We start from the raw sequence: 115,343 nt of genomic DNA, 5'->3' as shown, positions 1-115,343 counted from the left end.
TTGTTGTGAAATCTTCGTGTCACAAAAATTATTTGTATTGCTCACACACCGATGACGGGCTAGCGTTGAGCCATGGTCGTGATTTCTGGAATGCCCGATGTGGTGAGCTGGGGACTCGACCGTCGTACCGGTGTGGGCGTCTCGATCCTCGCACTCGTCGTCCTGGGTATTGTTTGGTTCTTCATTCGCCAACGTCTCCTCGTCAAGGGACGCGGCGCATTCATCTGCGGTCTGCGTACCTGTGGTGGCGACAAGCCGGGCTCCTGGATGCTTGGGATGGCCCGCTACGTCCCAGGACGTTTTGAGTGGTATCGAGTCCTTGACCCCCGTCTGGCACCGACAATCGTGCTTGATCGGGGGCCATTGTCATTCGTGGAACACCATCACCCAACTCGTGACGACGCCATGCCGTTCTCCGTGGATGGCGAGATCGTCACCGTGACGACTGGACGGCCGCGTCGCGCCGCAACGGTCCAGCTCGTCGTCAACCACCAGACCCTCACCGGTTTCGTGAGCTGGGCCGAGTCGGCTCCGCCCGGTGGCACCGACTACGAGCAGCAGCAGTGGCTGCTGTGACCCGCACTGCGGGGAGTCGATGGTCTGCCCTCAGGCACCCTGCTGGGCAGTATCATGCTGGGCACGTTGACTGTTGCGATCGGGAGTGTGCTCGGCGGCACGTTCCCCACCTGGGACCCAGAGCACCTCATCGCTCTGTCCACCGCCGGCTGGTTGATTGGCAACTCGGGACAGGATGAAGAGCAGGTCCGAGAGCCGGTTGAGGTAGGTGATCGCACGCATGTTGACCCCACCCGGGGTGGTCTCGGGATCGTCGGACTCCTCGAACCCGAATTCCTCGGCCGCGCGCCACGCCGCGCGCTCCGCGGTACGCACTGCGGTACGGCAGACGTGCAGCTGTGCCCCCACCTTGTTGCCCCCGGGCAGGATGAAGGATCGCAGGACCGGAACCTGCTCGTTGAATGCATCGCACCAAGCCTCCAGACGGTCGATGCTGGACTGCACGGTGCGCAGCGGTTCCCACTTGGGGTTGGCGACCAGGGGATTGGCAATGTCTGCTCCGACGTCGAAGAGCTCGTTCTGGACGATGGCAAGAGCCTCCCGCACGTCCGTGCCGAGAACACCGGAGTCGTCCAGGGCCAGAGCCAGACCGATGGCGGCATTGGCCTCGTCAATGAGGCCGTATGCCTCGACTCGCAGATCGGACTTCGCCGCCAGTGAGTTGTCGACCAGCCGAGTCTGCCCCTTGTCGCCAGTTCGGGTGTATATGTGTGACAGTGTGACCATGGGTCCAGCCTAGCTGCTGCGACTCATCACGGTGTGTGATGTCAACAGGGGTGTGACGTCGATGACGGTGTGCGGATCGTGTCGTGGCCACCAGGTCGAATCATGCCCAGCCGTGCCAACCGGTCCACCGAACTGACGTCATTGACCCGGTGGGCGAGCCGTTCACCATCCAAGCATCATCGCTCGGTACCCTTCTGGGGGAGGTACCGTATGAAAAATCGTCGTGGACCCTACGTACCCGTTGCAGGGGTTGTTCTCACGGCCCTGACACTGAGCTCGTGCGCCACCCAGTCCGCCTCCGAGCTCGCCGAGCAGCGGTCCGGGCGTGTGTCGAACACCACAGCCACGTCGTCGGCTCCCTCGCAAGTACCACAGACATCGAGCACTGCTGCCAACCGTGTCCCGAGAGAGACCACTGCGGCTGCCTCAAAGGCCCCGGCCCCCTCGGCAAAGTGCGGATACCAAGCTGTCGACTCGACGGTGGCTGAGAGCCAGATGCCCGACGAGAAGGATCTGCAGACCTCGGGGACGACGCCGATGACCCTGAACCTGGGTGGTAAACCGGTTCAGATCAACCTGGATGCCAGGCGTGCACCATGTGCGGTGACATCCACTCTCATGCTCGCCACCCAGGAGTTCTACAACGGCACCCAGTGCCACAAACTCTCCACCAGCAACCCCTACTACCTGCAGTGTGGTGACCCCACCGGTACCGGCACGGGCGATGCGGGCTACTCCTTCCCCGCAGAGTCCGGGAAGAAGGGGACCTTCAAGGCAGGTACCGTCGCCATGGCACCTTCCAACCAGAATCGCAACGGATCGCAGTTCTTCATCATCTGGAAGGACAGTCAGATGAAGGGCACGTACACCGTCATCGGTTCAGTGGCCCCGGAGAGCATGCCAGTCATCACACGGATCGGCAAGCAGGGTACCCAGCCCAAGTCCAAGAAACCAGCAGCCAACACGTCGATCAGCGTCGTGACGATGGGGTGACGGCGCGCATCGGTGCACGCGCCAGACGCCCCTGCATGGGTACGAACAGGATGAGAGCGCCGGGACTCAGGCTCGGGGTGTCTGCTGCTCTGCCATCGCGAGGAAGGACTTGAGCACCTGGACGAAGACCGATGGCTGATCGGCATGCACCCAGTGTCCGCAGTTCTTCACCGTGACGCGGCGCACCTGCGCAAACAACTCCTGCATGGCAGGGTGGTACTCGTCCAGCACGTAGGGTGAGTTTCCGCCGCCCATCCACAGGACGGGCCCGTCCCAACTCCGGCCCTCGGCAGGCGGCCAGTCACCCAGGGTAGGCAGGTTCTCGGCGATGACGGGCAGATTCATCTGCCAGTACCACTGCTCCTTTGAGGCGGCGTGGACGTCCCGGCGCAGGTTCTGCAGCAGGAACTGGCGGATCGAGGCTGCTGGCTCATAACGGCTCAGATGGGCCTCGGCATCGGCCCTGGTACGCAACTGGCTCAGTGGCATGGTGAGCATGCCCTGTACGCGTGGCCCGAAGGTGTGAGCCATGTTGTAGCTCACCGGGGAGATGTCGACGACGGTGAGCGTGCGGATGAGGTCGGGATGGTCCAGGACGGTGCGCATGGCGACCTTGCCGCCCATGGAGTGCCCGAGGAGGTGCACGGGCTGACCATCGGCAAGGTCATGGATCGTCCGTGCCACGGCGTCGGACATCTGGGGATAGCTCATCGTGTCGGTCCACGGCGAGCGGCCATGATTGGGAAGGTCGAGGAGGATGGCTCGCCAGCGGTGCGGATCGGAGGCCACCAAGGCCTTCGCCACGCTCGTGAAGTTCTTGCCCTGACCGAAGACGCCGTGACACCACACGACTGGGGTCTCGCCCGCACCAATGACGGTGTGGTACAAAGTGCTCACAGTTTCTGCCTCCAACACCCACTGTGCCAGTGACGGCGCAGCGCGACCGGGGACTCATCGAAGATGGTGGGGTCATGGGGCCACGCCACGATGTGTGGGGTACCGGGGGTCACCCGATGATTGCATCCGGGACACACATAGGTCTTCACCGCCCGGTCGGCCGGCACCTTGCGGACGACGTAGCTCCCGTCCGACTTGTGCTCACTGTAGGCGTGACTCACCGGGTTGAGAGGACGGACCGGGCGCAGGTGCTTGCTTGGCCGGTGTTTTCGTCCCATGGGTTGATCCTACTGCCACTGCTCCGGCTGGTCGGGAATCTGATCGCGGGTGGCGAAGCTCAGCGCTACACTGTGCCACCGTGCGTCTTGTCATAGCTGAATGTCAGGTTGACTACACCGGCCGTCTCACCGCCCACCTTCCATGGGCCAAGCGCCTGCTCATCGTCAAGGCGGACAACTCGGTGAGCGTCCATGCCGATGACCGGGCCTACAAGCCACTCAACTGGATGAGCCCGCCATGCACCCTGACCGTCCGCGAACCCGATGAGCACGAGAAGCTGTGTGCTGTACCTGCGGCTTCGCAGCTGGGCTCGGCCGGTGAACGTTCGTCGGGCACGGCCGCCGGTGACGCCACGCACGCCGACATCGAGGTCACCCAGGTGTGGGAGGTCAAGGCCAAGAGCGGGGACCAACTGCACATCCTGCTCGGCGAGATCCACCTCGACGTCACGGAGGATCTGGGGATTGATCCCGGCCTGCAGAAGGACGGGGTCGAGGCTCATCTGCAACAGCTCCTTGCCGAGAACCCAGAGACCTTCGGTACCGGATGGTCCTTGGTCCAGCGGGAGTACATGACCCCCATCGGGCCGGTCGACCTGCTGTGTCGCAATGCCGAGGGTGTCTATGTTGCCGTCGAGATCAAACGACGTGGTGAGATCGACGGGGTTGAGCAGCTCACCCGATACCTAGACCTGCTCAACCGGGACCACCTGCTGGGCGATCATGTGGACGGCGTGTTCGCCGCCCAACAGATCAAGCCGCAGGCACGAACACTCGCCATGGACCGCGGGATAGCCTGTGTCACCGTCGACTATGACGCCCTGCGTGGTATGGATCACCCCGAGGACCGGCTCTTCTGATCCGAGGGGCTCATGGGTTGGCCAGCACACCACTGCTGCTGTGGGTTGGGGGCGGCAGCGCCGGGAACTTGGATGTTCCGGCGCTGCCCGCGACTCAGTTGGGACGTTTGAGGACCCGGGTCTCCTCCGCATTGGGATCAATGACCGTGGTGGGGGAGTCGAGTGATGAGGATGAGGCGGCATCGTCGGAGGCGGAGTCCTTGTCTGCGTCGGTGTGCACATCCGGCCTGGTGGACTCCGGTGACGTGGCATCGGAGGACTCCTGGGTGGGAGTCGCAGAGATCTCGACGTCGTCGAAGGGATCGGTGTTGGGGAAGTCGGCCTTGGACTGCTCGGCGAGGGCCTTGAGGTTGCTGAGCTGATCGATGGTGGCATCCTTGCGCTGCTGAAGGGCTGCGATCTCACGCTGCAGCTGCTCCTTGCGCCAGGCGTACTGTTCCTCGATGCGTTCCTTCATCATCGCGGACTGACGGTGGACGGCCGCAATGCGTTCCTCGGCCTCCTTCGAGGCCTGGGATCGCTTCTCATCGGCCTCCTTGACGGCGAGCTCGCGAATTCGCTGTGCCTCTGCGACCTGCTCGCTCACCTCCTGGGCGGCTCGGTCCTGTTGCTGTTTGGCCTGGTCCAGCAATTCGCCCAACGTGGAGCGGGCATGTTCCTGATGGTGCTTGGCCTCGGAGAGAATGCTCTGGGACTCCTCCCGGGCATCGGCAAGGATCCGTGCGGCCTCGTGACGGGATTCCTCGAGGATCTGCGTGCCACGGGCTCGGGCATCGGCGATGATCGACTCAGCCTGGGTGTTGGCCGACTCGATGGTGGACGTGCTCTGCGTCCTTGCCTGGTTGACGAGGGTCTCTGCCTGTTGTTTGGCCTTGGCGACGACGTCCTGGCTCTCCTTGGACGACCTCTCGAGCAGGCTTCGCTGGCTGGACAGTGCGGCGACCCGGATGTCATCGGCCTCCGTCTGGGCCGAGGATCGCATGTCGGCCGCCACTCGTCGGCCTTCCTCCTTGATGCGTTCGGCCTCGTGACCAGCCTTGGTCACCAAGGCGGTGGCCTGGGCCTCTGCAGCGGTGAGGAGACCGGTGGCATGCTCGCCAAGTCTGGTGAAATCGGTCTTGGTGGCATCACGCTGTGCCTCGCTCACCTTGCGACGCAGTGTGCGGGTGAGCTGCTTGAGGGTCGAGACCTGTTGCTCGATCTCATGGACGTAGTTGTCGACGCTGGTGCGGTCGTAGCCCCACATGGAATGAGCGAAGCTACCAGCTGCACTGGCCCGGTCGTCAAAGAGATTGAGGCCAGTCTCCTCGTCCAGGGCAGCATCATCATTTGGATCCACGGGATTTGTCACGGCAGTAATCCTTCCACCCTCAGAAGTCGCGCATCAGTGATAGGACAACGTTATCAACGTGCGCAAGACCATCATCGGATGTCACCGGGCGCGTCCGTGCGACCAGGTGTTTCACGTGACGTGAGACGACTTCTCCGGCTCTCTGCGGGATGGTAGTGATGGCCTGTGATCCGCAGATCACAGGCCATCAGACGCTCAAGGGCACAGGTGACGTCAGATCAAAGATCTGTCTCGACGTCACCGATCATGCTCACTTGTCCTGCTTGTAGGGCATTCCTCCGGCCGGGGGCTCGGTGACCTCGACGAGGATGCCGCCGGTGTACTTCGGGTGCAGGAAGATGACGCGCGATCCAGCCGTACCGATGGAGGGCTCACCGATGAACACGGCGCCACGCTCCTTGAGCACCTCGATGGTCTTGTCCAAGTTGTAGGTGCGGTAGCACACCTGCTGGATCATGTTCTTGTTCTTCGAGATGTACTTGCCGATGGTCGAGTCCTCGCCGAGCGGGGCGAGCAGCTGGACGACGGTGGTCTCCTTGCCGAACTCGCCGGTGGCGATCATGGCTTCCTCGACACCATGTCCCTCGTTCTTCTCACGAAGCAGGACGTGGAAGCCCAGCACGTCACAGTGATACTTGATGGCCTCGTCCATGTCCTTGACGGCGAAGCCGACATGGTCGACGCATGCGAACGGATCGTTGTTGAAGTTCTCCATGGCGCCCATTCTTCCACGTTGCTCGCGTCAGGGAACTCTGGGGTGCAAAAATATGTGTGACGGGAAATGTGCATGCGTCGAGCACCTCCCGTCGAGTTCTGAACGCACACCAGTGGTGGGAGATTGATGGCAAAAGCTCGTCCACTGCGGCGTTTCCCCGCCCACCCGGGTGGGCAAGTGCACGAGAATGTCATCCGTGAGCCCCTCGAGCTCGTGGGCCTCGATTCACTCCGACAGGGCAGACGACTAGGAGCCAGTGGATGAAGAAGATCGTTCAGACGACGCTGTGGGTGTTCATTGTCGTCTTCTGCCTGTACTACATCTTCACCAACCCGCAGGGGACAGCTGGCATCGTACGTGGCTTCTTCACCGGGATCATCGACTTCGTCAAGGCGCTGGGCGGGCACAGCTGATCAGTCGTGTCGGATCTGTTGCATCGCTTTCTGTTCCCCGACGTCGATCGCCACCTGCTCACCGACGATGGGGAGTACGTCATAGACGAGGTCGAGAAACACTGGATCGTCACCGTTGTGCCAGTGCTTGCCCTCACGGCGTCCGTGCTGTGCTTCCTGTCGATGTGGCAGCTCGGCCACTGGTGGATCATCGGCCTCGTCGTCGGGTTGGTGTGTCAGGGATGGGCCGTGCGTGAGCTCTACCTGGCTCACATGGATCGGTTCGTCATCACGAACATGAGGGTGTTCCGGGTGCACGGCATCGCCGACAAGCACATGGCAACGATGCCGATGAGCCGCATCCTTGACATCACGGTGGAGCAGCCCCTCATGGGACAGATCTTCGGGTACGGCCACTTCATCTTCGAATCCGCTGCCCAGGACCAGGGACTGCGCGTCATCAGTCACGTCGGGCATCCCGAGCAACGTGACCTCATCATTCAGAGCGCCACCCAGCAGGCGGGGCTGCGCACCAACATCGCCCATCCCCGGTGAACCGCCCTGCACGGTGAACGTCCTGGAGCGATCGGCCAAGGAGGCCAATGGCCCTGCGGACCTCGGTGACGGGGGCGTCCGTCCCTCCCGGGGGTGGCATTCCCGATGGCTGCAGAGCCTGGCGGCAGCTGAGCGAGAACCCGGTGGAGTCCCGGTACCGGGACTCCACCATCGATGTCCACCACAGGGTGGACAGCCCCGTCAGACCAAGTGAGGAATCAGGCCAGTGCCTGCGCGACGACCTCGCGGGCCTGGTCCTGCACCCGGGCCAGGTGGTCGGCGTCGATGAGGGACTCCGCATAGATCTTGTACTTGTCCTCCGTGCCGGAGGGGCGGGCCGCAAACCAGGCGTGTTCGGTGACGACCTTGATGCCTCCGATGGCGGCACCGTTGCCCGGGGCCTCGGTGAGCACCCGTTGCACCTTCTCGCCAGCGACGTCACTGACCTTGACGTCGTCACCGGAGAGCTTCTTGAGTCGTGCCTTCTGCTCTCGGGTGGCGTCGGAATCGACTCGGGCGTAGTAGGACCTGCCGAACCTCTCCTCGATCCCGGCGTAGATCTGCGACGGTGACTGGCCGGTGACGGCCTTGATCTCGCTGGCCAGCAGGGCCAGCAGGATGCCGTCCTTGTCAGTGGTCCAGGTGAGTCCGTGACGATCGAGGAAGGACGCACCTGCCGATTCCTCGCCACCGAACCCGAGCTCACCACTCATGAGCCCCGGGACGAACCACTTGAACCCCACCGGAACCTCCACCAGACGCCGTCCCAGGTCGTCTGCCACGCGGTCGATGAGGCTGGAGGAGACCAGGGTCTTGCCCACGGCCGTGTCGGTGGACCACTCCGGCCGATGGGAGAACAGGTAGTTGATCGCCACGGCCAGGAAGGCATTGGGATTCATGAGACCGAGGTCCGGGGTGACGATGCCGTGCCGGTCGGAGTCGGCATCGTTGCCGGTGGCGATGTCGTAGGCATCCTTGTTGGCAATGAGTGAGGCCATGGCGTTGGGCGAGGAGCAGTCCATCCTGATCTTGCCGTCGGTGTCCAGGGTCATGAATCGCCAGGTCGGATCGACCTCGGGGTTGACGACGGTGAGGTCCAGTCCGAGGTTCTCGGCAATGTACTGCCAGTACTGCACCGAGGCACCGCCCAGCGGATCGGCGCCGATGTGCACCCCAGCCTGCGCGATGGCATCCAGGTCGAGGGCACTGCGCAGGTCATTGCAGTAGGCACTGCGGTAGTCGAACCGGGTGACCTCACCAGAGACCGAGTCGTAGCTGCGACGCTTGATCCCGCTCGGGGCAGCCATGAGCGCGTTGGCACGCTCGGCGATCCAACTCGTGGCATCCGTGCCGGCCGGGCCACCATGTGGGGGGTTGTACTTGAAGCCTCCATCGCGCGGCGGATTGTGCGATGGGGTGACGACGATGCCGTCGGCCTGGGGCCCGTCGTTCGTGCGGTTGTGCATGATGATGGCTCGGGAGACGGCTGGGGTGGGGGTCCACTCGTCCTCGCGTTCGGCGATGACCTCGACGTCATTGGCGCACAGCACCTCGATCGCCGTGCGCCAGGCGGGATCGGACAGGGCGTGGGTGTCCTTGCCGATGTACAGCGGACCGGTGATGGACTTGCCGGCGCGGTACTCGACGATGGCCTGGGTGGTCGCGGCGATGTGGAGGTCGTTGAAGGCGCCGTCGAAGGCGGAGCCTCGATGTCCGGAAGTACCGAAGACAACTTTCTGGTCGGGATTCTCCGGATCCGGGACGATGTCGTGGTATGCCGCAAGGAGCGCGTCCACGTCGATGAGGTCTGATTCCTGGGCGGGTTTGCCTGCGCGTTCGTGTGCCATGTCCCCATCTTGGCACCGTGGATGGGGGGATGGTCGGATTCGGATCAGGTTGGGTTGATCGTTCTGATTGAATGGGGGCATGTCTTCGCAATCCTTCAACCGACCCGGAGCCGTCGATCTGTCCGAACTGGCTCGCAATGCCGGCGAGGCCCCCACACCGGGCGCACCATCCACCACTGCAGCAGGCACTTCCGGTCAGACATGGGTCACCGAGGCCACTGAGGAGAACTTCAACGAGTTCGCCCAGAAATCCGTGCAGTACCCCGTCCTCGCGCTGTTCACCTCACCGCGTGCCCAAGGTGCCGATGCAACGGTGTCCGCCCTGGCCCGGATCACCGACGAGGCCCAAGGGCGCTGGCTCATGGTGACGGTCGACGTTGACGCCAATCCGCGTCTGGCACAGACCTTGGGAATCCAAGCCGTACCGATGCTCGTTGCCATCATCGGTGGTCAGGCCGCTCCGCTGGCCCAAGGGACGATGGATGAGAACCAGCTGCGTCAGATCACCGACCAGGTGGCCCAGGCTGCCGTGTCCTCCGGCATGGTGGGGCGGGCCGAGGCCATCTCGAAGCCGAGTACCACCACTGCCGCCGAGGAGCAGCCGAAGGACGATCCTCGTACTGCCCAGGCCGAACAACTCATTGCCGACGGCAAGTTCGACGAGGCAGTCGCTGCCTACGACGCGCTGCTCGCCAATCAACCCAATGACGCCGTCCTCAAAGCGGGACGGGCCGGTGCCGCCGTGCTCGGACGACTTGCCGGCACCGACCCGCGAGAACTCCTCCAGTCGGCCCAGGCCGCTCCCGATGACCTTGATGCCCAGCTCGCCGCTGCCGATGCCCAGGTACTCGGTGGCGACGTCAAGGGCGGTTTCGACCGGCTCGTCGAGACGGTGCGGCGCACCCGCGACGAGGACCGGGACCGTGCCCGTACCCGTCTGCTCGAGCTCTTCGACCTCGTGGGTCCCGACGATCCCAACGTCGCACCGGCACGACGTTCACTGGCGGCTGCCCTGTTCTGAGGAATCCCCGGTCCAGCAGGGAACGTCTGGCGTCACACCTGGCGGCCCAACCTCGACGTCATGATTTCGAACAGCCCCTCAACGGCATGATTTCGAGTAGTGGAGCATCATTCGTAGCATTGGCCACATGGATCTCTCGACGTGCCAAGCCTTCCTCCTCGATCTTGACGGCGTCCTCACCCCGACCGCTGCCATCCACATGCGGGCATGGCAGCAGATGTTCAACGAGGTCTTCAGCTCCCACGGTCTACCTGCCGACTGGAGTGATGAGGACTACTACCGTCACGTCGACGGCAGGCCCCGGTACGACGGGGTGCGAGCCGCCCTGGTCTCGCGCGGCATCGACGTCCCCGAGGGCACACCGCAGGACTCACCGGAGCAGCGCACCATCTGTGGATTCGGCAATCGCAAGAACGAGCTCTTCCTGGACGTCCTGCGCACCGATGGCATCGACCCCTATCCGGGCTCACGCCGATTCGTGGACGACCTCGTCGCTCGGGACGTCGCCCGGGCCGTCGTCTCCTCCTCCCGCAATGCCACGGACGTCCTGGCAGCTGCCGGACTTGCCACGGCGTTCACCGTCGTCGTCGACGGCGTACGCGCCAAGGCCGAAGGACTTGCCGGAAAGCCCGCGCCGGACACGTATCTGCGTGCCGCCGAGCTGGTGGACATCGATCCAGCTTCCTGCGCCGTCGTGGAGGACGCTGTCAGCGGGGTGCAGGCCGCCGTGGCCGGAGGAGTCGGTGTGGTCATCGGCGTCGACCGTGGCGTGGGAACCGATGTGTTGCGCGACAACGGTGCAACCCTCGTTGTCAACGATCTTGAGGAGCTGCTGGCATGAATGACGTCGATCCGATGGATCGCTGGCGATTTCCCGATGACCCGTGGGCCTTGGTCGAGACCGCCCCGAGCACTCGGGACCTGGGCCACACCGAGACACTGTTCGCCTTGGGCAATGGATATCTCGGCATGCGTGGAAATCCCCCGGAAGGACGGGACTCACACTTTCATGGCACCTACATCAATGGGTTCCACGAGACCTGGGACATCCACCACGCCGAGAGCGCCTACGGCTTCGCCAAGACCGGCCAGACGATCGTCAACGTTCCCGACGCCAAGCTCATGAAGCTCTACGTCGACGACGAGCCCCTGCTGCTCAGCATCAACGAGATCCAGTCGTACAAGCGGTGGATCGATTTTCGGGAAGGCGTGTTGCGCCGCGAACTCGTGTGGCGCACCCCAGCCGGAAAACTGGTGCGCGTGGCCACCAACCGCATGGTGTCCATGACGCATCGCCATCTTGCACTCATGGACATCGAGGTGACGATGCTCGAGGGCGATGCCCCGGTCGTCATCAGCTCCCAGATCCTCAATCGCCAGGACGGTATGGACGAGTACCGCAACGCGGATCTCGCCATGGGATCGGGGGAGGACCCCCGCAAGTCACGCCAGTTCACCGAACGGGTGCTCAAACCCCAACTGCACTGGAACTCCGACCAACGCATGATCCTGGGGTTCCAGACCGCCAAGTCCCGCATGACCCTGGCGGTGGGTGCCGATCACACCATTGACACCGACAACAGCTACGAAGCCCTCATCGACACCAGCCCGGACATCGGAAAACGGGTGTACCGCGTCGAGGCCAGGCAGGGGATTCCCATCCGGGTGGGCAAGGCCGTGGCGTACCACAGCTCACGCCAGGTGCCGGTACGTGAGCTCTTCGACCGGGTGCGGCGTACCCTGGACCGCGTTCGGGAACAGGGGTACGAGTCCTACGTCCAGGATCAGCAGGAGTGGTTCGAGGACTACTGGCGTACCGCCGACATCCAGGTTGACGGGGCCCCGCCCGGTACCCAGCAGGCGGTGCGGTGGAACCTCTTCCAGATAGCCCAGGCGACAGCACGTGCCGACCAACGGGGCATCCCGGCCAAGGGAGTGACGGGATCGGGCTATGAGGGCCACTACTTCTGGGACTCCGAGGCCTACGTCATCCCGATGCTCACCTTCACCCACCCACGGCTGGCCGAGAATGCGTTGCGTTACCGCGTCAACACCCTTCCCGAGGCACGGCTGCGCGCCCGCGAGGTGTCCCAGCGTGGCGCGTTGTTCCCGTGGCGCACGATCACTGGTGAGGAGGCGTCTGCCTACTACGCGGCCGGTACTGCCCAGTACCACATCAACGCCGACATCGCCCACTCCCTGCTGCTGTATGCCCGGGCGAGTGAGGACAAGACCTTCCTGTACCGGGATGGTGCCGAAGTACTCGTCGAGACGGCTCGGCTGTGGGCCGACCTGGGATTCTGGCGCACCAACGGGGAACGGCAGTTCCATGTTCACGGCGTCACCGGTCCCGACGAGTACACCACGGTCGTGGACAACAACTTCTACACCAACGTCATGGCGCGTGCGAACCTGGCCGACGCCGCTCGTGTCATTCGACGGATGAAGGTCGAGGATCCGCTGTGGTACCAGCATCTCGTCGACGAGCTCGATCTCGACGAGTCCGAGATCGCCTGCTGGGAGGAGTGTGCGGCCGGGATCGTCATCCCCTTCGACGAGACCTTCGGGGTGCACCCCCAGGACGATCAATTCCTCACCCGGGAGCTGTGGGACCTCTCGCAGACCCCGGAGTCGAGCCGGCCGCTGCTGCTGCACTACCACCCCCTGGTCATCTACCGCCACCAAGTGCTCAAGCAGGCAGATGTCGTCCTGGCACTCTTCCTCCAGGGCGACCAGTTCACCGACACCATCAAGCTTGCCGACTTCGAGTACTACGACCCGATCACGACGGGGGACTCCAGCCTCTCGGCAGTGGCACAGTCCATCATCGCCGCCGAGGTGGGGCACCAGGAGATGGCGATGGACTACTTCCGGGACGCGCTGTTCTGCGATCTGGCCAACATCCATCACAACTCCGACGACGGGGTGCACGTCGCCTCGGCAGCGGGGATCTGGGGATGCCTGGTACAGGGATTCGGAGGGATGCGGTGCGACCGGCAGAATCTGAGGTTCGATCCACGTCTGCCACAGGGTTGGACGTCGATCCGGCACCACATGGTGCTCGGCAACTCCGACATGTCCATCATCGTGGAACAGGACGCCATCACCTTCCAGATCCTCTCGGGTCGAGACCGCGACGTCACGGTGCGTGGCAAGCTCCACCACATCGGATCTGAACCGGTGCGTGTGCCGCTGGCCGATCAGGGTCCGGTACGGGCCAGACTGCACGGTAGCCATCCCGTGACCGGACTGCGCAGGGCGGATGGTTCCCTGGTGACCTCAGAGGTGCCAGATCTCCCCATGCCAGCAAGCGGTGTGCCGCTGGACACCAGCCGAGGCTGACGTCTTCCCATTCGAGCTGAGGAGGCGGGGTGGACGAGTCTGCCCATCCACCCCGCCGTACGTGTGACACCGATGGGCCCATGAGAACCCCTGCGCTCTTGAGAACTGATGGGTTCTCGCTGATCGAGGTTGCCCCTGCTGGGCCTGTTCCGGGACTCTGTCTCCAGGCCCAGCTTCGATCACCTCGTGACAGTGATCACCTGGGACTCGGTCGTCACCGTGTCGGCCGGATGCCCCTCCACCGTGGTGAAGGCGAATCCATTGGTCACCAGCACTGGGGTGATGTTGGAGTAACCAGCCTCCTTGATGATCTGGGGATCGAAGGTGACCAGCGGTTGTCCGGCGCGGAACGCCTCACCAGCCTTCACGTGCACGTCGAAGCCCTTGCCGTCCAGCTCGACGGTGTCGATGCCGATGTGGATGAGCAGTTCCACGCCGTTGTCCAGTTTCAGTCCCAGGGCATGGCCCGAGTCGGGAGCGGTGAGCACCGTGCCCGTGGCTGGGGCGACGACCGTCGTCGACGTCGGATCGATGGCAATGCCCTGACCGACCACACCGGTGGAGAAGACCGGGTCGGGGACCTCCTCGATCGGTAGTGCCCGACCGGCCACGGGAGAGGTGATCTGGATCAGTGCCTGGTCCGCGCCAGAACTGGTGGGCTCGGTGCCCCCATGACCCATCGGTACGTCAGCAGGAGTGGCGGTGCCAGGTGTCGTCTGGTCGGCAGACGACACGGCAGCAGAGGTCTCGACATCGGAAACCTCGCCAGTCCCAGTGCTGGTACCGACACTGACGGGGGTGGCTGCTGCCGGGATCGTCACCCCGGCCGTGCCGTCCTCGCTCACCGTCTGGGGATCCTGGTAACCACGGAGGAAGACCAGCAGACCCGAGATGACGAAGGAGGCGGCAATGGCAACACAGTACAGACCGATCTTGTCGAAGGCCGGAATCGTCAGCAGGGAGGTGAAGATGAATGCCTGGGTGTGCAGCCCGCCACCAATGCCGATGATGACGCCGCCCACGAGACAGCCGACCAACATGGACGGGTAGATCCGCTTGTACCGCAGGTGGATACCGTACAGACTCGGTTCCGAGATGCCACCGAGCAGGCCAGCCGCCAGGGCACCGACGGCCGTCTGGCGCATCGTCTCCTCATGATTCCTGACCGACAGGGCCAGCACCCCGGCCGTTGCCCCGAAGCAGGCGAAGTTCCATGCCCCCATCGGCCCCTGGATGTAGTCGTAACCCAAGGTCTGGATGTTGAGCAGCATGACGGCGTTGAGTGGCCAGTGCAGGCCCAACGGCACCATGAATGGGTAGGCCAGCGGAATGATGATGGCGAAGATGAGTGGGTTGAAGGTGTTGACGGCAGCCAGCCCCTTGGCCAGGTAGGCACCCAGATAGACGCCGATCGGGCCGATGAGGAAGGCCGTCAACGGGATCATGACGAGCAGTGACAGGAAGGGCACGAAGATGAGCTGCACGCTCTGCGGAATGAGTTTCCTCAACCCCTTGTAGAGCGGGCCGAGCACCGCAGCCATGAGCAGGGGTGGGAAGACGGTCGATCCGTAGTTGAAGATCGTCAGCGGAAGCCCGAAGACCTCGACGATCTTCACCGGGGTGCCAGCCACCGAGGCCGAGTGGGCCACAGACTCCAGACCAGTGAATCCGGGCAGCATGACGAAGGCCATGATCGCGAATCCGAGCCAAGGATCCACGTCGAGCTTCTTCGACGCGTTGTAGGCCACCATGAGCGGCAGGAAGTAGAACACCGTCTGCCACATGAGGTTGACGAACTGCCAGCTCGGGGGCAGGGTGACGCGCGAGTCGGCCCAGTTCCCGATGACCCCGGTGGTCGCCATGAGCGACATGAAGGTGATGATGAGCGAGGCACCCAGCAGGGCACCGATGATGGGACGGAACGAGTCGGAGAGGAACTCGAAGAAGGTGTCCAGCCACGAGAACCTGCCACGTGGCCCCTGGGAACGGGCAGCGGCCTTGACGTCGTCATTGCTGCGCGACGCACCCGAGTCGAGAGCCGCCATGTCCGGCAGGGCCATGATCTCCTTGTAGACGCTGTCGACTGCTCCACCGATGACGACCTGGAACCGGTCCCCGCTCTGGGGCACGGCTCCCGCGACTCCGGGAATCCTCTCGACCGCATCCTTGCTGGCCCTGGATCCGTCGATAAGTTGGAACCGCAATCTCGTGGCACAGTGTGTGAGGCTGCGAACGTTGCTCGCCCCACCCACTGCCTCGATGATCGCGGCAGGTGTTGAAGACATGTGATGACGCTTTCTGTCCGATCGTGTTTGAAATTGTGCGACTCATCATACGACATCGCCCACACCACGGACACCTGTGCCACTTTCCGCTGAAAACCTGGTCGCAGACAACGACTTGCCCACGACCAGGTCACACCGCAACCGTGCCACCACACTGCGGTGAGAGGTCAGTACTGCTGCGTGTCCTCCGGTGTGAAGCGCAACCAGACCGATCCCAACGGCGGTACGCACACCGTGGCCCGAGCCGGCCAGGAGTCATTGTCGGCACAGGGATGTGCCACCACACGACCAAGATTGCCGAACTGTCCGGTACCGTCGTATTCCGCGGCATCCGAATTGAAGATCTCCTGCCACACACCTGTGCGGGGCAGCCCGATGGAGTACTGGGTCTGCGGGTTGGGGGAGAAGTTCGTGAGACAGGCGATGGTCTCCCCATCCTCGGAGCGCCGCAGCCAGGAGAAGACGTTCCCCCCGGCGTCATTGGCGTTGATCCAGGTGAAGCCACGCGGATCCGAATCCATCTGCCACAGCGCCGGATGCTCCCGGTAGATGTGGTTGAGATCACGGAACATCCGTTTGAGACCGCCATGACCCCACAGATCGGCGACGAACCATTCCAGGCTCGTCGACTCGTCGAACTCGTGACGCTGACCGAACTCGCAACCCATGAAGATGAGCTGTTTGCCGGGGAAGGACCACATGTAGGAGTAGTAGGCGCGCAGTGAGGCGAACTGACGCCAGTCGTCACCATCGACCTTGTTGATCATGGAGCCCTTGCCGTGCACGACCTCGTCGTGACTGATCGGCAGGATGAAGTTCTCCGAGTACTGGTAGACCATCGCGAAGGTCATCTCGTTGTGATGGTACTGGCGATGGAACGGGTCGAGCTCAAGGTAGCGCAACGAGTCGTTCATCCACCCCATGTTCCACTTGAACCCGAAGCCCAGGCCGCCCTCGTCGACCGGTTTGGTGACGCCGGGGAAACTCGTGGACTCCTCGGCGATCATGGTGATTCCGGGGAAACGTTGGTAGAGATGGCTGTTGACGTAGCGCAGGAAGTCGATGGCCTCCAGGTTCTCCCGACCACCGTACTTGTTGGGCACCCACTGGCCCTCCGCACGGGAGTAGTCCAGGTAGAGCATCGAGGCCACGGCGTCGACGCGCAGGCCATCGACGTGGAACTCGTCGATCCAGTACAGGGCGTTGGAGACGAGGAACGACTTCACCTCGTTGCGACCATAGTTGAAGATGTAGGTGCCCCAGTCCAGGTGCTCGCCCTGACGTGGATCGGCATGCTCGTACAGGGCCGTGCCGTCGAAACGTCCCAGTGCCCAGTCGTCCTTGGGGAAATGGCCGGGCACCCAGTCCATGATGACGCCGATGCCCGCCTGGTGCAGCTTGTCGATGAGCAAACGCAGGTCGTCGGGGGTGCCGTAGCGGCTGGTGGGGGAGAAGTAGCCGGTCACCTGGTATCCCCATGACGGGGCGAAGGGGTGCTCGGCCAGTGGCATGAACTCCACATGGGTGTAGCCCTGCCACACGAGGTACGAGACGAGCTCGTCGGCCAGGTCACGGTAGGTGAGCCCGGCACGCCAGCCACCCAGATGCAGCTCGTAGATGCTCATGGGCTCCTGGTGAACGGCGGAACGTTCTCGCCGGGCAATCCACTGCGCGTCGTTCCAGGTGTGGTGACTGGCGGTGACGATGGAGGCATTGCCAGGAGCCTGCTCGCTGAATCGGGCCATGGGGTCGACCTTCTCGTGCCAGTTGCCCCACTGGTCCTGGATGCGGAACTTGTAGAGGGTTCCCTCACCAATTCCCTCGACGAAGGTGCCCCAGACCCCCGATCCGGGGATGAGCTGCATGGGGTCACCGGTCCACCAGTTGAAGTCGGCGATGATCTCCACGGCCTGGGCGTTGGGTGCCCACACGGCGAACCTGGTGCCAGTGATCGCACCCCGCTCGTCGTCATCGATGGTGACGACGTGGGAACCCAGGCGTTTCCAGCACTCGGTGTCTCCACCGGAGTGAAAACCCTGCAAGTCTGTTCCGGTGAGGCCACCGAAGGGGTCGTGCGCCATCTCGTCTCCTAGATGTGTGGTCGCCAGATGTGTGGATCGTTGTTGCCAATCTACCGGGTGGGTCACCGAAAAGGCTGGTCAATTCCCGGATTGGTCGTGTACCGGCTGGCGCTGGTCCACGTGCCGATCCTGGTCAGCCGATGAGCTCATGCAGCGCCGTCAAGGGCACATCGATCCATTCGGGACGATTGAGTTTCTCGTACACCGTCTCGTATATCGCCTTGTCCGCCTCATAGGCAGCAAGGATGTTGCGCTCCTGATCGGTTGCGGCGCCATATCCGTCCAGGAAAGCGGCTCGTGCGCATCGGTACCACTGCTGGGACTCGGTGCTGTGCGGGTCGGGGGTCGCGCTGGTGGCGTAGGAGAGGGAGCGCACCATCCCGGCGACGTCCTTCCAGCGAGAATCCGGTTGTCGGCGTTCCCGTGCCGTCTTGAGCGGCTCACCCTCGAAGTCGATGATGCGCCAGCCGTCGTCGGTGAGCAGGGTCTGTCCCAGGTGGAAGTCGCCGTGCACCGGTTGCACCGGAACGGACATTGCCCGCAGTGGATCGAAGATCTGCACCAGTGCCGGCTGCAGGTCGGTGAGATCGGGTACCCGATGACAAGCCCGGTGGAGCCGAGCCGACATGGCGTCGGCAATGCGAGTTCCCGAAACGGTGGTCGGCGTACTGAGATCGGCCAGGGCACGGTGGATGGCGGCAAGGCCTGCTCCGATCAGACGGGCGTCGTCACCTGCATCGTCCAGACCACGGGCCCTGTCACAGAAGTACTGCCAGCCGTCACGGGGATGGGGAAGTCGCTCGACGACCATGGCGAGATCGGTGGTGAGGGCCAAGGTGATGTCGGACGGGCAGGTCGTGGGGTGCTCGGCCGATGCGACGTGGTGTCCGGGTACGCCCACCGTGGCGTGCATCGCGGCATGCACGGTGGCGACCGAGGTGACACCCGCCTCGTTGAGGCCACGGTGTCGGACGATGTCCAGGTTCTCCCCGGGCTCCAGACGGCGGAACAGTTTGATGATGAGGGTGTCGTCGAGTTCTATCGACGTGTTCGACTGCTCCCCGCCGAAGCGCCGTGCGGTGCGCACCCTCGACCCGTCCACCGGACGATAGGTGTCGATGCTCCAGTGCCCTTCAGCACCACGTGCTGTGGGATCGACGGCACCAGAGAGGATGGCCCGCGCCCAGGCCAGTAGGGCATCTGGGTCATTCGTCGCATCTCGCCACGCACCTTCGGAATCGACGAGCAGGACGTCCTCGTCGTCTTTGCTGGCCGCGCTGAGCAGGAGTTGGTAGTACTCATCCGGCCCCTCGGGGTAGCCCACGGTTGCGATGACGTGACGCACCGATGGTTCGGTGATGACCGGTGACAGAGCAGTGAGGGCGAGCAGCCGGCCGCCGCGTCCCTTGCCGGAGAACCATCGCGCGGCACTCATGTGTGCCCACAGGTGGTCGGCCGCTGGGTGGTGCGTCATCAATGGTCCTCCTCGTGGTGCAACAGGATCCAGGCAAAACCCCATCCCGCCAAGTCGTACTCCACCGTGCCAGCGGGATCCAAGGGGCCGAAGGGCTCGTCGCGCAGCATGTTGACCACCCGACGCCCACCGAACTGCGGCAGGACGCCGACGTACCTGCGCTCGTCCGGGCTGAGGTTCGCAAGACACAGGATGGTGCTCGCCCGGTCCCGGCGCAGGAAGGCGAGGATGGCCTCGTCGTCGCCACCCAGATCGATGAACTCACCGGTGCCGAACACCGGGTATCGACGTCGCACTGCGAGCATGGAGCGCAACCAGACCAGTTGGGAGGAGGGATCCTCCATCTGACGCTCGACATTGACACGTGCTGGACGGTAACCGAACTGGTCGATGACGGGCAGGTGGAATTTCTCCGGCGGAGCGTCCGAGAACCCTGCCGAGGGCGAATTGTCCCACTGCATCGGGGTGCGTACACCGTCCCTATCCGGTAGCCAGGGGTCGTCGCCCATACCGATCTCGTCGCCGTAGTAGAGCACCGGGGAGCCCGGCAGGGTGAGCAGCATGGCATGGAGCAGACGGATCTGGTCCTGATCGTTGCCCACCAGGGTTGCCAGTCGGCGGCGTATGCCGAGATTGCATCGCATGCGATCTTCCGGGGCGTACTGATCCCACAGGTATTCCCGCTCCTGCGCCGTGACCATCTCCAGGGTGAGTTCGTCGTGATTGCGCAGGAAGGTGCCCCACTGGCAGCCATCCGGGATCTGCGGGGTTCGGGCAAGGATGTCTGAGATGCTCATCCGAGAGTGCTGTCTGAGGGCCATGAAGAGGCGTGGCATCACCGGGAAGTGGAAGGCCATCTGGCACTCGTCACCGGCCCCGAAGTACTCGACGACGTCGTCGGGCCATTGATTGGCCTCGCAGAGCAGAATACGTCCCGGATATTCCCGGTCGACCATGGCCCGCAGATCCTTGAGGATCTCATGGGTTCCGGAAAGGTTCTCACAATTCGTCCCATCCTCCTCGACGAGGTAGGGCACCGCGTCGAGTCGGAATCCGTCAATCCCCATGTCCATCCAGAACCGCACTGCATTGAACATCTCGTCAATGACGCGTGGTTCGTCGAAATTGAGATCGGGTTGGTGGTGGAAGAACCGGTGCCAATAGTACTGCCCCCGTTCCTCGTCCCATTTCCAGTTGGACTTCTCGGTGTCGAGAAAGATGATGCGGGCGTCCGAGTACTTCTCATCGGTGTCGGACCACACGTAGAAATTTCCGAATGGGCCATCCGGGTCACTGCGGGAGGCCTGGAACCACGGGTGGGAGTCCGAGGTGTGGTTCATGACGAAGTCGATGATGACGCGCAGACCACGGTCATGGGCAGCATCGAGGAATGTCTTGAAGTCCTCGATCGTTCCCAGTTCCTCGCGAATCCATCGGTAATCACTGATGTCGTACCCACCATCGCGCAGTGGGGAGTCGTAGAACGGCGGGAGCCACAGGCAGTCCACGCCGAGCCACTGCAGGTAGTCCAGTTTGGACTCCAGCCCCTTGAAGTCGCCAATGCCGTCGCCATTGGAGTCCTTGAAGGAACGCACCAGCACCTCGTAGAAGACGGCAGTGCGGAACCACTGGGTGTCGGTGCGGTCCAGGGAGCCGGTGGGGCGGACGTCATCCAGCGCCCCGGCCAGCTCCTCGGCTGACATGTCGAGGACGTGCTCGTCCTTCGCAGGATCGTGTCGGTTCGGACGTGGAGCCTCACGTTGGTCGAGGTGGGGATCGTCGGAACGTGTGGGATTGGAAACGGTGTGCGACTCAGGGACAGCGTGCAACGGGATGCCTTGATGGTAGCAGGTTCGGGGTTCAGGTTCAGGGAGTTCAGATTCAGGGGACTCGGGTGCGGGAGTTGAGGCGGAGCTCAGTCGCAAGGATCAGGGTGGATCGGGTGTGCTGGGCGGGGGACGGAGTCGACTGACGGGAACCGGAGGATCGGACAGATCCACGTTCAGTGGCTGCCTCGGACGGTGAGAATGTGTGCCGGTTGAGCCGGGTACAGGTTCACCCAAGCTTGTTGGGACCAGGTGAAATCGGCTCCGGTGAGTTCATCGTGGACGTCGAACTGGGCGTCGGACCTCAGGCCAAGTGCCGCCATGTCGAGCATCACCTGGCTGCTCGCCCCCCACACCGGATCCAGGCTCACGGCAACGATGACGACGTCGGAACCGGACTTCTTGGAGAAGACCAGGATGCGATCGTCAGGGGCGTGGTGGATCGTCACGTCACGAAGCTGTTGCAGAGCGGGGTGCTCTCTGCGGATCTCGTTGAGCCGAGTGATGAGGACACTGAGATTGGGTTCACCGGAGTAGTCGCGCGGGCGGTACTCGTATTTCTCGGAGTGGTCATACTCCTCACGACCGGGCAATGGCTCGTGCTCACACAATTCGTACCCGGAGTACATCCCCCATGACGGGCTCATCGTCGCGGCCAGAATCGCGCGAATGGCGAATGCAGCAGGGTTGCCGTCCTGCAGGTAGTAGGGGTTGATGTCAGGGGTGTTGACGAAGAAATTGGGCCGATACCAGGCAGAGGTCTGCGTGGACACCTCGGTGAGGAATTCCTCCAACTCCCATTTCGCGCTGCGCCACACGAAATAGGAATATCCCTGCTGGAATCCCACCTTGGCCAAGGCCTGCATCATTTCTGGGCGGGTGAATGCCTCCGCCAGGAAGATGACCTCAGGATGACGGCGGCGCATGGTTTCCATGAGCCAGGCCCAGAAATTGATGGGTTTGGTGTGCGGGTTGTCCACCCGGAAGATCGTCACGCCGTGTGAGATCCAGAGTTCCAGGATGCGCACGCACTCGTGGTAGATGCCTTCTGGATCGTTGTCGAAATTGATGGGGTAAATGTCCTGGTACTTTTTCGGCGGATTCTCCGCATAGGCGATGGTGCCATCCACCCGGGTGGTGAACCATTCCGGGTGCTCATGCACCCAGGGATGGTCCGGGGAGGCCTGCAGGGCGAAGTCCAGGGCGACCTCGAGGCCCAGACGATGGGCATGTGCCACGAAGTGGTCGAAGTCATCGAAGGTGCCCAGATCAGGGTGGATCGAGTCATGGCCACCGTCGGCCGATCCGATGGCCCACGGAGATCCCGGATCATTCGGCCCGGCATTCAAGGTGTTGTTCGGCCCCTTGCGGAATGCCGAACCGATCGGATGGATCGGTGGCAGGTAGACGACGTCGAAACCCATGCCAGCGATCTCGTCCAAGCGTTCCTCACAATCTGCGAAGGTGCCGGAGACCCAACTGCCATCGGGATGGCGATGAGCTCCTTGGGAACGGGGGAAGAACTCGTACCACGATCCGTACAGCGCCCGACGTCGCTCGACGAGCAGGGGAGTGCGTTCCGTCGGAGTCACGAGGTCTCGGTCGGCGCACCGGGCCATGACCTCACCGAACTCCTCCCAACCGACGACGTCGGTGAGCAGGGCCTGGGCATTGCCTGCAGCCCTGAGACGACTGAGTCCCGCACCGATGATCTCGGAGTCGGTGTCATGTCCGGCATCACGGGCACGATCGAAGGCGGTTTCGGCCAGGCAAACACCCTCGGCCCGTACCAGGTCGACGTCGATGTCGGCAGCAAGCTTGGCCTGCGCGGCATGGTGCCAGGTGTGCCACAGATTCGACCATCCCTCGACATGCATGGTCCACGAACCAGTGGCGTCCGCGTGCACCCGAGCCGACCAGATGTCCAGTCCCATGGGTTCCTGCTGACACATGTCGGTACGCAGCTCACGTCCGTCCGGCGCGGTGAGTACGACGGTGGCTCCCACCGCGTCGTGGCCCTCCCGAAACACGTGCGCGGTGACCTCGAACTCCTCGTCGACGACGGCGTAGGCGGGCAGCCGACCACCTTCGACCACAGGCTGCACGTCATGGACCCCGATACGTCCGAAACCCCGCAATGGGGGCTGTCCGGGGCGATCGATGGGAGGGTCCTGGGGGTCGGGGGCGGCGTGTCGTGGCGTGCCCGTGGCGGGGGATTCCGGGATCACGGAACACTGCTGCACCGGTGTGTCCGGGGATGATTCGGGCATGTCCTCGATGCCACCGGAAACCGTGTCGCGGCCTTCATGGGTCCTGGCCGCGTCGTCATCGCGCCGATTTCGCCTCCACATGTACCCAACGGTACCGGCTCGACCCGCCTACGGCAGACTCCCGACGGCAAAATCTGCAATCGGAAGGCAGCCGCGGTTCCTCACTGCCGAGTGTCACCAGCCGGTGGCTGGCCAGTGGGGTCATCCACCAGCATCCGACCAGTACCACTGGTCCCCGGTGACTGCTCGTCGGCGGTGCCAAGACCCTGGGTCTGGGGCTCCTGGGTCGGTCGAGAGTGGTCATGAGTGCCAGCGGAGTCGTGACGGACCGTCGCACGGAATATCGTCACACTGCGTGGTGGGATGACGAACTGCGCAGCTGGGGGGAGCGGGGCGTCGATCACCTCATCGGGGCGGGCCGTGGTGAGTTCCAGCTGCCAGTTCTCCCCGAACTGACGTGCTGGCAGTCGTGCACCCAGCGGCTGATCCCCACTGTGGAACCACATGAGGAACGCCTCGTCCTCACTCGAGGAATACATGCCCAGGGTGCGACGCCCCTGGTCGTTCCACTCCTCGGTGCACATCTCCGCACCGGACTCGGAGAACCAGGCCAGGTCTGGACGCCCGGTGTCCTGGCCGTCCTCGGTGTGCACCGAGCCATGATGCCGGTACGTGTTCGGACGCAGCGCCGGATGACTGGCACGCAGTGCAACGAGTGTGGTGGTGAGTTCGGTGATGTCGGACCACTCCACGGCGTCATCCCAGTTGAGCCAGGAGATCGGTGAGTCCTGGCAGTATGCATTGTTGTTGCCGTTCTGGGTACGCCCCATCTCGTCGCCGGCGGTGATCATCGGCACCCCAGCGGCCAGGAGCATGGTGGCCATGAGATTGCGTACCTGACGGTGTCGCAGATCGACGATCGTGTCGTCGGTCGTCTCGCCCTCCCAACCGCAGTTCCACGACCTGTTGTCGTTGGAACCGTCCCGGTTTTCCTCGCCGTTGTCCTCATTGTGTTTGTCGTTGTACGACACCAGGTCGCGCACCGTGAATCCGTCATGGGCGGTGACGAAGTTCACACTGTGAGTGGGATCGGCGTAGAGGTCCTCGGAGCCGGCCAGTCGAGTGGCGAGTCCTTGCACACCACAGGTCGCCATCCGCCAGAAGTCGCGGATGTGGTCGCGGAAGTGATCGTTCCACTCGCTCCAGTGCGCACCCCATTGACCAACCTGGTACCCGTAGGGACCGATGTCCCACGGCTCGGCGATGTGCTTGACCTGGCTGAGCACCGGGTCATGGGCCAGGGCCTGTTTGAACGGATGGTTCTGATCGACGCCATGGGCAGCGTCCCGAATGAGTGTCGTGGCCAGATCGAAGCGGAAGCCGTCCACCCCCATCTGCGTCACCCAGTAGCGCAACGAGTCGAGCACCATGTCGAGCACCTCGGGCTGGGAGGTGTCCAGGGAATTGCCGCATCCAGTGACGTCGTAGTCATCACGACGGTCCTCGTTGAGTCGGTAGTAGGTGGAGTGGTCGATTCCCCGGAAGGACAAGGTGGGGCCCTCATGACCACCCTCACCGGTGTGGTTGTAGACGACGTCGAGGATGACCTCGATGCCTGCCCGGTGGAAGGCAGTGACCATGGCCTTGAACTCGTCGACCTGTTGGCCGAGACTTCCCACCGAGCAGTAGGCCGCATGGGGGGCGAAGAATCCCAAGGTGTTGTAGCCCCAGTAGTTGCGCAATCCCTTGGCCACGGAGAACGGTTCGGAGACGAAGTGGTGGACCGGCAGCAGTTCCACCGCTGTCACGCCCAGACTCACCAGGTGCTCGATCACTGCCGGATACGCCAGGCCGGCGTAGGTGCCACGCAGGTGATCTGGAACCAAGGGGTGGGTGCGGGTGTAGCCCTTGACGTGTATCTCGTAGATGACGGACTCGTCCATCGGTCGACGTCGGGCAATCGGTTCGGGAGCTGGTGAGTCCGCCACGACGATGGACAGTGGTACGCAGGCAGCCGAGTCGGTGGTGTCGGGCTCGAAATTGGACTGCGAGGTGTGATCGAGAATGGGGCCGTGGTAGTCGACACCGGCAGTGATGGCCCGCGCATAGGGGTCCAGAAGCAGTTTCGCCGGGTTGAATCGCATCCCGTCGTCGGGATTCCACGGTCCGTGCACCCGGTATCCATAGATCTGGCCAGCTCGTACACCGGGCACGTCCAGCTGCCACGCACCGTTCGTACCCCGTTCCATGTCAGTATTGGTCTGCGTACGGTCGAAGGACACGAGCACGAGCTCCACCCGTTCTGCTCGTGGTGCCCACAGTGCGAAGCGACAGCCGCCGTCATGCAGATGTGCCCCGAACATCTCGTAGGTGGGTGAGACGCTGCTCGTGGGGAGCGTGTCAGGCATGCATGGACCTTTCTGGGTTGCAGCTGCCAGTTCTTCACAGCAGGACAATGGTGACGCCTTTGCAGACTGGTCACAAATTGCCACGGCCGAGACATGGCAGGAGGAAACCCACGAATGCTAACTGACCACGGTGAAAATGCACAGTCACCGGAACGTCGAGATGTGCGCAGGCCCCGACGGACCTACCTCGACCATGCCGCGACCTCACCGCTGCGCCCCTGTGCTGCCCAAGCGATGGCAGACATCCCAGCGCTGGGCAATCCATCGGCAGTGCACGGATCTGGGCGGGCTGCTCGAGCCATGCTGGAGGACGCCCGCGAGGAGATCGCAGCCCTGCTCGGCGTGCGACCCCTGGAGATCATCCTCACCAGTGGCGGCACCGAGGCCGACGCCCTGGCGATCCTCGGTGGGCTGGCACCCCAGGGTCGGCTGTGGGCCTCCAGCGTGGAGCATCCAGCCGTGGCAGGACTGGCGGATCCCCGGCTGCTGGGCCAGCGCGTCAGCACGGTACCGGTGGACGGGCATGGGGTCGTCGATCTGGCTGGTTTCGCTGGTGGCAGAGGAATGGGGGACGGGCGGGGACCCCGGCCGGGGGATGTCGTGTCCCTCATGATGGTCAACAACGAGACCGGCGCCGTCCAACCCGTGGCCGAGATGGCACGGATGGCTCACGACGCCGGGGCGCTGGCCCACACCGATGCCGTCCAGGCCTTCGGACACATCGATGTGAACCCAGCCGAGCTCGGGGTGGACCTGATCTCGATCTCGGCGCACAAGATCGGTGGTCCCGTTGGTATCGGCGCGCTGTGGGTTCGACGTGGTGTGAACCTCGCCCCCATCACGGCTGGTGGTATGCAGCAGGCTCAGGTGCGATCCGGCACCCAGGCCGTCATGCTGGCCCGGGGATTCGCCGCCGCCGCCCGGCAGGCCGTCGAGAACCTGGACCGGGATCGAGCCCAGTGGCAGACGTGGCATGACGCCATCGTCGCAGAGGTGGGTGGGCTGCCCGGTGTTCACGTCGACGACGCCCCGCAGACCAGTCCATCGATCTGCCATCTCACCATCGACCGGGTACGTGCCACCGACCTGCTGCTCGTCCTGGACTCAGCAGGCATCGACTGCTCAGCCGGGTCAGCCTGCCAGGCCGGAGTCGCCCGGCCCAGCTCCACCATGCTCGCCATGGGGCGCAGCGTGGATGAGGCTCAGGGGGGGCTGCGCATCTCCATGGGACACACCACCACTCGCAAGGACATCGAGCAGCTGCTGGACGTCCTGCCCGGGGCGATCGAGACCGTTCGCGGGGCGCGGTAGCAGTTCTGAATGAGGTTCGTCGGCACCTAGACTTGGACGGTCGATGAACAGGAAGCCCAGGAGGAGAGACGGATGCGGGTACTCGCGGCGATGTCCGGGGGAGTGGACTCTGCTGTGGCGGCGGCACGTCTGGTGGCCCAGGGGCACGACGTCACAGGTGTGCACCTGGCCCTGTCCCGCAACCCACGTTCACAACGTGAGGGATCACGAGGCTGCTGCTCCCTGGAGGACTCCTTCGACGCACGGCGCGCAGCGGACAAGATCGGTATTCCGTTCTACGTGTGGGACTTCTCCGACCGGTTCGCCGAGGAGGTCATCGATCCATTCGTCGCCGAGTACGCGGCCGGGCGCACCCCCAATCCGTGTCTGCGCTGCAATGAGCGGATCAAATTCGCAGCCCTGCTGGAGCGTGGACTTGATCTGGGATTCGACGCGGTGGCCACCGGCCACTACGCCCGTCTGGAACGCACCGCCTCGGGCACGAGGATGTACCGGGGGATCGACGCGGGCAAGGACCAGTCCTACGTGCTCGCAGTGCTCAACCAGGAGCAACTCGCCCATTCGATGTTCCCCTTGGGCGACACCGTCAAGACCGACATCCGTGCCGAGGCTGCCGAGCTCGGACTCGCCGTGGCCGACAAGCCGGACTCCAACGACATCTGTTTCATCCCCGACGGGAACACCGCCGGATGGCTCTCGGGTGAACTCGGTGAGCGTCGGGGCGAGATCCGTGACGAATCCGGAACCGTGGTGGGCAGCCACGACGGCTATCACCACTTCACCATCGGCCAACGTCGGGGACTGCACCTCGGCGTCCCCGCCCCGGACGGCAAGCCACGGTACGTGTTGGACATCGAGCCGGTGTCCAACACCGTCGTCGTCGGTGGAGCCGAGGGGCTGTCCGTCAACCGTCTGGAGTCCATCCGTCCGGTGTGGTGCTCCGAGGAGCCTGCCGACCAATGGGACGGTGAGGTGCAGGTGAGGGCGCACGGCACCCCAGTGGCAGCGCATCTGAGGCGCACCGAGGACGGAGTGATCACCGAGCTGGCCGAACCACTGCGTGCCGTGGCACCGGGTCAGGCAGTTGTCTTCTACGACGGTGATCTCGTCATCGGTTCGGCGACGATCTGTGGTACGGATCGGGCTGGTACGACGGCTGCGCTGGCCAGACAGGACAACCGAGCCGTGCCGGACACGACCACCCCGGACGCGACTACCACGGTGCAGTCATGACGATGCATGCCCGAACCATCACCCGCACCCGACCGACGAGGAAGGTTCGATGAGAGCCACAACGATCGGGTCCCTGCCAGGCACCGACATGCGCGGTTGCCTGGCAGAGGTTGCCGAACTCTTCGATGACCTCATTGCCCTGCCAGAGTTGCCCGCGCGAGGAGCGTCGGCTGGCATGGCTGGGCGCCTGACGGCTGTGCTGTGCGGACTGGACGTGGACCTGGGGCCCGGCGGTTGGCGATTGGCGGACAGCTCCGATGCGGCACATCGTCGGGCGAGCGCCCTGCTGAGGCAGGATCTCGACGATGTCGAGGAGACGCTTGCCGACAGCCGGGCGTGCGCCAAGATAGCGTTCTGTGGCCCGGTGACGGCAATGGCCCTCCTGCACCTGCCACGCGGTGAGATCGTCCTTGCCGATCATGGTGCCGTGCGCGAGGTGGTGCAGAGCATGGCAACCGGTCTCGCCGAACTCGTCGACGAGCTGCATCGACGCATGCCACAGGTGGAGTGGACGCTCCAGCTGGACGAGCCAGCTCTGCCCGCAGTCCTGGCTGGACGGATTCCCACGCAGTCCGGACTGCACACCCTTGCGCCAGTGTCCATCCACGAGGCCCGGCGGAGCTGGCAGATCCTCACCGAGGCATTGGACGGCATCGCGGTTGCCCTGCACTGCTGTGCGCCGGGGGTGCCGCTGGAGGAGCTGGGAACCGCCATCGACCCAGTGTTCCTCGACCTCACGGCGGCACTGGCCACTGGATCGGGCACGGGCATGGACACGGTGGCCGTCCGTCTGGAGGCTGGCCGGCAGGTGGGGCTGGGCGTCATTGCCACTGACGTTCCAGACGTCGTCGTCCCGGCCGATCGCATCATCACCACAGTCGTACAGCTGACTCGGCGGTGGGGAATCGATCCTGCCCTCGTGGTGGACCATGGTCTGCTCACCCCGGCATGTGGCCTGGCCGGCTGGTCGGTGCCGGCGGCACGCGAACAGATGCGTCAGCTCACCCGGGCGGCACGTCTCGTCGACGAACAACTTGGGTACGGAAAGTAGCGTGACCATCGTGGGTTTGTTCTCCAATCTTGACCTCAACGGTGACACACCGACGCGTGTCCAACCCCAGCCTGGCTCGCTGCGCCCCACATCAGAGCCAGGACAGTCCCAGCCTGGCCAGCCGCCGGCATCTGGACAGATCCAGTCGGGGACGGCACCCCCACATACGTCTGACCCAGCGCACCTCGAATCAGGTCATCCTCAGCCCTCGCCGTGGGCCCCGCGTGGGGTGCCGTCCATCCGTCGCAAGAAGGTGCAGCGAGTGGTCGTTCCCATCGCATTCGTCCTGGTCCTCACAGCTCTGGTGGCTCAGGGATACTACTTCTTCACCGCGATGATGGGCTGAGCAGCCTGGGGCGGGACGACAGCGATCGACGATGCCCAGCAGGTCCTGCCTTGGATGAACCGGTTCGAGGACCTGCCTCAGATGAACAGGTCGATGCCCCACACCGTGGCCAGCGCCAAGGCATAACACCGCAGGAAGAAGCCGATGACCATGGTGATCATGAAGGGCACGGTGCGCATCTTCGTCGTTGCCGCGTAGATCGACGTGAGATACACCGGGGGGACACCGGTGATCGTGGAGAACATGAGGATGGCCACCCCCCACTTGGGGTGCTCCACGGCATGCGCTGCCTTGACGTTCCACCGACGCAGTTTGTCGCGCCAGGAGCCCGGTTCCACCGGTTTGGGCTCCTTGTGCCGGAACCAGCGGGAATCCTTGCCCTTGCGAATCCCCACGAAGATGACGAGCTTGCCGATGGCATGGCCAATGGCAAGACCGATCGAGATCTCCAGAGGACCGAGCAGGCCACTGGCCAAGGAACCAACGATGAAGATCTCGGAGTTGAGAACAGGTACCAGGCTGGATGCGATACCAAAGCCCAGGGAGGAGAGAACCTCGTACCAGAAACGCCAGGTGAGTCAGGTCGACACGAAGGATCAGTTCGCCAGGGCCGCCATGTGACGCAGACGGTTGACCTCCGATGCCAGGAACACCGGGCCGCCACGGCGCCCGAGCACCAGGCAGCGTCCACCGGACAGCGGGGCAAGGGCCACCACGGTGGCGCCCCATCCAGGCATCCAGGTCTCATCGAGTTCGACGCGACGCGGCTCATCCATCGCACCGAGCACGGCGATTGCCTCACTGGTGAACTCCGGGGAGAGCGCAGTCGACGTCAGCACCTCATGATTTGGTCCGAAGAGAGTGGCCCACTGGCAGTGGAACACGGTGGGTGCCGCCTCGGTGAGCAGTTCGGCGGCATGCTGCTGGTCCTCGGCCATGCGGTTGAGGGTCGCGATGTCGGACTCCAGCCCCCAGTCCTCGAGATGGCGCGACAGCCACAGGACCTTGACCCCTTCGAGCTGGTCGCAGGTGGAGACCAGGGTGTCGGGCATGGTCTCGGTGGGCAGGGAGAGGATGAAGTCGTCAATGGCGTATCCATCGCCCTTCTCGACGATCTCCACGGCAGAGATGTCCGCGTCGACCGTCCCCATCGTCGTGGCCACCTTGCCGAGGGCGCCGGGGACGTCAGGGACCTGGATACGAAGAATGAGCACGCCCCCATTGTTCTACGTCGGGAGATCTCACCCAAATACGCGCCCGCATGTGAGACACGCCCGGGGTACAGGGGCACCTGTTCCATCGACCGTGATCGGCAGTGCCGAGACAACAGCAGGACATCAACCACTAGACTCGTGCTGTACGGCACATGCCGGACACCTTCCATCAGTCCACCTCCAGGAGAATCATCGTGGCCCTGACGCCTGATGACGTCGCCCGTCTGGCTGGCCTGGCACGCATCGACCTGACCGAGGAGGAGAAGGAGGACCTGGCCCCGCAGCTGGGACTCATCCTTGACTCGGTGGCCGTCGTCTCCCAGGTCGCCTCGGCCGACGTCCCACCCAGCTCGCACGCCCTGCCGCTGTCCAACGTGTTCCGTGAGGACGTCGTGGCCCCATCCATGCCAGTCGACGATGCCCTGGCCATGGCTCCCAAGGTCGAGGACAACAGGTTCCGTGTCCCCAGGATTCTGCAGGAGGAGCAGTGAGCGATCTCATTCACAGCACGGCTGCCGAGCTCGGTACGCTCATCGCCCGCCGCGAGGTGTCGTCTGAGGAGGTGACCCGTGCCCACCTGGACCGTATCGAGCAGGTGGATGGCCCGGTCCATGCGTTCCTCGCCGTCGACGGGGGACGCGCCATCGAGTCGGCACGCAGGGTTGACGAACGCATCGCCGCAGGTGAGAAGCTTGGTCCCCTGGCTGGCGTGCCCATCGCCGTCAAGGATCTCTTCTGCTACCGGGGGATGCCGACCACCGCTGCGTCACGGATGCTGGAGAAGTGGGTCCCTCCGTACAACTCCACCGTCGTGCAACGCTGTCTGGATGCTGGCCTGGTCGTCCTCGGCAAGACGAACCTTGACGAGTTCGCCATGGGATCCTCGACGGAGACCTCGGCATTCGGCCCCACCCACAACCCGTGGGACCTGGACCGGGTACCCGGCGGCTCCGGTGGTGGGTCGGCAGCAGCCCTGGCAGCCTACGAAGCACCCCTGGCCCTGGGCACCGACACCGGAGGCTCGATCCGCCAGCCCGCTGCCGTGACCGGCACCGTCGGCGTGAAACCCACCTACGGCGGCACCTCACGCCACGGCGTCATCGCCATGGCGAGTTCCCTGGATCAGCCCGGCCCCTGTGCCCGTACCGTCCTGGACACCGCCCTGCTGCACGAGGTCATCGGCGGCCACGACCCGATGGACCAGACCTCCATCGACCAGCCGGTGCCCGCAACCACCGAGGCGGCTCGCATCGGCGACGTCCGTGGCATGAGGATCGGCGTCGTCAGGGAGCTCTCCGGTGAGGGTTACCAGCCCGGTGTCGAGGCACGGTTCACCGAGACCGTCGAGCTGCTCACCGGTCTGGGTGCCGAGGTCGTCGAGGTCTCCTGCCCGAACTTCGAGTACGCCCTGCCGGCCTACTACCTCATCCAGCCTGCTGAGGTGTCGAGCAATCTGGCCCGTTACGACGCCATGCGCTACGGGCTGCGTCTGGACGACGATGGTGACCACAGCGCCGAGCAGGTGATGCGTGCCACCCGCGGTGCCGGCTTCGGGGCAGAGGCCAAGCGGCGCATCATTCTGGGCACCTACGCCCTGTCCGCCGGATATTTCGACGCCTACTACGGTTCGGCGCAGAAGATCCGCACCCTCATCCAGCGTGACTTCGCACAGGCGTGGCGCAGTTGTGACGCCCTCGTGGCCCCGACGACCCCCACTGTCGCCTTCACACTGGGGGAGCGCACCGATGACCCGATGGCGATGTACCGTGCAGATCTGTGCACCATCCCTGCGAACATGGCCGGTATCGCGGCCGGATCGTTCCCGTGCGGTCTGGCCGATGGGTTGCCGGTGGGTCTGCAGGTCATGGCACCGGTCATGGCCGATGACCGCGTCTACCGAGTGGGTGCGGCTGTCGAACACGCCCTGGAGGAGTCGTGGGGTCATTCCCTGCTCTCCGAAGTTCCCGACCCGGCCAAGGAGGACGCACGATGACGGCCTATGCCACCGATGATCTGCTCGACTACGACGAGGCGATGGAGCGTTTCGACCCAGTCCTGGGGCTGGAGGTGCACGTCGAGTTGTCGACGGCCAGCAAGATGTTCTGCAGCTGCTCGACGAACTCCGACGCCGAGCCGAACACGAACGTCTGCCCGGTGTGTCTGGGACTTCCCGGTTCGCTGCCGGCAATCAACGGCAAGGCCGTGGAGTCGGCCATCCGCATCGGCCTCGCACTCAACTGTGAGATCGCCGAGTGGAGTCGCATGTCGCGCAAGAACTACTTCTACCCCGACATGACCAAGGACTACCAGATCTCGCAGTACGACGAGCCGATCTGTCACGACGGCTACGTCGACCTCGAGGTGGACGGGCAGACCTATCACGTCGAGGTCGAACGGGCTCACATGGAGGAGGACGCCGGCAAGTCGCTGCACGTCGGCGGCTCGGACGGGCGCATCCAGGGTGCTCAGTACTCGCTGTTGGACTACAACCGAGCCGGTGTCCCACTCATCGAGATCGTCACCAAACCGGTACGTGGCCTGGGGGCCAAGGCGCCGGAAGTGGCTCGTGCCTACATGGCCCATCTGCGCGACGTCATGCTTGCCCTGGGAGTCTCCGAGGCACGTATGGAGCGAGGCAATCTGCGCTGTGACGCCAACGTCTCACTCATGCCCAAGGGCTCTGATGTCCTGGGGACGCGAACCGAGACCAAGAACGTCAATTCGCTGCGTTCGGTCGAGGGGGCATTGCGCTACGAGATCTGCCGTCAGGCCGCCGTACTGGCTTCCGGAGGCAGCGTACGTCAGCAGACCCGCATGTGGCAGGAGAGTGGTGAGTACACCATCGCCGGTCGCGACAAGTCCGATGCCGAGGACTACCGTTACTTCCCCGAACCCGATCTGGTGCCGGTGGCACCGAGTCGGGAGTGGGTGGAGGAGCTGCGTGCCACCTTGCCCGAGCTGCCTGCCGTCAAACGAGCCCGACTCAAGGAGCAGTGGGGATTCGACGACGTGGAGATGTCGGCCATCGTCAACGCCGGCGCCCTGGACCTCATCGAGCAGACGACCGAAGCAGGCTGTGCACCGGCCCCGGCCCGCAAGTGGTGGCTCACCGAGCTGTCCCGCCGGGCCAACGAGGCCGGCGTGGAGCTGGTCGAGGTGGGCATGAGTCCGGCCCAGGTCGCTCAGCTGCAGAACCTCGTCGACGACGGGACCCTCACCGACAAGCTGGCTCGTCAGGTCATCGACGGCGTCACAGCGGGGGAGGGCGATCCACAGCAGGTCGTGGACGCCCGCGGCCTTGCCGTCGTCTCGGACGATGCCGCCCTGGGAGCTGCCGTCGATGATGCCATCGCCGCCAATCCGGACGTCGCAGAGCGTATCCGCGACGGCAAGGTGCAGGCCGCCGGGGCCCTCATCGGCCAGGTGATGAAGGCCATGAAGGGTCAGGCCGATGCCAAGCGGGTGCGTGAGCTCATCTTGGAGAAACTCTCCTGAGACCGGGCACCCTGTTGGGGCCGGTGACGGGCGAGTCCGCACCGGCCCCAACACGTGGTGTTCATGTGCGAATGCGATGTGGGTATCGGTGTTCCTGCTCTATTCACGAGCAGCAACCGAAATCATCCACCGTCAATTTTCAGGAGGGCGACGTTCACACGCAGGGGCAGGCTGTTCTCCTCGTAGTTCTCATGCGCCCACCTTGGCAGTGACGCGGCCGTGTCGAGCACAGGCCGGTGACCGCTGGACGTGTGCACGTTCCGAACAGACCCCCATCCGACCTGATCAGATACGTCACTGAACCTGGATGGATACGCGTGTTCCCAAGCCTCGTGGTCCGGTCCCGTCGCCTCACCCAGGTTCACGAATCACGAGCCAGAGAACAATGGGGGCGTGCTCATTCTTCGTATCCAGGTCCCTGACGTCCCCGGCGCCCTCGGCAAGGTGGCCACGACGATGGGGACGGTCGACGCGGACATCTCTGCCGTGGAGATCGTCGAGAAGGGCGATGGATACGCCATTGACGACTTCATCCTCTCCCTGCCCACCGAGACCATGCCCGACACCCTGGTCTCCACCTGCGACCAGCTCAAGGGAGTCAAGATTCTGTAGGCACTATCCGGGTGCGACACCACATGCAACCCAAGCTGGATTGCCGGCGATCATCCCACCTGGTGTGCCACCCTGCCCCCGTCGTCCGTGCAGGGGTTCACCGACAGCTCCAGCAGTCAGACGGAGCACTCCGTCTGGAGGAACGCCTCGACGCTCTCACGTTCCCCAAGCACGGTGACCTGGGCGACGCTCTTTCGTCCATAGCAGTGCAGCAGCACCTCGGCAGGTTCTCCGACCACGGTGACGATACGGGATCCCGGGCGCACCATGAGGGTGTGCAGATCACCGCTCTGCCCAGTCATCTCCACCCGCACACCCACTGGGCTGCGGCGCAGGAGCAGGCGGGCATGTTGCTTGACGATCCTTGCCAAATGGGTCTGGGTCTGATGCCCCAGCTCCCGGGGTGACCACCCTTCCTCAGCCCGCAATACGTCCTCGTGGTGGACGAAGAACTCCGCCCCATTGGCGACCCGGTCGAGAAGTGGGATGCGAAACGCACTCCACGGTTTGGGGCCGCGTCGGAACTGTGCCACCCGTTCATCGAAAGTCGTTGACGCTTCCAGGCGACGTGCCCGCGCAGTTGTCGTCTCGTCCAGCAGATCGACCGCCATACCTGGAATGGCCAGTGGATCGTTCTCACGCAGCAGCATGTGGGTGAGTAGGTCGTTGGTCGTCCACCCCTTGTCGAGGGTCGGGGCATCGGGCCCCAGACGATCCAGATCCCCCGCCAGCCCGGCTCGTTCACTCTGTGCCAGAGACATCGTCGTGTCCTTTCCCGGGAGCATGGGCATGCTCGCGTCACGTTTTGCCCCATTTTGCCAGCTCCAGAGGCAACAATGTGTGACATGCCTGATGATCGACTTCCCGACTCGCGTGGTAATCGTGTGTGCAACCCAAATAATCACCACAGCACCGACGCATCCTCGACCCGTGGGGACACGATTACCACAGCTCATGATGGTTCGGTCCCCACCTCGAGCCTTGCCCCCGCCATTGCTGCCCGTCTGAGGAAGAACGATGCTGGTCTCGTGCCAGCCATCGCTCAGGAGGCCAGCACTGGAGACGTCCTCATGCTCGCCTGGATGGACGAGGAGGCGCTTGCCCGCACCCTGCGTACCCGGCGTGCGACGTACTGGTCTCGCTCTCGCCAGGAGTACTGGGTCAGGGGAGAGACTTCTGGACACACCCAGCATGTTCGTGAGGTGAAACTGGATTGCGACGCAGATGCGATATTGCTCATCGTCGATCAAACCGGACCGGCCTGCCACACCGGTACGCACAGCTGCTTCGACACCGATGTGCTGCTCCACTCTGATGATCGGTCGAGCCATGTCAATGGCACTTGATCGGTCTCTCAGGATGGACTGCCCCGGGATTTCTGACAAAAGGAAGGATCCTGACAGGGGACAAGCCACAGGTGCGGATCCTGTTGAGGTGAGTGCGCCTCCATCAGTGCTGGAGGGCTAGCCCGGTGCGCTCGTCGCCATCCTTGCGACCCATGATGCGTGAAGCTGTGGGAATGCCGCATCACGAGAATTCATACATGCCGAGATCACGATAAGGTACCCCATGGGAAGTAAACGGTACATAACCAGTTTGGTCATCTGGAAGCTTGACCCAGCAGCCAGTTTGGCTTGGTACCCAGTTGGACTCAGCAGCGTTCCTGACGCATGGTCATTGTGGTGCCCACCAAGTTCGCGTCTGGCTCGGTTCCGACCTACTGGTCCTTGGCCACCAGATCCGTCCTGACAGGTTCCGTGCGACCTGCACCAGCAAGGAGAAATCTCATGACGATCCAAGGCATGACGCCCGCAGTTGCACTGAGCATTCCCAGCCCGAATTGGAGCGGTTGGAACGTTGGTCACGTCACCATCCACATGTATGCCATCTGCATCCTCGCCGGGATCATCGTGGCGTATGTGCTCGGAACGAAGCGTTATGAGGCCCGCGGTGGAAGCTCTGAGGAATTCGATCGAATCGCGACCTGGGGGATCATCTTCGGGATAGTCGGTGCAAGGGCATATCACGTCATCACCGATCATCAGCTGTACTTCGGTCCCGGACGGCAGTGGTACCGCGCGTTGTACATCTGGGAAGGGGGCCTCGGCATCTGGGGCAGCATTGCCGGCGGCGCCCTGGCCGTGTGGGTCGTCACCCGGGTGCACAAACTGAATTTCGGCATCATCGCCGACAGCCTCGCCCCAGGCATCCTTTATGCCCAGGCCATCGGACGGTTGGGGAACTGGTTCAACCAAGAACTTTTCGGCCGCCCTACCGAAGTTCCATGGGCGCTGCGCATTGACTCCTCACACCGGCCAGTCGGGTACGAGCAATTCGCAACCTTTCACCCAACTTTTCTGTATGAGCTCATCTGGAACTCCTTGGGTGCCACGGTTCTGCTACTGGTGGACCGACGTTGGAAGCTCGACCATGGACGTCTTTTCGCGCTCTACGTCGTCGTCTACACCACAGGTCGGTTCTTCGTGGAACGACTGCGCATCGACCCTGCCAATCATGTTCAGGGATGGCGGATCAACTCGTACACCTCGATCATCGTGTGGGCAGCAGGGCTCGTCGTCTTCATCGCTCTGCAGGCCAAGTACGGACGTCACGATGGCAAGGAACCCGTCGAGCATCATGAGACCGAGGTCACCAAGAACTGACATCTGAGCTGTCCCCCACCGAGGTGAGAGCTCAAAGGCCCGTCGCGTTGAGTAACGGGATCGAGGTGCTGGCAGTTTGATGAATTTTGTTCCGGCGGTGGTGGCACATCACTACCAATGACTCGATCCTCGATTCAGCTTCGCTGACTTCCTCAGCATGACCAGGTACAGATGAGCGGCCAACCATGAGACAACTTTTGCAATTCCTGACCATTCCCTTGTGTACTGGCCAGATGCAAATGTGACTCCATTGACCTGGAGATCCAGGAACCAGCTTCATCTGCCACCTGTCGGTCAGATGAGCGGACATGGCTGCCTACTTTCTCTCTGCTGCCGTCCACGCATGTGGACAGTCCTTGTGCCCATCATGGAGAAATATTCATCTTGGGTGAACACGCTCATCCAAGATGAACAGACGTCGCCAAGACCGTCAGTCACCGTTCTGCCACGTTCCTAGATCATGAATCCTCATAATGTGGTGCGGCCAATGGGTGACTGCTCATGAAGTCGTGGCATATCAACGGCGAAATGCGCCCGGCACCACCCATAATCTCCCCATCCCCTCCCGTCGTCCATGGCTGGTCTCGTACCCTCATTTCTGTGGTGATCGTGGTGGAAAACATGAGCGATGCCAGCACGGATGTTGGTAAGTGTTTTCTCTACCAAGATGTCCACAGCGACACATCTGATCCCGGCTCTGGTTTTCCACAAGCTGGCGGGCTTGTGCCGGGGTACCGGGCTTGACCACGATAACCACAGGCATGAAGAGCTTGTATGAGCACCTTGAGCATCATGGCGTGGCCCGTATTCATCGCCACAGTCCAATACGCGGCCAGGCTGACCGAGCTGTAGCCAAGGGAGATGCGATCCGCGTCTTGCCAGGTGTGGTCGCTGCCACAGTCTTGGCCAGAGATCCCAGAACCCTGATAAGGGCACTGTGGTTGTGGCATCGTGATGTCGTACTTGTGGGGAAAGCCGCCTTGTTGATGTTGGGGATGACGTCACCCCAATCTGGAAGATCACTCGATTTCACTGGCATCTCTCAAGTTGAAGCCTTCTCATGTACCCGTCGACTGGTACGGCCCGGAATACACGTGCACCGCTGGCACGTCCCATGGAGGTTCATCACTGAACGCGACCAGATCCGTATCGCCACCGCAGAAGTCTCGGTACTGATACTTGCGATCGAAGGAGAATGGGAGTGGGTGTGTCACGCTTTACGCCTCCGCCTGGTGACACCGGATTCCTGCAAGGCTGCTCGGCGTAGCCTCACTGGTCGGTACTCACAACTACAGGTGGACAAGGCCCTTGCGGACATTGCTTTGGCTGCTTGGTCCATCCCTGAACTCGAGATGGCCCGGATATTGCGAGCAACTGGGGTTACGGGTCACAAGCCCAACCACAAAGTTCACGTGGGAGATCGCTTCTATTATCTCGACCAGGCCTTCGAGTCAGAGAAAATTTCGCTGGAAATCGATGGACGTTGTGTCCACGGCACGGCCGAGGGCTACGAATCAACCATGATGCGTTCAGCCAATCTTGACCGGCATGGTTGGAAGGTACTCCACGTCACGCCCACCATGCTTCGTCGCTGTCCACGTTTCGTCCTAGACTGGTTGACCTCCTACCTTCACGCTCGGCACAAGCCCAAACGCCAATACAGTGACCACGTACTTCGACGCATCATGAACGGTCACATCGAACCTGAGAAATCAGAGATACCCAAGAAGCCTCAGAGTAGCTAGTAAATTCAGAGATCGATCGTCGCTTCCTTCCTCGTTGCATCACGACAGCCAACCCCCACAGTGCCCGTGGTAATCCGGTTGCCGATCAACCCATCTGCTGTGACACGTGGCTCTCCGCCAGCTGGCAACAAAATATCCACAGCTGAGAGACGAAGAAGGTATCACGTCATGAGAAGCACCAGTTTCAAGGCACGAGCAGTACGGGGGTGAAGATGATCGTTGTTGGGAGCGCACACCAGTCATGCCAGAAGATCTGATGACACACACGGATTGAAACCACTGGTCAGTAGATCGAGATCCCGCATCACTCACAATTGTGAGCAGTAATTCCAGTGCATTCGCATCAGCGTTAGTCATCGCCTCGCATCAGATGCAGCTTCCCACATCCTCATTGCCCAGCTTGTGGCAATCATGCGTGCATTGGCATCTGCAACCATGCATGGGGGCAAGCAATTAGATTGCAAACCCAATTACCACAGCGGCGGTAGGGAATGGAAGCAGGGAGGATGGTTACGAGGAAGATGGCTCGCCCAGTGGGTGAGCAGCTCGCAAGGAAGCACTGTGGCGGCCAGTGCGGACCGCGACGTGACGGTGAAGACCACTGATGGTGGTGGCCAATACGCGCAGAAGCGAGATGACCAGTGCGACCCTAATCGAAGAGACTGGGCCCCTGAAGCGATGGTTCAGGGGAGTGGGCGTAGCCGGGAAACCTGCCCCACAGAAGTGAGGCACCTGAGCATGGCCCCGATCCCTGACCCAATACGGCGATATGCAGCCGCCCCGCAGAAGTGAGATGACCAGTACAGACCTGATCGAAAAGATTGGGGGCCCTAAAACGATGATTCAGCGGAACGGGCACTGACAACGTGATTGCTCCCAATGAACGGGCGCTGGCAGCGCGGATTGATTCAGAGGAACGGGTGGCAGCCGGGCAGCCTGCCCACAGAAGTGAGGTCCCCCGAGCATGGCCCCGATCCCTGGCCCAATGCGACGAGAAGCATTTGCCTCGGGATCAGCCAGTGATCTGCGGTCCCTCGTTCCCCTGCTGCTTGTCACCTGGCTCATTGACGACCTCACCCTCGACAACCGTATGGTCCGGCCGACCGGCTCGAGCAGCATTCAACGAGGACGACACCTGTGAGCTCACCTTGCGGATCCCCACTCCGAGCCCGATGTGGCTCACGCCGTAAGCGAGTACTGCCAACCCGAGGATCCAGCTCATGGCCACCGCACCGAAACTGGGGTGAACGAGAACCGCGATCCCCGCGACGAATGCCACCGCACCTGAGACCAGACCCCAGATCCATGCTCTCTCGGTGATCGGGATGAGCAGTATCGAAATGGCGATGACGAAAATTCCAGACACCAATGCCCATGCACCCACCAGGACCACGATGAGGTTCATCACAGCCTGCGGGTGGGCCAGCATGATGATGGCAATGATGCCGCCAAGAACTCCCCAGACAACCATGAGGCGTGATCCCGCGACACCACGCATGGCTGCACCGTTGGCAACGGATATCACGGCATCCACCAAGACATAGACACCCAGCAGCACGACAAGAGCGGTAATCGTTGCCCGTGGCATCGCCATGGCGATGATGCCCACGACAACGGCGACAATTCCCTTGATGAGGGGGAGCCACCACATGGAGCTCAACGGACGGGACGTGGATGTGTCAGACATGTGATCAGTCTACGTTGAGCCAGTGAGCCGGGTCAGGGAACATCTGATGCCGTCGTGAATGCCGTTCAGTCGACTCGGCCGGCTAGGGTGGAGACCCCAACTGCTCATCGCCTGAGGTCTGCTGAAAAAAGGCCGACCGTCATCGGAAGGATCGTCGTGGCGCGTTCTGACTTCGTGCACCTGCACACTCACACCGAGTATTCCATGCTGGACGGTGCGGCGAGCAATGAGCGACTGTTTGCCGAGGTGGCACGTCAAGGCATGCCGGCTGTGGCGATGACCGACCATGGCAACATGTTCGGTGCCTATGAGTTCTTCCAGATCGCCAAGAAGTACGACGGCAACGAGAACCCCCTCGTCAAGCCCATCATTGGCATCGAGGCCTATGTGGCACCCTCCTCCCGCCACTCCCGCAAGCAGGAGTTCTGGGGGCGTCGGCGCGGTGACGGCGGTGATCCGGACGTCGAGGGCGGCAAGGACGTCTCCGGTGGCGGTCGTTACACCCACATGACGATGTGGGCCAAGAATCCCACCGGACTGCACAACCTCTTCACCCTGTCGTCCCTGGCCTCCTACGAGGGCTACTACATGAAACCTCGCATGGACCGCGAGATCATCAGCCAGTACAACGAAGGGGTCATCGCCTCCACCGGTTGCCCATCAGGTGAGGTCCAGACCCGACTGCGGCTGGGGCAGTTCGACGAGGCCGTCGAGACGGCTGGTGCCTACCAGGAGATCTTCGGCAAGGATCATTACTTCTGCGAGCTCATGGACCACGGCGTGCCCATCGAACGCCAGGTTCGCTCCGACCTGCTGCGACTGGCGAAAAAGATCGACGCCCCGCTGCTGCTCACCAACGACTCGCACTACGTCAACGAGGACGACGCAGACGCTCACGACTCCTTGCTGTGTGTGGGCGTGGGGCGCAACAAGGACGACCCCAACCGATTCCGCTTCAACGGGTCGGGGTACTACATCAAGTCGTCCGACGAGATGCGCTCACTGTTCCCGGACATGCCGGAGGCCGCCGACAACACGTTGACCCTCACCGAGATGATCGAGAGCTACGACGACGTCTTCGCCCACGTCGACCGCATGCCGCAGTTCGACGTGCCGGAGGGGGAGACCCAGGAGTCCTGGCTGCGCAAGAAGATCGCCGAGGGACTGGATGAGAAGTACGGGTCCAATCCTCCTCAGGAGGTGCTGGACCGCATTGACAAGGAGCTGTCGGTCATCGAACCACTGGGGTTCTCGTCGTACTTCCTCGTCGTCTCCGACATCTGCAACTCTGCCCGTGCCATGGGGGTGCCAGTGGGGCCGGGACGAGGATCTGCCGCCGGTTCGATGGTCGCCTACCTCACCGGCATCATCCAGGTGAACCCGTTGGAGCACGGGTTGCTGTTCGAGCGATTCCTCAACCCCGAGCGAGTCAACCCGCCCGACATCGACCTCGACTTCGACGACCGTCAGCGCGACAAGGTCATCGACTACGTCACCAGAAAGTACGGCGCCGAGTACACCAGCCAGGTCAACACTTTCGGCAAGATCAAGGCGAAGGCCGCCGTCAAGGACGCCAACCGTATCCTCGGCTACCCCTTCGCCCTGGGCGACAAGATCACCAAGGCCATGCCACCCGATGTCATGGGCAAGGGGGTGCCACTGAGCAAGATCTTCGATCCCGAACACCCGCGCTACGCCGAGGGCACCGAGTTCCGCCAACTCGTCGCCGACAACCCAGACGTGGCCAAGGTCGTCGACACCGCCCGTGGCCTGGAGGGGCTGATCCGTGGCACCGGTGTGCACGCGTGCGCATTCATCCTGTCCAGTGCACCGCTGCTCGACCTCGTGCCGATGCACCGCCGCGACAAGGACGGCATGATCATCGCCGGGTTCGCCTACCCCCAGCTCGAGGAGATGGGGCTCATGAAGATGGACTTCCTGGGCCTGCGCAACCTCGGCATCATGGATCACTGTCTCAAGATCATCAAGGAGAACCGGGGCGAGGAGGTCGACCTCAACGCCGTCCCCCTCGATGACCAGAACACCTACGACATGCTCTCGCGTGGCGACACGCTCGGCGTCTTCCAGCTCGACGGTACCGCCATGCGTTCCCTGCTGCGTCTCATGGGGCCGACGGGGTTCGACGACATCGTCGCCGTGCTGGCCCTGTACCGCCCCGGCCCGATGGGTGCCAATGCGCACATCCTCTACGCACAGCGCAAGAACGGCCGCGAGCCGATCATCCCCATCCACCCCGAGCTCAAGGAGGACCTCGACGAGATCCTCGCTCCGACGTACCACCTCATCGTGTACCAGGAGCAGATCATGTCGATCGCTCGCAAACTTGCCGGCTACACCTTGGGTGGCGCCGATCTGTTGCGTCGCGCCATGGGTAAGAAGAAGAAGCACATCCTGGAGGAGAACTTCGTCCCCTTCCAGGCAGGTATGCGCAAGAACGGTTACTCCGACGACGCCATCCAGACCTTGTGGGACGTCATGGTCCCGTTCGCCGGATACGCCTTCAACAAGTCCCACGCCGCAGGCTACGGACTCGTTTCGTACTGGACGGCCTACCTCAAGGCCAACTATCCGGCCGAGTACGGTGCCGCCCTGCTCACCAGTGTGGGTGACGACAAGGACAAGATGGCGCTGTACCTCTCCGACATGCGCGCCCAGCACATCAAGGTGCTGCCACCCGACGTCAACGCGTCCTCCTTGGAGTTCACGGCCGTCGGTGAGGACATCCGATTCGGCCTGGGGGCCATTCGCAACGTCGGGGCCAGTGCCGTCAACGACATCATCGCCACTCGTCAGGAACACGGCCCGGCCAAGGACTTCTTCGAGTTCCTCGACCGAGTGCCGTTGGGGGTGTGCAACAAGCGACTCATCGAGTCGCTCATCAAGGCTGGTGCCTTCGACTCGATGGGTCATTCCCGGCGCGGTCTCATGGCGGTCTACGAGCAGGCCGTCGACGCCGCCACCGAGCTCAAACGCAACGAGGCCAACGGTCAGGACGACCTGTTCGGCATGGGCGCCACCGACGCACCACCCGAACTGGGGGTCGAGCGGGTGGTGCCGGAGGAGGACTGGGAACGACGCACGAAGCTCTCCTTCGAACGTGAGATGCTCAGCCTCTACGTCTCCGACCATCCGTTGCGCGGGATGGAATCGATCCTCGAGGCAGAGCGGGATGTTCCGCTGGCGCGTCTGGTGTCGGAGGATGGTCCACGCGAAGGCACGGTGACCGTCGTCGGCATGGTGACCCAGATCGTGCGTCGTACCACCAAGAATGGTGACATCTGGGCTTCGGTGACCATCGAGGATCTGGACGCCACCTTCAATGTGGCGTGTTTCCCCAAGGTCTACCAGCGCATCGAACCACTGCTCGCCACCGACGCGATCCTCAAGATCAGGGGGCGGCTGCGCGAACGCGACGAGACCGTCGAGATGTCCGCCTCCGACGTGTGGTTGCTGGACATCCGTGACAACGACTCTCTGCCAGTGACCGTTCAGATGCACCAGACCCGGTGCACACGTCCCGTGGTTGAGCAGCTGCGCGCGGTACTGCGCAACCATCCCGGTCCCTCCGAGGTGCATCTGCGCCTGCTGGGGGACGAGTCGGTCACGGCCTTCAAGTTGGCCGACGAGCTCAAGGTGGCCAACGGCCAGCCGCTCATGGCCGATCTCAAGGCTCTGCTCGGCCCGCACTGCATCCCGGGAAGGACATCATGAGCAGTTCCCACGACTCGAAGGACCACCTCACGACGACCACCTCCTCGAACGGCTCGGCAACACACCATGACAGTGGCCGGCAACCGAGTTCCCGTGAGACGGGGGTCGGTGGCAGCCAGGTGGAGTTCGGCGGTGCAGCAGCAGACGAGACAGTGGGTCGACGTCATGCGCCCAGAACCCTCACCAACGGAGACGGCGAACCACGGACGATCGAGGAATCCACGAGTGCGGAGCCAACCGGTACCGCCACCGCACGTTCCACCGACCCACGATCCACGGTGACTGGTGTGCCGGGAAGGCAGGGACATCACGCCGGGACCGACCGGCAAGAACAGGTGGCGGCCCCTCGTGCGGGAGTGTGGGCCCGAGTGAGGAGCCTTCCAGAGGAACATCCGGGGCGGGCGGTCATGCTCTGTCTGGGGGTCGCTGTCATCGCGGGCGTCGTCTGCGCGCTCATCTGGCACGCCTGCGTCCACCTTCCCATCTACCAGGTGGACGACAAGGGTTATGCCACGACGTCGGAGCGAGGGCTCACCGCCATCTTCTCCATCGACTCGACCTTCGCCCTGATCGGGATGGTCGTCGGGGTGGGGTGCGGTTTCCTCTCGTGGTGGGCCCTGCACCATCGCGGAGTGGTCGTGCTCGTCCCGACGATCGCAACGGCATTGGTGAGTGCAACGGTGTGCTGGGCAGTGGGCACCCTCATGGGCCCACACGATTTTTCCGACCGGGTGGCTGCAGCCTCACCGGGTGACGAAGTTCCGGTCGATTTCCGACTGCACACATGGACCTCCCTGCTCGTGTGGGTTCTTGGCGCACTGATCGTCACCCTCATCCTCGCAGTGATCCACACCGTACGTGACCAACGTTCTGCTGACATCGACCAGTCTGACTCACATGAGGTTGAGCAGAGCCATCGGGACCGGAGCGACGAGGGGGACGGGCAGCAGGACAGCGAACGGGGTGTCCCGCATCCCACCACGTGACGCCGGACCAGCACCACGGCCACGCCCTCGTACACTTGCGTCATGGTGAGAACAATCGACATCTGCGGGAAGGACCTCGAGGACTACCGCACCATCGTTCCCCGTGCCACGTTCGACGTCGAGACGGCGTTGCATGACGTCGTGGGAGTCTGCGATGCGGTTCGGGACCGGGGCGAGGAGGCCCTGAGAGAGTTCAGTGAGCGATTCGACCATGTGGTTCCCCCACATCTTCGTGTTCCCACCGACCAGCTTGACCACGCCCTGGCCGATCTGGACCCACAGCTGAGAGCTGCCTTCGAGGAATCCATTCGTCGCCGCCGTGGCGTGTGCGAGGCCGTCGAACTGGAGACGAGCTCGCACCAGGTGGAGCTCGCTGCCGGTGCCCACGTACGCCAACGCATCGTCCCGGTGCAACGGGTGGGACTCTACGTGCCCGGTGGGCTGGCACCACTGGCCTCCAGCGTCATCATGAATGTCGTGGCCGCCCAGGTGGCCGGTGTCGAGTCGATCGCCGTCTCCTCCCCGCCGCAGGCCGGGTTCGACGGTCTGCCGCACCCGAACATCCTCGCCCTGTGTCGTCTGCTCGGGGTCGATGAGGTCTACGCCGTGGGGGGTGCCCAGGCCATCGCCATGTTCGCCCACGGTGTTGCCGGACTGTGCCGTCACGTCGACCTGGTGACCGGACCGGGGAACATCTACGTTGTTGCCGCCAAGCGTCACGTACGGGGGATCGTGGGCATCGATTCGGAGGCTGGCCCCACCGAGATCGCCATTCTTGCCGATGAGACGGCCAATCCCCGGTTCGTCGCCGCCGATCTCATGAGTCAGGCCGAACATGACCCGATGGCTGCCGCCGTCCTCGTCACGACGAGTCCGGAACTTGCCGACCGGGTGCGTCGCGAGCTTGACCCCATGATCGAGAACACGACACATCGCGACCGCATCCGTACCTCACTCGGATCACAGCAGTCCGCGATCGTGCTGGTCCGTGACCTGGAGCAGGGAATTGCCGTCGTCGACGACTACGCCGCCGAGCACCTGGAGATTCACACCGCCAATGCAGCGCAGGTGGCCGCCCGTATCCACAATGCCGGGGCCATCTTCGTCGGGGAGTGGTCCCCGGTGTCACTGGGGGACTACTCGGCAGGATCGACCCACGTCCTTCCCACCGGCGGAGCTGCCCGTCACTCCTCGGGGCTCACGGTCCGTTCCTTCATGCGCGCCATGCACGTCATCGATTACGACGCCGATGGTTTGACGCAGGTCGGCGAGGGCGTCGAGAGGTTCGCCCACAGCGAGAACCTGCCCGGTCACGCCAATGCCATCTCCGTGCGTCGGGAAGCCAGGAAGGGTGACACCCATGACTGAGCACGACCTCGGGAAAATCTCGCACGTCAATCCGATCACCCTGGCCGATCTTCCGCTGCGTGACGAGCTCGTCGGCGAGCAGCCCTACGGGGCTCCCACGCTCAAGGTGCCCGTACCGCTCAACGTCAACGAGAATCCGTACCCACCGAGCCCCGCGATACGACGCGAGATGGCCCGGGCCGTGGCCGAGGCGGCCGAGACCCTCAACAGGTACCCGGACCGGGAGGCGCTGGGACTGCGCGAGGACCTGGCCCACTACATCGGTTTCGGGGTCGACTCCACTCAGGTGTGGGCAGCCAATGGTTCCAATGAGGTCATGGTGCAGATCCTGCAGGTCTTCGCCGGACCGGGACGAACGGTTCTGAGTTTCACTCCGACGTATTCCATGTATCCCGAATATGCCCGGAACACCCATTCGCGCTACGTCACTGCCGAGCGGAACAGATGGTTCGGTCTCGACGTCGATGACGCCGTGCAGGCCATCAATGACTCCCATGCCTCCGTGGTGCTCATCGCCACCCCGAACAATCCCACCGGAACCGCGATTCCGGTCTCGGTCATCGACGAGATCTGTGAGCGGACCACGGCCATGATCGTCGTCGACGAGGCCTACCAGGAGTTCTCCGACGCCCCGGACGACTCCGCCATCGCCCTGTTGCCCAAACATGGCCGTCTCATCGTGGTACGCACTCTCTCCAAGGCCTTCGCCCTGGCCGGTGGGCGAGTGGGGTACGCCGTCGCCGCCCCCGCCGTGGTCGACGCACTGCGTGTCATAAGGCTGCCATATCACCTTTCGACAACGACCCAGGCCGTCGCCCGGGTGGCCCTCTCACATGCCCCGCAGATGCTTGACAAGGTGGCGGAACTGCGCATCACCCGAGACGAGACAGCCACCTGGTTGGCTCGTCATGGCCTGGACGCCGTGCCCAGCCAGGCCAATTTCGTGCTCTTCGGTCGATTCGCCGACCGACACAGCGTCTTCACCACACTGCTGGAACGCGGTGTGCTGGTGCGCGAGGTCGGGCCGGAGGGCTACCTGCGCGTCAGTGCCGGTACCCCAGAGCAGATGTCGGAGTTCCGGGCTGCGATGATCGAGGTGATCTCCACCTCGTCCCGACTGCCCGCCGGCCCCAGTGACGCGGGACACGGCGATCCCGAGCCGAGGGCCACGGACCCTGCGACGACAGATCCCAGCCCTGTCTCAGGAGGCCACGATGACTGAGCGCACCGCACACATCGTCCGCCGCACCAGTGAGTCCGAGGTCGACCTGCATCTCGATCTCGACGGCAGCGGATGCTCACAGATCGACACCGGGGTGGGGTTCTACGACCACATGCTCACCACGCTTGCCAGACACTCCGGAATGGACCTACGCGTCACGACCACCGGCGACCTGCAGATCGACGGCCACCACAGTGTCGAGGACACCGCCATCGCCCTGGGACAGGCCATGTCCCAGGCGCTGGGTGACAAGGTCGGCATCACCCGATTCGGTGAGGCCACCATCCCTCTGGACGAGGCCTTGGCACAGTGCGTCGTCGACGTCGCCGGACGCCCCTACGTCTCGTGCACCGGTGAGCCCGAGGCACAGGCCTATGCCCGTATCGGAGGCTCCGGGGTGGCCTATCAGGGGTCGATGACGTATCACGTCGTCACCTCGTTGGCGCTCAATGCCGGGCTGTGCATCCACCTGCGGCTGTTGGCCGGACGCGATCCACACCACATCTGTGAGGCACAGTACAAGGCACTGGCTCGAACCCTGCGTGTGGCCCTGGCACCCGATCCGCGTAGTGCGGGACGTGTGCCGTCCACGAAGGGAACACTTGATGCCTGAGCCGATCGGAAAGCCCGGCGACGTGCATGACAGGGGGACTGGTCGCGTCCCGGGTCCTGCCATCTGTGGTCGACGTGGCCCGCTCGTCGGAGTCATCGACCACGGTTCGGGCAATCTGCACTCCGTGTGCCAAGCGCTGCAGAAGGCCGGGGCGCACTCCAGGCTCGTCTCGGACCCACGAATGTTCAGCGCTGTCGACGCAGTGGTGCTGCCCGGGGTGGGAGCGCTCGGCACGGCCATGGCCAACCTGCGACGCATCAACGGTGTGCAGCAGGTGCAGGAGCTGGTCCAGCGGGGGGAGCGCCCAGTGCTGGGCATCTGTGTGGGCCATCAGATGTTCTTCGAACAGGGCACCGAACGAGACGAGACGGTCGATGGGTTGGGGTGCCTGCCCGGCACGGTCGTCCCCATGCCCACTTCGCGTCTGCCACACATGGGGTGGAACACGGTGCATCCCCCAGCTGACACTGCACTGTTCACGGGAATATCGGGGGAGCGGTTCTACTTCGTCCACTCCTGTGCCGTGGTGACGGTGAGCCCCGAGTCAGCCCATGCCATGACAGGCCGGAACGGCCACCCGGTACGCACCACCACCACGTGTCATGACGGCTGCACCTTCGTCTCGGCCGTCGAGTGTGGCCAACTGTGCTCCACCCAGTTCCATCCGGAGAAATCCGGCCCGGCGGGCATCCAGCTGCTGCGCAACTGGCTGGCAATGATCTGATCCCGCTCGACCACATCCCGACTGTTCCAGGGACCCGGTGGAGCAGAGGTTCCCGCTCCCACGCGGCATTCCAAGAGCACCATCAGGTGGGAAGCACCGTCAGATGGGACGCGGGAACCTCAGGGTGCGATCACTGCGCCCGGTAGGCGGTCTCGATCTGCTCGCCGACCTGGCGGTCGATCTTCCTCCAGTACTCGAAGACCCGCGAGAGCACCGGTTCCTCGACCTCGCCGAGCATCCCGACGACGGTGTCGACGAGCCGCTCACGGGAGGCGTCGTCGTAGACATCCCGCACCAAGGTGTGGGCCTGTCCGAAGTCGTCATCCTCGGCATGCAGGCTGTAGGCGGCGCGCATGAGCTCACCGTCGGTCTCCCACCCTGCCTCGTCGACGACGTCACCGCTCTGGTAGGCACGATCGTAGGAGTTGGGCGCATACACCGGGGCGTCACCGCTGTGTTCGAACTGCATGGCGCCCTCCTTGTCGTAGGAGTTCGTCGGGACGATCGGGGCATTGACCGGCAACTGGTTGTAGTTGGTGCCGATACGGGCGCGCTGGGCGTCGGGGTAGGAGAACACGCGCGCCAGCAACATCTTGTCGGGGCTGAAACCGATACCGGGAACCACGTTGGACGGGGAGAAGGCGGCCTGCTCGATCTGGGCGTAGTGGTTGGTCGGGTTCTCGTTGAGGGTGAAGCGGCCAACCTCGATACGCGGGTAGTCCTTCTTGGACCACGTCTTGGTGAGGTCGAAGGGGTTGAACCGGTAGGTCTTGGCCTCCTCGTAGGGCATGATCTGCACCTTGAGGGTCCAGCTCGGGTAGTCCCCCCGGTCGATGGCCTCGAAGAGGTCGCGACGGTGGAAGTCGGGGTCCTCACCGGCAATCCTGTCGGCATCCTCGTTCGAGAGGTACTCCACGCCCTGGTCGGAGATGAAGTGGTACTTCACCCAGAACCGTTCCCCGGCGTCATTGACCCACATGTACGTGTGGGAGGAATAGCCATTCATGTGCCGCCACGTGCGCGGGATACCGCGGTCGCCCATGAGATAGGCCACCTGGTGGGCGCTCTCCGGCGACAGGGTCCAGAAATCCCACTGCATGTTCTTGCTGCGCAGTGCGGAATCGGGAAGACGCTTCTGGGAGTGGATGAAGTCGGGGAACTTCATGGGGTCCCTCATGAAGAACACCGGGGTGTTGTTGCCCACCATGTCGTAGTTGCCCTCGTCGGTGTAGAACTTCAGGGCGAAGCCGCGCACGTCCCGCCAGGTGTCGGGGGCGCCCAGCTCACCGGCAACGGCGGAGAATCGGGCCAGTGTCCGGCACGTGGATCCAGGTTGCAGGAAGGACGCCTTGGTGTACTTGCTCACGTCACCGGTGACGGTGAACTCACCGAAGGCCCCCGATCCCTTGGCGTGTGGGCTGCGTTCCGGAATGCGCTCCCGGTCGAAACGGGCGAGTTTCTGCACCAGGGCAACGTCGTGAAGCATGAGCGGACCGTCCGCGCCGACGGACAGGGACTTCTCGTCAGAGGGTCGCGTCTCACCGGATTCGGTGGTGGAGGGAATCTTGGGATCAAATGTCATGGTGGAGTTCTCCCGTCGCTGGGGCGAAGCATCGCTGCGCATGCTCGCTGTGGTGATGTACCTCCACCGTAGATGTGGCAGGGGGCATGTCAAGCAGATGGGCACAAAGACACCAGCTGGTACGGTCGGGCATGTGGAAGAACTCATCCTGCTGCCCGCCATCGACGTCAAGGACGGTCGCGCCGTGCAGCTGAGACAGGGGGTGGACGGCTCCGAGCGCGTCTTCGGCGACCCGGTGGAGATCGCCACCGCATGGCAGCGTGCTGGTGCGCAATGGCTCCACGTCGTCGACCTGGACGCCGCCTTCGGTCATGGGGCCAACACCGAGATCATTCGTCGCATCACCGGTGATCTCGACATCGACGTCGAGGTCTCGGGTGGTATTCGCAGCACCGAGTCCCTCACCGCCGCCCTGGACGCCGGCGCGAGCCGGGTCAACATCGGCACCGCTGCCTTGGAGCAGCCCGAGTGGTGCGCCGAGATGATCCACCGGTTCGACGACCAGGTGGCCATCGGCCTGGACGTGCGCGACGGGGTGCTGGAGTCCCACGGCTGGACGCAGTCCGGTGGGGACCTGCTGGACGTCGTGAGCCGATTCGAGCAGGCCGGCTGTCGACGCTACGTCGTCACCGACGTCACCAGCGATGGAATGCTCACCGGCCCCAGCTACGAACTGCTCGGCCAGGTCTGCGCCCGCACCCGGGGTAGGATCATTGCCTCGGGCGGAATCTCCACCCTGGAGGATCTGCGCCGGTTGCGTGGACTCGTCCCCATCGGGGTGGAGGGGGCCATCGTCGGCACCGCCCTGTACGTGGGCAATTTCACCGTGGCCGATGCCCTGGACGTCTGCCAGGGGTCCGTACCAGCCGACGCATCGCCGCAACCACACGACTGAGCGAGCAGACACCGCAGGGCATCGGATACTCACTATTTCCGGCAGGCCTCGGACGTGTAATATGGAACACCGTCTGCGTAACAGCCTGCACATCACTGACGGCTGTCTTCACCATCACACTGAGCCGAGGAAGCGAGGAACTGCCTACATGAGCGGTCACTCCAAGTGGGCCACCACCAAGCACAAGAAGGCGGCGATTGACGCCAAGCGCGGCAAGCTGTTCGCCAAGCTCATCAAGAACATCGAGGTTGCCGCCCGCACCGGTGGCGGGGACCCCTCGGGCAACCCAACCCTCTACGACGCCATCCAGAAGGCGAAGAAGAACTCGGTGCCCAACGACAACATCGATCGCGCCGTCAAGCGCGGTTCGGGTGAGGGTGCCGACGCCGTCAACTACGAGACGATCATGTACGAGGCCTATGCCCCCGGCAGCGTCGCCATGCTCATCGAGTGCCTCACCGACAACCGCAACCGGGCCGTGTCGGACGTGCGCGTCGCCGTGACCCGCAATGGCGCCACCATGGCGGACGGCGGTTCGGTGCAGCGTCTCTTCGAGCGCAAGGGCGTCGTCACCGTCTCCAAGACCTTCGAGGTCACCGAGGGACGCAAGACCACCACCCACGAGGTGGACGAGGATCAGCTCATGGAGGCCACCCTCGAGGCCGAGCCCGAGGACATCGTCGATCTGGGTGAGGCCTTCGAGATCATCTGTGACCCCAACGCCATCGTCGACGTCCGCAAGGCCATCCAGGCTGCCGACATCGACTACGACTCCGCCGAGGTGGAGTTCCGTGCCGGCTTCGCCCAGCCCGTCGAGCTGGAGGATGCCCGCAAGATCGCCAAGATCACCGAGCTGCTCGAGGATCTCGACGACGTGCAGAACGTCTACACCAATGCAGACATCACCCCGGAGCTCGCCGCCGCCCTCGAGGAGGACGAGGACTGAACGCCGACATCTCACGCCGACCCGGGTCCCGCCTCACCGTCATGGGGGTGGACCCGGGTCTGACGCGTTGTGGTGTCGGAATCGTACGCGGGGGAGTCGGAACCCCACTGGAGCTGCTCGGGGTGGGGGTGATACGCACCCCGTCCGATCTGGATCATGGTGCCCGTCTGCTACGCATCCACGACGGTCTGGAGGAGTGGTTCGACGCCCACCACCCCGATGCCATGGCGGTGGAGCGAGTCTTCGCCCAGCACAACCGCAGCACCGTGGCAGGTACCGCGCAGGCCATGGGACTCACCCAGATGATTGGCGCTCGTCACGGGGTTGCGGTGGGGGTGCACACCCCCAGCGAGGTCAAGGCGGCCATCTCAGGTTCTGGCCGGGCCGACAAGGCCCAGGTCGGCCTCATGGTGGCCCGTGTCCTGCACCTGGAGAAACCTCCCACCCCCGCCGACGCTGCCGACGCACTCGCCCTGGCCATCACGCACATCTGGCGTGGCGGTACGCAGAGCCGGATCGAGGCAGCGATGGCCGTCCACCAGCACTCACCGGCACGAACGTGGCGGCAACGCTCCGCTCCACGCACCCGGCAGGAACACCACCTGCGGTGATCCGAGGTGCACACGTGGCATTGCACGGCAGGTTGACCGAGAGCACCCCCGATGATTCGTGCCACCGATGATTCGTGGGGGCCGTCCCGGCAACCACCACGATCGCACTCATGATGGAAGGATTTCCTCGCATGATTTCTCACCTGCGTGGCACGGTTGCGGCCGCCGGACCCACCTGGGTCGTCGTCGACGTGGGCGGGGTGGGAATACGCGCGTCCTGCCCACCGGCCACCGCCGCCGCAGCACGGATGGGGGAGGAAATTCATCTCGCCACCTCCCTGGTGGTACGGGAGGACTCCCTGAGTCTCTTCGGATTCGCCACGACGGCTGATCGGGACGCCTTCGACATCGTCCTGGGAGCGGTGGGCGTCGGCCCCAAGCTGGCTCTGGCGATCCTCTCGGTGCTGGATGCCGCCCGTCTCAAGGAAGTGCTGCAGAGCGAGGATGTCTCAGCCCTGTGCACCGTACCGGGGATAGGCAAGAAGACCGCAGCCAAGCTCATGGTGGAACTCAAGGACAAGGCCGTGCACCTCGAGGGTGGCCCCTCGGCCACGACCGCTCCCAGCAGCACCGACACGTCATGGCGCCAGCAGCTCATGGAGGGGCTGGAGGGGCTGGGCTGGTCCACGCATGATGCCGAGCAGGCCGTCGAGACCGTGGCCCCACTCAAGGACGACGATCCTCGGGCCTCCCTCGGGGTGCTCATGCGAGCCGCACTGCGCAGTCTGGCACGATGACCCTGCACCCCCTTGCACCGACAACCGGGCGCGACGAGAACGGCAAGGCCATGATCCCCGGCGCGGCAGACTGGGGCCTTGGCCAGCACATCCTTGTCGTGCGAAGGATGTCGCGTCATGGTGACAGTGTTGGCTCAGAGGTGCAACCGAGAAAGGACGACCAATCATGGAGACCTCACCGGTGACGCCGTGGGCGGATCCCCCGGAGAAGGCTGAGGAGGTCGCCCTGCGACCCAGCGCCCTGGCCGAGTTCCAGGGCCAGAAGCGGGTCGCCGATCAACTTGGCCTGGTACTCGCTGCCGCTCGCAGTCGCGGTGGCACCCCTGACCATGTCCTGCTCTCCGGTCCTCCCGGGTTGGGCAAGACCACCTTGGCCATGATCATTGCCGCCGAGATGGGCGCACCCATTCGCATCTCGTCCGGTCCGGCGATCCAGCACGCCGGTGACCTCGCAGCCATCCTCTCCTCACTCACCGAAGGGGAAGTGTTCTTCCTCGACGAGATCCACCGCATGAGCAAACCGGCCGAGGAGATGCTCTACCTGGCCATGGAGGACTTCCGAGTCGACGTCGTCGTCGGCAAGGGCCCGGGGGCCACGGCCATCCCCATCGACATCCCACCCTTCACCCTCGTCGGGGCAACGACCCGGGCCGGACTGCTGCCCGGGCCGCTGCGAGACCGATTCGGGTTCACCGCTCAGCTCGACTACTACGACACCAACGACCTGGCACGCATCGTCGAGCGGTCCTCCGAGGTGCTGGGGGTCGACCTGGCCGAGGGCACCTCGTCGACCATCGCCAGCCGTTCCCGAGGCACACCACGTATCGCCAACCGACTGCTGCGTCGGGTACGTGACTACGCCGACGTCCATGCCCAGACACCCGTCACCCCACAGGTCGCTGCTGCCGCCCTGGACCTCTACGAGGTGGACGAGCTGGGCCTGGATCGTCTGGACCGTGCCGTCCTGGAGTCCATCTGCGGCAAGTTCCACGGTGGCCCGGTGGGGTTGTCGACCCTTGCCATCAGCGTGGGGGAGGAGCCGCAGACGATCGAGGAGGTCGCCGAACCCTTCCTGGTTCGCCTGGGATTCCTCATGCGTACCCCACGTGGCCGAGTCGCCACCGAACGGGGCTGGCAGCACCTGGGGATGCAACCCCCGCAGGACCGCACACAGCTGTTCTGAGTCACTGCTGGAACGGGCTGCGCCCGTGGTCGTGCCCGCCGCACGACCGAGGCCCGGCGCTGTCGGTGACATCGTCTGCTCATCAGCACGACAGCGGTCATTTTTCGCCGTTGGAGGGGTGGGCGGGTACCATATGTGCGCCAGCGTTCCGTCGTAGAAAGCAACCTCATGCCCCTTCAGAGCTCCAACGCGTTCGCGCAGTTGATGCCCGCGATCCTCATCTTCATCGTCATCCTGGTCGTGATGTCCTTGGTCACACGACGCCAGGAGAAGAAGCGTCACGAGGATCGCGAGACCATGGAGTCCTCGCTGCACCCCGGCGACCGGGTCTTGCTGCACAGCGGTGTCATCGTCACCGTTGACACCATTGGCGACAAGCAGCTGTGGGTGGAGCTGGCCCCGGACGTCAAGGTCGTCGTGCTCAAGGCCGCCGTCATGCGCAAGGTGACGGATTCCGAAGAGGAATTCATCGTTGCCGAGGATCAGCCCGAAGACATCGACGAGCCGGCCGAGAACTCGGCACAGGAGGCCCCCGCCGATCCGACGGAAGGTGCGTCGGAAGACACCACTGCCGAGTCCGATGACTCGCTTCCCGACGCCAGCACCACCGTTGACGGTGACACGAACACCACCATCTCCTCCGAGGGGGAGTACCCTTCGGCTGGAGAGCAGCGCGACTGACGCGCGGCACAACCCCATCACGAGTCTCTCCGGTCAACCGGTGAGTGACGTCGTCTGATCAAGGATTCCTCGACTGTGGCAACTCAGAAGAAACAACCGCGCCCGGGCAGGACATTGACGATCTTCTTCGTCTTGATTCTTGCCATGTACGTGCTCATGGCGGCCACCCGGACGTGGACGCCACGTCTGGGCCTGGACCTCAAGGGCGGTACGTCGGTGACGCTGACCGCCAGCAGCACCAACGACAAGTCCGTGACCCCGACCAGCCTGGAGCAGGCACGCGTCATCATCCAGCAGCGCGTCAACTCCTTGGGAGTCGGTGAGTCCTCGGTCAAGACGATGGGTGATCGCAACATCGTCGTCTCGGCCCCCAACGTGGACTCCGAGAAACTCGTCGACATGGTGGGGCAGACGGCCCAGCTGGGATTCCGCATGGTGAACACCTACGACCGGGCACCGGATGCCGGAGCCTCACCGTCACCCTCGGCCTCGCCGTCCGCCGGACCCAACGGCATCAAGGCGACGACACTGCCCGAGGCAGCTCCCAGCAGTTCGGCCAGTGCCAGTTCCGGCCCCAGCGCCTCCGCCAAGGACAAGAAGGCTGAGCCCAGCGTGGCCACCGCCCAGAAATGGCAGCCCAGCGAGGCGGACCAGGAGGCCTTCACCAAGTTCAAGTGTGGCGATCCCATCACCGACGAGCCGGGTAAACCACTCATCACCTGTGACCGTGAGAAGCAGCTCAAGTACATGCTCTCCCCGGTCGCCTTCCCCGGCACCGTCGTCACCGACGCCAACCAGCAGCAGCTCAGCAATGGGATGGGCTACGGGGTCGGCCTCAAGTTCGATTCCAAGGGTGCCAAGGATTTCGCCGACGCGACGACCTACCTGTGCAGCCAGCAGGACCCGCGCAACCAGTTCGCCATCGTCCTGGACGGCAAGGTCATCAGCGCGCCGCGTCTGGACGGCAGCAAGGGAGGGCAGTGCCCGATCACTGCGGGGGAGGCGCAGATCACCGGCAACTTCACCATGGAGTCCGCCGACGACCTGGCCAACGTCCTCAAGTACGGTGCCCTGCCACTGTCCTTCGACGTATCCAGCGTCGACACCGTCTCGCCGACCTTGGGTGGTGAGCAGCTCAATGCAGGTCTCATCGCAGGAATCATCGGCCTGGTCCTCGTGGCCGCCTACGCGCTCATCTACTACCGCGGACTGGGCGCGGTCACCATCGGATCACTGTTGGTTGCCGGCCTGGGTACCTATGCAGCCATGGTGCTGCTCGGCCCTGCCGTGGGCTTCACCCTTTCACTGGCCGGTATCGCCGGTGCCATCGTGGCCATCGGCATCAGCGCCGACTCGTTCATCGTCTACTTCGAACGTATTCGAGACGAGATCCGAGACGGCGGAACCCTGCGACGCTCCTTGGAGACCGGGTGGCAGAAGGCCCGCGGCACCATCCTCATGGCGGACGGCGTCTCGCTGTTGTCGGCCATCGTGCTGTTCCTGTTGTCGGTGGACCAGGTCAAGGGATTCGCCTTCACCTTGGGCCTCACGACTCTCATGGACCTCTTCATCTGCTTCTTCTTCACCCACCCGCTCATCATCCTGCTGGGACGCACGAAGTTCTGGGGTGAGGGACGTCGTGGATCCGGCCTGGAGGCAGCCCACATGGGTGTGACCCAGGATGCCCTGCTGGGCAGGAGGCGTCGACGCACGGCGCGATCCCGTCGCACAGCACACGCATCCGCCACCAACACGTCCGAGGAGGCCTGAGATGCCCAATTCGACGATTGCCGACGTGGAGAACCAGGACACCCAGGTGACCACGACCGACGAACGGGGGGCGGCAACCGGTCAGAAAACCGGATTCGCCCACAAGCTCTACACCGGCCAGCTCACCTACCAGTTCATCCCGCACCGCAAGCGCTGGTACGTCGTCACGGCGGTCATCATCCTGGTGGCCCTGGGCGGACTCATCTTCCGCGGACTCAACCTGGGCATCGACTTCCGGGGCGGCGTGGAGTTCCGGGCCAACGTCTCGGCCACCAGCGCGAGCGCCGACGACATTCGCCGTGCCGTCCTCGACACCGGGCTGCCCGAGCTGGACGGCACCCAGGTCGTCGAGCTCGGATCCGACCAGGTGCAGATCCAGACCCGAGCCCTCGACTCCTCGGAGGTCACCACCCTCAAGAAGGGCATTGCCAAGGCATCCGGGTCCAGTGAGTCCTCGGTCACCTACTCCAAGGTGGGCAGTCAGTGGGGCAGCCAGATCACCAAGAAGGCCGTCCAGGCCCTGGTGGTCTTCCTCGTGCTCGTCATGCTGCTCATCTGGGCGTATTTCCGGGAATGGAAGATGTCGGTGACGGCCATGCTCGGCCTGCTCAACAACCTCATCGTCACCCTCGGTGTGTACGCCTTGGTCGGATTCGCGTTCACCCCGGCAACCCTCATCGGTATGTTGACGATCCTGGGTTACTCGCTCTACGACACCGTCGTGGTGTTCGACAAGGTTCGCGAACTCACCCGTGACCTCGATCGATCCCCGTACACCTATGACGAGGCGGTCAACCGGGCCCTCAACCAGGTGTTCGTCCGCTCGGTCAACACGACGATCATCGGTGTGCTCCCGGTGGCAGCCCTGCTGTTCACCGGCGTGTTCGTCCTGGGTTCCGGCCCGCTGCAGGACCTCGGCATGGCGCTGTTCGTCGGTATGCTCGCCGGTGGTTACTCCTCGATCTTCGTCGCCACCCCGCTGCTCACCGAGTTCCGCAGGAACGAGCGCGTCGTCAAGGACCACGACGCGAAGGTGCTGCGTCGCCGTACCAAGGAGGAGAGGGCCGCAGATCGTACCCGCAGGTCCCAAGAGTCTAATGCTGAAGTGGGTGGCAGCTCTGCCGATGATGCTGCCGATGAAGCGGAGGAACCGTCCAACTCGTCGGTCGCACGAGAGGCTGCCGAGTCATCCACCTCGTCCGCCAGCTCCGCACGTCCCCAGCCCCGTCGAATGACTCGTTCCCAGAGGAAGAAATGATGGAATCCAAGAGTGAGCTCATCGAAAGCCTCATCCGCGACGTTCCGGACTTCCCGAAGCCCGGAGTCGTCTTCAAGGACATCACCCCGCTGCTGGCCAACCCCAACGGTTTCTCCGCAGCGATTGAGGAACTGGTGCTGCGTTCCCCACGCGACATCGACGTGGTCGTCGGCATGGAGGCTCGCGGCTTCCTCTTCGCCGCTCCGGTGGCCCTGGCCATCGGAGCTGGATTCGTGCCGGTGCGCAAGCCGGGGAAGCTCCCCGGCCAGGTGTATTCCGAGACCTTTGCCCTGGAGTACGGGGAGGAGACCCTCACCGTCCATCAGGACGCCATCAAGCCCGGGGCACGCGTCATGATCGTCGACGACGTCATGGCCACCGGCGGCACGGCCGTCGCCACGGCGAACCTGCTCAAGCAACTGGGCGTGGAGCTCGTCCACGTCTCGGTGCTCATGGAGCTCAGCTTCCTGCACGGCCGCGATGCCCTCACCGACTCCGGCATCGACTCCTTCAGCTCGGTGCTCACGGTCTGAGCCCTGCCACGACCGTCCCCGAGACACGGGATCCCTGGGCCCCGGACCCCAGGACAATTCGGTACGGAACGACTCGACACCGAGCGGTTCGACCCAGACGATTCAGCACAGACAGAGGGATTCGGCCTAGGATGATTCAACACAGGGCTATCCGACACGTCGGCAACACCCCGGTGGCCCTCCCACGTGGTACCGAGAGCGTGGCACTCGCATCGACGCACCCTGCGTGAGCGCCCTGGACGCCCAGGGCCGAGGCGCACCGTTGCCCGGGCGTGCGCACCCTTGAAAGCAGACGATCGTCCTGGGGCACGTCGCGGGCATTGAACGCGTCACGGCACACTCCGGTTTCCAGTTCGCTGGGGGGCATCTGCCCACGTACCAGACACCAGGGCACTAAACTGGCCGAAACCATGGATGTGAAGGAGGTCGCCGCCATGGCCGACGAGAGCGTCTATGGCCCGTACCACGGCAGCAAGTCCGCCCTGGGTGTGCCCGGCAAGGCCCCGGACAAGCCGCCACAGCCCCGCATGGGGATGCGGGAGCGTCTCATCCGGTGGAGCAGCCCGAAACCTCAGAGCCAGGGCGTGCTCGACCCGCTGCTGGCCGTCGTGCTCAGTCAGCATCCCAAGGCCGACGTCGCCCTGCTGCAGCGCGCCTTCGACACCGCCGATCACTACCATCGCGGCCAGAAACGCATCTCCGGCGACCCGTACATCACACATCCACTGGCCGTCACCATGATCCTGGCCGAACTCGGCATGGACGACCAGACCCTGTGTGCCGGGCTGTTGCACGACACCGTCGAGGACACCTCCTACACCAAGGAACAGCTGACCGCGGATTTCGGCGAGGAGATCGCCCAACTGGTCGACGGCGTCACCAAGCTCGACAAGGTGCAGTACGGCGACTCGGCCAAGGCCGAGACGATCCGCAAGATGGTCATCGCCATGAGCCGAGACATCCGGGTGCTCGTCATCAAACTTGCCGATCGGCTGCACAACATGCGGACCCTGGGTTACCTGCGTCCGGACAAGCAGAATCGCATCGCCAAGGAGACCTTGGAGATCTTCGCCCCGCTGGCCCATCGCCTTGGTATGAATGCCATCAAGTGGGAGCTGGAGGACCTCGCCTTCGCCACGATGCAGCCCAAGGTCTACGACGAGATCGTCCATCTCGTCGCCGAACGGGCGCCGGGGCGTGAGAAGCAGCTCAAGGAGGTCATCGAGATCGTCCGTGCCGACCTCACCGAGGCAGGCATCACGGCCACGGTCTACGGACGTCCGAAGCACTACTACTCGATCTACCAGAAGATGGTGGTGCGTGGCCGGGACTTCTCCGACATCTACGACCTCGTCGGTCTACGTATCCTCGTCGACACCCCCAGGGACTGCTATGCCGCCCTGGGCGTCATGCACGTGCGATGGAACCCGCTTCCCGGCCGGTTCAAGGACTACATCGCCATGCCGAAGTACAACATGTACCAGTCCTTGCACACGACCGTGCTGGGACCGGGCGCCCACCCCGTCGAGTTCCAGATCCGCACGCACGAGATGCACCGTCGCGCCGAGTACGGTGTCGCCGCCCACTGGAAGTACAAGGAGGACCCCAACGCGGTCGGCAAGAAGGTGCAGGCCGACGGCTCGGACCTCTCGTGGGTCCACAACCTCAATCAGTGGTCCCACGAGGAGGATGACCCCAACGAGTTCCTCGACGCGCTGCGCTTCGAGATCAACTCCCGCGAGGTGTACGTCTTCACCCCCAAGGGTGACGTCATGGCCCTGCCGCAGGGTGCCACACCGGTGGACTTCGCCTACGCGGTGCACACCGAGATCGGCCACCGCTGCATCGGGGCACGTGTCAACGGACGCCTGGTGCCACTGGACTCCGAACTCAGCAATGGCGACGTGCTGGAGATCCTCACCTCAAGCGCACCGGACGCCGGGCCGAGCCGCGACTGGCTGGGGTTCGTCGCCTCTGGACGGGCCCGGTCCAAGATCAAGTCGTACCTCACCAAGGAACGCCGGGAGGAGTCCATCGAGCGAGGCCGCGATGCGATTGCCCAGCAGATCAAGCACCAGGCCCACTACCTGCAGAGCGTTCTCACCCTGGAATACCTCACCGCCGTTGCCGACGAACTGCGCGTGAGCGACGTCAACGCCCTCTACGCAGCCGTGGGGGAGCACAACATCAGTGCCCAGACGGTTGTCGATCGACTCATCGACCTGGGGGGCGGGGCCGAGGAGACGGTCGCCGATGCCGGAGAGGATCTGCCTGTCACCGACGCCAAGCCCAGCAGGCAGCGCAACGGCGACATCGTCGTCGACGGCGACCCCGACATGCTCGTCAAACTGGCCAAGTGCTGCACCCCCATGCCCGGTGACGAGATCATGGGATTCGTCACACGCTCCGAGGGGGTGTCGGTCCATCGACGTGACTGCTCCAACGCCCAGCACCTGTTGAAGTTCCCCGAGCGAATCATCCCGGTGTCGTGGACCGGTGCCAAGGCCGACGGATACCTCGTCACCGTCCAGGTGGAGGGGCTGGATCGTTCCGGGCTGCTGCGTGACACCGGCAGGGTCATCGCCGAGCAGGGCGTCTCGCTGGTCTCCGCGGAGATGAGTGCCGCGAAGAATCACATCGCCCAGCTGCGTCTCACCTTCGTCTCACCCGACACCACTCATCTGCACCACCTCATCGAGTCCATCAAACGGATCTCCGGGGTCTACGAGGTGTATCGCGTCAAGGCCTGAGCACCCCGTCAGCTGTTGCCCGTGGCGGTGCCGAATTCACGGGATCTGCGGGGATTGAACGGAGTCTGCCGGGGCAGCAGAACCTGGGAGGCGCCAACGGAACCTGGTGCACCGGATGGGCAGCCGTGCGCCGGGAATCCAGGCATCGGCAGCATGGCCCGAGGGAACACGGGCAGGGCCGACCACGTACCGTGACGGGCACGACACAACACGTGGGGCCGGGAGATCCTCCCAGCCCCACGTTGACTCCCGGTCACGACATCACCCCGGGCCAGCACCTCAGGAGGTGAAGTCCTTGAGGGCCTTGCGAGCCTGGTCGAGCCAGGACTCGTAGGTGGCGATGGACTCGCGAGCCTTGGCGGCAGCAGCCGTCCTGGCATCCGCCTCTGCCTTGGCAGCTTCGGTCTTGAGCTTGTCGATCTGGGCAGTGAGCATGTCGACGGTGGCCTGGGCACGCTCCCTGGCCTGGGGATCGGTGCGTTTCCACTCAGCCTGCTCGGCGGAGTGGACCTTGCCCTCCAGATCCTTGACCCGAGCGTCGATGCTGCGCATGGCGTCGCGAGGCACCCGGCCGATCTCGTTGAACGTGGTGAGGAAGTCGCGCAGCGCCTCCTTGGCAGCCTCGACGTCCTTGACCGGCAGGATCTTCTGCTCCGCCTCGTCGAGCAACTTCTCCTTGGCCTCCTGGTTGCCGCGGTACTCCTCGTCCTGGATGGACTGGGCCTTGGCACGCGCGTCGAAGAAGACGTCCTGGATGCCGCGGAACTCCTTCCACAACTTCTCGTCGACGTCGCGCGGAGCCGGGCCAGCGGCCTTCCACTCATTCATGAGGTCACGGAAGGCCCGAGACGTGGTGCCCCAGTCGGTGGAGTCGGCGAGCGGGCGAGACCGCTCAATGATCTCTTCCTTGATCCTGCGGGCCTGTTCCCGCACAGCGTTCTGCTCGGCGAAGTGCGCCTTGCGGTGCCGGGTGAACTGGGTACGCGCCGTGGAGAATCGGTGCCACAGCTCGTCGTCGGTCTTGCGGTCGATGCGCGGAAGTTGCTTCCACTCCTCGAGCAGTTTGCGGAACCGCCCCACTCCGCCTCGCCAGTCGTTGGAGTGAAGGATCTCCTCGGCCTGGGCAACCATGCGCTCCTTGGCAGCCTTCGTCTCGGCATGGGCGGCAGCGCGCTCCTCGCGGCGAACCTCCGCCTTGGCCTCGATCGTGGGAGCCAGAGCGTCGACCCTGGCCTTGAGACCTTCCAGATCGCCGACGGCATTGGCCTGTTCGATCGACGTCGACAGCCGTGCTGCCGTGCGCTGCGCCTCGGCTGGTGCCACGGAACCCGAGGACACTCGCGACTCGAGCAGCTCGACCTCCGTCTGCAACGACGTGAACCGACGGACGAAGAACTCCATCGCCTCGGAGGGGCTGGCATCCGGCACCTGTCCGACGGACCGCTCACCAGAGGATGTGCGGACGTAGACGGTCCCGTCATCGTCGACTCGGCCGAAGGACTGCGGACCTGTATCTTGACTCATGGAGCCAATTTTGCCCGATAAAATCGGTTTGTGCTCATCGTGTCATTCGTCATCGGACCATTTTCGGAAAATTGTTACGTCCTGGCCCACGAGGAGGGCGGTGACGCCGTCATCGTCGATCCCGGAATGGGATGTGTCGAGCCGCTCCAGCAGGCCCTCACCGCTCACCACCTGCGCCCAGCTGGGATGGTGTTCACCCACGGTCACATCGACCATGTCGGGGGAGCACGTGAGGTGAGTGAACTCCACGAGATCCCGTCCTACTGCCCGGTCGACGACCGTCATCTGCTCAGCGAACCGATGGAGGGACTGGCGGATTTCGCCCTGCCCCTGGTCATGAACCATTACGGCACCACCCACCTCACCGAACCCGAGACGGTTGTGGACGTGATGCCCGACACCCACCACGAGGTCGCCGGGTTCGACCTCGAGTTCATCCATGCCCCGGGCCACACCCCCGGTTGTTCCATGATCCGCTTCGTGGACGAGGAGCACGGCCCGATCATCTTCTCCGGTGACGTGCTCTTCGCCGGAGCCATCGGCCGTACCGACCTGCCCGGGGGAGACCCGAACGCCATGACAAGCAGTCTGCGAGATGTCGTGTGCCCCCTTCCCGATGCCACACACGTCCTACCCGGCCATGGTGGCAGCACCCAGATGGGATATGAGAAGAAGGTCAACCCATACCTGCAACTGTGATGCGGCCTGCACTCGTGATGCGGATAGACTTGGCCCACGCGACCGCGTGATCGTCACTCGATCTGCTGGTCTGGCATTCCCGGCCCGGCGAACCGGTCGACATCCGACCCATCCACTCAACGATTTGTCTCGAAGGAACGTTCCATGGCTCGTCTCAAGCCTCTGTCCGGTTTTCCCGAATTCCTGCCCCAGGGCCAGATGGTGGAGAACCATGTGACGCACATCCTGGAGCAGACCTTCGAACTGCATGGGTTCGCACCGATCCACACCCGCGCCGTGGAGACGATGGAATCGCTCACCCGCAAGGGGGAGATCGACAAGGAGGTGTACGTCGTCAACCGGCTGCACGCCGAACCCGGCGAGAAGCCCAACCCCAACGACCACCTCGGGCTGCACTTCGACCTCACCGTGCCATTCGCACGCTACGTTCTGGAGAACTCCGGCCACCTCTCGTTCCCATTTCGCCGCTACCAAATCCAGAAGGTGTGGCGTGGCGAACGCCCCCAGGAGGGTCGGTACCGCGAGTTCACCCAGGCCGACATCGACATCGTCGGCTCCGAGACCCTGGCCGAGCACCACGACATCGAGGCCCCGCTGGTGATGCTCGAGGCCTTGGAGCGGTTGCACACCGAGTTGGGGTTCCCGACCGTGACGATGCACGTCAACAACCGCAAGCTCTCCGAGGGGTTCTACCGCGGCCTGGGCATCGAGGAACCGGCAGCCGTGCTGCAGCGCGTCGACAAGTACGACAAGATCGGTCCGGCAGCCGTCAAGGAGCTGCTCACGGGTGAACTCGGCCTGTCCGACGAGGTGGCCGACAAGTGCGTCGCCCTGGCCGGGATCTGCACCTCCGACTCGTCGTTCATCAAGCAGGTGCGTGACTTCGGCGTGCACAACGACATGTTGGAGGAGGGGTTGGACTCCCTGAACCGGGTGGTCGGTGCGGTGAACCGCGAGGTGCCCGGCCGCATGGTGGCCGACCTCAAGATCGCCCGCGGCCTGGACTACTACACCGGCACGGTCTACGAGACGATGCTCTCGGGGCACGAGTCGATGGGGTCGGTGTCGTCTGGTGGACGCTACGACTCGTTGGCCTCCGACGGCAAGCACACCTACCCCGGGGTGGGGATCTCACTGGGACTCACCCGGCTGCTCGCCCCGATGATCGGCAAGGGCAGCATCGCCGCGAGCCGCAGCGTGCCCAGCGCCGTACTCGTGGCCGTCAACACCGAGGATGATCGAGAGATCTCCCAGCACATCGCCCGCCAGCTGCGCTCCCGTGGTGTTCCGTGCGAGGTGGCCCCCAAGGCGGACAAGTTCGGCAAGCAGATTCGCTATGCCGACCGTCGCTCGATCCCGTTCGTGTGGTTCCCCGGATCGGTGCACGACGGGGTCCGTGGGGATGACGAGGTGAAGGACATCCGCTCCGGTGAGCAGGTGGTGGCCCGGGCCGATTCGTGGAATCCTCCGGCCGCTGACCTGTGGCCCACCGTCGTCGGCACCTGGTGACGACGCAATCCAGGACGATGTCGCACTTGGTGACGACGAATCCAAGACGACGTCGCACCTGGTGACGACGCGATCCCAAACAGAGTCGTCACGTGATGGCCGGGGCCCAGCGGGTCTCGGCCTCGGTCATCGGTGGGTGTCGAGCCGCGCCCAGTGGGGATGGCACTGTCCCCACTGGGCGCGGGGGATGTCTAAGAGGCACCTGCGCCGACCGGGACGCCGTACGCTGTCCCCCGATGGGCGCGGAAGTTGCACCGGTGGATGTACGGCAAGACGTGGAAGACGTGGGCCACCGTCACCTCACATGACACCGAGTGAGACGGCACCACGGGCGTCCTTGAGATCAACGGCCCCCGCCATACCGGCATGCTCGGAACCATCCTGATCCCCACCTTGCATACCTGAGGCTGCGCCTGGACCATTCGTGGCCGAGCCGCCACCAGCGACGTGCTCCCCACGGATCGGCGCACCCTGCTCGACGTTCGTGAGCTCCTCATGCCGGTCCCGTGCCGTGGCAGCCATGAGCTTGATGCGGTTGAGCTGGTTCACCTGTGAGGCACCGGGATCGTAGTCGATGGAGGCGACGTTGGCGTGTGGGTACTGCCGACGGATCTCACGGAAGATGCCGCGCCCCGTGACGTGGTTGGGCAGGCAGGCAAATGGCTGCACCACGCAGATGTTGGGCACCCCCTCCTCGATCATGTCGATCATCTCGCCCACGAGGTACCAGCCCTCTCCGGACTGGTTGCCCAACTGGACGATCTGCTGTGCCTCCTCGACGATTCGCGAGATGTGGGTGGGCACCTCGAAACGTTGGGAGGTGCCCAGGGCGGCGTCCACCGGCTTCTGGTACTGCTGGAGCACGGCCAGGAACCCCTTCTTGAGGAAGCGCTTCCACTTCTCGGTGCCAAACGTCTTCCAGTTGTAGTCGCCACTGGTGAGGGCGTTGTGCACGAACCACATGAGCCCGGGCAGAACGGCCTCGCACCCCTCGGACTCGATGACCTCGACGATGTGATTGTTGGCATCGGGATGGAACTGCACGAGGATCTCACCCAACACCCCCACTCGCGGTTTGCGTGGCTCGTCACGCAGCGGCAGGGCCTCGAAGGCGTCGACGATGCCGCGCACCAGTGCGGAGTAGCTGGTACGTCGTCCCCAGGTGGGGGAGGTGCCGCCGTCCTCGAAGTGCTCCCGACAGATCGTCTGCCACCGTTGCATGAGCTCGTCGGCTGAACCGGGCACGGCCTCGTAGGGGCGAGTGCGCAGGTGGACACGCTGGATGAGGTCGCCCAGGGTGACGGCCTGGGCCATGCGATGGACGAGCGGACCGGTGAGCTTGAACCCGGGGTTGTCCTCCAGACCCTGCAGGCTTGCCGCGATGACGGGGATCTGCCCGAATCCGGCATCCTTGAGGGCCTTGCGCAGCAGGGCGATGTAGTTCGTCGCCCGACACATGCCGCCGGTCTGGGTGAGGAACAGCGAGACGTGGTCCAGGTCGTACCTGCCAGACTTCAACGCCGAGACGAGCTGCCCGATGACGACGATGGCGGGGAAACAGGCATCATTGTTGACCACGGCCAGCCCCCGTTCGATGTCGTCGTGGGACGCCACCTTGAGCACCTCGACCCGGTAGCCGCACGAACGCAACGCCGCCTCGGCGATGGCCGTCTGGTAGGTGGCCAGCTGGGGGACGAGGATGGTGTGGGTCTTGCGCATCTGCTTGGTGAACCGGACCGGGGAGGCCGACACCTGATGGTTCACAACCGGACGATCCTCCTGACTGGCCCGCTCCTTGGCAGCGGCCTGCAGGGAACGCACCCGGATGCGTGCCGCGCCGAGGTTGGAGACCTCGTCGATCTTCAACGTCGTGTAGATGCGGTCGCGGGCAGCGAGGATCTCCCGTACCTGATCGGTGGTGATGGCGTCCAGCCCACAACCGAACGAGTTGAGCTGGACGAGTTCCAGGTTGCCCTGGCTGCGCACGAATGCCGCCGCCTGGTAGAGCCGGGAGTGGAACATCCACTGGTCACGCACCCGCAGTGGACGTTCCAGCAGATCGGCTCCCAGATGGGCCACCGAGTCCTCGGTGAGCACCGCCATGCCCAAGGAGTTGACCATCTCGGGGATGCCGTGATGGATCTCGGGATCGACGTGGTAGGGGCGTCCGGCCAGCACGACGCCGGGCACGTCGTGGACGCGCATGTACTCCAGCGCCTCCTCACCCATCCGTCGAATGTCTGCGTGGAAGGCCTCGTCCTCGGCGGTTCCAGCGGCAACGGCGCGCCGGGCCTCCTCCAGGGTGACACCGTCGGAGGCGAAGACCTCGGTGAGACGCTCGGCGAGCTTGTCCTCATTGGCCAGGGACAGGAACGGCGAGATGAGCTCGACACCCTGCTCACGCAGGGAGTCGACATTGGCCCGGATGACCTCGGGGTAGGAGGCGACCACCGGGCAGTTGAAATGCGCATCGGCCTGCTCCACCGAGACCCGCTCGAAGCGGATGCATGGGTCGAAGACCCGCTTGACGCCGCGTTGCACGAGGTCCTCGATGTGGCCATTGGAGAGCTTGGCGGGATAGCAGATGTTCTCCGAGGCGATCGACTCCATGCCCTTGTCGAACATCTCATGGCTGGACCGCCCCGAGATCATCACCCGATAGCCCAGCGTGGAGAGCACCGTGAACCAGAACGGGTAGTTCTCGTACATGTTGAGCGAACGGGCGATGCCCATGTCGCCACGGTACGCCTTCTTGGCGGTGAGTCGACGGTAGGAGAACAGTCGCTTGTACTTGGCCTCGAAGAGGTTGGGCAGCTCCGACTTGGGGGCTCGCTTGAGTTTGCGATTGTCCACCTGGGCGCCACGTTCGCAGCGGTTGCCCGACACGAAGACGCGACCGTCGGAGAAGGTGGAGATGGTGCGCTGGCAGTGGTTCTGGCACAGCATGCAGTCGTCGCGGTGGGTCTCCACGGCGAAACCGTCGAGCTCGCCACGGTCTCGCAGCCCCACACCGGCCGGTTCCCCGGCGTGGAACCGGGCACGTGCCGTGAGGGCAGCTCCGTAGGCCCCCATGAGACCGGCCTCGGAGGGACGAACCACCTCCCGTCCGGTGAGCAGTTCGAAGGCACGCAGCACGGCGTCGTTGAGGAAGGTGCCCCCCTGCACGACGACCTTGTCGCCGAGCTGGGCAGGATCGGTGAGCTTGATGACCTTGTACAGCGCATTGCGCACCACGGAGTAGCTCAGTCCGGCGGCAATGTCGGCGGGGGAGGCCCCCTCCTTCTGCGCCTGCTTGACCGAGGAGTTCATGAACACGGTGCAGCGACTGCCCAGATCGACCGGGTGCTCGGCGTCCAAGCTCATCGCGGCGAAACTGCGGATGTCGGTGTCCATGCCGGCGGCAAAGGTCTGCAGGAAGGAGCCACACCCCGATGAACAGGCCTCGTTGACGCTGATGGAGTCGATGACCCCGTCGACGACGCGCAGATATTTCATGTCCTGACCACCGATGTCGATGATCGAGGTCACCCCGGGGCACAGGTGGGCCGCAGCGCGGTAGTGGGCCATCGTCTCGACCTCACCATCGTCGGCGCCCAAGGCTGCCTTGACGAGCCCCTCCCCGTACCCGGTGGTGCAGGTTCGAGCGATGACGGCCCCGGTGGGCAGTTCGTCGTACAGGTCGGCGAGGATACGCACCGCGGCATTGACCGGATCGCCCTCGTTGGAGGCGTAGGAACTCGCGACGATGTTGAGGGAGTCGTCCAGCACGACGGATTTGATCGTCGTCGAGCCGGCGTCCACTCCCAGGAAGAGTTCTCCCTTGGCGTGGCCGATGGGGATGCGCGGCAATTTTGCGCGAGCATGTCGGGTGCGGAAGGACGCCAGCTCCTCCTCGCCGTGGAAGAGCGGGGGCATGGACTGGTTGACGCCGGTGGCGGCCCGGCTGTGCCGGGCAACCCGTGCCAGCTCGTCTATCCCGATGGGGGTGCCGTGCGCGGTGAGAGCCGCTCCCATGGCGACGTAGAGCTGGGCACGCTCCGGGGTGACGAACTCGTCGACCTTGCCGTTGAGGATCGTGGCGAAGGCATGTCGCAGACTCGGCATGAAGTGCAGCGGGCCACCGAGGAAGACGACCTGTCCCCGGATCGGACGGCCGCAGGCCAGACCTGCGATGCACTGGGTGGCCACCGCCTGCATGACCGAGGCGGCAAGATCCTCGTGCTGGGCACCGTCGTTGATGAGCGGTTGCAGGTCCGACTTGGCGAACACGCCACATCGCGAGGCGATGGGGTACGTCATCGACGCGTTCATTGCCAACTCGTTGAGTCCCGAGGCGTCGGTGTGCAGCAGGGTGGCCATCTGGTCGATGAACGCACCGGTTCCGCCGGCGCACGAGCCGTTCATGCGCTGTTCCGGTACCGGTTTGAGGTAGGTGATCTTGGCGTCCTCACCACCGAGCTCCAGCAGGACGTCGGCATCGGGGTTCCAGTGCTGCACCGCAGCGGTCTCGGCCATGACCTCCTGGATGAACGGGATTCCCAGGGCATCGGCAGTGCCCAGTCCGGCCGATCCCGTCACCGATGCGATGACGCGGCGTGCGGGCAGGGCCTCGGCGGCATCGGCGAGCAGGCTGGCAAGCGCACCGGTGATGTCGGCTCGATGCCGACGGTAGTCCTCGAAGAGGATCGGGGCGTCCGCGCCCGGATCGCCGTCGAAAACCACAGCCTTGATCGTCGTCGAACCGACGTCGAGCCCCATCCGCATGACCTGTGCGTCCATGTGTCCATTTCAACACCATGGAAATTGATCTGCACAATCGCACACCGAATCCCGGCGAGAAAAATCCGAGATTAGGCTGAGGGGTATGTCATCGGCATCTGCTCGCAGCACTGGCACGTCGGATCATCTGCCAGCTGGACCACGACGCGGCCCCCGCACCGATGCTGGAGCGGCACGCTCGGCAATCCTCACCGCGGCACGCAGCCTCTTTCAGCAGATGGACTACCAGTCGGTGAGCATGCGAGCCATCGCCCGCACGGCCGGGGTGGACACCTCGTTGGTGGGCTACTACTTCGGCACCAAGCAGGAGCTCTACCTGCAGACGATCTCGCTGCCCAGCGGTCCGCATCGCATCATTGCCGAGGCCTGTGCGTCGTCGAGCATCGACGAGCTGGGGGAGACACTGGTACGTTCCTTCCTCACCGCTTGGCCCGGGCAGGGCACGGCGGATCAGGACGACCGGACAGCAGGAAACTCGATGCAGGGCATGACCCAGGCACTGCTGCAGGAACCCGATGCGTTCCACAATCTGCACGACTTCTACCAGCACATGATCGTCGAACCGGTTGCCCATCTGCTGGGTACGCGTTTCGACGAGCAGGAGGCCGAGGTGCGAGCCGCCCTGGCGGTCACCCAGCTGCTGGGAATCTTCATCACCCGCACCATCGTGGGACTCGACGCCCTGCGCCACCTGCCTGACGACGAACTCATCGCCCGGGAGGCCCCAACCCTCCAGACGATTCTCACCGGATCGCTCCCCTCATCGGCCCCGATCGACGACGTGGAAGGACAACCCCGGCCCGGCAAACACCGTGCCCCGTGGCCGCACCCCATGAATCCGGACTAGGCTGGGGTGCCAAAGACCGACAGGACGCACCGCTGCACACCTGAAGACACATGTGGGAGAGTTCCAAATGACGATTGCCATCAAACTCGGCTTCCTCGATGACGCGCCGATTGTCGGCGATGACGGACAACTGACCAAGCATGGTTCGGGATCCAACATCGTCGAACGACTGATGAAGATGTACCCCCATGCCGTCATCGTGGGACACGAGAACAAGGACTGCCCGGACTTCCGGCTGCGTACCCTGGACAATCTCGACGTCAAGTCGACCCTGCTCATCAATCTCGACGTCATCGACTCGGTCGGCGCCTTCCAGGTGATGCACCGCGAGGGACTCGAACCCAAGATCATGAACTTCCAGTGGCTGCCGCCGTCGCACTACCACCACAAGGTGAACTTCGCAGCGATGGGTATGTCGTACGCGCTCTTCCCCACCCTGTGCGCGGGGGAGCGCACGGCTGGTGAGGTCGTCGAACTGGCACGGCGATGGATGATCCCACCGCTGGCCCACCAGTGCCGTGTCGCCTGGGTGCAGCCCGGTATCCGTGACGACCTCCTGCGCGAGCACGTGGATCCGGAGGTCCCGACCGTCCTTTACCCGTCGATCCACCTCAACGACAACAAGCAGCCCAAGGTCTTCCTCGACATCGTCTCCGAGGTCGCCGAGCACATGCCGCTGCAGATGGAGGCCCGGCTGGGACAGCGTGACCTGGCCAGCGTCCTCGCCATGAAGATGAGCTCACCGACCTGGGCCCAGGTCGGTCCGCTCTTCGGCGAGCGCGAGGAGTACTGGGAGGCGTTGGCACGTACGACGGCCTTCCTGGCCACCGCGAAGGACGAGGCATACGGGTTCGAGTACATGGAGGCACTGCTGGCCGGCGTCGTCGGCGTGCTGCCGCGCGCCAAGTGGAGCAGCGACATCGTCCCGGAGACCTACCCCTATCTCTACGACAACTCGCGTCATGCCGTCGCCCTGCTCGAGGAGGTGCTCACCGATCCCAAGGCGGCCCGGGCGAAGATCGACGAGTCGGCTGGTGGACCGATCAGCGAATGGATCCTCGGGCACCATCGCCGTTCCGGCGGCAATGAGGCCATCGCCAACCAGATCAGCGACTGGTTCCCGGAGATCTCGGCCGACTGAGAGTACGCGACGCTCATTCCCCACGCCACGTGAACTCCCGTGATGCGGTGCGGTGGCGTGGGGGATAGTGTGGTGCTTGGTCTGCACCGTCTATGCATGGCCCACCACACAATGGAAGGATGAATCCCGTGCTGCGAACCCACGACGCCGGAAGCCTGCGCGCCAGCGACATCGGCGAGGAGGTGACTCTCGCCGGATGGGTCGGTCATCGACGCGACCATGGCGGCGTGGCCTTCATCGACCTGCGTGACGCCTCGGGGCTTGCCCAGGTCGTCATCCGCGACGAGATCCTCGACTCCTCAGGTGCCCATGACCTGCGCAACGAGTTCTGCATCCGCGTCACCGGCGTCGTCGAGGCACGTCCGGAGGGCAATGCGAACCCGAACCTGCCGTCGGGTGAGATCGAGGTGAACATCTCCACCCTCGAGGTGCTCAACCCGTCGGCACCCCTGCCGTTCCAGATCGACGAGCACATCAACGTCGGTGAGGACGCCCGTCTCAAGTATCGTTACCTCGACCTGCGTCGTCCACGTCAGCACGAGGCCCTGGTGCTGCGCTCCAAGGTGACGCACAAGATTCGCGAGGTGCTGGACCGCCACGACTTCTACGACATCGAGACACCGACCCTCACCCGCTCCACCCCGGAGGGGGCTCGTGACTTCCTGGTACCGGCCCGTCTGGCCCCGGGCAGCTGGTACGCCCTGCCACAGAGCCCCCAGCTGTTCAAGCAGCTGCTCATGGTCTCCGGCATGGAGCGTTACTACCAGATCGCGCGATGCTACCGTGACGAGGACTTCCGTGCCGATCGCCAGCCCGAGTTCACCCAGCTCGACGTCGAGATGAGTTTCGTCGACCAGGACGACGTCATTGCCCTGGCCGAGGAGGTCATGGGGGAGTGCTGGAAGCTCATCGGAGTGGACATTCAGGCCCCGCTGCAGCGCATCACCTGGCACGACGCCATGAACCGTTTCGGCTCCGACAAGCCCGACCTGCGATTCGGCAACGAGATCACCGAGGTCACCGACTTCTTCGCCGACACCCCGTTCCGGGTGTTCCAGGCGGCCTACGTCGGTGCCGTCGTCATGCCGGGCGGTGCCTCCCAGCCACGTCGTCAGTTCGACGCCTGGCAGGAGTGGGCCCGTACCCGCGGCGCCAAGGGTCTTGCCTACATCACGGTGGCCGAGGACGGCACACTGGGTGGCCCGGTCGCCAAGAACATCTCCGAGGCCGAGAAGGCCGGAATCGCACGGAAGGTCGGGGCCAACCCCGGAGACGCGATCTTCTTCGCCGCCGGTGCCCGTACCGCCTCCCAGGAACTGCTCGGCGCAGCCCGCTTGGAGATCGGCAAGCGCTGCCACCTCTACGAACCGGGTGACTGGGCGTTCTGCTGGGTCGTCGACGCCCCACTGTTCAAGTCGACCAAGGAGGCCGAGAGCTCGGGCGACGTGGCCGTCGGCGACGGGGCGTGGACCGCGGTGCACCACGCCTTCACCAGCCCCACCCCCGGCTGCATCGACACCTTCGACACCGATCCGGGATCGGCCCTGGCCTATGCCTACGACTTCGTCTGCAACGGCAACGAGGTCGGCGGTGGCTCCATCCGTATCCACCGCCGTGACATCCAGGAACGGGTGTTCAAGGTCATGGGCATCAACGCCGAGCAGGCCCAGGAGAAGTTCGGCTTCCTGCTGGACGCCTTCAAGTTCGGCGCCCCGCCACACGGCGGCATCGCCTTCGGACTGGACCGTCTGGTCATGCTCCTGGGAGGATTCGACTCCATCCGCGACGTCATCGCCTTCCCCAAGACGGGCAACGGCTTCGACCCGCTCACCGAGGCTCCCGCCCCCATCACCCCGCAGCAGCGTCGTGAGGCCGGTGTGGATGCCAAACCCGCCAAGAAGAAGGATGCCGAGGCGAAGGACGCAGCGTCCGCGAAGTGATCGCAGACGTGGGTTGAGCACGTCAGCACCCGGTGGGTCATCCCCGATGGGGACAGCCGGGCCCGACGAGGCTGACCGTTCGGCCCCGCACCCACGGTGTTCTGCCAGCAGAGTCACCGGATGCGGGCCACGACTGCATGACCTCGCTAGGGTGGGGACGTGGCATTCTCCTGGATCGAACTCGACGGCGTCCTCAACATGCGTGACCTGGCGGGCACCCGGTTGGCCGGTGGGGATCGGATCGCGCCGCATCGGCTGGTGCGCTCCGACAACCTCAACTTCCTCACCGACCACGACGTCGCGGTGCTCATCGAGCAGATCGGGGTGGTCGACGTCGTCGACCTACGATCGAGCTACGAATGCCAACGCATCGGGGTGAGCCCGCTGGAGGACGACCCACGAGTGCGAGTGCATCACGGGTCGCTGTACCCCGAGACCGATCCGACCAGTGACGTGCCGCCGTGGAAGGCCTCGGTGGATGCCATCGGCTCCGCCAATCGCAACGACGAGCTGGCCCAGCACTATCTCAATTACCTGCGCTGGAGCCCCGAGGTCGTCGTCGGTCACCTGCGCGTCATCGCATCCAGTCCAGGTGCCACCGTGGTCCACTGTGCGGCCGGAAAGGATCGTACCGGGACGATCATCGGGTTGCTGCTGTGCGCCCTGGGTGCCGACGAGCAGGACATCATCGACGACTACGCCGCCAGCGGGCAGCGTCTGAGCCAGATCGTTGCCCGACTGGGGGAGGCTGCCAGTGCAGGAACTGCCACCCACGGGGCATATGACACCCCCGACCAGTCCACACCGCCAGAGGTCATGGCCCGGTTCCTCGAGCTGCTCGGCGGCCAGCAGGGTGCTCTCGACCTGCTGGGTTCCCACGGATGGACCGCGGCCGATCACGAGCAGCTGCGCCGAACCCTCACCAGCCCCCACACCACGGTGGGCAGTTGTGACGGTGCGTCTGCTCGCCATCCGGGCGACGGTGGGCGTGTTCCTGTCGCCGCGAGCGTCCCCACCACCGGCCAGCAACCCCCTGCCGAATCCACGACCCAGGACCACGAGCTGTGAGCACCGACCTCTTCGGAAACCCGGATCCGCGCGACCAACCGACCCCCGCCACCACGGGAGGGTCGCTGGACGCCGTCAATCCCGATGCCCCGCTGGCAGTGCGGTTGCGTCCCCGCACGGTGGAGGAGATCGTCGGTCAGCAGCACCTGCTCACCCCCGGCTCCCCACTGCGTCGTCTGGCCGAGGGAACGGCTGCGATGAGTGTCTTCCTGTGGGGGCCACCCGGGGTCGGCAAGACGACGATCGCCTCGGTGGTCTCGCACTCCACCAATCGCCGGTTCGTCGAGATCTCCGCGGTGACGGCTGGCGTCAAGGACGTGCGCCGTGAGCTGGACGTTGCGCGCCGGGAACTCGTCAACGGGCGGCCCACCGTGCTCTTCGTCGACGAGGTGCACCGGTTCTCCAAGGCCCAGCAGGACGTCCTGCTGCCAGCAGTGGAGAACCGCATCGTCACCCTCATCGCCGCCACCACCGAGAACCCGTCGTTCTCGGTCATCTCGCCGTTGCTCAGCCGGTCCCTGCTGCTCACCCTGAAACCCCTGAGCACCGAGGACATCTCCCGCCTCATCGACCGAGCCCTGAATGACGAGCGCGGCCTGCGCACCCCCGACGGGGGCGGTTACACCTTGGCCGAGGATGCTCGGGCCGATCTGCTGCAGCTCTCGGGTGGGGACGCCCGCCGCGTCCTCACCTATCTGGAGGAGTCCGCTGCCGGGGCCGACTCCGCACACACGACGACCATCACCTCCGAGCTGCTCACCACCGCCGTGGACCGGGCCGCGGTGCGCTACGACAAGGGTGGCGACCAGCACTACGACGTCATCAGCGCCTTCATCAAATCGGTGCGTGGCTCCGACGTCGACGCTGCCCTGCACTACCTGGCACGCATGATCGAGGCAGGGGAGGACCCCCGATTCATTGCCCGGCGGCTCGTCATCCTGGCCTCCGAGGACATCGGCATGGCGGCTCCCAGCGTGTTGCAGACCTGTGTGGCGGCGGCGCAGGCGGTCCAGCTCATCGGTATGCCCGAGGCTCGTCTCAACCTGGCCCAGGCCACCATCGCTGCTGCAACCGCACCCAAGTCCAACGCCGTCATCACGGCGATCGACTCCGCCCTGGCCGACGTGCGCGCTGGCAAGGGAGGACCGGTGCCACCGCATCTGCGCGATGCCCACTACTCCTCGGCAGCAGACCTGGGCCACGGCATCGGCTACAAATATGCCCACAACTTCCCCCAGGGAGTGGCCCCGCAGCAGTACCTGCCCGAAGACCTGGCCGAGGTGCGCTACTACCAGCCCACCGATCACGGCAATGAACGCAACATCGCGGGATTGTTGCCCGGACTACGGGAGCTGCTGGGGCGGGAAGCCACCAACCAGCGCCGGTCCGAGGGCAACGGACCGAATCGGTGATCGGGTCGACACAGGGAATCACATGGCTGAGGGCATCACACAACTGAGGACACCACGCAACTGACCTGTGGCAGGCCATGGGCCTACGGCTGCAAGGCCCCGGGATGGGACACGCCCTCTCATGGGCAATGGCAAAACGACATTGGCGTCGCAAGGCCCCGTGAGACACGCCCGATCACCACAGCACCATTCTCCAATCACCACAGGCACCATCCCCGATCACCACCGACACCCTCCTCATCCCAGGCCCCGCACTGCTCACTGAAGTGGGATGGCAACCGCCATCAGCCAACACGTGACTACTAGGCTGTGGTAATCGTGGTTGCAAACCGGATGTGGGGAGCATCCAGTTGCAGGACCGTTCCGAACAAACGAAAAAGCCAGGAGGACATCGTGAGCATCGGAAGCATTGCTGCACTCATTGCCGCGACTGCCGCCGTCGTCCTCGTGGCACTGCTTGCCGTGCCCATCGTCAAGCTCGGTCACGTCATGGACGAGATCACCTCCAGCGTGCGCGATGTCGACCGGTCCGCCCTGGAGATCCTCGAGGAACTGCGCCAGACGGTCATCACGACCAATGAGGAGATCTCGCGCATCGGTGACGTCACCGAGAACGTCAACCGCATGAGTGAGCACGCCGCCAATGCCACCCAGCACGCCAGTGACGTGGGCCGGGTCGTGGCCACCGTGGTCGGCGCACCAGCTCGGGCCACCTCACGCATGCGCACCGCCATGCACCGGCATCGCAGGCCCAAGGCGGTGGCTGCCATCGAGGCACCGACCCGGCACCAGACCGCGCAGGATGCGCACGAGGCGGCATCCCGCCGCGGCGAGCCACAGTCCCCCCGCGAGGACGAACCGACCAAGCGTGGGACAGGGCCGGCCCCCATCACTGCGGAGCCCCTTGCCACCGACGAGTCCTGACTCGTGGCCAACGACGACGCACCGCCCAAATTCTCCGCACCGTGTTCCGCCCAGGTTGATCGGCTCGGGCTGATCGGCAGGTACGAGGAACCGCATCAGCAGCCCACCTGAACCGCATCAGCAGCCCACCTGAATCGCACCTGCCCCGCCCCGACACCTGATTCAGCCGCGACGAGGATTCGCCGCCCCTGATCCCTCGGCCCGGGGCTCACCGGAGCTGCCGGAGTCAACAACCGCAACAGCACCCCTGACCTGCTCAGCACGGGCTCACCTCTGGCGAACACCCCATCGCGACGAAACGGGTAGGGTTGTCCAGTGCACGGCCGTACATCACGTCGCCAGCCGACCACCATCGACAAGGAACAAGCATGAGAACTGCGGAGATCGGACAGCGTTTCCTCACCTTCTTCGAGGAAAGGGGACATGACGTCGTCCCCAGTGCGTCGCTGCTCTACAACGATCCGACCCTGCTGTTCGTCAACGCCGGCATGGTGCCGTTCAAGAATTACCTCATGGGGGTCGAGCCCGCCCCGTGGCAGCGCGCCACGAGCATCCAGAAGTGTGTACGCACCCTCGACATCGACGAGGTGGGGCGAACGACGCGCCATGGGACGTTCTTCCAGATGCTGGGCAACTTCTCGTTCGGCGACTACTTCAAGACCGACGCCATCGAATGGGCCTGGGAACTGGTGACTGGCCCGACGTCCGAGGGCGGTCTGGGATTCGACCCGGCGAAGATCTGGGTGACGGTGCTCGGCCCCGGCTTCCACCCCGACTATCCCGACGGTGACGTCGAGGCCCGACGGACCTGGCTCAAGGTGGGGGTGCCCGCCGAGCACATCCAAGGTCGGTCCCTGGCAGACAACTACTGGCACATGGGCGTTCCCGGCCCGGGTGGCCCATGCTCGGAGATCTACGTCGACCGTGGACCGCAGTTCGGTCCGGACGGCGGGCCCGAGGCCGACGAGGATCGCTACCTGGAGATCTGGAACCTCGTCTTCGAGACCGAGGACCTGTCTACCGTGCGTTCCAAGACCGACTTCGACATCACCGGTCCACTGGCCAGACGCAACATCGACACCGGCGCAGGCCTGGAGCGCATCGCCTACCTCCAGCAGGGCGTCAACAACATGTATGAGACCGACCAGGTGTTCCCGGTCATCGAGCGGGCGGCCCAGTTGTCGGGCAAGAAGTACGGCCTCAACCCCGACGACGACATTCGGCTGCGCATCGTCGCCGACCACGTACGATCCAGCCTCATGCTCATGACCGACGGCGTCACCCCCGGCAATGAGGCGCGCGGCTACGTCCTGCGTCGTCTGCTGCGCCGCGCGGTGCGCTCCATGCGGCTGCTCGGGGTGGACGCACCCGTGCTGCCCGAGCTGCTGCCGATCTCGCGAGACCTAATGAAGGACTCCTTCCCCGAGGTGCTCACCCAGTGGGATCGCGTCATCGACGCCGCCACCGCCGAGGAACAGACCTTCCGACGCACCCTGAGCGCCGGAACCACACTGCTCGACACCGCCGTGGCCCAGACCAAGGAGTCCGGCTCCACGGTGCTGCCAGGGGAGAAGGCCTTCCAGCTGCACGACACCTATGGTTTCCCCATCGACCTCACCCTGGAGATGGCCGCCGAGCAGGGACTCACCGTGGATCGTGACGCCTTCACCAGGCTCATGGCCGAGCAGAGGTCCCGTGCCAAGGCCGACGCCAAGGCCAGGAAGGGCATGCTCACCGACCCGGAGGCCTATGCCACCATCCGGGCCCAGGGCGAGACGCCATTTTTGGGATACGACGAACTCACCGTGCCCACGACGGTGGTCGGCATCATCGCCGACGGCCGCTCCGTGCTCCATGCCACTGCCGGCTCGATGGTCGAGATTGCCCTGGCGCAGACCCCGTTCTATGCCGAGATGGGTGGTCAGGACTCCGACACCGGCATCATCCGCGCCAACGGCTTCGATCTCGAGGTACTTGACGTGCAGGCCCCGGTGCCTGGTCTCATCGTCCACAAGGTGCAGCTTGACGGTGATCTGGCGGTGGGTGACGAGGTGAGTGCCCAGGTGGATCCGGCGGCGCGCTTCGAGGCGTGCAAGGCTCACACTGCCACCCATGTGTTGCACGCCGCGCTGCGTGAGCTCGTCGGCCCCAGCGCCACCCAGGCCGGTTCCTACAACAAGCCAGGGTACCTGCGCTTCGACTTCACCGCCACCAAGGGACTGTCCGAGCAGCTGCGCTCCGAGATCGAGCAGCGTTGCAACGAGGCCATCCACGACGACTTCGAGGTCACCGACTCCCGGATGCCTCTGGAGGAGGCTCGAGCTATGGGCGCCATGGCCATGTTCGGCGAGAAGTACCCGCCGATCGTCCGTGTCGTCGAGCTCAATGGGGCGTGGTCGCGCGAGCTGTGTGGTGGCACCCATGTGCCCTCCACCGGACGTATCGGCATGCTCGACCTGCTCACCGAGCAGTCCGTCGGTTCGGGGACCCGCCGGGTGGAGGCTCTGGTGTCCACCGATGCCTTCTCGCACCTGGCTGCCGAGCGGGCCCTGGTCAACGAGCTCACGACCATGCTCAAGGTGCAGCCCGACCAGCTTGCCGAACGCGTGGGCAAGCTCGCCGCCGACCTCAAGGACGCCGAGCGCCGCCTGGCCCAGGCCCGTACCAAGGAACTCTTCGCCCAGGTGGACCAGATCGTCGAGACGATGGCTCCAGCCGGAAAATTCGATCTCGTCAGCGCCAAGGTTCCCGGTGTCACCGGCGGTGATCTGCGCTCCCTGGCCACCCAGATCCGCTCCAAGATCGCCGAACGCCCGGCCGTCGTCGTCCTCATCGGTGGCACCGACGACAAGCCGGCCATGATCGTGGCCACCACCGAGTCGGCCCGTGCTGCCGGTGCGAAGGCCGGGGCACTCATCAAGGTGGGCATCTCCCGACTGGACGGTCGAGGCGGCGGCAAGGACGACATGGCCCAGGGGGCCGGCTCCAACGCCTCGGGTGTTGACGATGCGCTGTCCACCGTCGCCTCCGAGCTCTCGGCGTTGTGAGACCCTTGTTTGTGTCGCCCATGAGCATGTCGAGAGGTCGATGATCGTGTCGGAGGAACCAGTGACGACGCCCAGGGGATCGACGCTGGGGGTGCGGGTCGCCGTGGACTGGGGCAAGGCCCGTATCGGGGTGGCTGCCTGTGATCGGGAGGGTATCCTTGCCTACCCGGTGGAGACGGTGTCGGCCAAGGACCAGCCGATTCGCCGGATCAGCCAGATCGTCGCCGAGTACGAGCCCGTTGAGGTGGTCATGGGCCTGCCGGTGGCACTCAACGGCACCGAGCAGATTGCCGCCTGTGACGTGCGGGCGGCCGGACGAGACCTGCAGCAGGCCATCGCCCCGATCCCGATACGGTATGTCGACGAGCGCATGACGACACGTACGGCTTCCCGTGCGCTGCACGAGACGGGACGCAACACGCGCAAGCAGCGCTCGGTCATCGATCAGGCAGCTGCCGTCGCCATACTGGAACAGGTACTGGAACAAGCCCGTCGCGGTGAACTCCCAACCGTCCCCGAGCAAGGAGATCAACAGTGAGTCGAAACTCCTCCGACGACGACCCCGGCTTCTGGTACCACTTCCGCAGTGCCTTCGCCGTCATCCTCTCCTTCGCCATCATCCTCGGCGGTATCGGCTACGTGGGCAAGAAGGCCTACGACACCTACATCTCCTTCGCCTACGCCGACGACTACCAGGGCGCTGGCGAGGAGGAACTGTCGGTGCGCATCCCCACGGGTGCCTCCGTCAACGAGGTGGGTGAGATCCTCGTCGAGGAGGACGTCGTGAAATCCGAGAAGGCGTTCAAGGAGGCCGTCCGTGACGCCCCCAACGAGGTGACGATCCAGGCCGGGCAGTACCCGCTCAAGAAGCACATGAGCGCCGCCAAGGCCGTGCAGGTTCTCGCAGACCCCGAAAACATCCGGCATGCACGCGTCACCCTCACCGAGGGGTTGACGATGGATGAGCAGTTCGATCTGCTCGCCAAGGCCAGCGACCTGCCACGCAAGGACTTCGAGACCGCCGTCACCAAGAACGCCGACAAGCTCAACCTGCCCAGTTGGGCGAAGAACCGGCCGGAGGGATTCCTCTTCCCCGACACCTATGAGATTGCCGACAACCCCACGGCAGGTGACATCCTCCGCAACCAGACCAAGCAGTTCACCAAGGTCTCCGACACCCTGAACTTCAGCGGGCAGGCTCAGAACATCAAGCAGGATCCCTACAGCGCCCTCACCGTCGCCTCGATCCTCGAGAGGGAGGCCAAGAGCCCCAAGGACATGAAGATGGTTTCCGGCATCATCTACAACCGACTGTCCAAGGGCATGCCGCTGCAGTCCGACGCAACCGTGCTCTACGCCAACCATGCCAAGGGCAAACTCACCACGACCGACAAGCAGCGGACCATTGATTCACCGTACAACACCTACAAGGTGAAGGGGCTTCCTCCCGGCCCCATCTCGAACCCGGGATCAGAGGCCATGGAGGCAGCCGTGACACCGACGACGTCCGACTACTTGTTCTGGGTGGTCACCGATCCGGACAAGGGCACGACGGCCTATGCCAAGACTGCCGAGGAGCACCAGGCCAATGTCGCGAAGTTCCAGCAGTGGTGCCAAGATCACAAGGGCAAGTGCTGACCGGTGAGTTCTCGGCACTGTGCAGTGATCGGCCATCCGATCGCCCACTCCCTCTCACCGGCCATGCACCGGGCTGCCTATCGCGATCTGGGGCTTGACTGGAGCTTCGACGCAGTCGACGTCGCTCGTGACGGGCTTGCCGACTTCGTGGCTGGGCTGGACGAGTCCTGGCGGGGGCTCGCCGTGACGATGCCACACAAGCAAGAACTGGCTGGGCTGGGGGAGCCCGATGAGTTGGTTCGTCTGCTCGGCGTGGCCAACACCTGGGTGCATACCACCTCAGGCCCGGTGGTACGCAACACCGATGCACCCGGGGTCTGTGATGTCCTGCGCCAGGCTGGAGTGCACCGGGTCAGCAGCGTGACGGTGCTGGGTGCCGGGGCCACGGCACGCTCGGTGCTGGCTGGGGCAGCGCGTCTGGGAGCGCGGAGTGCAACCATCGTGTCCCGCAGTCGCGTCCGGTCCCAGCAGACCCTGGCGCTGGCGTCTGCACTCGGTGTGACTGCACACTGGCAGCCGTTGGATGAGCCGCTGGCACCTGCCGACCTGCTCGTCTCGACGCTTCCGAGGCAGGCCTTCGACGAGGGGGAGCACTGCCCACCAGACTTCGACGGAGGGGAGCACCGCTCCCCGGGCACGACGCTGCGTGCCTCACGGGCCGTGGCATGTGCCCCGGTGATCTTCGACGTCGTCTACGACCCGTGGCCACCCGTGCTGCTCGACCTGGCACGACAGGAGAACAAGGTGTGCATCGACGGACTCGACCTGTTGGCTGCCCAGGGCAGCAGGCAGGTGGAGATCATGACCGGCCAGCAGGTGACGATGACGACCATGCGCCAGGCGGCACGAACCGAACTGGCCAGACGAATGACGAGACGATCGGAAGAACGATGCTGAGGTATCTCACGGCGGGGGAGTCACATGGGCCGGCTCTCGTGGCCACCATCGAGGGGCTCCCCGCCCAGGTTCGGATCACGACGGACGACATCACCAATGAGTTGCGTCGCAGACGACTGGGGGCTGGACGGGGTGCCCGGATGGGTTTCGAGACCGACGAGGTGGAACTGCTGGGTGGGGTACGGCATGGGCGTACCCTCGGCTCACCGATCGCGCTGCGCATCGCCAACGCCGAATGGCCCAGGTGGCGCACCGTCATGGCAGCCGATCCCGTGGATCCCGACGATCTGAGCGATCAGGCCCGTGCAACGCCACTCACCCGTCCTCGTCCCGGTCACGCCGATCTGGTGGGGATGCAGAAGTATGACTTCGACGAGGCCCGGCCGATCCTGGAACGCGCCTCGGCACGCGAGACGGCGGCACGGGTGGGCATCGCCGCCGTGGCCAAGGCCTTCCTGGCCCAGTCGGTGGGGGTGCAGATCCTCTCCCACGTCGTCGGGCTCGGGACGGTTCACCTGCCGGAGGACACCAGCCCCACCCCCGATGATCTGGAGCGTATCGACTCCGACCCGGTGCGATGTGCCGATCCGTCCACCTCGGCACGCATGGTCGCCCAGATCGATGCCTGCCACCAGGACGGCGACACCCTGGGCGGGGTCATCGAGGTGCTGGCCCACGGCATGCCGGTCGGACTCGGGGCACACACCCAGTGGGACAGACGTCTGGACGCACGTCTCGCCGCTGCCCTCATGAGTATCCCGGCGATCAAGGCCGTCGAGGTGGGTGATGGACTGTCCCTGGCCCAGATGAGGGGTTCCACTGCCCACGACGAGATGGCACCAGCACGGCGAACGAACAGGTCCGAGCGAGGGATCCGACGGCTGAGCAACCACTGTGGGGGCATTGAGGGCGGTATGAGTACCGGCCAGGTGCTGCGGGTACGTGCAGCCATGAAACCGATTGCCACAGTTCCCCGAGCGCTGCGCACCATCGACACCACCACTGGTGAGCCTGCTCTGGCGCACCATCAACGCTCCGACGTGTGCGCCGTTCCTGCTGCTGGTGTCATTGGTGAGGCGATGGTGGCCCTGGTGCTCGCCGAGGCCGTCCTGGAGAAGTTCGGGGGTGACAGCGTGGCCGAGACGACCCGCAACCACGAGGCACATCTGGCCCGACTCGCCGAACGTGGATGGCTGGTGAGCCGATGACACACCGAGTCATTGCCCTCATCGGTGCCCCCGGGGCCGGCAAGACGACGACCGGGCAGAGTCTGGCAGCCCGTCTGGGATGTGAGTTCGTCGACGTCGACCAGCTCATCGAGTCCCAGGAGGGCCGCACGATTCCCGAGATCTTCCTGCAGCAGGGGGAGGAGTTCTTCCGATCCAGGGAGCAGGAGATGACCCTCACCGCCCTCGACGACACCGTCGAGACGCAACCAGGCGACGCGTCTGCACGCTCTGCCCGCGACAGCGACGCCACCAGGGTCGTTGCCCTGGGCGGAGGTGGGCCACTGGACGAGGCCATCGCGACCCGTCTGGACCAGGTGTACACGGTCTGGCTCAGCGTCAGTGCCCGCACCGCGGCCAGTCGAGTCGGACTCAACGACACCACTCGACCGCTGCTGCTGGGCAATGTCCACTCCCAGCTGGTGAGGATGATGGCGCAGCGTCGTCCGGCCTATCAACGCCCCGCAGATCTCGTCGTCGAGACCGACGAGCTGTCCGTCGACGAAGTCGTCAACGTCATCGTACAGGCCTTGGAGGGGTGATGGACTCAGGACATGTCGATGGCCGTAAGCAGCGACGAGTCCAGCGTGCTGGCACAGTTGCCTGAGGTGATGGCCATGGATCGAATCACGGTACGCACCGAACGCCCCTATGACGTCGTCGTCGGCGCTGGGGCGAGCCGGCTTCTGACAGATGTCGCCGGCGGCCGTCGGGTGGCGCTCATCCATCCGGCGAGCGTGACGAAACAGGCCCGAGAGTTGAATGCGCTGCCCACCGATTCCGTCGAGATCATCGTCCCGGACGCGGAGCAGGCCAAGACGCCTGAGTGCCTGCTCACCTGTTGGCAGCGCCTGGCCGAGGCAGGATTCACCCGCGACGACCTGGTCGTGAGCCTCGGGGGAGGGGCGACGACCGATCTGGCTGGTCTCGTCGCCGCCACCTGGCTGCGCGGGGTGGACGTCGTCCATCTGCCGACGACGGTGCTGGCCATGGCGGACGCCGCCATCGGCGGCAAGACGGGGATCAATCTGGCGTTCGGGAAGAATCTCGTCGGGGCGTTCCACCAGCCGCTGGCCGTACTGTGCGACACCAACCTGTTGGGCAGCCTCGACGGACGTGAGGTGCGCTCCGGACTCGCCGAGATCGTCAAGTGCGGTTTCATTGCCGATCCGAGCATCCTCGAATGCATCCGCGCCGCACCACAGGCAGTGCTCGACACCGGCAGCGAGCAGTTTCGCACCGTGCTCGAGGCAGCGGTGCGTGTCAAGGCGGCGGTGGTGGCTTCCGACCCGCACGAGCAGACCTCGCATGGTGATGACGTGGGACGAGAACGTCTCAACTACGGGCACACCCTGGGGCATGCGGTCGAGGCCCACGAGCGCTTCACCTGGCGGCATGGCGAGGCCGACGCGGTCGGCATGATCTTCGCCGCCGAGCTGTCGCACAGGTGTCTGGGACTGTCGGAGGATGTCGTGTCGCTCACTCGGAGCATTCTGTCGGACCTTGGGCTACCGGTGAGCTTCGACGACGTTGCCTGGTCCGATCTGCGTGCCACGATGGCCCTGGACAAGAAGACCCGGATGGATTCAACTGGGCGACGGGTGCTGCGCTTCGTCGGCATCCGTGCCCCCGGGTCGGTCGCGATGATCGTCGATCCCGACGAGGACGCCCTGGCCGAGTGTTACCGGAGCCTGCGAGCCGACTGATCCGAGACACTCGGGTCGCCGAGGCATTTGGGTCGGTGCCGCAACTCGGGGCGAATCCGTATTCCATCGTCACCCACGTCCGGGGCCGGAGACCCGTATTCCGACCCGAGCCGTGGCTGGTCAGCCCCCGTGGTTGTCGGCCCAGTGACGGATCGACCCCGTGGCTGGTCAGCCCCCGTGACTGCCGACATGGCGGGGCGTCATCGCCCGGCCTGGTGCACGGACTCTCGCCGGCTCACCTCTCGGAGACCCCGGACACCCCGAGTGACCTCACGGTGCGGGACACCTGCCTCCTGGTCTCCTTGAGCCGAGCCCGGTTTCCCCTGCCCGACGAGAGTTCGGCATTGACGGCATGGATCCGAATCGGCCCCTCGGACGGTGAGCCGATGTAGACCGGGACGTACTCGGCCCTGGAGAGGGATGCCTTTCCGGACTTCACGCCGAAGGTGACCCGTCCGACGACCCCTTCATGGGTGCGGGGCATGCTGGAGGGCTGATTGCCCACGAGATTGCCCAGTCCGTAGATGACAAGTTTTCCGTTGACCTTGGCCCACGGCTGCACGACGTGACTGTGATGGCAGTAGACCATGTCGACATCGGGGGAGGCGGTGAGACGCGTGGCCAGCTGGATCTGTTCCTTGGTGGGTTCCTGCTGGTACTCCTCGCCGGTGTGTGCCGCGACGATGACGACGTCGGCGCCGGCCCTCCGCGCTGCTGCGGCGCGGGCGAGGAGGTGATCGGCCCGGGCATCGCTCCAAGCCCATGACTTGTCCTTGGGGACGCTCTGCCCATTGAGCCCGTAGGCACCCGAGACGAGCCCGAGTTTCAATCCGTTGTGGGCGGTGAGGATGACTGGTCTGTCGGCCTCGGCAGCGGATCGCGCCGTGCCGGAATGGGCGACGTGAGCCGAGTCGAGGGCGTCGAGGGTGGCCTTGACGCCGGAAAATCCCTGGTCCCACGAGTGGTTGGAGGCGGTACTGCAGGCGTCGAATCCCACTGTGGCCACCCCCTTGGCGACATCTGCGGGAACAGCGAACACCGGGTAGTTGGAGTAGCTGGTTCCCTTCGGCGCGACGGGCACCTCCGTATGGCACACCGACAGGTCGGCGGCACGGATGATGGGCGCGACGCTGCCGAAGATCGGTGCGAAGTCGTAGCTGCCATGTCCATCCGACCTGGCGGTGCGCCATGTCGAGTTGTGCCACAGCAGGTCACCGGAGACGGTGAGGGTGAGGGATCCCGATCGGGTGGAATGCGGCACGGTCCCCACGTTGCCATCCGATGGCGTCGGTGTCGCCGATGTGCCCAAGGTGCCGCGCATGCTCGCCGTGGCACTGGCAGTCGGGGCAGCCGTGGGCGACGGATCCGCGGAGGGCGTGCTGTCCGACACCCCGACAGAAGATTTCTCGCTGGTGGAGGCAGCAGAGTCGTGCGGGGTGGGTGAGGCGCTGCGCCCACAGGCCAGCAGTCCCAGTGTCAACGCCGTTGCCAGGCACAGACGTGGGTCTGGCCTGCGATGACTGGCAGGCATCCTCAGTCCCCGATCGTGTCGCGCGCGCGCTTGACGATGAGTGGGTCGGGTTCGCCGATCACCTCGGCGTTCTTGCCGTCGTAGTCGATCTGGGAGAGGAAGTGACGCATGGCGTTGAGCCGGGCACGCTTCTTGTCGTTGGAGCGAATGGTGATCCACGGGGCCTCGTCGGTGTCCGTGGCTTGGAAGGTCTCCTCCTTGGCGAGGGTGTAGTCGTCCCACCGCCCCAGGGACTCAAGATCCATCGGGGAGAGTTTCCAGCGTCGTACCGGATCCAACTGACGAATGGCGAACCTCGTGCGCTGTTCCTGACGAGTGACGGAGAACCAGAACTTTGTCACGTGGATCCCCGACTCGATGAGCATGGCCTCCAACTGCGGCACCTGGCGCAGGAACTGACGATGCTGCTCAGGGGTGCAGAATCCCATGACCCGCTCGACCCCGGAGCGGTTGTACCACGACCGATCGAACAGGACGATCTCGCCGGCAGTGGGCAGGTGCTGGATGTAGCGCTGGAAGTACCACTGGCCCTGCTCTCGGTCCGACGGCTTGGCCAGGGCGACAGTGCGGCAGGCCCGCGGGTTGAGGTGTTCGGTGAACCGCTTGATGCAGCCTCCCTTGCCGGCCGCGTCCCGACCCTCGAAGATGATGAGGTGCTTGTCCCCGGAGTCCTCGATCGAGTACTGGAACTTGAGCAGTTCGATCTGCAGCAGGCGTTTCTGCTCCTCGTACTCCATGCGATCCATGAGTTCGGGGTACGGGTAGTCCTCGTGCCAGGTCTCCACCGCGGAGCCGTCGGGAGCGATGAGTTCCGGATCATCACCATGGGTGTCGGAACGCACGACGTACCCGGCGTCGTGCACCTGATCGATGAACTCACGCAGGCTGTGCTGGCTACCAGTAAGAATCGGATCAGGCAAGGATTCGGTCATGTACATCAGCCTAGTACCCACGACTCCCGGCATGGACGGGGAAACCGGCACGTCACCTGTTCTTTTTCTTTGCTCAATCTTCACTCACGGTCTTCTGTCGCGACGATGTCGATTTTCCGAGGCGAGGTCGCTTCTGCCACCAGATCTCTGAGTTTCGATGCCAGACGACACTGCAGCTCGCATGCAGCAACGCCGATGGGATAGGGTTGGTGGGTATGGGTTGTGCCCGGCAATCCTCCGGTACGAAAGGTTTCACCTGTGGTCATCTCCACCAATGACATCAAGAACGGCACCGTGCTGAACCTGGACGGTCAGCTCTGGACGGTCATCTGGTTCCAGCACCACAAACCGGGCAAGGGCAACACCGTCGTGCGCACCAAGCTCAAGCACGTGCTCAGCGGCAAGACCGTGGATCGCACCTTCAACTCCGACACCAAGATCGAATCGGCCGAGGTGGATCGACGCGAGATGCAGTACCTGTACCAGGACGGCGACTCCTTCATCTTCATGGACGTCACCAGCTTCGACCAGCTGCCCATCCCGACCGAGGTCGTCGGGGATGCCAAGGACTTCATGCTCGAGAACCAGAACGCCACGGTCGCCCTGAACGAGGGCAACCCGCTGTACATCGACCTGCCGGCCTCCGTCGAGCTCAAGGTGGAGTACACCGAGCCGGGCCTGCAGGGAGATCGCTCCACCGGTGGCACCAAACCTGCCACGCTGGAGACCGGCCGTGAGATCCAGGTGCCGCTGTTCATCACCACTGGTGAGACGGTCAAGGTGGACACCCGAAACGGCGACTACCTCGGTCGCGTCTCCGACAAGTGAACGAGCACGGTCACGTCACCGAGGCACCGATCGAACAGATCGGTGACCTCGAGGTGCAGCGTATCAGCGGTGACATCCAGAGACACGCTGCCCTGTCGACCCGGTCCAAGGCCCGCAAGCAGGCTCTCGACATCCTCTTCGAAGCTGACACGATGGGGACGGATCCGGTCACCGTCTTGGCGCTGCGCCCCACGGTGATTGACAACCCGGTCCGTCCCTTCGCAGCCGAGCTGGTCGAGGGAGTGACCACCCACCGCACTGAGCTGGACGCTGCCGTGTCGGAATGCCTGGCCCCTGGCTGGACGCTGCGACGCATGCCGCGGGTGGATCGGGTGCTCGCGCTCGTGGGGGCCTACGAGATCCTCTTCACCGACGTTCCCAATCCCACGGCAATTTCCGAGGCCGTTGAGTTGGGTGGGGAGTTCTCCACCGATGACACCCCTGCCTTCCTCAATGGCCTGCTCACCGGAATCGCCGAGCACGGGCCCTTCGAAGTAACATCCCCGCAGACCGACTCGCAGGATCCTGATGAGGCGGTGGACACAGCCACCGTGGACCCTGAGGCACAACCGGCTACCAACGCCGTGGACCCCGAGACACAACCGGACGGCACCACGGATCGGACGGTTCCGGGGGATGCGACAGACCATGACCCGCAGGGCTCCACCGAGCCAGACACCACTGAGCCCGTCGAGGCTGCAGCGCAACCACCGACGGGCGAAGACGTCAATCTGGCCGAGGCAGCGGACGATCATCCCTCAGATCCGGCAGCGGAGTGATCCCGGGTTTCTCGAGAGCTGCCGTCTCGGGCCCATGTGACCCATGAGCGATTCGTGTCGATTCCTCGTCCGAGTCGCTCATTTCGCATCCCCATGACCGGTGCTGGAAAGATCGCAAAATGATCACAATTTGGATGCTTTCCCTCCCATCCCCATCGCGTTTCGATAATCTGTGACCAATCAAGTCCCAGAGAGAACAGTTGTTTTACTGGACAGTGACCATGTGGCGTAGATGGGAGCGATCGTGTCCATTCCTACCTTGACCCCCGAGCAGCTCAGCGCTGCCCGCGATCGTGCCACCCAAGCACGTCGAGCACGCGCCGAACTCAAGACGAAGGTGCGTTCTGGGCAGATCACGCTCTCCGAGGGCCTTGACGAAGCACTGGCAGATGACACCCTGTCACACATCAAGGTGGTCGACCTGCTGAAATGCATGCCCCGGGTGGGGGACAAACGTGCCGCCGAGATCATGGAACGTCTCGACATCGCACCGAACAGGCGCATTCGAGGACTGGGGCGTCATCAGCTCGACGATCTGCGTGCCGAGTTCGATCCAGCAGGGCACTGATCTCCCGACCTTTCCCCAGACCCGGGCTGTCATCGAAAGACAGTCGCGGGGCGATCACGACACGCGGGATCATGACGTAAGAGGGTCATGGCGTAACGGGGATCATGGCGTAACGGGGATCATGGCGTAAGGTGACCGTCATGCTTGATGGCGCCAACCCCACACCACAGATTCCTCAACCACGTGGCCTGACACATGATGGCCCGGTGCACGTTGCCGTGATCTCCGGACCCACTGCCGTGGGCAAGGGAACCGTGGTTGCCGAGCTGCTGCGTCGTCATCCCGACCTGATGGTGTCACGATCCACCACGACCAGGCCACCGCGTCCCCATGAGGTGGACGGGGTGCAGTACGACTTCGTCACCAATGAGCAGTTCGACGATCTTGTCTCCTCCGACGGTCTGCTGGAGTGGGCCACGGTCCATGGTGTTCACCGATACGGAACACCTCGCAAACCCGTGCTCGACGCCGTGAGCGCTGGCAGAGTCGTCATCCTGGAGATCGATCTGCAAGGGGCGCGTCAGGTACGTGAGTCCCTTCCCAGCGCCACCCGTGTCTTCCTGGCGCCGCCGTCCTGGGACGAATTGGTGCACCGTCTCGTCGGCCGTGGCACCGAGTCCCCCGAGCAGCAGCAACGGCGTCTGGCCACGGCACGTACCGAACTGGCATCGGCTGACGAGTTCGACGCCGTGGTCGTCAATGACGAGGTCGACCTGGCTGTTGAACGTTTGGTAGACTTGCTTGGTCTGTGACCACATCCAGGAGGATCTTCCTTGTCTGAGACCAACTCTGAGGGCATCACCTACCCGCCGATCGACCAGCTCATGGAGCACGTCGACTCCAAGTACCGTCTGGTGCTCTTTGCGTCCAAACGGGCCCGTCAGATCAACGCCTACTACTCCCAGCTGGCCGAAGGGCTGCTGGAGAACGTCGGCCCCCTCGTGGAGACCGACAATCAGGAGAAGCCGCTGTCCATCGCCATGCGTGAGATCCAGGACGGTGTGATCCAGACCCACGAGATCACTGCGGAGGAACAGGCCGAGATGGATCGCCAGGCGGAGATGAGCACCGAGGACCTGCTCAAGTCGATGCTTGCCGAGACCGACGAGGAGTCCGCAGAGGCTGCCGATTCCGAGTCGTCGTCAACCGAGTCGGAAAGCTCCGACTGACCTTCGGAGGGGATCACCTGATGGTCTGGTTCGCCAGGAGCATCCACCGGTGTGATCCTCCTGGTCGGCCAGCTTGGTTCGGGCCGATCCCACACTGATACGGGAAGTGCGTCATGGCCGTTGTAGCAGTAGGCGTGGGCGGCGGGATCGCCGCCTACAAGGTGTGTCAGGTCGTTCGGCGTCTGGCCGAGAATGGCCAGGACGTTCATGTGATTCCCACCGACAGTGCCTTGGAATTCGTCGGCCGTCCCACATGGGAGGCCCTGTCCGGTCACTCGGTGCACAGTGGGGTCTTCGATGACGTCCCCGGCGTCGAGCACGTACGACTGGGTGAGCAGGCCGATCTGGTACTCGTCGCGCCGACGACTGCCGATCTGCTCTCCCGGATAGCCCAGGGCAGGGGAGACGATCTGCTCACCACGACGATTCTGGCCTCCCGAGCACCCAAGCTTCTCGTGCCAGCGATGCACACTGCCATGTGGCTCAATCCCGCAACCCAGGAGAATGCCGCTGCTGCTCGCCGACACGGCATCGTCGTCAAGGAGCCGGCTCGAGGCCGCCTGACCGGTCACGACTCCGGTCCGGGACGCATGCCCGAGCCCGACGAGATCGTCTGGTTAGCCCAGAGCCTTCTCGACGATCCCGAATGTGCCGGGCCGATGAGCGCCCAGGACCTTGCTGGCCGGAGGATTCTCGTCTCCGCCGGGGGCACACGTGAACCCATCGACCCAGTGCGATACATCGGCAACCTCTCATCGGGGCGTATGGGGTTCGCCATCGCGGCCAATGCTGCGGCTCGCGGGGCGAAGGTCACCGTCGTTGCTGCCCACACCCAAGCCCAGCTGCCCTCCAGCGTCGAGGTCGTGGCGGTCGACACCACCGAGGACCTCTACCAGGCCATGACGCAACGAGCTCGACAGGCAGACGCCGTCGTCATGGCGGCCGCAGCAGCCGATTTCTCTGCCACACCGGCCACCACCAAGATCAAGAAGCACGAGGGGACCGACCACGTGGGGGAGTCGATGACCCTCGAGCTGCACCAAACCCCCGACGTGCTCGCCCAGATCTGCGCCGATCCGGTGTCCGGGCGAGTCGTCGTGGGTTTTGCCGCCGAGACCACCGACGACCGAGACCAGTTGCTGCACTTGGCAGACGCAAAGCTGCGCCGCAAGGGCTGTGACGTTCTCATCGTCAACGACGTCTCGGCAGGACGAGTATTCGGATCGTCCGACACAGACATCACCGTGGTCCACCAGCAGGGGCCAGGGCGACGAGTCGTGGGCTCCAAGGCGAGGGCAGCCGCTGCCATCGTCGACGAGATCCACCAGCTGCTGGCCCAATGAAACCGGCCCACCAGTGGTGAGCCATGATGCGCGGCTCTTCGCCGCGCGGTCAGGAGACCAGAATGTCCACTCGAACACTGTTCACCTCGGAATCGGTGACGGAGGGCCATCCGGACAAGATCGCCGATGCGATCTCAGACCGGATCCTCGATGAGATGCTGGCCCAGGACCCCACCAGCCACGTCGCCGTGGAGACGCTGGTGGCCACCGGTCAGGTCATGGTCTGTGGTGAGGTCACCACGGAGGCCTATGCCGACATCTCCAGCATTGCCCGTCAGACGATCGTCGAGATCGGCTACGACTCCTCTCGCAAGGCCTTCGACGGCGCCTCCTGCGGGGTCAATGTCGCCCTGGACAACCAGAGTCCGGACATCGCTCAGGGCGTCAACACCTCCTGGGAGGTACGGCACGGGTCGACTGATCCCCTGGATGCCCAGGGAGCCGGCGACCAGGGCCTCATGTTCGGCTATGCCAGCAACGAGACCGCCGCGCTCATGCCGCTGCCGATCGACGTGGCCCATGCCCTGTCGCTGCGACTCACCGAGGTACGCAAGAACGGCACCCTAGACTATCTGTGGCCCGACGGCAAGACCCAGGTCACGGCCCAGTACGACGAGCACAACCGTCCGGTGGGAATCGACACAGTCGTCGTGTCCAGTCAGCACGAGGACGGCGTCGACATCGAGGGACAGATGACCCCGGACCTCATCGAGCACGTCATCACCCCTGTGCTGGGACGCTACGACTTGGCCACCGACGACATGAAGGTGCTCGTCAACCCCACCGGAAAATTCGTCATCGGTGGGCCGATGGGTGACATCGGACTCACCGGGCGCAAGATCATCGTCGACACCTATGGTGGTATGGCCCGACACGGCGGCGGGGCCTTCTCGGGCAAGGACCCCTCCAAGGTGGATCGTTCCGCCTGTTACGCCATGCGCTGGGTGGCCAAGAACATCGTGTCCGCTGGACTTGCCGATCGCGCTGAGTGCCAGGTGGCCTATGCCATCGGCAAGGCGCAACCGGTCGGGTTCCGCATCGACACCTTCGGTACCAACAAGGTGCCCGAGTCCGTCATCGAGAAGGCGGTGCTCACCGTGTTCGACCTGCGTCCAGCAGCCATCGTGCGCGACCTTGATCTGCTGCACCCGATCTACGGTCAGCTCGTCGCAGGTGGACACTTCGGCCGCACCCTGCCCGGAGTCACATGGGAGCAGACCAATCGCGTCGATGACCTGCTCGCTGCCGTGAAGTGATCCGGGAGGCCTTCGAGGCAGCCGAATCTGCAGGGCGCCATGTCGGAACCGCACTGACTCACGACATGGCGCCCCCATGCCGTCCGTCGTAGTCTTGCGCCCATGACACGTCGTACCACACCGTCCACCCTGCTGATTCCACCGGACAGCGAGCTGGCCGAGTCGCCCTTCGTCGCGATGGACTTCGAGACCGCGAACCGACTGAGCGGTGTGTCGGCCTGTCAGATAGCCTTGGTCCGCGTTGCGGACGGGGTCGTCACCGACGAGCTGGACACTTTCATCAAGCCGCCGAGCGGGTGGGACCACTTCGAGTTCACCTACCTGCATGGCATCGGCCCTGATCAGGTATGTGATGCACCGAGCTGGCCGGCCATCGCAGACCAGGTACGCGATTTCGTGGCAGACGTGCCGGTGTATGCCCACAACGCCGCATTTGACCGCGGCGTCTGGGCGCAGCTGGACGAGTTCTTCAACACCTCGACCCTGCCACGACGGTTCTACTGCTCCTACCGGACCGCCAAGCGCATGGTTCCCGGGCTGCCCAACTACAAACTGCCCACCGTCGTGCATGCCTGCAATCCAAGCTTCGACCTGGATCACCACCACGCCGGTTCCGACGCCCAGGCCTGCGCACAGATCGTCATCGCCCTGCAGCAGATGAGTTCCAAAGCCCTCTGACGACTGAGCGTGATCACGCAGGAGGGGGCACAGGAGAGTATGGCTGCCGGAGGAATGAGTAGTCCCCGGCCCGAAGCTGGCTAGGGTGGAGAGGACGCAGTCGACTCCCCGGAAAGGCTTGCCATGACCATCGAGCTTCCCGTAGCCCCACAGGTCGTTGATGACCTCATCTCCCGTTTACCACGAAGCTCATTCATCAATGGTCACTTCATTGATGGTGAACCACACATGCACGTTGTCAATCCGGCCACTGGTGAGGATCTCCTCACCATGTCCGCCGCAGACCCGCGGACCAGTGGGGACGCTGCCCTGACGGCTGCCTGCACTGCCGGGCCCGCATGGGCTGAGTCCACCCCACGACGTCGTTCGGAGACATTGCGTCGTGCCTACGAGTTGTGCCACGAACGAGCTGATGACCTGGCCCTCACCATGACCCTGGAGATGGGCAAGCCGCTGGCCGAGTCCTATGGCGAGGTCACCTATGGCGCGGAGTTCCTGCGCTGGTTCTCCGAGGAGGCGGTACGTGGCCCGGGACGCGCCCGCCCGGCGCCTGGTTCGGTGGGGCAGGACATGATCGTCACCTTCCAGCCAGTGGGACCGTGCCTGCTCATCACACCGTGGAACTTCCCCCTGTCGATGGGCACTCGAAAGATCGCCCCAGCCCTCGCAGCAGGCTGTCCCGTCATCCTCAAGCCCGCATCGGCGACACCACTGACCGCACTGCTGCTCATGGAGATCCTGCGGGATGCCGGTGTCCCCGATGGGGTCGTCAACTGTGTGGTACCGACGAGCTCCTCGGAGTTCTCCAACCATCTCATGAGCGATCACAGGTTGCGCAAGATGTCGTTCACCGGTTCCACCCAGGTGGGACGTGACCTGCTCTCCCGGGCCAGTGAGCATGTGCTGCGCACCTCGATGGAGCTGGGTGGCAATGCTCCGTTCCTCGTCCTGGACAGCGCAGACATCGCCACCGCAGTCACTGCCGCCATGGCTGGAAAATTCCGCAACAATGGTGAGGCGTGCACTGCTGCAAACCGGATTTACGTCCATTCTGACGTAGCTGATGAATTCATCCATGCCTTCGTGGTGCAGACCGAGAAACTGGTTCTCGGTGACGGTTGTTCCGCGGCAACCACGCTGGGCCCGCTCATCGACCCCGACGCTGTGACCAGGTGTGCTGAACTCGTCGACGACGCGGTGTCGCGAGGTGCAACGGTCCTCACGGGAGGCACGATCCCGGACCGGGAGGGGTTCTTCTACCCAGCGACTGTGCTCAAGGACGTTCCTGCCGATTCCCGGGTGTGCCATGAGGAAATCTTCGGACCAGTGGCGCCCATCATCGTCTGTGACGACGTCGACGAGATGCTTGACCTGGCCAATGACACACAGTTCGGACTCATGGCCTATGTCGCCGGCCAGGATCTGGACCAGGTGCGTCATGTGGTGCGCAGACTCGATTCCGGAATGGTCGCCGTCAACGTCGGGGTGGCCTCTGACCCGGCTGCACCGTTCGGCGGGGTAAAGGAGTCCGGGATCGGACGTGAGGGCTCTCACGAAGGACTCAGTGAATACCTCGAGCTGAAATACGTGCGCCTGGGGTGAGCAAGCAGATGACCTCGGACGAGGATCTGGTGATTCCTGACGAGCAGTGGGTGGCGCACGTCTGCGTCGCCTCGGGGTTGGCCCATCTTGATCGGCCATTCGACTACCTGGTGCCTGCCGACCTCGTGGAGCAGGTGAGTGTCGGGGTGCGGGTGCGCGTACGACTGGCCGGACGCCTGTGTGACGCAATCGTGCTCGCCGTCGACCATGACCACATCGCGGGGATGCAGCTGGCGAATCTGGAGAAGGTGGTCTCGGCCCAGCCGGTCACGACTGTCGAGCAGCTGCGACTGGCACGCGCGGTGGCCGACCACTATGCCGGAACCCTGGAGGACGTCCTGCGCTGGGCGATTCCCACCCGTCATGCCCGCACCGAGGCTGCCACCCCGCCCGAGTGGCCACAGCCCCGACCACTCGGACACGACGTTCCCGCCCCCGACAGCCCCCGACTCACCACAACGGGACGCGGTGCACATGATCCTGTCGCAACAGAACCCCATGTGACCGGATCTGCCGAGCCTCGACTTGTCACCACGCGGGACACCACCGTCTCGGGGATGGCTGCCATTGAACGTGGGGCCCAGTTCCTCACCCAGGTGCGAGCAGGAGAGTCCCCACGCGGCTTCTGGCGGGTGACACCGGTGAGTGGACCAGCCGATGAGCTCGCACTGGGTTCCTGGACACTGGGACTGTGTCAAGCCGTGTCGGCAGCCGTGGTCAGCGGCCGTACTGCCCTGTGCTGCGCTCCCACTGTTGAGGAGGTCGATGAACTCGCCGAAACCCTGGAATCGCAGCTGGGGCCAGGGACGGTGGCCAGACTTCATGCCGAGCAGTCCACTGCCGCTCGGTGGCGCAACTATCTGGCAGTGCTACGCGGCCAGGCGCGGATCGTCGTCGGAACACGTTCGGCCGTCATGGCTCCACTGCGAGATCTTGGTGTCATCTGTGTGTGGGACGAGGGATCGGACGTCCACGACGAGAAACGTGCCCCGTACCCCAACACTCGAGACGTGGCGGCACTACGTGCCCACACCGAACACGCTGCGCTCCTGCTGGCCGACCACGGTTGCTCGGTGCCGGTGGCCCGCTGGCTGGAATCGGGGTGGCTCGCCCTCATCCAGGCCGATCACAAGACGGAACGTCGGGTGTGCGCACCCGTGCGGGTACCCGGCGATTCCGATGTCGCCCTGGCCCGTGACCCCCTGGCGACCTCGGTACGCATCCCCGACCTTGCCCTGCAGACCATTCGTGCTGGGCTCGCTCAGGGACCGGTCCTGGTTCAGGTTGCTCGCACCGGAGACCTGGTGCGTCCGTCCTGTGACCGCTGCCGTACACCCATCGTCTGTTCCTCGTGCGGCGGGCCGATGCACGCGCGTCGCACCACCGACGGCACCGAGCTCACCTGCCAGTGGTGCGGGCAGAAGCAGACGGACTGGTCGTGCGCCACCTGTGGCGCCACGACGATCCGATCCGGTCTGGTGGGTGCCAGCACCACTGCCGAACAACTGGGACAGGCCTTCCCCGACACGACGGTCGTCGACTCCTCGTCCGATCACGTCACCACGACGATTGGGACGCAGCCCGTCCTCGTGGTGTGCACCCCAGGGGCAGAGCCACGCTCGGAGTCCGGGTATGCCGCTGCCGTGGTGCTGGACGCCACCTCGGCCCTGGAACGGCCCGGGCTCACCAGCGTCGAGCAGACCGTGGATCGGTGGTTCCACGTCGTCTCCCTGGTGCAGGGCGCCCCGGAGGGGGGACGGGTGGTGCTGGTGGGCCCGACGGGGAACCGTGCCGTGCAGGCGCTCATTCGCAATGACCCGGTGGGCTGGGCCCGACGAGAGCTTGCCGACCGTCTGGAGGCGGGTTTTCCCCCAGCGACGTGCGCCGCCATCATCAGTGGCTCGGACCAGGCCGTGCAGGCCGCCGTCGAGCAGCTGTGCGCCGCATCCAGCGATGCGACGGCCCTCACCGGAACACCGGCACATGTCGACGTGTTGGGACCGGTGCCGATCCCGAACCGGCACGGTGACGACGAGCCCCGTCTCCAGGCGATCGTGCGCACCCCGGCCAGTGAGGCAGCCTCTCTGGCCACCATCCTTGCCCACCTACGTGCCCAGCACACCATGAGTCGTGCCGAGGGGACCCTGCGCATCCGCATGGATGGCACCACCGAGATGTGAACTCTCCCCGTGCACGACTCAGTACAACGCCGGCTCACCTGCCCCACGGTGACACCGAATCCGGCCCCTCACCGCTGGAGCACCACGTCATCGACGCAATGATGGATAGGTTGGAGATTGTGAAACTGCTCTTTGCTGGAACACCCGAGATCGCCTGCCCGGCGCTGGCGGCACTGGACGACGACCCCCGCCACGACGTGGTGGCCGTGCTCACCCGCCCGGACGCCGCCGTGGGCCGGCACCGCACTGCGCGCCCCTCACCGGTGGCCGCCCTGGCGCACCAGCGGGGGATTCGCACCATCAAGGCCACCTCGGTACGCACGGGGGCTGGCCATGACGAGGTGGCCGGTCTCGACGTGGATGCCGCAGTGGTCGTCGCCTACGGTGGGCTCGTCCCGGCCGATCTTCTCAAGATCCCCGAGCACGGCTGGATCAACCTGCACTTCTCACTGTTGCCGCGCTGGCGTGGTGCCGCCCCGGTCCAACGAGCCATCATGGCAGGTGATGAGCGGACCGGAGCCTGCGTCTTCCAACTGGTTCCCGAGCTCGACGCGGGGGCGGTTCATGCGTCGATGACGACCACGATTGGCCCCACGGAGACCTCCGGTGAACTTCTGGAACGTCTTGCCGCCGACACCACCGGTCTCATCGCAACGGCCTTGGACCGCATGGCTGATGGCATCGACCCCACCCCGCAACCGGAGCAGGGCGTCACCCATGCCGCCAAGATCACCCCACAGGAGGCCCGTATCGACCCGTCGCTGCCGGCTCGCACCCTGAATCGTCTCATCCGTGGCACGTCCCCAGCCCCCGGGGCGTGGGGACTGCTGGATGGCAGACGCTTCAAGATCCTGCGCACCTGCCTCGTCGATCCAGCACGCAGTCACGAGGCAGATCTGGACTCAGACCTTGCCCCCGGTGAGCTTCATGCCACGAAGAACAACCTGTACCTGGGCACGGGGGAGGGGGTCCTGCGGCTCATGGACGTCCAGGCGTTCGGCAAGAAGGCGATGCACGGTGCCGACTGGGCACGTGGCGCACACCCGAATGGCAAGGTGCTGTCATGAGTTCGCGATCGCATTCCAGGCGTCGTCGCCGCTGCGACCCGGTGCGTCGCGTCGCCTACACGGCTCTGTTGGCCACCGAGACGCGCGGTGCCTATGCCAACCTCGCCCTGGCCGAGCAGCTACGGATGAGCGCACTCACCGGGCGCGATGCCGCCTTCGCCACCGAACTGGTGGACGGTACGGCCCGCGGCACCGGGAGTTGGGACCGCATCATCGCCGCTGCAGGTGGACGTCCTGCCAGCACGTTGCAGCCGGGGGTGCGCGTCGTCCTGCGGATGGCCTGCCACCAGGTCCTGCAGATGCGGGTGCCGACGCACGCCGCTGTCGGCACCTCGGTGGATCTTGCCGCCCACGTCATCGGGGAGCGGGTCACCGGGCTGGTCAATGCCGTGGCCCGCAAGATCTCCCTGCACGGCCTGCCCGAGTGGGCCGAGATCATTGCCCCCGACAACCCGGTCGAGCAGCTTACCATCGCCAGCCTGCACCCCCGATGGATCGTGACGGAGTACGCAGAACTTCTGGCGGGCGACGAATCGCTCGATTCCGAGGATCACGCGCCCGACGGTGGAGCTGGCTGCGACGAGGTGCGCCGTGCCCTCATGGCCGACAACATCGCCGCGACCCCCACCCTCGTCGTGCGGCCCGGACTCGCCACGGTCGACGAACTGCTCGCCCAAGGGGCGAGCGCGTGTGAGTACTCCCGATTCGGCGCGCACCGCGCCGGAAATCCACGCGAGGTGCCGGCAGTCGCCGACGGACGAGCCGGCGTGCAGGACGAAGGATCCCAACTGGTGGCAACCGCCCTGGCCGACGCCTGCGATGTCGATGGACCGTGGGTCGACATCTGTGCTGGCCCCGGGGGCAAGGCGGCACTGTTGGCCGCACTGGCCGCCGAGCACCATCGTTTCTTCGCCGCCGGTGAGCTGCACCCGCACCGTGCCCAGCTGGTTGCCCATGCTCTGGCACCGATCCCCGGGGATCACGCCGTCCTCGTCGCCGACGGCACCCATCCACCCGTGCGGCCCGGAGTGTGTGCCGCCGTCATGGCCGACGTGCCGTGCTCCGGTCTGGGAGCGCTGCGCCGCCGTCCCGAGTCCCGCTGGCGGGAACGCGACCTCGAGGCCCTCGTGCTGCTGCAGCGGAGCCTCCTGCACAACGCCATCGCACTGGCCAGGCCGGGCGGTGTCATTGGATACGTCACCTGCTCACCGCATCATCGCGAAACCACCGAAGTCGTCTGCCAGGCGCTCCGGCACGAACCGGTGGAGGCCCTGGACACCCCGAGTCTCATGGCCGGCGTGCCCGACTGTGCCACCGGCCCGGACGGCAGGTTCGTCCAGCTGTGGCCGCACCGGCATGGTACCGATGCCATGTTCTGCGCAGTCCTGCGTAGAACGTCCTGATGGCCGTGACGGGCTGTCTGGGAGGTCACATCGAGGCCGTGGCCAGAGATCTATGAATCGGCACCGATCCTCTAGGCTGGGGTCATGACTGTGCGCATCACCCCGAGCATTCTCAATGCCGATTTCGCCGACATGGGCCGGGAGGTGGGACGCATCGAGTCCGCCGACGGCGTCCACATCGACGTCATGGACAACCATTTCGTGCCGAATCTCACCATGGGTGTGCCGATGGTCGAGGCTCTGCGCAAGGTGACCGATCTGCCGTTCGACGCGCATCTCATGATTGAGGATCCCGACGTGTGGGCACCGGGATATGTCGACGCTGGTGCCCAGACCGTCACCTTCCATCTGGAGGCGGCCAAGGCACCGATCCGTCTGGCCCGCGAGATTCGTTCCCGAGGTGGACGGGCCGCCGTCGCCCTGAAACCGGCCACCCCGGTGGAGCAGATCGCAGACTTCATCGAAGAGTTCGACCAGGTGCTGCTCATGACGGTCGAGCCCGGATTCGGTGGTCAGTCATTCCTGGACTGCGTCCTGCCCAAGATTCGTCGGACCCGTGAGCTCATCGACCGCACTGGCAAGGACATCTGGCTGCAGGTCGACGGGGGAGTCTCGCCACGGACGATTGCCCGCGCGGCACGGGCTGGTGCCGACACCTTCGTCGCGGGATCGGCCGTCTACCGGGCGGAGGCACCCGATGAGGCGGTGCAGCGGTTGCGGGAACTCGCCACTCGTGCCGTGGCCTGAGACCTCCTGAGCCCTGTCGAACGGGGTAGGGCCACAACAGGGAGATTGCACGACCGGTGACGTGCCACATGGTCATCACATGTCTGGGCCGGGTTCCTCGCCCCGCGGGGGATCCTCCTTCGATGACGGGGGCTGTGGCCCTGCAGGACCGGTTTCGGACTGTGAATCGTCGCCATCGGTTCGGGGCCTGGAGTCCGTCTGCCGTTCCGCCTTGCGATTGCGCAGGTACGACTGGAACTCCACGGCAAGGACGTCTCCGGTGAGCCCTTCGGGCAGGTCGGCGTCCTGCTCCTGCTCCATGTCGCGAATGTACTCGGGCAGCCCCTCGGTCTGGGTGGCCTCCTGGGAGACCTCCTCGACCCACTGCTGGGATTGCGCACGCAATTCCTCGGACACCAGGGCCAGACCGGTGAGTTCCTCGACGCGCAGCAGCAGGGCAAGCACGGCAGGAGGGCAGGGCGGTTCGAAGGCGTACTGGGGCACGAACGCCCACAGACCCATGGCGTCCGTGCCAGACTTACGTACCTCCTCCACGAGGACGGACGGCAGCCCGACCGGCCCCTCGTAGTCCACCTCGTCAATGCCCAGCCGCGATGCCATCTGCGCATCACTCACCGCCCCCGACACCGGCAGCGGGCGGGTGTGGGGCACGTCGGAGATCATCGCACCGAGCACGACGACACCGGCCGGGTCGAGCCGCGCGAACTTCTCGATGAGATCGGCACAGTACCGTCGCCAACGAAGATTGGGTTCGGGGCCGGTGACGCACACCACGGGCTGATCCTCGTCGAGTCCCTGCCACAGGGTGGTCGTCGGCCACGTAATGGTGGCCTCGGAATCCGTCACCCGCCGCACGGGACGCAGGATTTGGTAGTCGTAGTAGTCCTCGCAGTCCAGTTCCACCGATGGCATGAGGTGGTACCGGTCGACGATGTTCATGACGGCATCGAAGGAGGCACCTCCAGCGTCGTTCCAGCCTGAGAATCCGACGACGATCCACGGACCAGATGACTGTGAAGACGGCATGGTGCACAGCCTATGTCATGTTCCCCTCGTACCGGTAGAGTCGTGGGCACCCGTCGAGGTGGTCCTCGACAGGGCCCCTGACAACCCGACCCGTCCAGACTCCGGAGCCGCTCCATGCACATGTTCGCCGCCGTCCTGTGGGATTTCGATGGCACCCTCGTCAACACCGAACCTCGGTGGGCGCAGGCAGAGGACACCCTGTTGGCACGCTACGGCACGTCCTGGGGCGAGGACTCCCACAATTTCACCGGACGGCCGGTCATCGAAGTCTGCCAGGAGATGGCTCGGATCATCGACAACGGGATGAGCGCGCAGGAGGTGCTGACCGAGTTCGTCGCCATCGTTGCGCAGCTCAACAGGGAACAGGACGTTCCGTGGATGCCCGGCGTTCCGCAGCTGTTGGCCGACCTGCACGAGGCCGGGGTGCCGATGGCCATCGCCACCAGCGCACTGCGCAGGACGGTCCAGCCCATCCTCGACCACATCGATCCCGACTGGTTCGGTGCTGTCATCACTGCTGACGACGTGGACCACGAGACGGCCAAACCCCATCCCCGTCCCTACCTGGACGCTGCTGCCGCGCTGGGGGTGGCGGCCACCGACTGCCTCGTCGTCGAGGATTCGGCCACCGGGGCTGCTGCCGCGGCCGCGGCTGGTGCCGTCACCCTCGTCGTCGACGGGGCAGCCACCCCTGGCCCGGCACCACGACGTGTTCATCGCCATGATCTGTCCGGTCTGCGCACCAGCGATCTCGTCAAGCTCTGGAACCTGGCCCAGGAACAGCCCGTGCCCTTGGCCTCGGGGGGCGGCGGGGTGCTGCGTGAGGGGGAGCGGATCACCCTCACCGACAACAAGGGGCGTCGTCATTCAATCGTCCTCAAGGCTGGCGGGATCTTCCACACCACCAAGGGAGCCGTGCGTCACGATGACCTCATCGGGGGACCGCAGGGGGTCGTCGTCTCGTCGGTGGGCGGGCTGGAGTTCCTGGCCCTGCGCCCCACGTTGAGCGAGTTCACCGTGTCCATGCCGCGTGAAGCAGCCATCATCTACCCCAAGGAAGCTGCCCAGATCGTCATGTGGGCAGATGTCTTCGCCGGGGCACGGGTGCTGGAGGCGGGGGTGGGCTCCGGCGGACTCTCCATCCCACTGCTGCGTGCCATTGGTCCGACCGGCAGGCTGCACTCCTACGAACGGCGTGGCGAGTTCGCCCAAGTGGCAGCTCGCAATGTCGAGAACTTCTTCGGGACGACGCCAGACACGTGGAACCTCGAGGTGGCAGATCTCGTCACCGACATCGGTCCGGAACCCATCGACCGGGCGATCCTCGACATGCTCGCCCCGTGGGAGTGCATCGACGCAGTGGGACGGGTGCTCGTACCCGGCGGGCTGCTGTGCTGCTACGTGGCGACGACCACCCAGATGGGGCGAGTGATGGAGACCTTGCGTGCCGAGGGCGGCTGGACCGAACCGGAAGCCACCGAGACCACCACTCGCCCGTGGCACGCCGAGGGGTTGGCGATCCGCCCGGCACACGGGACGACGGGACACACCGGTTTCCTCGTCATCGCCCGTCGCCTCGCTCCTGGCGTGCAGGCACCGATCCGCAAGCGACGTCCGGCACCCGGAGCGTACGGCCCCGACTACCACGGCCCGCGGCCCAGCCATCTGCCGGATCCCCGCAACCTGCCGAATCCCCGTGCCGAGGATCCCCGTGCCGAGTGACTGACGCACAGGTGATGTCACGATCCTGCTGGGCCCGGGCGTGACCCCCGGACCCACGACCGACGGTGGGCATCGCGGCAGGATCCTCGGCCTGCCCGTGCCCCTCAGCCGTGTCCTGCGATGATTCTAGTCACCCAGGACGCGTCGGACTCACTCCCGGTGCACCAGCACGGCAGCGGTGCACCGGGAAACCCTGAGGTCCATCACCTCGGGGGAACCGAGAAGGCCCATCACCTGGGGTGAACCGAGAAGGCATAGTCACCACTGGAGGTGGAGGTGACCATCGGCGGGTGCAGGTCTCGCATCCGGAACCTCTTGTGTCGGTGTCCCAGCCAGGCGATGCAGAACAGGCTGATGGCGAGCAGGACTGCTTGGACCGTGATACCCGTGACGAAGTAGTGCAGCGGACCGTCGGAGATGAGGTATCGGAAGGCATCCACCGAGTACTTCATCGGCATGAACACCGCCAGATGCTCGTAGAAGGCCGGCAACATGGTCACCGGGAAGGTGCCGCCACAGGTGGGCAGCTGCAGCACGAGGAGGATGAGGAAGACCGCGGTCTGCGGACTACCCATGATGAGTCGTAGGACGTGTGCCATCGCCATCCAGGCCAACGACGTCACCGTCACGAACAACAGGAGCAGCCACGGGTGCACTGGATCCAGTCCGAGAACCAGCCACACACCGAAGATCATGATGAGTGCTCCCACCAGGCAGACGGTGGCAGCTGGGCCGAATCCCATCATGAGCAGGCGTACCGACGAGGCACGTCCAGCTTGGGCGCGTCCGGAGATGGTGCGCAGCACGAGGAATGTCGAGATCGCGGAGATCCACATGGCGATGGAGAAGAACATCGGCGCCAGGCCTCGTCCGTAGTACTTGGCCGGATGGTCGACCGTCTGCTCGACGTCCACCGGAGTGCTCATGACCTTCGACATGGTCTCGGTCTGGGTGGGGCTCAGGCTCGGCATCTTCTTGTAGCCGTCCTGCAGTCCCGTGGACAACTGGCTGGCACCGGTGGTGAGGGTGTCGGTGCCCTTCTTGAGCTGACCCAGTCCGTTGGACAGTTGCACAACGCCCGAGACCACCTTGGGCATCTTCTCGGTCGCCTCGCGACCTGATTGGGTGGCCTTGTGCACCGCGGAGTCCATGTCCTTGGCGCCGGACTCGGCGGTTGCCATGGAGGCCTTGAGCTGATCGGTTCCCGCATTGGCCTTGTCGACGTCGCGGTTGAGGCGATCCAGGGCAGACTTGGCGTTCTGTGCCGCCTGGTTGGCCGTGGACTGGTCGAGGCTCAGATTGAGCCCGGCGGAAGCGTTGGCGACGGCGGCGACATTCGACGAGACGGTCGTCGTCGCACTGGCAGCCCCGGAGAGGTTCTTGACGAGCTCGATGTAGTGCGCGTCATGGGCCAGTTCCGGGTGGGTGGAAAGCAGCTGGGTCGACGCGTCGCGGGCACCGGAGACATTGCTGTTGATCGTCGTGACAGTGGGACCGTTGGGATTCTCGAGTTTCCCGGTGGCAGTCACCAGATGCTTCGCCTGTTGCTGCAGAGCTGGCAGGTTGTTGTTGATCTGATCGATGAGTTGACCGGTCTGGGCATTGACGACCTGGGCGTCCTCACCGACGTCCTGCGCAGCAGCGGCAATCGTCGTACTCCCATTCCTGGCCTGACCGACGGCCTGGGTGAGCTTGCTCGATGCCGAGTCGGCGTCGTTGAGGGCAGAGTTGACGCGATTGACGGATTCCTGGCCTTCTCCCAAGGACTTCGTCGCGTCGAGCATCTTGGTGTTCATGACGGTGACGGCGTCGTTGACGGACTTGTTGCCGTCGGAGACCTTCTTGGCACCATTGGAGGCATTGCCCAGGGACTCCTTGACCTTCTGCAGGTTGCCGAAGACCGATTCGAAGTACGTCTGGGTGACGGACTCGTCCAAGGCCTTGCCCAACGAGGTCTCCACCTGGGAGGTGAGCAGGCCGATGATGAAGCCATTGGCATCGTCGCGACGCAGCTGCAGGGTGGCGCGAGCTGGTTTGTAGTCACCGGCACTGACGAGGTTCTTGGAGAAGTCCTTGGGAATGGTGATGACCATGTAGTAGTCGCCGGCGCGCAGACCGTCGAGAGCAGCCTGGGAGTCGGTCCCCATGAAACGCCAGTCGAACATGGGGCGGTTCTTCAGTTGCCCCTCCAGCTGGCTGCCACCATCGACCGTCCGGTCACCGAAGGTGGTCGGCTCGTCAAGATCGACCACTGCGATGGGCACGTCGTCGGTGTTGGCGTAGAGATCCCAGTTGGCGTGCAGGTACACCCCGCCGTAGAGCAGCGGGATGATGAGCACGAAGAACAACGCCAGACGGGAGCGTCCCTTGAATCGACGGAACTCGTACTTGAGAAGCTTGGCCAGGTTGATCAACATGAACTGTCACTCCTCGTTGTCGTGTGCGGAACTGTCACCGTCATGGCGAAAGACGTCACCAAGGGTGGGCGCACCGTCTGAGTCCTCGCCTGGATCCGGGGCGGGGCCCGGGCCGGATTCCTGTTTCTCCTCACCAGCGGTGTAGGACGCGGGTTCCTCGGAACGTGACCTGCTGGGGACGAAACCATCGGGTCCGGGTTGCTGGGCAGCTGCCTCGCGACGTTTGGTGCTGAACCGGGGCAGCTGATCGAGTTTGATCGGTTGGGCCATGGCCATGCGTTTGGATCGCGGAAGGCCGAGATCCACGGCCTCGGGAGGCACCGAGTCGTCATCCATCGTCGCAGCGATGATAGTGGCATCCTCATGCCGGGCAAGTTTGAGCAGGATGTCGAACAGTGGACGCTGATGGCGGTGGGGGACCATGGAATCTGCGTCGTCCAGGACGATGACCTTGGCGGGGCGCAGCATGGCCAGGCACACGGAGGCGACAGCCCGTTCCACCGACGAGAGCTGCTCGAGCTCACAGGAGTGGTCGATCGTCATGCCCAAGGTCTCCTCGAACTCACGAACCCGATCCTTGCCCTGCTGGGCGGAAATCGCGTCGATGTAGCACCGCTCCACCACCGACTCGTCGATGGTGAGACGATCCTCGGGCTGCACGTAATCGGCAAGTCGGGCGACGCTGGTGTACTTCATCGCCTCGTAGGGTTTTTCTATCGCGTTGATGCCGTTGATGAACAAGGTACCCTCTGCCCGCCGGAATCGTGCCGTCAAGGACAACAGCAGGGCAGACTTTCCAGATCCCCGATCGCCATGGACGATACCCAGTTGCCCCGGGTACAGGTCGAGGTCGAGAGGACCGAATATCGTTCCCTGACGTGCCGAGGCCGTCAGTCCAACCGCATGTACGAGCGGTTCAGTCATTGCAGAATTCCCTTGATAGTTCGACAGATGGCATCTGCCACCAGTGACTCGGTGACGATGTCGGGCAGTGCACAGTGCTCCAGGGCCATGGCATTGGCCAGACCAAGGATGGCGATGGACATCGTCTGCATGTCTGCGCCGTCGATTCCCATGGATGGCGAGAAGGTGGCCAGGGCCTCGCAGATGGCGTCAAACCGCTGTACCACCAAGTCCCGGTAGGCCAGGGCGACCTTGGGATCGGAGTTGGCGATCTGACGAAACTCGGCGAGACGTAGCTGCCAAGGAACATCGTCCATCAGTGAGGCCGCGACACGACGGCTGAAGTCACCGACTGGGTCGGAGCTCCCACTGGTACGTACCTGGTCGATGGTCTGGGCGATGGACTCCAGTTCGATGCGTGAATGGGCCATGCACACCTGGCAGAACAGTTCGGGCTTGGACCCGAAACTGGAGTAGATGGCCCCCTTGGTGTACCCAGCGTCCCGGGCAATGGTGCGCAGATCTGCACCGGAGTAACCGTGCTCCTGAAAGTTCTGCGCCGCTGAGGCGAGGATGGCAGCGCGTACGTCCGGGCGCGCCTGCCCCGTGTCCTGCGTCATGGTCACCGTGTCTTTCCAAGGTCCGATACCAGCGGAATCGGGTCCCCATCGTAGTGATCATCGTGGTCGATCCAAAATGCTCACCGCTGTGCTGAAGGATTCTCATGAAAGTGTCACGCAGTGGACACCTGGACGCATTCCTCCGGACACCTCGGGGCAAGGGCGATCACACTGCGCTGGTTGCACGCCGTGGTCAAGGGTGGGTGAGAAACGAATACGTCACGGCTCTCCGGAAGATCAGCTTCACATCTGGCGTGAGGGCTGCGTCCCGATAGTCTGGACACGTCGTCGACAGGCAAGGAGGAGCATGACCCAGCAACCGCTCACCCAACGCTCCAATGAATACCTCACCCCTGACACGGCATCGTTTGCCGAGCTGTTGAGCAGCATGGCTCCTCAGATGTGGCCGCCAGCGTCCATCGACTCCTCGGCTCCGGAGATGAGACGTCACGGCACCTCCATCGTCGCGGTGAAGTACACCCAGGGTGTCGTCATCGCCGCACATCGGCGCAGCGCCCTGGGACACGTCATCACCCAGCAGGACATCGGCCAGGTGATCAGCTCCACCGCGAGTCACGCCGTGACTGCCATGGCCGGACCCAGCGGTCTCGTCTTCGAGACGATGCGCCTGTTCACCATCGAGGTGGAGCATTTCGAGAAGGTCGATGGCCATCGTCTGTCCCTGGATGGTCAGGCAGCACGACTGTCCAATCTGGTACGCGTCACCAACACCCCCACCTCGGGTGGAATCCTCGTGACGCCGATCCTCGCCGGATGGGACGAGGACCGTCATCGCGCCCGCATCTTCAGCTACGACGTCACCGGTGGACGCATCGAGGAGGCCTCCTTCGCCTGCGCCGGCAAGGGGATGATCTTTGCCAAGAACCATCTGAGCAATGCCAACCTGGCTGCGATGAGCCAGGCCCAGGCGATTCACATGACCCTGCAGGCCGTTCACGCTGCAACTGCCGACGATCCGGTGCCCAGCCTTGCCGATGCCGTCGTCCCCGAGGTGCGCATCATCGACCCCAGTGGGATCACCACCCCGGACACGACCCAGGTGCGACGCTGGCTCAAGGACCTGGTGGACGCACACACCATCGGGACCGACACGACCGCCGCCACACCGCGGACACATCCCACTGACGACACCTCCAACCCGACAGACGCCACCTCCGACGCGGCCACGAGCGAGGACCCCGCCGACCTCGAGCACACAACTGACGATGCGTCATCCCTCGCCAGTGGCGAGGATTCTGGTGGCGAACACCAGGAAGGGGCCTCCGGCCAGACGCATAGCCCCCATGAGGACGGTCTGGACCAGAACACGTCGAAGAAGTCACGCACCACGTCTGAGAAGATGCGCGAGTCTGAGGAGCTGCACGGGTCTGAAAAACTGCATGGGGAGGACCGATGAGCACACCGTGGTACGTGCCGCCACAGCAGTGGGTGGACGATCGTCATCGCTTTCTGCACGAGGCCCTGGCCCCCCATCTGCCGCTGGTCGTGGCCCAGTGCGCCAGCGGAATCGCCCTCGTGGGCCCGCAGGTGTCCGCGCAACTGCATCGCACCGGGGAGATCCTGGGTGGCATCGGGATGGCTGCCGTGGGCAAGTTCAGCGAGATCGAGATGCTGCGCATCGCTGGGATTCGACAGGCGGACATCTCGGCATATCTGTACTCCCGCACCGATGTGCACGCACAGTCCCTGGCCAGCTGGTACGGCCGGCATCTGGGAGCCGCCTTCGCCGACCCGACGACCAAACCCTACGAAGTGCAGATGGCCTTGGCCGAACTGGGAACGACGAGTCAAGCCGATGCCATCTTCACCATCGACGCCGATGGCACCGTGAGCGAGTCCGTCGGTCCAGTGATCCTTGGTGCCAACCAGGATCGAACCACGAGGCTGCAGGCCGATCTCACCGAACAGCAGCCGCTGGACGAGGTGGTCCACACTGTGACAACACGTCTCGGCGTCCCGGTGGATCAGATGGAGGTTGCACTGCTGGAGCGCGGACGCGGCCCCCGGGCATTCCACCGTGTCGATCTAGGCACGGATCTGCGGCAGCCGTGACGAGCAACACCGCGGTGGGTCCTCACCAGGCTCACCATCGAGCCCATCGAACTCGCACCGAGAAAGGAGATGCGGACATGGCACGTGTCAATGGTGAAATGGTGATTGCGATTGACGGGCCCAGCGGTTCGGGCAAGTCGTCGACCTCGCGCATGGTTGCCACCCGGTTGGGTCTTGCGCATCTGGACACCGGCTCCATGTATCGCGCACTGGCCTGCGCCGTGTCCCGAGCCGGGATCAACCCCCAGGACGAACCTGACCGGGTCATCGATCTGGCAGGCAGCGCCGACATCAGGGTGGACACCCGGCCTGGTCGCGACACGGTGGTCATCAATGGGGTGGACGTCACCGAGGAGATTCGCAACCCGCGTACCAGCGCCCGGGTCTCCGCAGTTGCCACGATCCCACAGGTGCGGGTGCTGCTCGTGGAACGAATGCGCGACATCGTCGAACGGAACGATCGGCGGATCGTCGTCGAGGGGCGAGACATCACCACTGTCGTGTGTCCCGATGCGCAGGTGCGGGTGCTGCTCGTGGCCGACCCCGCCGTGCGGATGGCTCGACGCGCCCGTGAGCTGGGTGACGACGTGGACCAGACGCAGATGCACGACCAGATCGTTCGTCGCGACCGGGACGACGCCACCGTCAGTCAGTTCGAGACGCCGGCCCCGGGAGTCACCCTCATCGACTCCACCTCGTTGGACCTGGACGAGGTCGTTGCCAGGGTGGTGGCACTCACTGAGCAGGTGGGGTGAAATCCCCCAGGCACAGAGCTGCCAACCTCACTGCGATCATGTAAATTGAGCTAGTTGTTCGTCGACCAGGAGTACGACATGCCCTTCGAAGATGAGTCCATCGCCTCTGTCCGGGCTGCTGATGCCCCTGACGTTTCGATCACCGAGACTCGGGAAGCTGACGCGCCAGCCGAGGAGGAGCTTCCCCGACCGGTCGTCGCCGTCGTGGGACGGCCCAATGTGGGCAAGTCCACACTCGTCAACAGAATTCTGGGACGCCGCGAGGCCGTCGTGCAGGACACCCCCGGTGTGACCCGGGACCGGGTCTCCTACGACGCCGAATGGGCTGGGCATGATTTCGTCCTCGTCGACACCGGCGGCTGGGCCTCGGACGCCCACGGCCTGGCGGCTCGTATCGCCGAGCAGGCCGAACTCGCCATCTCCACCGCAGATGCCGTCCTGCTCGTCGTCGACGCCACCGTCGGCACCACCGATGAGGACGAGGCCGTGGTGCAGGTGTTGCGCCGTAGCAACAAACCGGTGGTGCTGGCCGCCAACAAGGTTGACGACATGCACACCGAGATCGAGGCGGCCGCCATGTGGAATCTCGGCCTGGGGGAGCCGCACCCGGTCTCGGCGATCCACGGACGAGGCTCCGGCGATCTGCTCGACGCCTTGGTGGACGTGCTGCCGGAACGCGCTGCAGCCCCGGTCCTGGTCGGTGGTCCACGCCGGGTGGCCATCGTGGGCAAACCCAACGTCGGAAAGTCATCGCTGCTCAATCGGTTGGCCCGTCAGGACCGCTCGGTGGTCTCCGACATGTCCGGCACCACCGTCGACCCGGTGGACGAGGTCGTGGCGGTCGGGGGAGTGCCGTACCGGTTCATCGACACCGCAGGGCTGCGCAGACGCGTCAAGGAGGCCTCCGGTCACGAGTTCTACGCCTCCCTACGCACCCAGACCGCCATCGAGCGAGCCGAGGTGTGCATCGTCGTCATCGACGCCTCCGAGCCGATCAGTGACCAGGACATGCGCATCCTCAACATGGTCGAGGAGGCCGGGCGTGCCCTGGTCGTCGCCTACAACAAGTGGGACCTCACCGACGAGGAGCGTCGCCGGTACCTGGAACGCGAGATAGAACGGGACGTACAGGCCTTCGCCTGGGCCCCGCGGATCAACATCTCCGCCCTCAAGGGGAGAGGCGTCGACAAGCTGTCCAGGAACATCGAGACCGCCCTGCACGGGTGGGAGACCCGGGTGTCGACCGGCAAGCTCAATGCCTTCCTCGGACGACTCACCGCGTCCCATCCGCACCCGGTGCGCGGCGGCAAGCAGCCTCGCATTCTCTTCGGCACCCAGGCCCACAACTGTCCACCGACCTTCGCCCTGTTCACCAGTGGTGTCATGGACGACAGCTACGTGCGTTTCATCGAACGCCGGCTGCGTGAGGACTTCGGATTCGAGGGGACGCCGGTTCAGGTGGAGATCAGGCCCAGGGAACGCCGTGGCGGACGCGGCAGGCCGACCAGTTGAGAGCTCACGCTGCTGCCCGGCGGAGTCGATTTGTCGTAGCCGATGAAAGTACGCTAATGTTCTTCTTCGGATTCACAACCGAGTCCATCGGGCTGTAGCGCAGTTTGGTAGCGCACTTGACTGGGGGTCAAGGGGTCGCAGGTTCAAATCCTGTCAGCCCGACAAGAGGCTGTTGAGCACGCAATGACGCGGTTTGGTGGCTCGGGCCACGACATGTGGACGGTGCAGAGATCCCAAGCACGTGTACTCACGACCACCCATACAAGTCATGGACTTTGCCCACCCGGCAGCAACGGCCACATCACTGGCTGCGTTCACCAGGGCGTCGCGCGACGAACCGCCAGGTGAGGAGCACCAGCAGCAGCAGCACCACCCCGATCACGAGCTCGATCCACCCGGCAGTCCTGAGCGCCACCGCGTCGGATGGCCTCAACCAGTCCCGAGCGGGTAGCAGATTCATCACTGGCTCGGCGATGAGCCCCCCTGGCACGAGCAGGGACGCGGCAAAACCCCAGCCGTCGGTCCTACGCATGACCCAACCTGCGACACCCAGCAGGAGACCATCCCCCAGTGCCACCACGAACCAGTACAGATTGGACAACACGTCCGACCAGTCGAAGAAGCCTATGGCCCATCCAAGGAGGTAATGGACCGCCAAGGCCAGTTCGCCGCAGACAATCGCCCAGAGAGCGGCCTGCCACCATCGCCGTCCCCAGCTCCAGCCCGCGAAGATGAGCAGGAGAGCCCGCACGGCTCCGTTGGTGAGATAGCTCAGGACCAGACGAGTCACCAGAAGCGGTTGGACGTCGACGACGCTCAGATCCTCAGGCGACTGAAGGTTGGTGAGCAAGGACACAGTGGCGAGGATGACGGCAGCGAGGATGCCCTGCACCGGGGAACGCTTCACGCGACCATCCTTGCACACGACCCATGCACCCAAGGCCGGAGGCAGCCGTCATCGAGATGCCGTTGGGACCAGCCCATGCGGCCCGGGAAACCCCATCGTCGGCCCCGCAGAACTTTTCGGTGA

General features: G+C 64.3%; 92 protein-coding genes, 1 tRNA gene and 2 pseudogenes. 69 read left to right on the top strand and 26 right to left on the bottom strand.

Features of this window, described 5'->3' with window-relative positions:
• Positions 1 to 72 precede the first annotated feature (72 nt).
• Positions 73 to 576: a DUF2550 domain-containing protein gene (locus ACP8JZ_RS04715; RefSeq protein ID WP_306516933.1), complete on the top strand. Its 504-nt coding sequence runs from the start codon at positions 73 to 75 to the stop codon at positions 574 to 576.
• Between the two features lie 30 nt (positions 577 to 606).
• Here ACP8JZ_RS04715 and ACP8JZ_RS04710 read toward each other — a convergent pair whose 3' ends face one another.
• Entirely contained in the window at positions 607 to 1,302 is a 696-nt protein-coding gene (locus ACP8JZ_RS04710) for a cob(I)yrinic acid a,c-diamide adenosyltransferase (protein ID WP_323458643.1), read from the bottom strand.
• Positions 1,303 to 1,512: 210 nt separating this feature from the next.
• On the opposite strand from ACP8JZ_RS04710, the gene ACP8JZ_RS04705 reads away from it, so the two are divergent.
• Entirely contained in the window at positions 1,513 to 2,295 is a 783-nt protein-coding gene (locus ACP8JZ_RS04705) for a peptidylprolyl isomerase (protein WP_306516935.1), read from the top strand.
• Between the two features lie 66 nt (positions 2,296 to 2,361).
• On the opposite strand, the gene ACP8JZ_RS04700 is transcribed toward ACP8JZ_RS04705, so the two are convergent.
• Entirely contained in the window at positions 2,362 to 3,192 is an 831-nt protein-coding gene (locus ACP8JZ_RS04700; RefSeq protein WP_484482166.1) for an alpha/beta fold hydrolase, read from the bottom strand.
• The gene (locus tag ACP8JZ_RS04695; protein WP_308614030.1) at positions 3,189 to 3,470 is read right to left on the bottom strand and encodes a hypothetical protein; all 282 of its coding nucleotides are present in this window, start codon (positions 3,468 to 3,470) and stop codon (positions 3,189 to 3,191) included. The genes ACP8JZ_RS04700 and ACP8JZ_RS04695 overlap by 4 nt, the downstream gene beginning before the upstream one ends.
• 80 nt (positions 3,471 to 3,550) lie before the next feature.
• Here ACP8JZ_RS04695 and nucS point away from each other — a divergent pair, with 80 nt between their 5' ends.
• Positions 3,551 to 4,330: an endonuclease NucS gene (gene nucS / locus ACP8JZ_RS04690; RefSeq protein ID WP_023035286.1), complete on the top strand. Its 780-nt coding sequence runs from the start codon at positions 3,551 to 3,553 to the stop codon at positions 4,328 to 4,330.
• A gap of 94 nt (positions 4,331 to 4,424) precedes the next feature.
• On the opposite strand, the gene ACP8JZ_RS04685 is transcribed toward nucS, so the two are convergent.
• On the bottom strand, positions 4,425 to 5,681 hold the full coding sequence (locus ACP8JZ_RS04685; protein WP_023035287.1) for a DivIVA domain-containing protein: 1,257 nt from the start codon (positions 5,679 to 5,681) through the stop codon (positions 4,425 to 4,427).
• Positions 5,682 to 5,931: 250 nt separating this feature from the next.
• Complete coding sequence (locus ACP8JZ_RS04680; RefSeq protein WP_021103400.1) at positions 5,932 to 6,396, bottom strand: VOC family protein; 465 nt, start codon at positions 6,394 to 6,396, stop codon at positions 5,932 to 5,934.
• A gap of 260 nt (positions 6,397 to 6,656) precedes the next feature.
• On the opposite strand from ACP8JZ_RS04680, the gene ACP8JZ_RS04675 reads away from it, so the two are divergent.
• The gene (locus tag ACP8JZ_RS04675) at positions 6,657 to 6,809 is read left to right on the top strand and encodes a hypothetical protein (RefSeq protein ID WP_021103399.1); all 153 of its coding nucleotides are present in this window, start codon (positions 6,657 to 6,659) and stop codon (positions 6,807 to 6,809) included.
• Positions 6,810 to 6,815: 6 nt separating this feature from the next.
• Positions 6,816 to 7,343 (top strand): PH domain-containing protein, encoded by a 528-nt coding sequence (locus ACP8JZ_RS04670; protein ID WP_021103398.1) that lies wholly within the window; start codon positions 6,816 to 6,818, stop codon positions 7,341 to 7,343.
• Between the two features lie 218 nt (positions 7,344 to 7,561).
• On the opposite strand, the gene pgm is transcribed toward ACP8JZ_RS04670, so the two are convergent.
• On the bottom strand, positions 7,562 to 9,190 hold the full coding sequence (gene pgm, locus ACP8JZ_RS04665; protein ID WP_306516939.1) for a phosphoglucomutase (alpha-D-glucose-1,6-bisphosphate-dependent): 1,629 nt from the start codon (positions 9,188 to 9,190) through the stop codon (positions 7,562 to 7,564).
• Between the two features lie 79 nt (positions 9,191 to 9,269).
• Here pgm and ACP8JZ_RS04660 point away from each other — a divergent pair, with 79 nt between their 5' ends.
• From ACP8JZ_RS04660 to ACP8JZ_RS04650, 3 genes are all read left to right on the top strand, one after another.
• Positions 9,270 to 10,211 carry a tetratricopeptide repeat protein gene (locus tag ACP8JZ_RS04660; RefSeq protein ID WP_484482165.1) on the top strand — a complete coding sequence of 314 codons (942 nt, stop codon included), beginning with the start codon at positions 9,270 to 9,272 and terminating at the stop codon, positions 10,209 to 10,211.
• Between the two features lie 127 nt (positions 10,212 to 10,338).
• A complete protein-coding gene (locus ACP8JZ_RS04655; RefSeq protein WP_306516941.1) occupies positions 10,339 to 11,052 on the top strand; it encodes an HAD family hydrolase in 714 nt (237 codons plus the stop codon).
• Positions 11,049 to 13,553 carry a glycoside hydrolase family 65 protein gene (locus ACP8JZ_RS04650; RefSeq protein ID WP_306516942.1) on the top strand — a complete coding sequence of 835 codons (2,505 nt, stop codon included), beginning with the start codon at positions 11,049 to 11,051 and terminating at the stop codon, positions 13,551 to 13,553. Before ACP8JZ_RS04655 ends, ACP8JZ_RS04650 begins: the two co-directional genes overlap by 4 nt.
• Before the next feature lie 179 nt (positions 13,554 to 13,732).
• On the opposite strand, the gene ACP8JZ_RS04645 is transcribed toward ACP8JZ_RS04650, so the two are convergent.
• From ACP8JZ_RS04645 to glgX, 6 genes are all read right to left on the bottom strand, one after another.
• Complete coding sequence (locus ACP8JZ_RS04645) at positions 13,733 to 15,838, bottom strand: glucose PTS transporter subunit IIA (RefSeq protein ID WP_306516943.1); 2,106 nt, start codon at positions 15,836 to 15,838, stop codon at positions 13,733 to 13,735.
• A 167-nt stretch (positions 15,839 to 16,005) separates the two neighbouring features.
• Positions 16,006 to 17,919: a 1,4-alpha-glucan branching protein GlgB gene (gene glgB / locus ACP8JZ_RS04640; protein ID WP_306516944.1), complete on the bottom strand. Its 1,914-nt coding sequence runs from the start codon at positions 17,917 to 17,919 to the stop codon at positions 16,006 to 16,008.
• A 133-nt stretch (positions 17,920 to 18,052) separates the two neighbouring features.
• Complete coding sequence (locus ACP8JZ_RS04635; protein WP_306516945.1) at positions 18,053 to 19,393, bottom strand: phosphotransferase; 1,341 nt, start codon at positions 19,391 to 19,393, stop codon at positions 18,053 to 18,055.
• Positions 19,393 to 21,096, bottom strand: a complete 1,704-nt coding sequence (treS, locus tag ACP8JZ_RS04630; RefSeq protein ID WP_323458499.1) for a maltose alpha-D-glucosyltransferase — start codon at positions 21,094 to 21,096, stop codon at positions 19,393 to 19,395. The genes ACP8JZ_RS04635 and treS overlap by 1 nt, the downstream gene beginning before the upstream one ends.
• A 299-nt stretch (positions 21,097 to 21,395) precedes the next feature.
• Positions 21,396 to 23,570: an alpha-1,4-glucan--maltose-1-phosphate maltosyltransferase gene (locus tag ACP8JZ_RS04625; RefSeq protein WP_484482765.1), complete on the bottom strand. Its 2,175-nt coding sequence runs from the start codon at positions 23,568 to 23,570 to the stop codon at positions 21,396 to 21,398.
• An 80-nt stretch (positions 23,571 to 23,650) separates the two neighbouring features.
• Positions 23,651 to 25,897, bottom strand: coding sequence for a glycogen debranching protein GlgX (gene glgX, locus ACP8JZ_RS04620; RefSeq protein ID WP_484482764.1), 2,247 nt, complete (start codon positions 25,895 to 25,897; stop codon positions 23,651 to 23,653).
• A 162-nt stretch (positions 25,898 to 26,059) separates the two neighbouring features.
• Here glgX and ACP8JZ_RS04615 point away from each other — a divergent pair, with 162 nt between their 5' ends.
• From ACP8JZ_RS04615 to ACP8JZ_RS04605, 3 genes and pseudogenes are all read left to right on the top strand, one after another.
• Positions 26,060 to 27,208, top strand: a complete 1,149-nt coding sequence (locus tag ACP8JZ_RS04615) for a cysteine desulfurase family protein (RefSeq protein WP_484482763.1) — start codon at positions 26,060 to 26,062, stop codon at positions 27,206 to 27,208.
• A 72-nt stretch (positions 27,209 to 27,280) separates the two neighbouring features.
• A pseudogene (gene mnmA / locus ACP8JZ_RS04610) lies at positions 27,281 to 28,375 on the top strand (tRNA 2-thiouridine(34) synthase MnmA); the annotation flags it as partial.
• Positions 28,376 to 28,529: 154 nt separating this feature from the next.
• Positions 28,530 to 29,492 carry a uroporphyrinogen decarboxylase/cobalamine-independent methonine synthase family protein gene (locus tag ACP8JZ_RS04605; RefSeq protein ID WP_306517940.1) on the top strand — a complete coding sequence of 321 codons (963 nt, stop codon included), beginning with the start codon at positions 28,530 to 28,532 and terminating at the stop codon, positions 29,490 to 29,492.
• 423 nt (positions 29,493 to 29,915) lie between these two features.
• Here ACP8JZ_RS04605 and ACP8JZ_RS04600 read toward each other — a convergent pair whose 3' ends face one another.
• Both ACP8JZ_RS04600 and ACP8JZ_RS04595 read right to left on the bottom strand, forming a co-directional pair.
• Positions 29,916 to 30,380, bottom strand: a complete 465-nt coding sequence (locus ACP8JZ_RS04600) for a hypothetical protein (protein ID WP_484482800.1) — start codon at positions 30,378 to 30,380, stop codon at positions 29,916 to 29,918.
• Positions 30,381 to 30,434: 54 nt separating this feature from the next.
• Complete coding sequence (locus tag ACP8JZ_RS04595) at positions 30,435 to 31,046, bottom strand: ACT domain-containing protein (RefSeq protein WP_484482799.1); 612 nt, start codon at positions 31,044 to 31,046, stop codon at positions 30,435 to 30,437.
• A 158-nt stretch (positions 31,047 to 31,204) separates the two neighbouring features.
• Here ACP8JZ_RS04595 and gatC point away from each other — a divergent pair, with 158 nt between their 5' ends.
• The 4 genes and pseudogenes from gatC to ACP8JZ_RS04575 all read left to right on the top strand — a co-directional run.
• Positions 31,205 to 31,543 carry an Asp-tRNA(Asn)/Glu-tRNA(Gln) amidotransferase subunit GatC gene (gatC, locus tag ACP8JZ_RS04590; protein WP_051139393.1) on the top strand — a complete coding sequence of 113 codons (339 nt, stop codon included), beginning with the start codon at positions 31,205 to 31,207 and terminating at the stop codon, positions 31,541 to 31,543.
• On the top strand, positions 31,540 to 33,045 hold the full coding sequence (gene gatA, locus ACP8JZ_RS04585; RefSeq protein ID WP_306517950.1) for an Asp-tRNA(Asn)/Glu-tRNA(Gln) amidotransferase subunit GatA: 1,506 nt from the start codon (positions 31,540 to 31,542) through the stop codon (positions 33,043 to 33,045). The genes gatC and gatA overlap by 4 nt, the downstream gene beginning before the upstream one ends.
• A complete protein-coding gene (gene gatB / locus ACP8JZ_RS04580; RefSeq protein WP_306517948.1) occupies positions 33,042 to 34,547 on the top strand; it encodes an Asp-tRNA(Asn)/Glu-tRNA(Gln) amidotransferase subunit GatB in 1,506 nt (501 codons plus the stop codon). Before gatA ends, gatB begins: the two co-directional genes overlap by 4 nt.
• A 399-nt stretch (positions 34,548 to 34,946) precedes the next feature.
• A pseudogene (locus ACP8JZ_RS04575) lies at positions 34,947 to 35,156 on the top strand (ACT domain-containing protein); the annotation flags it as partial.
• A gap of 119 nt (positions 35,157 to 35,275) precedes the next feature.
• Here ACP8JZ_RS04575 and ACP8JZ_RS04570 read toward each other — a convergent pair.
• The gene (locus ACP8JZ_RS04570; RefSeq protein ID WP_306517019.1) at positions 35,276 to 35,920 is read right to left on the bottom strand and encodes a TIGR03085 family metal-binding protein; all 645 of its coding nucleotides are present in this window, start codon (positions 35,918 to 35,920) and stop codon (positions 35,276 to 35,278) included.
• A 180-nt stretch (positions 35,921 to 36,100) separates the two neighbouring features.
• On the opposite strand from ACP8JZ_RS04570, the gene hisI reads away from it, so the two are divergent.
• From hisI to ACP8JZ_RS04555, 3 genes are all read left to right on the top strand, one after another.
• The gene (hisI, locus tag ACP8JZ_RS04565) at positions 36,101 to 36,505 is read left to right on the top strand and encodes a phosphoribosyl-AMP cyclohydrolase (RefSeq protein ID WP_306517068.1); all 405 of its coding nucleotides are present in this window, start codon (positions 36,101 to 36,103) and stop codon (positions 36,503 to 36,505) included.
• Between the two features lie 441 nt (positions 36,506 to 36,946).
• Positions 36,947 to 37,822 carry a prolipoprotein diacylglyceryl transferase gene (gene lgt, locus ACP8JZ_RS04560; protein ID WP_306517020.1) on the top strand — a complete coding sequence of 292 codons (876 nt, stop codon included), beginning with the start codon at positions 36,947 to 36,949 and terminating at the stop codon, positions 37,820 to 37,822.
• A 761-nt stretch (positions 37,823 to 38,583) separates the two neighbouring features.
• Positions 38,584 to 39,567 carry a hypothetical protein gene (locus ACP8JZ_RS04555; RefSeq protein ID WP_277100904.1) on the top strand — a complete coding sequence of 328 codons (984 nt, stop codon included), beginning with the start codon at positions 38,584 to 38,586 and terminating at the stop codon, positions 39,565 to 39,567.
• 1,012 nt (positions 39,568 to 40,579) lie between these two features.
• Here ACP8JZ_RS04555 and ACP8JZ_RS04550 read toward each other — a convergent pair.
• On the bottom strand, positions 40,580 to 41,254 hold the full coding sequence (locus tag ACP8JZ_RS04550; RefSeq protein ID WP_084204872.1) for an HdeD family acid-resistance protein: 675 nt from the start codon (positions 41,252 to 41,254) through the stop codon (positions 40,580 to 40,582).
• Between the two features lie 156 nt (positions 41,255 to 41,410).
• Here ACP8JZ_RS04550 and dnaE point away from each other — a divergent pair, with 156 nt between their 5' ends.
• Genes dnaE through hisH form a run of 6 tightly spaced genes read left to right on the top strand, consistent with a single transcriptional unit; the run spans position 41,411 to position 49,899 of the window.
• A complete protein-coding gene (gene dnaE, locus ACP8JZ_RS04545; RefSeq protein ID WP_323458457.1) occupies positions 41,411 to 44,986 on the top strand; it encodes a DNA polymerase III subunit alpha in 3,576 nt (1,191 codons plus the stop codon).
• A complete protein-coding gene (locus ACP8JZ_RS04540; RefSeq protein ID WP_484482762.1) occupies positions 44,983 to 45,972 on the top strand; it encodes a hypothetical protein in 990 nt (329 codons plus the stop codon). Before dnaE ends, ACP8JZ_RS04540 begins: the two co-directional genes overlap by 4 nt.
• A 42-nt stretch (positions 45,973 to 46,014) precedes the next feature.
• On the top strand, positions 46,015 to 47,340 hold the full coding sequence (gene hisD, locus ACP8JZ_RS04535) for a histidinol dehydrogenase (RefSeq protein WP_484482761.1): 1,326 nt from the start codon (positions 46,015 to 46,017) through the stop codon (positions 47,338 to 47,340).
• Positions 47,333 to 48,562: a histidinol-phosphate transaminase gene (locus ACP8JZ_RS04530; protein ID WP_484482760.1), complete on the top strand. Its 1,230-nt coding sequence runs from the start codon at positions 47,333 to 47,335 to the stop codon at positions 48,560 to 48,562. Before hisD ends, ACP8JZ_RS04530 begins: the two co-directional genes overlap by 8 nt.
• A complete protein-coding gene (gene hisB / locus ACP8JZ_RS04525; protein ID WP_484482759.1) occupies positions 48,555 to 49,175 on the top strand; it encodes an imidazoleglycerol-phosphate dehydratase HisB in 621 nt (206 codons plus the stop codon). The genes ACP8JZ_RS04530 and hisB overlap by 8 nt, the downstream gene beginning before the upstream one ends.
• Positions 49,168 to 49,899 (top strand): imidazole glycerol phosphate synthase subunit HisH, encoded by a 732-nt coding sequence (hisH, locus tag ACP8JZ_RS04520; RefSeq protein WP_323462750.1) that lies wholly within the window; start codon positions 49,168 to 49,170, stop codon positions 49,897 to 49,899. Before hisB ends, hisH begins: the two co-directional genes overlap by 8 nt.
• 130 nt (positions 49,900 to 50,029) lie before the next feature.
• On the opposite strand, the gene ACP8JZ_RS04515 is transcribed toward hisH, so the two are convergent.
• The gene (locus ACP8JZ_RS04515; protein ID WP_023035318.1) at positions 50,030 to 51,481 is read right to left on the bottom strand and encodes a catalase; all 1,452 of its coding nucleotides are present in this window, start codon (positions 51,479 to 51,481) and stop codon (positions 50,030 to 50,032) included.
• Positions 51,482 to 51,614: 133 nt separating this feature from the next.
• Between ACP8JZ_RS04515 and priA the strand changes: the two genes are divergently transcribed.
• From priA to ACP8JZ_RS04465, 10 genes are all read left to right on the top strand, one after another.
• Entirely contained in the window at positions 51,615 to 52,376 is a 762-nt protein-coding gene (gene priA, locus ACP8JZ_RS04510) for a bifunctional 1-(5-phosphoribosyl)-5-((5-phosphoribosylamino)methylideneamino)imidazole-4-carboxamide isomerase/phosphoribosylanthranilate isomerase PriA (protein ID WP_286321716.1), read from the top strand.
• 148 nt (positions 52,377 to 52,524) lie between these two features.
• Positions 52,525 to 53,322: a YebC/PmpR family DNA-binding transcriptional regulator gene (locus tag ACP8JZ_RS04505; protein ID WP_021103364.1), complete on the top strand. Its 798-nt coding sequence runs from the start codon at positions 52,525 to 52,527 to the stop codon at positions 53,320 to 53,322.
• Positions 53,323 to 53,363: 41 nt separating this feature from the next.
• Positions 53,364 to 53,933, top strand: a complete 570-nt coding sequence (gene ruvC, locus ACP8JZ_RS04500; protein ID WP_023035320.1) for a crossover junction endodeoxyribonuclease RuvC — start codon at positions 53,364 to 53,366, stop codon at positions 53,931 to 53,933.
• Positions 53,934 to 54,064: 131 nt separating this feature from the next.
• Positions 54,065 to 54,670: a Holliday junction branch migration protein RuvA gene (gene ruvA / locus ACP8JZ_RS04495; RefSeq protein WP_286321710.1), complete on the top strand. Its 606-nt coding sequence runs from the start codon at positions 54,065 to 54,067 to the stop codon at positions 54,668 to 54,670.
• Positions 54,671 to 54,836: 166 nt separating this feature from the next.
• Entirely contained in the window at positions 54,837 to 55,853 is a 1,017-nt protein-coding gene (gene ruvB / locus ACP8JZ_RS04490) for a Holliday junction branch migration DNA helicase RuvB (protein WP_023035322.1), read from the top strand.
• 168 nt (positions 55,854 to 56,021) lie between these two features.
• The gene (gene yajC, locus ACP8JZ_RS04485; protein ID WP_023035323.1) at positions 56,022 to 56,534 is read left to right on the top strand and encodes a preprotein translocase subunit YajC; all 513 of its coding nucleotides are present in this window, start codon (positions 56,022 to 56,024) and stop codon (positions 56,532 to 56,534) included.
• 144 nt (positions 56,535 to 56,678) lie between these two features.
• Positions 56,679 to 58,304: a protein translocase subunit SecD gene (gene secD / locus ACP8JZ_RS04480; RefSeq protein WP_036957582.1), complete on the top strand. Its 1,626-nt coding sequence runs from the start codon at positions 56,679 to 56,681 to the stop codon at positions 58,302 to 58,304.
• A gap of 1 nt (position 58,305) precedes the next feature.
• Positions 58,306 to 59,562: a protein translocase subunit SecF gene (gene secF, locus ACP8JZ_RS04475; RefSeq protein ID WP_323458740.1), complete on the top strand. Its 1,257-nt coding sequence runs from the start codon at positions 58,306 to 58,308 to the stop codon at positions 59,560 to 59,562.
• Positions 59,562 to 60,095: an adenine phosphoribosyltransferase gene (locus ACP8JZ_RS04470; protein ID WP_036903996.1), complete on the top strand. Its 534-nt coding sequence runs from the start codon at positions 59,562 to 59,564 to the stop codon at positions 60,093 to 60,095. Before secF ends, ACP8JZ_RS04470 begins: the two co-directional genes overlap by 1 nt.
• A 434-nt stretch (positions 60,096 to 60,529) precedes the next feature.
• Positions 60,530 to 62,845 (top strand): RelA/SpoT family protein, encoded by a 2,316-nt coding sequence (locus tag ACP8JZ_RS04465; RefSeq protein ID WP_021105856.1) that lies wholly within the window; start codon positions 60,530 to 60,532, stop codon positions 62,843 to 62,845.
• Between the two features lie 279 nt (positions 62,846 to 63,124).
• Here ACP8JZ_RS04465 and ACP8JZ_RS04460 read toward each other — a convergent pair whose 3' ends face one another.
• On the bottom strand, positions 63,125 to 64,369 hold the full coding sequence (locus tag ACP8JZ_RS04460; protein WP_484482758.1) for a DUF349 domain-containing protein: 1,245 nt from the start codon (positions 64,367 to 64,369) through the stop codon (positions 63,125 to 63,127).
• Positions 64,370 to 64,399: 30 nt separating this feature from the next.
• Between ACP8JZ_RS04460 and ACP8JZ_RS04455 the strand changes: the two genes are divergently transcribed.
• Positions 64,400 to 65,068, top strand: coding sequence for an MBL fold metallo-hydrolase (locus ACP8JZ_RS04455; RefSeq protein ID WP_484482757.1), 669 nt, complete (start codon positions 64,400 to 64,402; stop codon positions 65,066 to 65,068).
• Between the two features lie 144 nt (positions 65,069 to 65,212).
• Complete coding sequence (gene hisS / locus ACP8JZ_RS04450) at positions 65,213 to 66,577, top strand: histidine--tRNA ligase (RefSeq protein ID WP_484482756.1); 1,365 nt, start codon at positions 65,213 to 65,215, stop codon at positions 66,575 to 66,577.
• A 300-nt stretch (positions 66,578 to 66,877) separates the two neighbouring features.
• Here hisS and ACP8JZ_RS04445 read toward each other — a convergent pair whose 3' ends face one another.
• Positions 66,878 to 71,356 (bottom strand): acyl-CoA dehydratase activase-related protein, encoded by a 4,479-nt coding sequence (locus tag ACP8JZ_RS04445; protein WP_484482755.1) that lies wholly within the window; start codon positions 71,354 to 71,356, stop codon positions 66,878 to 66,880.
• A gap of 85 nt (positions 71,357 to 71,441) precedes the next feature.
• On the opposite strand from ACP8JZ_RS04445, the gene ACP8JZ_RS04440 reads away from it, so the two are divergent.
• The 13 genes from ACP8JZ_RS04440 to ACP8JZ_RS04380 all read left to right on the top strand — a co-directional run bounded on the left by ACP8JZ_RS04440 (position 71,442) and on the right by ACP8JZ_RS04380 (position 87,202).
• Entirely contained in the window at positions 71,442 to 72,203 is a 762-nt protein-coding gene (locus tag ACP8JZ_RS04440; protein ID WP_306517035.1) for a TetR/AcrR family transcriptional regulator, read from the top strand.
• A 67-nt stretch (positions 72,204 to 72,270) separates the two neighbouring features.
• Positions 72,271 to 73,344: a hypothetical protein gene (locus tag ACP8JZ_RS04435; protein WP_023035333.1), complete on the top strand. Its 1,074-nt coding sequence runs from the start codon at positions 72,271 to 72,273 to the stop codon at positions 73,342 to 73,344.
• A 128-nt stretch (positions 73,345 to 73,472) separates the two neighbouring features.
• The gene (gene aspS, locus ACP8JZ_RS04430) at positions 73,473 to 75,284 is read left to right on the top strand and encodes an aspartate--tRNA ligase (protein ID WP_323459595.1); all 1,812 of its coding nucleotides are present in this window, start codon (positions 73,473 to 73,475) and stop codon (positions 75,282 to 75,284) included.
• 159 nt (positions 75,285 to 75,443) lie between these two features.
• Entirely contained in the window at positions 75,444 to 76,352 is a 909-nt protein-coding gene (locus ACP8JZ_RS04425) for a tyrosine-protein phosphatase (protein WP_323459578.1), read from the top strand.
• Entirely contained in the window at positions 76,349 to 77,764 is a 1,416-nt protein-coding gene (locus tag ACP8JZ_RS04420; RefSeq protein WP_323456827.1) for a replication-associated recombination protein A, read from the top strand. The genes ACP8JZ_RS04425 and ACP8JZ_RS04420 overlap by 4 nt, the downstream gene beginning before the upstream one ends.
• Positions 77,765 to 78,157: 393 nt before the next feature.
• Entirely contained in the window at positions 78,158 to 78,688 is a 531-nt protein-coding gene (locus tag ACP8JZ_RS04415) for a DUF948 domain-containing protein (protein WP_323458387.1), read from the top strand.
• A gap of 368 nt (positions 78,689 to 79,056) precedes the next feature.
• Positions 79,057 to 81,735, top strand: a complete 2,679-nt coding sequence (gene alaS, locus ACP8JZ_RS04410) for an alanine--tRNA ligase (protein WP_484482754.1) — start codon at positions 79,057 to 79,059, stop codon at positions 81,733 to 81,735.
• A gap of 91 nt (positions 81,736 to 81,826) precedes the next feature.
• The gene (ruvX, locus tag ACP8JZ_RS04405) at positions 81,827 to 82,273 is read left to right on the top strand and encodes a Holliday junction resolvase RuvX (RefSeq protein ID WP_306517070.1); all 447 of its coding nucleotides are present in this window, start codon (positions 81,827 to 81,829) and stop codon (positions 82,271 to 82,273) included.
• A complete protein-coding gene (mltG, locus tag ACP8JZ_RS04400) occupies positions 82,270 to 83,373 on the top strand; it encodes an endolytic transglycosylase MltG (protein ID WP_484482753.1) in 1,104 nt (367 codons plus the stop codon). The genes ruvX and mltG overlap by 4 nt, the downstream gene beginning before the upstream one ends.
• Before the next feature lie 24 nt (positions 83,374 to 83,397).
• Complete coding sequence (locus ACP8JZ_RS04395; protein WP_484484268.1) at positions 83,398 to 84,270, top strand: shikimate dehydrogenase family protein; 873 nt, start codon at positions 83,398 to 83,400, stop codon at positions 84,268 to 84,270.
• A complete protein-coding gene (gene aroC, locus ACP8JZ_RS04390; protein ID WP_484482751.1) occupies positions 84,264 to 85,478 on the top strand; it encodes a chorismate synthase in 1,215 nt (404 codons plus the stop codon). The genes ACP8JZ_RS04395 and aroC overlap by 7 nt, the downstream gene beginning before the upstream one ends.
• Entirely contained in the window at positions 85,475 to 86,038 is a 564-nt protein-coding gene (locus ACP8JZ_RS04385; RefSeq protein WP_484482750.1) for a shikimate kinase, read from the top strand. The genes aroC and ACP8JZ_RS04385 overlap by 4 nt, the downstream gene beginning before the upstream one ends.
• 75 nt (positions 86,039 to 86,113) lie before the next feature.
• Positions 86,114 to 87,202: a 3-dehydroquinate synthase family protein gene (locus ACP8JZ_RS04380; protein ID WP_306517071.1), complete on the top strand. Its 1,089-nt coding sequence runs from the start codon at positions 86,114 to 86,116 to the stop codon at positions 87,200 to 87,202.
• Between the two features lie 235 nt (positions 87,203 to 87,437).
• Here the strand turns inward: ACP8JZ_RS04380 and ACP8JZ_RS04375 are convergent, their stop codons facing one another.
• Positions 87,438 to 88,463 carry a CapA family protein gene (locus ACP8JZ_RS04375; RefSeq protein ID WP_306517043.1) on the bottom strand — a complete coding sequence of 342 codons (1,026 nt, stop codon included), beginning with the start codon at positions 88,461 to 88,463 and terminating at the stop codon, positions 87,438 to 87,440.
• 10 nt (positions 88,464 to 88,473) lie between these two features.
• Here ACP8JZ_RS04375 and ACP8JZ_RS04370 point away from each other — a divergent pair, with 10 nt between their 5' ends.
• Positions 88,474 to 88,722 (top strand): hypothetical protein, encoded by a 249-nt coding sequence (locus ACP8JZ_RS04370; RefSeq protein ID WP_306517044.1) that lies wholly within the window; start codon positions 88,474 to 88,476, stop codon positions 88,720 to 88,722.
• A gap of 13 nt (positions 88,723 to 88,735) precedes the next feature.
• Here the strand turns inward: ACP8JZ_RS04370 and ppk2 are convergent, their stop codons facing one another.
• Entirely contained in the window at positions 88,736 to 89,671 is a 936-nt protein-coding gene (gene ppk2, locus ACP8JZ_RS04365) for a polyphosphate kinase 2 (RefSeq protein ID WP_021103332.1), read from the bottom strand.
• Positions 89,672 to 89,923: 252 nt separating this feature from the next.
• Here ppk2 and efp point away from each other — a divergent pair, with 252 nt between their 5' ends.
• The 13 genes from efp (at position 89,924) to rpe (ending at position 103,285) form a co-directional block, all read left to right on the top strand.
• A complete protein-coding gene (efp, locus tag ACP8JZ_RS04360) occupies positions 89,924 to 90,493 on the top strand; it encodes an elongation factor P (RefSeq protein WP_021103331.1) in 570 nt (189 codons plus the stop codon).
• Positions 90,490 to 91,272 carry a transcription antitermination factor NusB gene (nusB, locus tag ACP8JZ_RS04355; RefSeq protein WP_484482749.1) on the top strand — a complete coding sequence of 261 codons (783 nt, stop codon included), beginning with the start codon at positions 90,490 to 90,492 and terminating at the stop codon, positions 91,270 to 91,272. The genes efp and nusB overlap by 4 nt, the downstream gene beginning before the upstream one ends.
• Before the next feature lie 232 nt (positions 91,273 to 91,504).
• The gene (gene mihF / locus ACP8JZ_RS04350; protein WP_036904003.1) at positions 91,505 to 91,840 is read left to right on the top strand and encodes an integration host factor, actinobacterial type; all 336 of its coding nucleotides are present in this window, start codon (positions 91,505 to 91,507) and stop codon (positions 91,838 to 91,840) included.
• Between the two features lie 140 nt (positions 91,841 to 91,980).
• Positions 91,981 to 92,592 carry a guanylate kinase gene (gene gmk, locus ACP8JZ_RS04345; RefSeq protein WP_023035348.1) on the top strand — a complete coding sequence of 204 codons (612 nt, stop codon included), beginning with the start codon at positions 91,981 to 91,983 and terminating at the stop codon, positions 92,590 to 92,592.
• A gap of 21 nt (positions 92,593 to 92,613) precedes the next feature.
• The gene (rpoZ, locus tag ACP8JZ_RS04340) at positions 92,614 to 93,009 is read left to right on the top strand and encodes a DNA-directed RNA polymerase subunit omega (protein ID WP_023035349.1); all 396 of its coding nucleotides are present in this window, start codon (positions 92,614 to 92,616) and stop codon (positions 93,007 to 93,009) included.
• Positions 93,010 to 93,122: 113 nt separating this feature from the next.
• The gene (gene coaBC, locus ACP8JZ_RS04335; protein WP_306517046.1) at positions 93,123 to 94,352 is read left to right on the top strand and encodes a bifunctional phosphopantothenoylcysteine decarboxylase/phosphopantothenate--cysteine ligase CoaBC; all 1,230 of its coding nucleotides are present in this window, start codon (positions 93,123 to 93,125) and stop codon (positions 94,350 to 94,352) included.
• A gap of 62 nt (positions 94,353 to 94,414) precedes the next feature.
• Complete coding sequence (gene metK / locus ACP8JZ_RS04330) at positions 94,415 to 95,608, top strand: methionine adenosyltransferase (protein WP_484482748.1); 1,194 nt, start codon at positions 94,415 to 94,417, stop codon at positions 95,606 to 95,608.
• 102 nt (positions 95,609 to 95,710) lie between these two features.
• Positions 95,711 to 96,286 (top strand): 3'-5' exonuclease, encoded by a 576-nt coding sequence (locus tag ACP8JZ_RS04325; RefSeq protein ID WP_484482747.1) that lies wholly within the window; start codon positions 95,711 to 95,713, stop codon positions 96,284 to 96,286.
• Between the two features lie 123 nt (positions 96,287 to 96,409).
• Positions 96,410 to 97,888, top strand: coding sequence for an NAD-dependent succinate-semialdehyde dehydrogenase (locus ACP8JZ_RS04320; protein WP_484482746.1), 1,479 nt, complete (start codon positions 96,410 to 96,412; stop codon positions 97,886 to 97,888).
• An 8-nt stretch (positions 97,889 to 97,896) separates the two neighbouring features.
• Positions 97,897 to 100,068 carry a primosomal protein N' family DNA-binding protein gene (locus ACP8JZ_RS04315; protein WP_484482745.1) on the top strand — a complete coding sequence of 724 codons (2,172 nt, stop codon included), beginning with the start codon at positions 97,897 to 97,899 and terminating at the stop codon, positions 100,066 to 100,068.
• Positions 100,069 to 100,187: 119 nt separating this feature from the next.
• The gene (gene fmt / locus ACP8JZ_RS04310; RefSeq protein WP_306517050.1) at positions 100,188 to 101,135 is read left to right on the top strand and encodes a methionyl-tRNA formyltransferase; all 948 of its coding nucleotides are present in this window, start codon (positions 100,188 to 100,190) and stop codon (positions 101,133 to 101,135) included.
• Positions 101,132 to 102,538: an RsmB/NOP family class I SAM-dependent RNA methyltransferase gene (locus tag ACP8JZ_RS04305; RefSeq protein ID WP_306517051.1), complete on the top strand. Its 1,407-nt coding sequence runs from the start codon at positions 101,132 to 101,134 to the stop codon at positions 102,536 to 102,538. The genes fmt and ACP8JZ_RS04305 overlap by 4 nt, the downstream gene beginning before the upstream one ends.
• Before the next feature lie 84 nt (positions 102,539 to 102,622).
• Positions 102,623 to 103,285 carry a ribulose-phosphate 3-epimerase gene (gene rpe, locus ACP8JZ_RS04300; RefSeq protein WP_306517052.1) on the top strand — a complete coding sequence of 221 codons (663 nt, stop codon included), beginning with the start codon at positions 102,623 to 102,625 and terminating at the stop codon, positions 103,283 to 103,285.
• A 75-nt stretch (positions 103,286 to 103,360) separates the two neighbouring features.
• Here the strand turns inward: rpe and ACP8JZ_RS04295 are convergent, their stop codons facing one another.
• Positions 103,361 to 104,311 carry a proteasome assembly chaperone family protein gene (locus tag ACP8JZ_RS04295; RefSeq protein WP_323458639.1) on the bottom strand — a complete coding sequence of 317 codons (951 nt, stop codon included), beginning with the start codon at positions 104,309 to 104,311 and terminating at the stop codon, positions 103,361 to 103,363.
• A 114-nt stretch (positions 104,312 to 104,425) separates the two neighbouring features.
• Here ACP8JZ_RS04295 and ACP8JZ_RS04290 point away from each other — a divergent pair, with 114 nt between their 5' ends.
• On the top strand, positions 104,426 to 106,033 hold the full coding sequence (locus ACP8JZ_RS04290; protein WP_306517054.1) for an HAD-IA family hydrolase: 1,608 nt from the start codon (positions 104,426 to 104,428) through the stop codon (positions 106,031 to 106,033).
• Between the two features lie 230 nt (positions 106,034 to 106,263).
• Here ACP8JZ_RS04290 and ACP8JZ_RS04285 read toward each other — a convergent pair whose 3' ends face one another.
• From ACP8JZ_RS04285 to ACP8JZ_RS04275, 3 genes are read right to left on the bottom strand one after another with little or no spacing between them, the layout of a single operon-like run.
• Entirely contained in the window at positions 106,264 to 108,450 is a 2,187-nt protein-coding gene (locus tag ACP8JZ_RS04285; protein WP_484482744.1) for a YhgE/Pip family protein, read from the bottom strand.
• Positions 108,451 to 108,456: 6 nt separating this feature from the next.
• Positions 108,457 to 109,374: an ATP-binding cassette domain-containing protein gene (locus tag ACP8JZ_RS04280; RefSeq protein ID WP_306517056.1), complete on the bottom strand. Its 918-nt coding sequence runs from the start codon at positions 109,372 to 109,374 to the stop codon at positions 108,457 to 108,459.
• Entirely contained in the window at positions 109,371 to 109,973 is a 603-nt protein-coding gene (locus ACP8JZ_RS04275; RefSeq protein ID WP_306517057.1) for a TetR/AcrR family transcriptional regulator, read from the bottom strand. The genes ACP8JZ_RS04280 and ACP8JZ_RS04275 overlap by 4 nt, the downstream gene beginning before the upstream one ends.
• Before the next feature lie 307 nt (positions 109,974 to 110,280).
• On the opposite strand from ACP8JZ_RS04275, the gene ACP8JZ_RS04270 reads away from it, so the two are divergent.
• The 5 genes from ACP8JZ_RS04270 (at position 110,281) to ACP8JZ_RS04250 (ending at position 114,475) form a co-directional block, all read left to right on the top strand.
• Complete coding sequence (locus tag ACP8JZ_RS04270) at positions 110,281 to 111,390, top strand: 20S proteasome beta-type subunit (protein ID WP_021103313.1); 1,110 nt, start codon at positions 110,281 to 110,283, stop codon at positions 111,388 to 111,390.
• Complete coding sequence (prcA, locus tag ACP8JZ_RS04265; protein WP_484482743.1) at positions 111,387 to 112,046, top strand: proteasome subunit alpha; 660 nt, start codon at positions 111,387 to 111,389, stop codon at positions 112,044 to 112,046. Before ACP8JZ_RS04270 ends, prcA begins: the two co-directional genes overlap by 4 nt.
• Positions 112,047 to 112,123: 77 nt before the next feature.
• Positions 112,124 to 112,801, top strand: coding sequence for a (d)CMP kinase (gene cmk, locus ACP8JZ_RS04260; RefSeq protein WP_323458848.1), 678 nt, complete (start codon positions 112,124 to 112,126; stop codon positions 112,799 to 112,801).
• A gap of 78 nt (positions 112,802 to 112,879) precedes the next feature.
• On the top strand, positions 112,880 to 114,313 hold the full coding sequence (der, locus tag ACP8JZ_RS04255; protein WP_323458849.1) for a ribosome biogenesis GTPase Der: 1,434 nt from the start codon (positions 112,880 to 112,882) through the stop codon (positions 114,311 to 114,313).
• Positions 114,314 to 114,401: 88 nt separating this feature from the next.
• Positions 114,402 to 114,475, top strand: a tRNA-Pro gene (locus ACP8JZ_RS04250).
• A 139-nt stretch (positions 114,476 to 114,614) separates the two neighbouring features.
• On the opposite strand, the gene ACP8JZ_RS04245 is transcribed toward ACP8JZ_RS04250, so the two are convergent.
• Entirely contained in the window at positions 114,615 to 115,220 is a 606-nt protein-coding gene (locus ACP8JZ_RS04245; RefSeq protein WP_484482742.1) for a hypothetical protein, read from the bottom strand.
• Positions 115,221 to 115,343: the final 123 nt, after the last annotated feature.

The sequence above is a fragment of the Cutibacterium sp. LaCa_286 genome, assembly GCF_057198075.1.
Note: the sequence above shows the minus strand (reverse complement) of the source record. Positions and strands in the feature narration are given on the sequence as shown.

What these genes read in the sequence shown, in the direction of transcription:
- ACP8JZ_RS04715 (WP_306516933.1), top strand. Translation starts at nt 73, where the DNA reads ATGGTCGTGATTTCTGGAATGCCCGATGTGGTGAGCTGGGGACTCGAC.
- ACP8JZ_RS04710 (WP_323458643.1), bottom strand. Translation starts at nt 1,302, where the DNA reads ATGGTCACACTGTCACACATATACACCCGAACTGGCGACAAGGGGCAG.
- ACP8JZ_RS04705 (WP_306516935.1), top strand. Translation starts at nt 1,513, where the DNA reads ATGAAAAATCGTCGTGGACCCTACGTACCCGTTGCAGGGGTTGTTCTC.
- ACP8JZ_RS04695 (WP_308614030.1), bottom strand. Translation starts at nt 3,470, where the DNA reads ATGGGACGAAAACACCGGCCAAGCAAGCACCTGCGCCCGGTCCGTCCT.
- ACP8JZ_RS04680 (WP_021103400.1), bottom strand. Translation starts at nt 6,396, where the DNA reads ATGGAGAACTTCAACAACGATCCGTTCGCATGCGTCGACCATGTCGGC.
- ACP8JZ_RS04675 (WP_021103399.1), top strand. Translation starts at nt 6,657, where the DNA reads ATGAAGAAGATCGTTCAGACGACGCTGTGGGTGTTCATTGTCGTCTTC.
- pgm (WP_306516939.1), bottom strand. Translation starts at nt 9,190, where the DNA reads ATGGCACACGAACGCGCAGGCAAACCCGCCCAGGAATCAGACCTCATC.
- ACP8JZ_RS04660 (WP_484482165.1), top strand. Translation starts at nt 9,270, where the DNA reads ATGTCTTCGCAATCCTTCAACCGACCCGGAGCCGTCGATCTGTCCGAA.
- ACP8JZ_RS04655 (WP_306516941.1), top strand. Translation starts at nt 10,339, where the DNA reads ATGGATCTCTCGACGTGCCAAGCCTTCCTCCTCGATCTTGACGGCGTC.
- ACP8JZ_RS04650 (WP_306516942.1), top strand. Translation starts at nt 11,049, where the DNA reads ATGAATGACGTCGATCCGATGGATCGCTGGCGATTTCCCGATGACCCG.
- ACP8JZ_RS04645 (WP_306516943.1), bottom strand. Translation starts at nt 15,838, where the DNA reads ATGTCTTCAACACCTGCCGCGATCATCGAGGCAGTGGGTGGGGCGAGC.
- glgB (WP_306516944.1), bottom strand. Translation starts at nt 17,919, where the DNA reads ATGGCGCACGACCCCTTCGGTGGCCTCACCGGAACAGACTTGCAGGGT.
- ACP8JZ_RS04635 (WP_306516945.1), bottom strand. Translation starts at nt 19,393, where the DNA reads ATGACGCACCACCCAGCGGCCGACCACCTGTGGGCACACATGAGTGCC.
- treS (WP_323458499.1), bottom strand. Translation starts at nt 21,096, where the DNA reads ATGTCAGCCGAGGAGCTGGCCGGGGCGCTGGATGACGTCCGCCCCACC.
- ACP8JZ_RS04625 (WP_484482765.1), bottom strand. Translation starts at nt 23,570, where the DNA reads ATGTGGAGGCGAAATCGGCGCGATGACGACGCGGCCAGGACCCATGAA.
- glgX (WP_484482764.1), bottom strand. Translation starts at nt 25,897, where the DNA reads ATGCCTGACACGCTCCCCACGAGCAGCGTCTCACCCACCTACGAGATG.
- ACP8JZ_RS04605 (WP_306517940.1), top strand. Translation starts at nt 28,530, where the DNA reads ATGCGCGGTTGCCTGGCAGAGGTTGCCGAACTCTTCGATGACCTCATT.
- gatC (WP_051139393.1), top strand. Translation starts at nt 31,205, where the DNA reads ATGCCGGACACCTTCCATCAGTCCACCTCCAGGAGAATCATCGTGGCC.
- gatB (WP_306517948.1), top strand. Translation starts at nt 33,042, where the DNA reads ATGACGGCCTATGCCACCGATGATCTGCTCGACTACGACGAGGCGATG.
- ACP8JZ_RS04570 (WP_306517019.1), bottom strand. Translation starts at nt 35,920, where the DNA reads ATGTCTCTGGCACAGAGTGAACGAGCCGGGCTGGCGGGGGATCTGGAT.
- lgt (WP_306517020.1), top strand. Translation starts at nt 36,947, where the DNA reads ATGACGATCCAAGGCATGACGCCCGCAGTTGCACTGAGCATTCCCAGC.
- ACP8JZ_RS04555 (WP_277100904.1), top strand. Translation starts at nt 38,584, where the DNA reads ATGAAGAGCTTGTATGAGCACCTTGAGCATCATGGCGTGGCCCGTATT.
- ACP8JZ_RS04550 (WP_084204872.1), bottom strand. Translation starts at nt 41,254, where the DNA reads ATGTCTGACACATCCACGTCCCGTCCGTTGAGCTCCATGTGGTGGCTC.
- ACP8JZ_RS04540 (WP_484482762.1), top strand. Translation starts at nt 44,983, where the DNA reads ATGAGCAGTTCCCACGACTCGAAGGACCACCTCACGACGACCACCTCC.
- hisD (WP_484482761.1), top strand. Translation starts at nt 46,015, where the DNA reads ATGGTGAGAACAATCGACATCTGCGGGAAGGACCTCGAGGACTACCGC.
- ACP8JZ_RS04530 (WP_484482760.1), top strand. Translation starts at nt 47,333, where the DNA reads ATGACTGAGCACGACCTCGGGAAAATCTCGCACGTCAATCCGATCACC.
- hisB (WP_484482759.1), top strand. Translation starts at nt 48,555, where the DNA reads ATGACTGAGCGCACCGCACACATCGTCCGCCGCACCAGTGAGTCCGAG.
- hisH (WP_323462750.1), top strand. Translation starts at nt 49,168, where the DNA reads ATGCCTGAGCCGATCGGAAAGCCCGGCGACGTGCATGACAGGGGGACT.
- ACP8JZ_RS04515 (WP_023035318.1), bottom strand. Translation starts at nt 51,481, where the DNA reads ATGACATTTGATCCCAAGATTCCCTCCACCACCGAATCCGGTGAGACG.
- ACP8JZ_RS04505 (WP_021103364.1), top strand. Translation starts at nt 52,525, where the DNA reads ATGAGCGGTCACTCCAAGTGGGCCACCACCAAGCACAAGAAGGCGGCG.
- ruvC (WP_023035320.1), top strand. Translation starts at nt 53,364, where the DNA reads ATGGGGGTGGACCCGGGTCTGACGCGTTGTGGTGTCGGAATCGTACGC.
- ruvA (WP_286321710.1), top strand. Translation starts at nt 54,065, where the DNA reads ATGATTTCTCACCTGCGTGGCACGGTTGCGGCCGCCGGACCCACCTGG.
- ruvB (WP_023035322.1), top strand. Translation starts at nt 54,837, where the DNA reads ATGGAGACCTCACCGGTGACGCCGTGGGCGGATCCCCCGGAGAAGGCT.
- yajC (WP_023035323.1), top strand. Translation starts at nt 56,022, where the DNA reads ATGCCCCTTCAGAGCTCCAACGCGTTCGCGCAGTTGATGCCCGCGATC.
- secD (WP_036957582.1), top strand. Translation starts at nt 56,679, where the DNA reads ATGTACGTGCTCATGGCGGCCACCCGGACGTGGACGCCACGTCTGGGC.
- secF (WP_323458740.1), top strand. Translation starts at nt 58,306, where the DNA reads ATGCCCAATTCGACGATTGCCGACGTGGAGAACCAGGACACCCAGGTG.
- ACP8JZ_RS04470 (WP_036903996.1), top strand. Translation starts at nt 59,562, where the DNA reads ATGGAATCCAAGAGTGAGCTCATCGAAAGCCTCATCCGCGACGTTCCG.
- ACP8JZ_RS04465 (WP_021105856.1), top strand. Translation starts at nt 60,530, where the DNA reads ATGGCCGACGAGAGCGTCTATGGCCCGTACCACGGCAGCAAGTCCGCC.
- ACP8JZ_RS04460 (WP_484482758.1), bottom strand. Translation starts at nt 64,369, where the DNA reads ATGAGTCAAGATACAGGTCCGCAGTCCTTCGGCCGAGTCGACGATGAC.
- hisS (WP_484482756.1), top strand. Translation starts at nt 65,213, where the DNA reads ATGGCTCGTCTCAAGCCTCTGTCCGGTTTTCCCGAATTCCTGCCCCAG.
- ACP8JZ_RS04445 (WP_484482755.1), bottom strand. Translation starts at nt 71,356, where the DNA reads ATGGACGCACAGGTCATGCGGATGGGGCTCGACGTCGGTTCGACGACG.
- ACP8JZ_RS04440 (WP_306517035.1), top strand. Translation starts at nt 71,442, where the DNA reads ATGTCATCGGCATCTGCTCGCAGCACTGGCACGTCGGATCATCTGCCA.
- ACP8JZ_RS04435 (WP_023035333.1), top strand. Translation starts at nt 72,271, where the DNA reads ATGACGATTGCCATCAAACTCGGCTTCCTCGATGACGCGCCGATTGTC.
- alaS (WP_484482754.1), top strand. Translation starts at nt 79,057, where the DNA reads ATGAGAACTGCGGAGATCGGACAGCGTTTCCTCACCTTCTTCGAGGAA.
- aroC (WP_484482751.1), top strand. Translation starts at nt 84,264, where the DNA reads ATGCTGAGGTATCTCACGGCGGGGGAGTCACATGGGCCGGCTCTCGTG.
- ACP8JZ_RS04385 (WP_484482750.1), top strand. Translation starts at nt 85,475, where the DNA reads ATGACACACCGAGTCATTGCCCTCATCGGTGCCCCCGGGGCCGGCAAG.
- ACP8JZ_RS04380 (WP_306517071.1), top strand. Translation starts at nt 86,114, where the DNA reads ATGGATCGAATCACGGTACGCACCGAACGCCCCTATGACGTCGTCGTC.
- ppk2 (WP_021103332.1), bottom strand. Translation starts at nt 89,671, where the DNA reads ATGTACATGACCGAATCCTTGCCTGATCCGATTCTTACTGGTAGCCAG.
- mihF (WP_036904003.1), top strand. Translation starts at nt 91,505, where the DNA reads ATGGGAGCGATCGTGTCCATTCCTACCTTGACCCCCGAGCAGCTCAGC.
- gmk (WP_023035348.1), top strand. Translation starts at nt 91,981, where the DNA reads ATGCTTGATGGCGCCAACCCCACACCACAGATTCCTCAACCACGTGGC.
- coaBC (WP_306517046.1), top strand. Translation starts at nt 93,123, where the DNA reads ATGGCCGTTGTAGCAGTAGGCGTGGGCGGCGGGATCGCCGCCTACAAG.
- metK (WP_484482748.1), top strand. Translation starts at nt 94,415, where the DNA reads ATGTCCACTCGAACACTGTTCACCTCGGAATCGGTGACGGAGGGCCAT.
- ACP8JZ_RS04325 (WP_484482747.1), top strand. Translation starts at nt 95,711, where the DNA reads ATGACACGTCGTACCACACCGTCCACCCTGCTGATTCCACCGGACAGC.
- ACP8JZ_RS04320 (WP_484482746.1), top strand. Translation starts at nt 96,410, where the DNA reads ATGACCATCGAGCTTCCCGTAGCCCCACAGGTCGTTGATGACCTCATC.
- ACP8JZ_RS04315 (WP_484482745.1), top strand. Translation starts at nt 97,897, where the DNA reads ATGACCTCGGACGAGGATCTGGTGATTCCTGACGAGCAGTGGGTGGCG.
- ACP8JZ_RS04305 (WP_306517051.1), top strand. Translation starts at nt 101,132, where the DNA reads ATGAGTTCGCGATCGCATTCCAGGCGTCGTCGCCGCTGCGACCCGGTG.
- rpe (WP_306517052.1), top strand. Translation starts at nt 102,623, where the DNA reads ATGACTGTGCGCATCACCCCGAGCATTCTCAATGCCGATTTCGCCGAC.
- ACP8JZ_RS04295 (WP_323458639.1), bottom strand. Translation starts at nt 104,311, where the DNA reads ATGCCGTCTTCACAGTCATCTGGTCCGTGGATCGTCGTCGGATTCTCA.
- ACP8JZ_RS04290 (WP_306517054.1), top strand. Translation starts at nt 104,426, where the DNA reads ATGCACATGTTCGCCGCCGTCCTGTGGGATTTCGATGGCACCCTCGTC.
- ACP8JZ_RS04285 (WP_484482744.1), bottom strand. Translation starts at nt 108,450, where the DNA reads ATGTTGATCAACCTGGCCAAGCTTCTCAAGTACGAGTTCCGTCGATTC.
- ACP8JZ_RS04280 (WP_306517056.1), bottom strand. Translation starts at nt 109,374, where the DNA reads ATGACTGAACCGCTCGTACATGCGGTTGGACTGACGGCCTCGGCACGT.
- ACP8JZ_RS04275 (WP_306517057.1), bottom strand. Translation starts at nt 109,973, where the DNA reads ATGACGCAGGACACGGGGCAGGCGCGCCCGGACGTACGCGCTGCCATC.
- ACP8JZ_RS04270 (WP_021103313.1), top strand. Translation starts at nt 110,281, where the DNA reads ATGACCCAGCAACCGCTCACCCAACGCTCCAATGAATACCTCACCCCT.
- prcA (WP_484482743.1), top strand. Translation starts at nt 111,387, where the DNA reads ATGAGCACACCGTGGTACGTGCCGCCACAGCAGTGGGTGGACGATCGT.
- cmk (WP_323458848.1), top strand. Translation starts at nt 112,124, where the DNA reads ATGGCACGTGTCAATGGTGAAATGGTGATTGCGATTGACGGGCCCAGC.
- der (WP_323458849.1), top strand. Translation starts at nt 112,880, where the DNA reads ATGCCCTTCGAAGATGAGTCCATCGCCTCTGTCCGGGCTGCTGATGCC.